Source organism: Sandaracinus amylolyticus (assembly GCF_000737325.1).
GTDB lineage: Bacteria > Myxococcota_A > Polyangia > Polyangiales > Sandaracinaceae > Sandaracinus > Sandaracinus amylolyticus.
The window spans coordinates 3,732,429-3,842,769 of record NZ_CP011125.1 but is presented as its reverse complement, the minus strand read 5'-3'; the positions used below and the strand labels follow the sequence as shown (position 1 = coordinate 3,842,769).

Below are 110,341 nucleotides of genomic sequence, written 5' to 3'. Positions count from 1 at the left end.
CGGTCGCGAGGTGCGCGACGAAGGGATCGACGACCGCGGCGGGCATGCCGAGCGGCGGGATGACGACGACCGCGGGCGCATCGCGCGGACCGTCGTGCGCGACGCACGCGAACGCGCCGCCCTCGATCGGCGTGCGCTCGATCTCGGTCATCGCCGCGCTCCGGAGAGGTCGTCCATCGCGGCTTGCATGCGCGCGACGACGTCGTCGCGGATCGCGGCGGGATCGGCGTCGGGTGGCGCGTCGATCGGCGGGAGCACGCGGAGGCGGATCGTGAACGGGAGCGGGAAGTAGGGCATCCACGGGCCGGGCGCGACGATCCACGGGAGCGCGAGCGCGATGGGAAAGCGCTGCAGGCGGCTCCATCGCGTGAGCCCGAGCGCGCGCGCGAGCCACTCGCCCTCGTGCACGATCAGCGCGCTGCGGTGCGCGCCCTGGGTGACGATGGGGACGATCGGGACGCGCGCGGTCTGCGCGATGCGCACGAACCCGACGCGCGCGCCGAACACGATGCGATCGCGCGCGCGGAAGTGTCGGAACGCGTCGAGATCGCCGCCCGGGTAGACCAGCACGCGACCTCCGTCGCGCAGCACGCGCAGCGCGTTCGCGGGGTCGGCGCGCATCGCGCCGATGCGCTGGAGCAGACGCCCGAGCGGGAGCACGCGGCGCATCGCGAAGTCGTGCGCCATCGCGTAGAGCGGCGCGTCGGCGCCGAGGGTGCGCCACAGCGTCGCCATCGTGCAGAAGAGGTCGGGGCCCATCACGCCGCCGTTGTGGTTGGCGACGAGCAGCGCGGGCGCGGCGTGGAGGTGCTCGAGGCCGGACGCGCGCAGGCGCACGTAGCGCCGCGAGAACCACTCGAGCGCGGGGAGCGCCTCGCGGACGAGCGCGGGATCGCGGCGATCGAGCGCGTAGGGATCGAAGCCGCGCGGATCGGGCGCGAGCGCGTCGTGGAGCGCGTGCGCGATGTGCGCGAACGACGCGTGCGGGAACTCGGGGACGTGATCGAGCGCGAGCGGGCGGTGCGGCGGCACCGCGTCAGACCCCGGCTTCGAGGCCGCGCATCGTGAACGCGCGGGCGAGCACCGATGCGACGGGCTGCAGCAGGAGCGCCGCGACGACGCGATCGCGATCGACGGCGCGCGCGGTCGGGCGTCCGAGCCACATGTTGAGCTCGGCGCGTCGGGTCGCGGCGCGCGCGGCGCGCGCTCGGGTGATCGCATCGGCGGCGAGCACGCTCGTGGGATCGTCGCCGCGTGCGAGCGCGCCCGAGAGCGCGTCGGCGAGCGTCGCGACGCCGCGCCATCCGAGGTTCATGCCCTGCCCTCCGATCGGACTGACGACGTGCGCGGCGTCGCCTGCGAGCGCGACGCGACCGCGCGCGAGCTCGGTCGCGAGCGCACGCTCGGCGCGGAACGCGCTCGGAGCGCGCGCTTCGTTGCGCGGGAGGCGATGTCCGGTACGGCGTGCGACGGTGTCCGCGATCTCTTCGATCGTGACGTCGCCCTGCCCTTCGGCGTCGCGACGGATGACCCAGCGCCGCCACTGGCGCGGCAGCGGGAACGACTCCACGAGCCCGCCGGCGCCGAGGAAGATCGCGGCGTCGTCCCCGAAGCGCGTGGTGTCGGGGAAGTCGGCCATCGCGTACGCGCCCTCGTAGGTGAGCCCGAGCGAGGCGATCGAGGACGCGACGCGCGTCGCGCTGCGGCGGCCGTCGCACCCGATGATCGCAGCGGCGTCGATCGTGCGCGTGCCGTGATCGTCGCGGACGACGAGCTCGACGCCGTGCTCGTGCGGCGCGATCGACACGAGCTCCACGCCGCGCTGGAGCGCGCCCGGCGCGCGCGTCTCGAGCGCGTCGGCGAGGATCGACTCGGTGTCCTCCTGGGCGATCGTGAGCACGTACGGGTGCGCGCCCGGACAGCTCGCGAAGCTGACCGTGCCGATCTCGCCCGACGCGCCGAACGCGTGGCCGCGCCGCACCCGAACGCCGCGCGCGAGGAACGCGGGCCCGAGCCCGAGCGCGTCGAGCAGCTCGAGCGAGGGCGGGTGCACGCCGATCGATCGCGATCCGGGGCGCGGCTCGCGTCGCTTCTCGAGCACCAACGGACGCACGCCGCGCGCGAGCAGACAGAGCGCGGCGAAGAGCCCGACCGGGCCTGCGCCCACGACGACGACGGGTCGATCGGTTCGTTCAGGCATGGGCCCCCGGGATGAAGCGCGGACGATCGCGATGGACGGTCTCGTACGAGGCGTCGGCGCGCAGCGCGGCCTCTTCGGCGCGGATGCGCGCGCGCAGGAGGATCGCGTTCGCGATCGAGAACACGATCGACGTGAGCCACGCGCCGTGCACGAGCGGCAGCGCCGCGATCTCGAGCACGACGCCGAGGTAGTTCGGGTGCCGCACGTGCGCGAGCACGCCGTGCGAGATCGCGACCTCGCCGGGCACGGTGATCACCTTCACGGTCCAGCGCGGACCGAGCGCGCGCATCGCGGCGATGCGCAGCGCCTGCCCGGCGAGGAACACGACGAACGCGAGGGCCGCGAGCCACGTCGGGGCGACGCGATCGAGCGCCCACACCTCGACGATCATCGAGGCGAGCCATCCCGCGTGGATGGCGCGCATCCACGGCATCTGCTCGGGCGCGTGCTCGCGCCCTCCCGCGGCGCGCAACGCGGCCTCGTGACACGCGCTGCGCCGCACCTCCCAGAGCCTCTGTGTCGCGACCAGCGCGACGAGGATCGTGAACGCCACCCGCGAGCTCATCGCGTCCCCCTCGCTCGGATCACCAGCGCAGCAACACCATCTCCGCGCAGAACGCGGGGCCCATCGCCATCAGCACGCCGTGCGCGCCCGGCGCGGGCGCGGCGCGACGATGCTCGTCGAGGAGACAGAGGACCGACGCCGACGAAAGGTTACCGACCTCCGCGAGGCTGCGTCGCGTCGGCTCGAGCGCGTCGGGCGCGAGCTCGAGGCTCTGCTCGAGCGCGTCGATGACCTTCGGCCCACCGGGATGCATCACCCAGCGCTCGACGTCGCGACGCGAGAGCCCGTACTCCGCGAGGAAACCGTCCATCGCGGGCCGCACGTGCGCGGCGACGACCTTCGGCACGTCGGGGCTGAGCACGACCTTGAAGCCCGCGTCGACGACGTCCCAGCCCATCACGCGCTCGGTGTCCGGGAAGAACGCGGAGCGGCTCGCGAGCACCGTCGGTCGCGGCGCGCGGTCGGCGAGCGGATGGTGCGCGCCGACGAGCAGCACCGCGGCCGCGCCGTCGCCGAAGAGCCCGGTCGAGACGAGGTTCGCGACCGAGATGTCGTCGAGCTGGAACGTGAGCGAGCAGAGCTCGACGGAGACGAGCATCGCCGCTTCTTCGGGGTACGCGCGCAGGTACTCCGCTACCCGCGCGAGCCCCGCCGCGCCGCCGAGGCACCCGAGCCCGAAGAGCGGCAGCCGCTTCAGGCTCGGATCGAACGGCAGCCGGTTCATGAGGCGCGCGTCGATCGACGGCACCGCGATGCCGGTCACGGTCGTCGTTGCGAGCATCGAGACGTCGCTCGCCTGCAGGCCCGCTTCGTCGAGCGCGCGCTGCACGACCTCCTCGGCGAGCTCCATCGCGACCTCGAGCCACGCGTCGTTGCGCTCCTTGAGGCCGTGCAGCGAGCCGTAGCGCTCGGCGGGCAGCGCGAGACAGCGCTGCTCGACGCCGACGCGCGCGAAGAAGCGCTGGAGCGCTCCGTCGCGCAGCATGCCCTCGGGCAACACGCGCTGCGCGGCGTCGGCGAGCTCGGCCTGCGTGTAGCGATGGCGCGGGAACGCGATGGCCGTCGACGCCACGGAGGGCGCGAGCCGCGCTCGCATCGCGCGCGGACGTTCGCTGGGGCGTCTCTCGATCGGCAGGTTCATCTTCGTGTACCCCCGCGCGCTGAAGAGCAGCGAACGTGCCGCGCGTTGGGCTGACGATCTGCGGAGCTTTCGCGTGAAGCTCGTGAGCGCTCGCGTCACGACGGGACGAATCGCGCCGTGCGCCCGCTCGCGCGGGGTCAGGTGCGACGCAGCGGCACCGCCGCGCTCGTCTCGAGCGCGCGGAACGTGAGCGACTCGGTGAGGTACAAGCGCACGCGGCTCTGGTCGTGCGACGCGTACCCGATCGACAGATCCTGTCCGACGGTGAGCTCGAAGTCGCCGCCGCGCATCGACACGAGCGCGCCGTGCTCGAGCGCCGGCGCCCACACGATGCGATCGACGAGCGGCTCGACGCGACTGCGGATCGGATAGCCATCCTCCGCCGCGGCCTGGTTCTCGTCGTAGAGCCTCGGCCCGAGCACGAGCGCGTACGGGCCGTCGACGCCGGCGCGCCGGAGCGCCTCCTTCGCCTCGACCACCGCGAAGGGCAGCTCGCGGGCGTGCGCGAGCGACACCGGCGCGTGCTCGCTCGCCTCGATCAGGCCGCGGATCCCTGCGGCCGCGTAGCCGTTGAACACCGCGTGATCCTCGGCCCGCGCGATGCGCGCGGCCGCTTCGATCAGCGGCTTGAAGTCGAGATCGTCCGCGCCGCGCGACGCATCGTCGAGCTCGTCGATCGGCAGGTCGAAGTACGCGCGCAGCTCGACGAGCGGCAGCACGACGCGCACGCGCGCGCTCACGTCGTCGAGCGGCGCGTCGACGGTCGAGAGGCGCCCGGTGTTCACCGCGCCCTTCTCCCATCCGAGCGGGCCCTTGAAGTCGACGACCTTGCGCGCGGCGAGGTGCAGGTTGAGCACGCGACGCGCCTCGGCGTCGATCTGCGCCCACGCCTCCGGCGTGATCGGCGCCAGCTCTCGCTTCAGCAGGTTCATCGTCCCGCTCCCGCCCGAAGGCTTCCGATGCCCAGCGATCCCGACGCGTCCGTCGTCGCGCTCGGCTCGCGGGGCGCCTCGCCTCCGCCGTGCGCGCTCTGCGCCTCGACCTCGGTGATCGCGCCCTGCGAGAAGAGGTACGTGCGCGCGTTCTCGTCGAACTTCGGGAAGCGGCGACGGATCCACTCGAGCACCATCATCGCGTGCTCGATCTCCTCGTCGCGGTTGTGCGCGAGGATCGCGGCGAGGTCTGCGTCGCTCGTCGCGTCGACTCGTTGTTGGTACCAGTCGACCGCCTCCAGCTCCTCCATCAGCGAGGAGATCGCGCGGTGTAGATCGCGCGTGGGCGCGGTGAGCTCTTCGAGCGGCTCGTGATAGTTCTCGCTGGACACGCTGTGTTCCGACTCCGGCGTCGCATCTGGGCACCGTCGCGCGACGCCACAATGCGTTCTCAGGACGCCGCGCGCGCGACCTCGTCGATCGACGCGGGCCCGATCCGGATCGAGGGCCCACCGGTGGGCAGCAGATCGTCGAACGTGCATCCGAGCGCGGTGCGCGCGGCGACGAGCCCCGAGATGGTCGCGCCCATCACGCCGTGCGAGAGCGTGCTCGCGCCGCAGCAGAGCAGGCCTCCGATCGGCGTGGTGATCGGCCACGCGAACGGGCCGATCTGATCGCGCGTCTTCGCGGTGCCGTACATGTTCCCGAAGCTCGCGGCGACGTAGAACTCGTTGGTCAGCGGCGTGCCGAGCTCGACGAAGGTCGCGTGCTGCGTGAGCCCGGGCGCGACGCGCTCCACCGCGGCGAGCATGCGCGCGGTGAGCTCGCGCTTGCGCGCCTCGTAGCTCTCGGGACGCGCGTCGTGCTGCGTCGAGGCCCAGGTCGAGAACGCGTCGTAGCCGATCAGCGTGAACCCCTCGAGCGTGTGCTGCTCGCGCCGCGTCTGCGGGTCGCGATATCGCTTCGAGGGATCCTTCAGCGTGGTCGCGCTGAGGAAGAGGAACGGCACGTCTCCGAGCTCGCAGCCCCACGGCTCGAGCCCACGTCGATAGATGCCGTCGACGTCGTCGTCCTCGAACCACCACACGTTCGCCGAGCTCAGCCCGAAGCGACGCGGATCGACGTCGACCGCGAGGAACAGCGAGATCGCCGACGTCGAGTACCCCGTGCGCGCGAGCTTGCGACGAAGCCGTGCCGGGACGTGCTCCGGCGCGAGCAGCCGCCCGAACGTGACGTGCGGATCGGCATTGCTGATCACGAGCGGCGCGCGGATCTCGTGACCGTCCGCGAGGCGCACGCCGATCGCGCGGCCGTGCTCGACGAGGATGCGATCGACCGCGGTGCGCACGCGGATCGATCCGCCGGCGCGCGAGAGCGCCTTGATGAACGCGCGCGGGAGCGACGCCGCGCCGCCCTCCGGGTAGTACCCACCATCGGCGTAGTGACCGAACACCGCCGCGTGCAGGGGTGCCGGTGCGAGCGAAGGCGGCAGCCCGTGATCGCCCGACTGCGCCGCGAGGATCGCGCGCAGCATCGGGTCCTCGACGTGCGCATCGATCAGCGACTTCGCGGAGCGCATCGCCCAGCGCGCGAGCGTCGGCGCCCGCAGCGGGAGGGTCAGCGCGTCGAGCGGTCCATCGAGATCGAGCAGCGTCGCGAGCCCCGCGCCGATCTTCGACGTGGTCTCGACGTAGCGCGCGATGCCCTCGCGCTCCTGCGGGAAGCGCGCGCTCAGACGATCGACGAGCGCCTCGCGTCCCGCGGGGATCGCGAAGCGCTCGCGCGGCCCGACGCGGACCTCGTCGTATCCCTCGGGATCGAGCTCGTGGAACGCGAGATCACCGCCGAGCCCGAGCCCTTCGTAGATGCGGCGCGCCATCTTCCCCGGCGCGAGCTCACCGATGTAGTGCACGCCGGGGCTCCAGCGGAACCCGCCGAGCGGGAACGAGTGGCACCATCCGCCCGGCAGGTAGTGCTGCTCGAGCACGAGCACGCGCCGGCCCGCCTGCGCGAGCGCGACCGCCGCCGCGAGCCCTCCCGCGCCCGAGCCGATCACCACCACGTCGGCGTCCACCGGAGCTGCTGCGGCCATTCTCGACGATGCATAAGCCCACGCCGCGCGATCACATGACGCGCGCGTGGTACGAAGCGCGCCTCATGCGATCGCTCCTCGTGCTCTCCGTCCTCGTGCTCGGCGCGTGCGCGTCGTGCCCCCGTCCGGTCGTCCACGACGCGAGCGCCGACGAGCGCGCGGCGATCGACGCGGTGATGGACGACTGGCACGACGCGGCCGCGAGCTCCGACGAGGCGCGCTACTTCGCGCACCTCACCGACGACGCGATCTTCCTGGGGACCGACGCGACGGAGCGCTGGAATCCTCAGCAGTTCCGGGAGTATGCGCATCCCGCGTTCGAAGCGGGACGAGGGTGGCGCATGCGCGCCGTGCGCCGCGACGTGCTCGTGCGCGGCGACGTCGCGTGGCTCGACGAGGATCTCGAGACGGTGAACCTCGGCCCCGCGCGCGGCAGCGCGGTGCTGCTGCGAGGCGAGGACGGGCGCTGGCGCATCGCGCACTACGACCTCGCGATCACGGTGCCGAACGAGCGCTTCGCCGAGGTGCGCGACCTGCTGCGCGCGCCCGCGCCCGAGCAGCCTTCGAGCGCGGAGCCCTGATGCAGCTCGCGATCTTCGTCGCGTGCGCGCCCGGGCTCGAGCCGCTGCTCGCGGAGGAGATGCGCGCGCTCGGTTGCGAGCCGCACGTCGAGCGCGGTGGCGTCGAGACGAGCGGCGATCGCGACACGCTCGCGACGCTGCTCGTCGAGCTCGGCCTCGCGAGCCACGTGCTTGTGCGCGTCGCGTCGTTCCACGCGAAGGATCTCGATCGCATCGAGCAGCACGTCGCGCGGCTGCCGTGGTCGGGATGGCTGCGACGCGACGTGCCGCGCCGGGTGCGCGCGACGGCGCAGCGTTCGCGTGTGTTCCACACCGGCGCGATCACCGAGCGCGTGGAGCGCGCGATCCGAGCACGCCTCGGCGACGATCCGAAGGGCGGCGACGAGATCCCGATCGTCGTCCGGCTCTTCGAGGATCGCTGCACGATCTCGATCGACGCGTCGGGCGACGCGCTGCACCGCCGCGGGTATCGGCTCGATCCACATCGCGCGCCGCTGCGCGAGGACCTCGCGCGCGCGCTGGTGATCGCGTCGGGCTGGGACGGGGTGAGCCTCCTCGTCGATCCGATGTGCGGCTCGGGCACGATCGCGATCGAGGCGGCGCGCATCGCGATGGGTCACGCGCCCGGCCTCGAGCGCGGCTTCGCGATGGAGCGCACCGCGCTCGACGATGGTGTGGCGCTGGCGCAGGCACGAGAGCGCGCGCGATCGCGGCTGCGTCCGAGCGTCGCCACCATCGTCGCGCGTGATCGCGATGCGAAGGCGATCGACGCGGCGCGCGCGAACGCCGAGCGCGCGGGCGTGCTCGATGCGATCACGTTCGAGGTCGGCGCGCTCTCGACGGCCGCGTCTGCGATCGGTCCGGGCGTCACGCGCGGCGCGACCCCGCGCGTCGTCACGAACCCGCCGTGGGGCGAGCGGCTCGGCCCGGGGCCCGATCTGCGCGCGCTGCACCGCGGCCTCGGTCAGCTGCGGCGCGCGCTCGGCGACGACGTACGGCTCACGATCGCAGCCCACGATCGCAAGCTCGCGTACGCGACGGGATTGCCGCTGAAGAGCGCGTTCCTCACCGATCTCGGCGGGCTCAAGGTCCAGGCGATGGTCGAGGGCTGATCGCACGCCGCCGCACGTGCGCGCACGGCGACAGAGCGCCTGAAACTCGCGGAAATTGGACGATCCGGGGCGGCACGGGGCGTGAGTACGCGCGCCTCCGATGCGCTCGGATCCCTCCTCCATCCGGAACACCCACTGGCTCGGCGCCGCCGCGATGGCGGTGCCCGCGCTCGTCTTCGGCGTCATCGCGGTGGTGCTCACGATCGCAGCGCTGCTCGACCTGCTCGCGCATCATCCGCCGCCGCTCGTCGAGGTCGTGATCGCGCTCGGTGCGACGTCTCTCGCGAGCGCGATGTTCGCGCTCTTCGCGATCGACGCGCTGCGGAGCGCCGCGAGCCTCTCGCGCATCCTCGCCCGCGGCATCCCGATGCGCGCCGAGCTCGTGCGGATCGGCCGCAGCGCCGGTCGCGTGAACCGGCGCCGCACGTTCCGCATCACGCTCCGTCTGCATCCCGAGGGCGCTCCGACGCGCGAGATCGTCGTCACGTGGATCCTCGGCGCGGGCCGCACGCGCGATCACCACGAGCGCTGGGTCTGCGCGCTGGTCGATCCCGAGCGCCTCGATCGCGCGATCGTCGACTGGGACGGCAGAGGGCTCGACCTCGCGCGCGCGTCGTGCTCCGCTCCGCGGCCATGACCGCGACCCTTCCACGCACCCGCGATCGCTCCCGCGAGCACGACATCGTCCTCTTCGGCGCGACGGGCTTCACCGGCGCGCTCGTCGCCGAGCACCTCGCGCGCCACCACGGCGACACCGACGTGCGCATCGCGCTCGCGGGCCGCGATCGCGCGAAGCTCGAGCGCGTGCGCGCCTCGCTTCGCGACGTGCATCCGAAGGCGGGCGACTGGCCGATCCTCGTCGCCGACGCGAACGACGAAGCCGCGCTGTCGAACGTCGCGTCGCGCGCGGAGGTCGTGTGCACCACCGTCGGCCCCTACGCGAAGTACGGCGAGAAGCTCGTCGCCGCGTGCGTGCGCCACGGCACCGACTACTGCGATCTCACGGGCGAGGTGCAGTTCATCCGTCGCATGATCGAGCGGCACCACGACGAAGCGGTGCGCACCGGCGCGCGCATCGTGCACTGCTGCGGGTTCGACTCGATCCCCTCGGATCTCGGCACGCTCATGCTGCAGGACGCGATGCGCGCGCAGCACGGCGGGCACCTCGACGAGGTGCGCTTCTTCGCCGGCGAGTCACGCGGCGCGCCGAGCGGCGGGACGATCGCGAGCATGCTGAACATCCTCGACGAAGTCGCGCGCGATCGCTCGGTGCTGCGCATCGTGGGCGATCCGTACGCGCTCGTACCACGCGAGGCGCGCGGGCGCGACGGCTCCGATCAGCGCGGCGTGCGCTTCGATCGCGAGCTCGGCATGTGGACCGGGCCCTTCGTGATGGCCGCGATCAACACGCGCGTCGTGCGGCGCAGCAACTACCTGCTCGACTTCGCGTACGGCCGCGACTTCCGCTACTCCGAGGCGATGAGCACCGGCCGCGGCGCGAAGGGCGCGATCTTCGCGAGCGCGATGACCGCGGGGCTCGGCGCGTTCGTGGCCGCGGCGAGCGTGAAGCCGATCCGCCGCGTCCTCGAGAACCGCGTGCTGCCGAAGCCCGGTGAGGGACCGGATCGCGAGGCGCGCGAGCGCGGCTACTTCGTCGTCCGGCTGATCGGCAGAGGACGCGCGGCCGACGGGCGCGAGGTCACGCTGCGTGGGCGCGTCGAGGGCAAGGCCGATCCCGGCTACGGCGAGACCGCGAAGATGCTCTCCGAGGCGGCGCTCTGCCTCGCGCTCGACGGCGCGCAGCTCGACGCGCCGGGCGGCATCCGCACGCCCGCGAGCACGATGGGCATGCGGCTCGTCGAGCGACTGCGCCGCGCAGGCATGGTGTTCCGCGTCGAGTGAGCGCGCCGGCGGGCGCGTCCGGGCGCGCGTGACATCGGCGATGCCGCGGTGTGCCCGCGGGGAAACACCCTCCTGCGGGCGAGCGCCACGTGCGCGCGCGGCCGCGCTCGCCCGCCGATGCGGGCGCGCACGTCGCGTGGTGACGCGCTCGGACGTCGCGAGTGAGGCGCACCACGCCGCCGTCGTGGCGTTCTGGACGCCTCGGGCGCGGAACCGGTGCGGCGCGCGAGCCGTCGCGACACGGGGGACCTTCGGCGCGAACACTGCACTGGGTCGCGGCACCCAGCAGCGCTGTTCCACGTCCACCCGATCTCCAGACCGGATCTCGCGCTCGCTCGCTCGCGACGCGCCGGGATCCGGCTCGCCAGGAGGAGCCACGACATGCGCTTGTTGCCGCGTGCAACGCTGACTTCCGTCCTACGAGGCGCCAGCCCGATCGTCGGCAGCCGCGCCGACGACGGCGCACCGCGCGGATGGATCTCGCCGATCGAAGCGCGCGCCCTGCTCGGCATCGAGTACGTCGATCTCGTCGAAGCGGAGCGCACATACCTCGCGAGCCCCGAGCGCTCGTGGTGGAGCGACACGAAGGTCGTCGCGCGCGCCGCGCTCGCGAACGCGCTCGTGCCCGAGCGCGAGCTCGTCTTCGAGCGCAGGCCGCACCTCGTGTCGGCGTGCGTCGACAACCTCACGGTCGACGAGGCGCTGCACGCCATCGTCGACGCGCCGCGCGCCGATCGCGCGCGCATCGTGCACTTCGCGCACGCGCACCTGCTCAATCTCGCCTACGAGGACGACGCGCTCTCCCGCGCGCTGTCGCGCGCAGATCTGGTGCTGCCCGATGGCATCGGCGTGCGCCTCGCCGCGCGCATGCGCGGCGTCGAGCTGCGCCACAACGTGAACGGCACCGACCTCTTCCCGCTCCTGTGTCGGCGCGCGGCAGAGCGAGGCGTGCCGGTCGTGCTCGTGGGCGCGCGCGAGGGGATCGCCGAGCGATGCGCTGCGCGGCTGCGCGCCGACATCCCGGAGATCGACGTGCCCTTCGTCTCGCACGGGTTCCTCGGAGAGGCGGGATCGCGGCACATCGCCGCGCGGGTGCGCGACCTCGGTCGCGCCATCGTCCTCGTCGGCATGGGGAGCCCGCGCCAGGAGCTCTGGGCATGGCGGCACCTCGCGGACGCGGGTGGCGTCACCGTGCTCACCGTGGGCGGCCTCTTCGACATGTTCTCGGGCGCCATCGCGCGCGCGCCCGACGCATGGCGCGAGGTCGGGCTCGAGTGGGCGTGGCGGCTCCTGATGGAGCCGCGACGCATGGCGCGCCGTTACGTGGTCGGCAATCCGCTGTTCCTCGGGCGTGCGCTGGCGACGCGCGGCGCGCTCACGCCCGCGACGACGTGATCAGCGCGCGAACGTCCCGACGAGCCGACCGTACGAGAGCACGTGCGGCGCGATCGCGAAGCGCACGAGCGCGCCGGTCGCGCCGTCGGGCAGCTCGAGGTGATCGACGTCGAGCGCGTAGACGCTGAACACGTAGCGATGCGCGGGACCGGGGGGCGGGCAAGGTCCACCGTAGCCGGGCCCGCCGAAGTCGGTGTGGAGCGCGCGCGCCCCCTCGGGCAACGCGGCGCCGGACTCGATCGACGTCGCGCTCGCGGGGAGATCGACGACGACCCAGTGGAAGAACCCGACGCCGGTCGGCGCATCGGGGTCGTGCACGACGATCGCGTAGCTGCGCGTGCCCTCGGGCGCACCGCTCCAGCGCAGCGAGGGCGAGCGGTTCTCGCCTGTGCATCCGAACCCGGCGAACACCTGCTGCATCGCGAGCGCGCCGTTCGGCTCGAAGTCGTCGCTCTCGACGAGCAGCGTCTCCGGCGCGGAAGGCGCGTCCTGCAGCGGGATCGCGGCGACCGGAGGTGTCGTCGTCGACGAGGTCTGCTGCGCGCCACCACAGCCGGAGGCGAGCGCGATCGCGGAGAGCACCGACAGAAGCCGAGCGATGACGTGTCTCATGCGCCCGACGTTGCGATCGCGCGGCGCGACCGAACAGATGGATTCGTCGATCCACGCGTCGACGCGATCACCAGAAGCGCCACCACGGTCGCTTCGGCGCCTGCGTGCCCGGATCGTTCCCGTCGACGGTCAGCCGCGCGATCTGCGTGCCCGCCGGCAGCGCCTTCACCTGCTGCATCAGCTGCCCCGTGAACGCGAAGTGCGGCACGATCGGCCGCACTTCCACGTTCTCGGGACCGAAGCCCGCGCCGAAGATCGGCGGCACGCGATACGCGAGGCACTCGTCGACGCCGGGGCGCATCCCGAGCCGCGCCTGGCGATCGACGAGCGACGCGCGCAGCCACTCGTCCTGCACCTCGACCCGCTCGAGCGCGCGCTCGACGTCCGCCTCGCTCCCGCCGATCCGCAGCAGCACGCCCTCGGAGAGATCGAGGAGATCGATCGAGCCGTCGCGATCCCGGAGCATCGCGTCGCCCCACGTCGTCACGCGCCAGACCTCGCGCGACGGCCCCACGAGCCATCGCCAGTCCTTCAGGATCTCATCGCTCGAGACGGTGACGCGGGCGAAGTACGCGCGGAACGACAAGCGCGATCTCCTGGTCGAAGAAGAAGATCCCAGAAACGCAGAACGCCGCCCGAGGGGCGGCGTTCTGGACTGCATTCGTTGCTTTGCGGGGGCCGGATTTGAACCGACGACCTTCGGGTTATGAGCCCGACGAGCTACCAGGCTGCTCCACCCCGCGACGGGTGTGTATCGATGCGAGAGAGGTTGATTGCGGGGGCCGGATTTGAACCGACGACCTTCGGGTTATGAGCCCGACGAGCTACCAGGCTGCTCCACCCCGCGTCAGGTGGAGCGCTGTTATAGTCAGCGCCCACGAGGCGTCAAGCGCGATCGCTTGCTCGTCGCGCGCTCGCTCGATGCGCCCTCGTCACCGCGCGCACGCGCGCTCTTCCCGCGACTCGCGCTCGCCGCTCCGCGCTCCCGCTTCGCGCCCTCGTCCGCGCGCGCACGCATCGGTCCTGCGCCGCGCTTCGCGCCGCTCGGCTTCGCTGCCGCCTTGCTCGCACCACCACGCGCGCGCGGCTTCGCCGGCGCCTCGCTCGCGCCACCACGCGCGCGCGGCTTCGCCGGCGCCTCGCGCTCGTCAGGGACGCTCTCGATCGAGCCCGCGCGATCACGCGCGCGGCGCGCCGGCGTGATGTACTGCTTCTTCAGCTTCTCGAGCTCGCGCGCGTCCAGCTCGCGCCACTGGCCCGGCCGCAGCCCTTCCGCGGTCACCCCCGCGAACGACACGCGCGCGAGGCGCAGCACCGGATGCCCGATCGCATCGCCCATGCGGTGGATCTGCCGGTTCTTCCCCTCGTACAGCGTGATCTGGACCCACGTGTTGCGGTCCTCCTCGCGCAGCACGAACACCTCGGCGGGCTTCGTCTTGTGCCCGTCGTCGAGCACCACGCCGTTGCGCAGCCGATCGAGATCCTCGACCTGCACGTGCCCGCGCAGCTTCGCGACGTAGATCTTCGGCACGTCCTTGCGCGGATGGAGCAGCGCGTCCGTGAGCTCGCCGTCGTTCGTCACGAGCAGCACGCCGCTCGTGTGGAAGTCGAGACGCCCGACCGGGTACACGCGCGCGCCGAGCTGCGCGAGGTACTGACCGAGGTGCGGCCGTCCCTCGGGATCGCTCAGCGTGCTCACGACCCCGCGCGGCTTGTGCAGCACGAAGTACGCGGGCTTCTCGAGGACGACGCGCTTGCCGTCGACCTCGATCTTGTCCTTCCGCGGATCGGCGCTGCTGCCGATCTCGGTGACCACGCGCCCGTTCACGCGAACGTGCCCCGACGCGATCAGCCCTTCGGCCGCACGACGGGACGCGACCCCCGCGTGCGCGAGGATCTTCTGGAGTCTCTCTCGAGCCATGTCGCTCTTTTCAGCTCTCGTCCGAGCCCGCGGTCGCCGAGTCGCTCTCGCCGGGAGGCGGCGCGTACTCGTGATCGCGATCCCATCGATCGACGCGCCCGTCGCCGTCGACGTCGGTGCCCATGCGCACCATGCGGCCGTTCTCGAAGTACTCCCAGCGATCGGGGCGCCACGTCTCGGCCGTGCTGCGACCGGCGAGGTCGCGCTCGGTGCGGATCGCCGCGCCGTCGTCGTCGTAGAAGACCTTCGTGTCGACGCGACCGTCGCCGCTCTGATCGATCTCGGTGCGCACGACGCGCCCGTCCTGATAGACGGTGATCGTGTCCATCTGACCGTCGAAGTTGCGATCCGCCTCTTCGCGCAGCGGACGGCCCTCGTCGTTGTAGTAGCGGACGACGTCCTTCGTCCCGTCGCCGTTCAGATCGCTCTCGCGGCAAGAGAGCACGAGGCGCGTGATCGGCGGATCGCCGACCCGTCGGAACACGCGGCGAACGTCGGGCCGCGAGTCGCCGGAGGTGTCGTACTCCGAGACCTCGCGATCGGTGCCGCTCACGTCGCAGCGCCCGCCGTCCTCCGCGGTCGCGCTGCCCGAGGCCGACGACGCGCGCGTGCGGCGCGTGCGGCGTGTGCTCTCGTTGCTGCCGCCGCAGCCCGCGACGACGATGCCCGCGATCGCCGCGGCGATCACCACGAAGCGCGCGCTCGTCACTGCGTTCCTCCGAAGGGCTGCGCGCCCGCGTCGCCCGGCTGCGTGGTGCCCGTGCCCTCCTGAGCCGGCGTCTCGCCACCGCTCGTCGCGGTGTCCGTGGTCGTCGTCGCAGGCGCGGGGGGCGGCGGCGCAGCCGGCTCGTCGACGGCCGCGGCCTCCGAGCCGTCGCACGTCATCGGCGTCTCCGCCTGACCCGCGGCGTCCGCCGGGATGTCCTCGGTCTGATCGGGCTGGCCATCGACGTCGGTGTCGCGACGGATCTGCGTGAGGCGACCGCGCTCGAACACTTCCCAGCGGTCGGGCTGACCGTCGTTGTTCTCGTCGTAGCGCGCCTCGTGCAGCACGCCGTTCTCGAACTCCTCCCACGTGTCGGGGCGTCCGCCGTGGCGCCGATCGCGCTCGCTGCGCGAGAGCAGGTTGCCCTCGCACCAGAGCCAGGTGTCGATCACGTTGTCGAAGTTCGTGTCGAGCTCGCTCCGCACGACCACGCCGTTCTCGAGGTACGAGATCTGGTCGAGGCGCCCGTCGAAATCGAAGTCGTGCTCCTCGCGGATCGGCGTCGAGCCGTCCTCGGCGAAGAAGCGCGTCACGTCGATCATCCCGTCGAAGTTCATGTCGTACTGGGCGCAGCGCTCGACGCCGCCCTCGTACACGTGACGGATGTCCGGGTTCGCGTCGTTGTCCACGTCGACCGCGCGCACCTCGCGGCCCTGCGGGTTGCACTGCTCGCGCACCGCCTGGTCACCGCGGCTGCCGCGCGGTGTGTCTCCCACCGCGGAATTCCCACCACAGCCAGGGCCCGCCAGGGCGAGCGTGAGCGAGACCGTCGCGCCCACTACCGCGCGGCGCCCAAAGCGAATCGGTCGCATTCGCCGCGGAGCATACGCGTGCGGCCCCTACCCCCGCAACCGAGCCCCGGACCGCCCGTTGACCGTACGTGGCGTGCCATGTAGCTTCATGACAACGGACGGGCGAATGGCGCGCAAGAAAGTAAGCACGACGATCTACATCACGCCCGACCAGAACGAGCGGCTCAAGCTGCTGCACGAGCGCACCAAGGTGCCCGTCGCGGTCTACATCCGCGAAGGCATCGACATGGTCCTGGAGAAGCACTCGCACAATCTCCCGGGCCAGCTGACGCTCGACTCGCCGCCCAAGAAGCGCTGAGCCAGCTCATCCCGCGGCAGGCGCGGCACTTGCGAGTAGCGCCACTCGCAGCCACACCTTGCGGCCATCCATGCCCGTCCCCGTCGAGCGCATCCGCAACTTCTCGATCATCGCGCACATCGATCACGGCAAGAGCACGCTCGCCGATCGACTGCTCGAGTACACCGGTGCGCTCTCCGATCGTGAGAAGCAGGACCAGTTCCTCGACAACATGGAGCTGGAGCGCGAGCGCGGGATCACGATCAAGGCGCAGTCGGTGCGCCTCAATTACAAGGCGGACGACGGGCTCGACTACGAGCTCAACCTGATCGACACGCCCGGGCACGTCGACTTCAACTACGAGGTCTCGCGCTCGCTCGCCGCGTGCGAGGGCGCGCTGCTCGTGGTCGACGCGTCGCAGGGCGTCGAGGCCCAGACGCTCGCGAACGTCTACCTCGCGCTCGAGAACAACCTCGAGATCATCCCGGTCTTCAACAAGATCGACCTGCCCGGCGCCGACATCGATCGCGTGAAGCGCGAGGTCGAAGAGGTCATCGGGCTCGACTGCAGCGACGCCGTCCCCGCCAGCGCCAAGGAGGGGATCGGCATGCGCGAGATCCTCGAGGCGGTGGTGAAGCGCGTGCCGCCGCCGAAGACGGCGGGCGAGGACGCGCCGCTGCGCGCGCTGCTCGTCGACAGCTGGTACGACGCGTACCGGGGCGCGATGGCGCTCATCCGCGTGGTGGACGGGACGATCCGCCCCGGGATGAAGATCAAGATGATGGCCACGAAGGCCGAGTACGAGGTCACCGAGCTCGGCGTGTTCGCGCCGTTCGCGCGGTCGATCGCGGAGCTCGGGCCCGGCGAGGCCGGTTTCTTCGCTGCGAGCATCAAGACGGTCCGCGACTGCAAGGTCGGCGACACGATCACCGAGATGCGCCGTCAGGCGTCGGAGCGACTGCCCGGCTTCCGCGAAGTGAAGCCGATGGTCTTCTGCGGCATCTTCCCGACCGAGCCGAACGAGTACCCGAACCTGCGCGAGGCGCTCGAGAAGCTGCAGCTCAACGACAGCGCGCTCTCGTGGGAGCCCGAGACCAGCGAGGCGCTCGGCTTCGGCTTCCGCTGCGGCTTCCTCGGCATGCTGCACATGGACATCGTCCAGGAGCGGCTCGAGCGCGAGTACGACCTCGACCTGATCACGACGGCGCCGAGCGTCGTCTATCACGTGCACCTGACCGACGGGACGATGACGCCGGTGGAGAACCCGTCGCGCCTGCCCGACCCGGTGAAGATCGACCACATCGAAGAGCCGTACTTCAAGGTGTCGATCCACGTGCCGTCGACCTACGTCGGCGCGGTGCTGAAGCTCTGCGAGGAGCGTCGCGGCGTCCAGAAGGCGATCCAGTACGCGTCGCAGGATCGCGTGATCATCGTCTACGAGCTGCCGCTCGGCGAAGTGCTCTTCGACTTCTTCGACAAGCTGAAGAGCGCGACGAAGGGCTACGCGTCGATGGACTACGAGCTCGCCGGATATCGCGAGTCGCCGCTGGTGCGCGTCGACATGCTGATCAACGGCGACAAGGTCGACGCGCTGAGCGCGATCGTGCACCGCGAGAAGGCGCAGTGGCTCGGGCGTGGCCTCGCGGAGAAGCTGCGCGGGATCGTGCCGCGCCAGCAGTACGAGGTCGCGATCCAGGCCGCGATCGGCGGCAAGATCATCGCGCGCGAGACGGTGCGCGCGATGCGCAAGGACGTGACCGCGAAGTGCTACGGCGGTGACATCTCGCGCAAGCGCAAGCTGCTCGAGAAGCAGAAGGAAGGAAAGAAGCGGATGAAGGCGGTCGGATCCGTCGACATCCCGCAGGAAGCCTTCCACGCGATCCTGAAGGTCGAGTGATCAGCGGCACGTGAGCGCGCGATCGCGCTCGATCGCGCGTGCGAGCGGATCGCGGTCGAGCGTCTGCGGCGCGCTGCGCACGGCCGCTGCGGCGCCCTCGAAGTCGCGTGCGTCGGCGTCCGCGTCGCCGCGGGCTCGTGAGGCCCAGGCGCGGCGATAGAGCACGTACGCGCGCAGCAGGCCCGGCGCGGTCGCGAGCGCGCGCCCGTAGTGCGCGAGCGCGGTGATGGCGTCACCGCGATCGAGCGCATGATCGCCGAGCCGCGCCCACGCGAACGGCGCGAACGCGCCGCGCGGTGCGAGCGCGAGCATGCGCTCCAGCGTGCGCTCGGCGGCGAGGACGCGTCCATCGTCGCTCTGCACCGCGGCGAGCGTGAAGAGCGCGAGCTCGCTCTCCTGCTCGGCGAGGAGCTCGAGCAGGTCGGTCTCGGCGCGATGCCGGATCCACATCGCGCGCGCGGGCGAGCTCGCGAAGCGCGCGGTCTCGCGCCACGCCTCCGCCGCGTAGACGCTGCGCGACGCGCGCGACGTGCTGGTCGGTGTCGCCGGCGCATCGCGCATCGTGGTGCGCTCCATGCGCTCCACGTCGCGCCCGACGTGCGCGAGCATGCGCTGGCTCGGCGAGGCCCATCGCAGATCGTCGCTCGCGACGTACGACGGCGTGCACTGCGCCCGTGCGACGCACGGCAGCGCGAAGAGCGTCGCGACGGTCAGCACCACGACGAGCCGCATGCCCCGAGTGTGCCCGAGCGCGACGTGTGATGCGCGCCGGGCGTGCCCATGATCCGCTGCATGGCGCGCGAACGACGACGGGTGCTCATCGCGGTCACGAGCCACCTCGGGCCGCTGGGACGACGTCCCACCGGGGCCTGGCTCGGCGAGGTCAGCGGCTTCTGGCACGAGATGGTCGAGGCCGGCCTCGACGTCGACTACGCGAGCCCGCGCGGCGGCGATCCGCCGATCGATCCGGTGAGCGCGCTGCTGCCCGGCGAGAGCAAAGACGCGTTCGTGCGCTCCGGCGAGCGACAGCGATTGATGGAGAGCATGCGCAGCGTCGACGTGGATCCGTCGCGCTACGACGCGATCTTCTTCGCGGGCGGGCACGGCGCGCTCTGGGATCTGCCGTCGGATCCCGGGCTCGTGCTCGCGACGGAAGCGATCTGGCGCGCCGGCGGCGTGGTCGCGGCGGTGTGCCACGGGCCCGCCGGGCTCCTGGAGCCCAAGGACGCGCAGGGGCGCTCGCTGCTCGAAGGGCGTCGCGCGACCTGTTACTCGAACTTCGAGGAGACGCTGGGCGGGATGGCGGGCAAGGTGCCGTTCCTGCTCGAGACGTCGATGAAGGAGCGCGGCGCGCGCTTCGAGAAGGCGATGCTGCCGTTCATGCAGCACGTCGTGATCGACGGGCGCCTGGTGACCGGGCAGAACCCGGCGTCGGCGCGTGGAGTCGGGCGCGCGGTCGCGGAGCTGCTCGGCGCGACGCCGCGCGTGAGCCCCGGTGTGAAGCGCGTCGAGCGTCAGCCTTCGTCGATCGAGCGACGGTGATCGGCCGAGTATCCGACGTAGAGCGCGGCGGCCTCGGTGATGCGCGCGCGCTCTTCGTCGGTCAGGTCGCGCACCGGCTTCGCGGGGCGGCCCATCGCGAGCACGCCGCTCGGGATCTTCGTGCGCGCGGTGACGAGCGAGCCGGCGCCGAGCACGACCCAGTCGCCGATCTCCGCGGTGTCGAGCACGATCGAGCCCATCCCGACGAGCACGTCGTTGCCGACGATGCAGCCGTGGAGGATCACCGAGTGACCCACGGTGCAGCGATCGCCGACGATCGTCTCACTCCATCCGCCGGTCGCGTGCACGACCGAGTTGTCCTGGACCGACGTCTGCTCGCCGATGCGGATCGGCGCGACGTCGCCGCGCAGCACCGTGCCGTACCAGATCGACGAGCTCGCGCCGATCGTGACGTCGCCGATGACGCTCGCGGTCGGCGCGACGAACGAGGTCTCGTGCGCGCGCGGGCGCGCGCCGCGATACGGGAAGAGGGGCCCTCGATGGCTCATGCGCTCTCCTGGGCGGGCTGCGACGCGCGAAGGGTCGAGACGACGAGGCGCGCGGTCGAGCCGACGATCGCACCGACCACGTCGGCGAGCAGATCGATCGCGTCGGTCGCGCGCCCCGGGACGAACGCTTGGTGGATCTCGTCGAGCACGCCCCACCCGCACGTCACGAGCACCGCGACCGCGGCGACGCGTGCGCGCGAGCGATCGGGCCAGGTGCGCAGCGACGCGTGCGCGACGAGGAACGCGAGCACCGCGTACTCGATCATGTGCACGCCCTTGTCGCGCAGCGGGAACGAGTCGATGGGCAGCTCGGGGAGCGCGATCGACGAGAGCGCCCAGATGAGCGCCATGTAGAGCACGGCGGGCAGCCACGCGAGCGCGATGCGCGTGCGCGTGACGCTCATTTTGCCGGGCCCTGCGCGCGCCCGACGACCGGCAGGCGCATGCGCGTGGCGGCCGCGGCGCTCTTCGGCGGCACGGGCTTCGGCGCGCGACGCGGCAGGGACGCGACCTCCACGTCGACGCGCGCGACGAGCGAGTGCGCGTTCGCGCGCTCGATGGTCACCGGAAGGATCGCGCCCGCGAGATCGACGCCCTCGGGCACGTCGCAGTGCACGATCTCGTGGCGGCTCGAGCGGCCCTTCCAGCGCGCTTCGCCATCGCGCGGGCGATCGTTCTTGCTCTCCTGCGAGGGCGACTCGAAGAGCACGTCGGTGCGCGTGCCGACGAGCGACGCGAGGTGCGCGCGCTGCTGCTCCGCGACGACCTCGAGGAGGCGCGCGAGGCGCTCGTCCTTCTGCTCCTCGGTCACGTCGTCGCCCAGCTTGAGCGCCGGCGTGTGCGGGCGCGGCGAGTACTTGAACGCGAACGCCGCGACGAAGCCGATCTCGCGCACGAGGGAGAGCGTCTCGAGGAACTCCTCCTCGGTCTCGCCGGGGAAGCCGACGATGAGATCGGTCGAGAGCGTGAGGGCCGGGTTGCCCGAGGAAGTCCGCGCGCCCTGAAGCGCGCGAGCGCGCGCGACGTAGTGCTCGCGCGTGTAGCGGCGCAGCATGCGCTTGAGCACGCGGTTCGATCCCGACTGCACGGGCAGGTGCACGTGCGCGGGGAGCACGTCGAGCTCCGCGTGCGCGCGCACCAGCGCGTCGGTGACGTGCCGCGGGTGCGGCGACGTGTAGCGGAGGCGGCCCAGCGAGGGCACCTCGCGCGCGATGCGCGAGAGCAGCTCGGCGAACTGCGACTCGCGCGCGCTCTCTTCCGTGCCCGGCTCGAACCACGAGTTCACGGTCTGGCCGAGGAGCGTCACCTCGCGCACGCCCGCGTCGGCCATGCCGCGCACCTCGGCGACGATCGCGTCCGCGCTGCGATAACGCTCGGGGCCGCGCGTGTACGGGACGATGCAGAACGTGCAGCGCTCGTCGCAGCCCTTCATCACCGTGACGAACGAGGTCACCTCGCGCGGCGATTCCGCGCGCGCCGGGATCGCCTCGAGGAAGCGCGGATCGTCGAGGTCGAACACGGTGCGCGCGATCGGCGGCCCACCGTCGTGGGCGTGCGCGACGAGCCCCGGGAGCTCGGGGATGTTGTCGGGGCCGATCACGACGTCGATGATCGGTGCGCGCGTGAGGAGGCGCTCGCCCTCCTGCTGCGCGACGCAGCCCGCGACCGCGATCACGAGATCGGGGTTCGCCTGCTTCAGGCCGCGCATCGTGCCGAGCACGCTGAGCAGCTTGTGCTCGGCCTTCTCGCGCACGCTGCACGTGTTGAAGACGACCAGGCTGGCGAGCGCGGCCTCGTCCGTCGGCTCCCATCCGGCGCGCGCGAGGACCTCCTCGATCCGGCGCGAGTCGTGGACGTTCATCTGGCAGCCGAAGGTCTGGACGAGATACCGCTTCATCGTCGGAGGCCGGCAAGGTAGCAGCGCCCCTCGGGGAGACCACTCCGGGGCTCCGCGGGGCGCTCGCGCCCCACCCTCGAGTCGGATTGCCCCGACCCTCGGATGCGAGCGCGCCCACCCTCCGGTCGATCGGCGCCACCCTCGCGCGCGACCGCGACCACCCTGCCGCCGATCCGCACGACCCACGCGTCGCTCGCGACCACCCTGGTCGACCGGCGTAGATGAGCGGATCGATTCAGGATTTCGCGAAGTCCCCGAACGAGGCCCGGCCGGACGCGGAAACGACCCAGGTTCAGCGCGAGCGTACCTCGATCGGGATACGGAACGAGCGCGGGGTCGACGTCGACGGGAACCGAATCGCGCGCGCCCGCTGGATGACGCACTGCCCCGGCGCGGTGCTCGCGACCTCGGCGGGCGAGAGCTCGACGCGCTGCACGCTGCCCGACGTGTCGATCGAGAAGCGCAGCACGAGCTCGTGGGTCGCGTCGGGGGGCGCGCTCGCGAAGCAGCGGCGGATCTCTGCGGTGTGGGTCGCGAAGGCGCGCTGGATCGCCGCCGCCTCGTCGGGCGGCTCGGCGCGCTGCACCGCGCGACGGCGCTCCGTCGGCGGCGTGGTCTCGCGCGCCGTCGTCGCCTCGGTCGGCGGCGTGGTCTCGGTCGGCGGCGTGGTCTCGGTCGGGGGCGTGGTCTCGGTCGGGGCGGTCGGTGTCTCGACGGGCGCGCCCTCGATCCCGGCGGGCGACGCCTCGACGTACACGACGTCGGGCGCGGGCGGCGGCTGGCTCCACCACGCCGCGGCACCGATCCCCGCCAGCACGAGCACGATCGCGACGCTCGCGCCGATCCACAGCCCCGCGCGCGACGGCGCAGCGGGCGCCGGCAGCGCCGGCTGCTGCGGCCGCGTCTTCGTCCCGCCGCGCGTCGGGCCGTCGGACGGTCGGCTCGGCTCGCTCCCCTCGCCCTCGATGCTCAGTGGTGCGGGCGGGCTCGAGCTCACGGTCGGCATCGGCGCGCGCCACGCGCGCTCGAGATCATCGAGCTCCGGCAGCTCGAACATCGCGGGCAGCGACGGATCGCGGAAGTCTCGCGCGAACGTCTCGGTGAGCAGCGCGCTCGCCTCTTCGGCCGCCATCCCGCGCACGCCGCGCAGCGCCTTGAGCAGGTCCCCCGCGCTCTCGTAGCGCTTGCGCGGGTCCTTCAGCAGCGCGATCTCGACGACGTCGGCGAGCTCCGGCGAGCAGTCGGGTCGCACCTCGTCGAGGCGCGATGGAACGTGCGTGAGCACGCGCCCCACCGTCGAGGTGGGCGACGACGTGCGGAACTCGTTGCGGCCCACGAGGATCTCGTGGAGCACCACCGCCGCCGCGTACGCGTCGCTGCTCGGCGAAGGATCGGCGCCCTCGAGGATCTCGGGCGCCATGTACGAGAACTTGCCCTTCACCGTGCGCGTCGCGGTCTTCACATCCGGCGCGTCGACGCCGCTCTGCGCGATGCCGAAGTCCGCGAGCCGCACGTGACCGTCGGTGTCGAGCAGCACGTTCGACGGGCTCACGTCGCGATGCACGATGCGCAGCGGCTCGCCGCCCTCGCCGACCAGCGTGTGCGCGTACTGCAGCGCCTCGAGCACCTGCACGACGATCTGCACCGCGAGCACGACCGGGACGTCGCCGCGCTTCTGCAGCGTCCAGCTCGCCCAGCGGCCGAGGTGGAACCCGTGGACGTAGTCCATGACGAGCAGGTAGCTCTGCTCCTCGCGACCGAAGTCGAACACCGAGACGATGCCCGGGTGGCGCAGCATCGACATGATGCGCGCCTCGCGCTTGAACATGCGTGCCGCGGCCTCGTCGCCGACGAGCTCGGGGAGCATGCTCTTCACGACGACGGGCTTCACGAAGCTCGCCGCGCCCTCGCTGCGCGCGAGGTAGATCGCGCCCATCCCGCCGCGCGCGAGCTCGCGCGTGATGCGGTAGCGGCCGAGCACCACGCGGCCGAGGAGCGGATCGACCGCTTTCGGTTCGCCAGCGCTCGTCATCGTGCGGCCACGCGGCGCAGATAGTAGTGCACTCCGCGGCGCGGATGGGAGAAGCGAACGGCGAGCGCGTCGGTGGTGGTCGGCACGCGCACCTCACCCGCGAAGCGCATCTGCGCGTCGATCGCGAGCGGCTCGCCCTCGGCGCGCACCTCGAATCCGTCGAGCACCACGCCGGCGACGCGCACCGCCTGACCGGGCGCGAGCGACGCCGCGCGGCCCGGCTCGCGCAGGCTCGCCGCGGGCGCCGCGTTGTCGAAGCGGATGCGCAGCGTGGTCTGCGGTGAGGTGCGGCCCGACGACGTGAACCAGAGGCGGTGCGTGCCCTCCGAGAGCTCGCCCGAGCGCAGCTCGACGCGCCCCGACGACGCCGCGACCGTGCGCTCGCGACCGTTGCTCGCGACGTGGAGCAGCGCGTTGCCCGAGCCGCTCTCGCGCCATCGCACGGTGAGGATCGGGAGCGCGTTCTGGTAGAGCACGTCGTAGGTGCGACCATCGGTGTCGACGACGTTGCGAGGCGGGACCGGATCGAGCCGGCTGCTGCCGTCGTCGCGGCGCACCGTGATCGTGCCGCCGCGCGGATCGTTCCCCTCGGCGCAGTCGATCGCGTAGCGCGCGCGCCCGGTCGGGATCGTGACGATCGCGCCGCCCTCGCCTGCATAACGAACGGGCCTGCGTCCTGCGCGGATCGTGACGATTCCGCGGCCCGGGCATGCAGCACCGAAGTCGATGCGCACCGCGGTGGGCGCCGACGCGTCGTGGATGACGGGCGACTCACCCGCGGGGATCGTCACGTGCGCGCGCTCGGGCGACGGAGTGACCTGCACGCCGGGCGTGCCCGGATCGCTCGCCTCGATCGGCTCGTCCTCCTCGACCGCCTCCTCGACCGCGACGGGCGCTTCGACCGCTGCGACGGCCTCGGTCGGCGTGGGCTCGACGGCGGGCTCGGGCGGCGCGCCGAACGTGGAGTCGTCCTCGAACACGACGCGGCCCACCGCGAGCACCACGGCGTCGCCGGCCTCCGCGGTGCGCGCGACACCGTCCTCCTCGAACACGACGCGCCCCGCGATCACCTCGACGCGCGCGGCATCGCCGGTTCGCGCGCGCACCCGCGCGCCGGCCTGCAGCGTGACCGAGCCGCGCTCGGTCTCGAACACGAGATCCTCGGCGCTGTCGAGCTCGACCTCGCCGGTCTCGAGGCGCACCGCCGACGGCGCTTCGGGCCGCTCGCCGAGGAAGCGCAGCACCGTGCGTGGCTGCATGCGCACGCCGCCGCGCGCGCCGACGCGCAGCTGCGCCGTCGACGCGTCGCCGGTGCGCACGGCATCGCCGAGCTCGAAGCGCTGCCCGACTGGCGCGATCTCCCACGTCGTCGCCGCGGCCGCGGTGCTCCGCTCCACGGTGCCGTCGCGCCCGAGCAGCTCCGCGACACCCGATCCGCCGCAGCGATCACAAGCGAACAGCGCGAATGACGCGATCAGCGCGGCGCCCGCGCGCGACAACGACGCATTTCGCGGAGTCCTGCGCACGCGCCCGGGCTCAGTGGGCGGGCTCGGCCAGGAGGCGCTGCACGAGACCGTCGAGACGCGCCATCGACGCGTCGTCGACGCCGACGACGACGTCGCGCACCTGCCCGTGTCGATCGATCACGACCATCATCGGGATCGCGCGCACGCCGTACCGCGAGAGCGTGCCGCCCACGTCGCGCGCCACGGTGTAGCCCACCGGGTGCTCCGCGAGATGCCCGCGCAGCGCGCCTTCGGACTCGCGCGCGATCCCCAGCACCGTCAGGCCCGACGCGTGATGACGACGGTGCATGTCGTCGAGCGTCGGCATGATCGCGCGACACGGCCCGCACCAGGTCGCCCAGAAGTCGAGGACGATCACGCGCCCGCGCAGATCCTCCAGCGACACTCCGTCACCGCCGCTCAGGCGCTGCGCCGCGATCGGCGGAGCCGCCTCGCCGAAGCGGAGCGGGCCGACGCCGCCGCTGCCCGACCCGACGCGCTCGGTCGGCGCGGCCACCGCGCTCGGGGTGGACATCGCGATCGCACCGCACGCAGCGAGGACGACGAACGAACGGCGGAGGACGGCGATGGCGTGCGCCCGGAAGCGCGAGTGATTGACCATCGCGGGCGACTCTATCATGGACGCGCGCGCGGACGACCGACGATGATCGAGCGCGTGGAAGCGATGCGCACCGACGGCGACGAGCGCCGCAAGCGGCACGAGGTGCTGCGCGAGGCTGCGCTCGTGTACGCGCTCGTGTGCGTGCTGACGTTCGCGCTCGGCGCGCTGCGCGCGCTCGCTCCGCTGCGCGATGTCGCGCATCTCGGCATCGCCGCGCTCTTCCTCGTGGTGCCGCTGTGGGCGGCGCGGCGCGAGCACGGCGGCGCACGTCGGCTCGGCATCGATCTCGCGGGGCTGCTCGAAGCGCCGCCCGACGAGCGCCCCACCCGATCGGCCGGGCCGTTCGGGCTCTTCGATCTCGCGCGCGCCGTGCGGGACGCCGCGCCCTCGGGGCTGCGCGAGCTGGGCGCCGCGCTGCTCGTCGCGCTCGTGGTCTTCCCGCCGTTCGTGGTGGGCTTCTATCTCTGGAACCAGCCGAGCCGCGGGTTCGTGTGGAGCCCGCCGCCCGATCTCGCGTCGTTCGCGCTCACGCAGATCGTGCTCGTCGGTCTGCCCGAAGAGGCGCTCTTCCGCGGCTACGTGCAAACGCGCCTCCACGACGCGTTTCCTCCGCGCACGACGATCCTCGGTGCGCGCGTGCACGTCGGCGTCATCGTCGCGCAGGCGGCGCTGTTCGCGCTGGTGCACCTCGCGACGGAGCCCTACGCGCAGAAGCTCGCGGTGTTCTTCCCGGGGCTCCTCTTCGGGTGGATGCGCGCGTGGCGCGGAGGCATCGGAGCAGCGATCCTCTTCCACGCGATGAGCAACGTGCTCGCGGAGATCCTCGTGCGAGGGTGGCTCGGATGAGGGCGCGTGGCGCGTCGCTGGCATCCGAGGGGCCGTGGACATGAAGACGCGAGCCGCGTTCTTCGACATGGACAAGACGCTCGTGCGCGTGAACACGGGGCGGCTCTACGCGTCGTGGAGGTTCTCGCGCGGTGAGACGCGCCTCCGCGATCTGCTGCGCGTGAGCTGGTGGTCGCTGCAGTACACGCTCGGAGTCGTCGACGCGGACGCGGTGAGCCGATACGCGGCGCGCGCGCTCGCCGGGCTCGAGGAGCGCGCGTTCGCGGACGAATGCCGCGCGTGGTACGCGAGCGCGGTGCGGCCACACGTGACGGGGCGCGCGCGCAGCGAGGTCGAGCGGCGCCATCGCGACGGGTACGTCGTCGCGATCCTCACCGGCAGCTCGCCTTACGTGGCGGGCCCGCTCGCGGACGAGCTCGGGATCGATCACGTGATCTCGAGCCGTCTCGTCGTGAACGACGGCTGCTTCACCGGCGACGTCGAGGCGCTCTGTTATGGCCCGGGCAAGGTCACGCGCGCGCTCGAGTGGTCGGCGCTGCACGGGATCGATCTCGCCGCGAGCGCGTTCTACACCGACAGCCTCAGCGACCTGCCGATGCTCGAGCGCGTCGGCGAGCCGCGCATCGTGAACCCCGACCCACGCCTCCGCGCGCTCGCGAAGAGCCGCGGCTGGCCCATCGAGATCTGGACATGAAGAACGATCCGACCCCGCGTCCCGCTCCGCCTCCCGCGTTCGTCGTGCGCGACCTCGTCGAGCGGGCGCTCGCCGAAGATCTCGGGCGCGGCGACGTCACGACCCAAGCGTGCGTGCCCGTGGATCTCGAGGGCGCGGCCGCGCTCGTCGCGCGCGAGCCGCTGGTGCTCGCGGGCGCGTTCGTGTTCGAGCAGGTGTTCGCCACGGTCGATCCGAAGGTGCGCGTCGAGATCCTCGCGCTCGACGGGGCGCGCCTCGAGAAGGGCGCGGTCGCGGCGCGGCTGCGCGGGCCGGCGCAGTCGATCCTCGAGGGCGAGCGCGTCGCGCTCAACTTCGTGCAGCGCATGAGCGGCGTCGCGACCAAGACGCGCAAGTTCGTCGATGCGCTGCCCGCGGGCGGCAAGACGCGCATCGCCGACACCCGCAAGACCACGCCGGGGCTGCGCGCGCTCGAGCGCTACGCGGTGCGGTGCGGAGGCGGGCACAACCACCGCGACGATCTCTCGAGCGCGGTGCTCATCAAGGACAACCACATCGCGGCGTGCGGCGGCGTGCGCGTGGCGATCGAGCGGGCGCGCGCGTGGGCGCCGCACACCTCGCGCATCGAGTGCGAGGTCGATCGCATGGAGCAGCTGCGCGAGGCGATCGATGCGCGCGCCGACGTCGTGCTGCTCGACAACTTCGACGACGCGACGCTCGCCGAGGCGGTCGCGTTCGTCGCGGGCCGCGCGATCCTCGAGGTCTCGGGCGGCGTCACGCTGGAGCGCATCCCGAAGATCGCGGCCTCGGGCATCGACGTGATCTCGGCGGGCGGGCTCACGCACTCGGCGGCGGCGGTCGATCTCGCGCTCGACTGGGAGAGCTGAGCGCTTCGATAAGTGCTTCGCGAAATGCAGGACCTCGACCCCGAACGCATCCGACCGCTGCTGACGACGCGCGCCTACGGGCGCTCGCTCGACGTGCGCGCGAGCACCGCCTCGACGAACGACGACGCGCGCGAGGCGGCGCGCAACGGAGCGGCGCGCGGGCACGTGGTGGTCGCCGACACGCAGACGCGCGGTCGCGGCGCGCACGGGCGCGTGTGGTCGTCGCCCTCGGGGACGGATTTGTATGTGTCGATCGTCGAGCGGGTGACGCTCTCGCCCGACCGGGTCGCGCCGCTCACGCTCGCGGTGGGGCTCGGGGTGGCGGACGCGGTGCGCGCGCTCGCGCCGGCGGTCGAGCCGCGGGTGAAGTGGCCGAACGACGTGTGGGTCGGGCGGAGGAAGACGGCGGGTGTGCTGGTCGAAGCGAGCTCGATCGGCGCGCGCATGGACGCGATCGTGATCGGCGTCGGGCTCGGGGTGAACCGGCTCGCGTGGGAGGAAGAGCTCGCGGGCAGCGCGACCTCGGTGCTCCGCGCGTCGCGCGAGGTGGACGCGGCGTGCCCGGAGATCGATCGTGCGAGCGCGCTGGCGACGTTGCTCGGGTCGATCGAGGTGTGGGTCGATCGCTTCGTCGCCGACGGTCCCGCGCCCGTGGTGCGGGCGCTCGACGCGCGCCTCGCGATGCGTGGCGAGCGCGTGCGGTGTGACGAGATCGAAGGCGTGCTGATCGGCGTGGAGCCGAGCGGTGCGCTCCGGCTCGAGACCGCGAGCGGTCCACGCGCGATCATCTCGGGCACGCTGCGCCCACTCTGATCGGTCGCGCGAACCGCATCGTGGGGTCGGCGCCCGGCCTCGGAGACAGCCGAGGAGCACACCGGGTGGTCCACGTCCCGCGCGAAACGCGGGTTCTCATTGGAAGACGCGAACTCGACCGCGTGAACGCGTGCGATCGAGGTCGACTCCTGGTACGCACGGACGGCGCGAGCAGCGGACTCGCGCGGCCGGTCACATCGGGATCGCGGGCTCGTTCTCGACGCCGAGGACGTGGGCGCGAGCCTCCGCGAGCACGAAGATCGAGCCCGCGACGATCACGAGCCCGCCCGTCCCGGCACGTGCCCGGGCGCGATCGACGCCTGCGGGGATCGTGGGCGCGCTCTCGGCGCGCGCGTGGCTCGCGATCGCGTCGGCGCGCTCTGCGCGCGGCATGTCGGGGGCGACGGCGACGAACTTGTCGACCTGCGGGCGAAGGATGTCGAGCATCTCGCGCCACGGCTTGTCCGCCATCGCGCCGAAGACGAGAACACGCGGGCCGGTGCGCGGCAGCGACGCGAGATGCGCGGCGAGCGCGCGGCATCCATGCGGGTTGTGCGCGGCGTCGACGATCACGGCGGGCGATCCATCGAGCGTCTCGAGGCGACCGGGCCAGCGCGTCGCGCGGAGGCCATCGTGGACGGCGACGGGGTCGATGGAGATGCCTCGCGCGCGCAACACGTCGACGAGCGCGAGGACGACGGCGACGTTGTCGCGCTGGAACGCACCTGCGAGCGGCGTGGGATGCGCGTCGTCGACGCGCGCGGCGGGTACGATCGGGGCACCCACGTTCGTTGCGTGGGCCTCGATCGCGCGGCGCGCTTCGTCGTCGACGCGGCCGAGGACGAGCGGCACGCGGGGCTTCGCGATGCCGGCTTTCTCGCGCGCGATCTCGGTGATCGTCGACCCGAGGTACTGCTGGTGATCGAGCGCGATCGAGGTGATCGCGGTCGCGAGAGGCACGTCGATGACGTTCGTCGCGTCGAGACGTCCGCCGAGGCCGACCTCGAGCACGACGACGTCGCAACGGGCTTCGCGGAACGCCTCGAGGGCGATCAGCGTGGTGACCTCGAAAAAAGTCAGCTGCGGTGCGTCCGGAGCTTCGACCGTGGTTCGAATTTCGGAGGCCCGACGCACGACCTCGTCCCTCGACACGGGCTCCCCATCCACGCGAATCCGCTCGCGAAACGAGTGCAGATGCGGCGAGGTATAGAGCCCGGTGCGCAGCCCCGACGCGCGCAGCACGCGCTCGAGCATCGCGCAGACACTGCCCTTCCCGTTCGTGCCCGCGACGTGCACGACGCGCAGCGCGCGATGCGGATCGCCGCGCAACGCGAGCGCAGCGCGCATCCGATCGAGCTCCAGTCGGATCCCGCGCGGCTGCAGCGCGTACAGCCAGCGCAGCGACTCTTCGTACGTCACGCGCTCAGCCGACGAGATGACCGAGCACGCGCGCGATCGTCGCGCGCATCTCACGCCGCTGCGCGATCACGTCGATCATCCCGTGGTCCAGCAGGAACTCCGAGCGCTGGAACCCCTCGGGAAGCTTCTGGCGGATCGTGTTCTCGATCACGCGCGGGCCGGCGAAGCCGATGAGCGCACGCGGCTCGGCGATGTTCACGTCACCGAGGAGCGCGAAGCTCGCCGCGACGCCGCCCGTCGTCGGATGCAGCAGCACGCTGACGAACGGCATCCCCGCCTCGCGCACGCGACCGAGCGCGGAGACCGTCTTCGCCATCTGCATCAGCGAGAGCACGCCTTCCTGCATGCGCGCGCCGCCCGAGCTCGAGAGCAGGATCGCCGGCTGCTTCCGCTCGGCCGCGCGCTCGAACATGCGCGCGATCTTCTCGCCGACGACCGAGCCCATCGAGCCGCCCATGAAGCGGAAGACGAACGCGCCGATCTGGACGCCGCGCCCTTCGACCGTGCCGCTGCCGACCATCATCGCGTCGTCGACGCCGGTCTTCTTGCGGGTCGCGCGCACGCGATCGGGGTACGGCTTGCTGTCGTTGAACGCGAGCGGATCGCCGGAGACGAGGCCGATGTCGTGCTCTTCGAACGAACCCGGGTCGAGGAGGAGCTCCACCCACGACTCCGCGCTCATCGGGTAGTGATGGTTGCACTCCGGGCAGACCTCGAGGTTCTCGGTGAACTCCTCGGCCTTGAGCGTCGCGCCGCACGATTCGCAGCGGCGGAACACACCTCGGCCGATCGTCTTCTTCTCCGAGGCGTCGATCGTCGCGCGGTTCTTGCTGAACCAGGCCATGCGAGGGGGCGGGGATAACACGAGGGCGCTCGCTCGGAAAGGCGTCGCGTCGTAACACATCGCGTCATGCCGATCAGCGCGCCCTTTCGCTCCACTCAACGCGTCTACTTCGACGATCTCGACGCGCTGAACATCCTGCACAACGTGCGTTTCCTGCTCTTCATGGAGCGCGCGCGCGGCGAGCTGTTCCAGGCGCTGGGGTTCCGCTGGGAGGACGATTTCGCGAAGAACCCGGACAAATTCCACGTCGTGGCGGCGCACGAGATCCAGTACCTCGCGCCGGTTCGCGGTGAGGGGGATCTCACGGTCGAGCTGCAGCCGGTGAAGCTCGGCACGTCGAGCCTGGTGATCGACGCGAAAGTGCGCGCGGTGCACGGGTCGACCGTGCACGCCGAAGGGCACACGCGGCTTGTCCGATTGGATCCGACGACGTTCAAGCCGTGTCCCTGGAGCGAGCGGTTCCGCGCGGCGTTCGAGCCCCTCCTGGTGCGCGGCACGTGATCGCATCGTCGAGCTGAGAGCGCGCGAGCGCTCAAGCCGCCACGCGCGTGGATGCGATCAGCGCCGCGTGTTGCTCGCGCATGAGCCACGTGCCCGCTGGGAACGGCACGTCGCGGCGTCGCGCGCGCCACGCGTCGAGCGCGGAGCGATACGCGCTTCGAAATGCGCGCAAGCGCTCCTCGGACTCGATTCGCGCGTCGTGATGACCTCGCCCGACTGCGAACGTCGGGTTCCGCGAGCGCGGCGGCTCCCACGAGCGCGCGCGGCGGAACGGTGAGAGCTTCGCGCATCGATCGCGGCCGACGAAGGTCCCGCCGAGCTCTCTGACGCTCGCGCGCGCGGCGCGCTCGAGCGTGGCGACTTCGTGCGCGACGAGCTCGCGGAACTCGTCGTCACGCATCGCGAGATCGTGCGCGGCGCGCGGCATCTCGAGCCGAAGCTCGACGTGGGGCGGCCACCTGTCGTCGTCCCGGCCGAAGTACTCGGTGGGCCGCTCGACGCGCCAGATCGCGGTGCCGATCTCGTCCGGTCGCGTCGTCACGCCGGGCCAGTCCTTCGCGCGCGAGACGAGCGCGGCGGCGACTGGGTTCGCGATCGCGTAGGCGATCTTCTCGGCGACGGCGTGCGGCGTCCGGAGCTCGACCACGCTCGTCGGCTCGTGATCCCAGACTGCGCCTTCCCACTTGCGCAGGACCTTCGTCGCGAGCGCGACGTGGCGATGGAAATGGTGGATGAATCGCGGGAGGCAGCCTTCGGGATCGGAGACCACGAGGTGCTCGTGCGTGCTCATCAGCACGCACGCGTGGACGCGTACTCCGGTGCGCTGCGCCGCGACGGCGAGCGCATAGCGGAAGATGCGCGTCATGCGCGGATCCGGCGCGAAGAGATGATGGCGGCGCAACGTGCGGCGCGTGACGAGATACACGGCGCCGGGCTCGATGAGGCGTGGTTGGGTCACGCCAGGGGTGCAGCGCATCGCGCGTGCCGGGGGTCGCGCGTGGAATTCCCGAAACAAACTCAACGTGGGTCGGCGAACCTGACGGCCGCACCTGGCGGACCCGCCACCTCGGCGCCCGCGCCGCGGTCATCCACGCGCGACGATCACCGACAGCTGTCGCCCGCTCCGCGCGCCATCACGCCTGTACGAAAAAAACCGGCGCTCGTCGGTGAACGTATCCCCTCCGACATCATCGATCCGCGAGCGCCCGACACCGATCGCGACGAGCTGCGCAATCACTGCTCGCACGAGATCGACGTGAGGCTTCACCGACCCACGTTCGATCACGTCCTCCTCGCGCGCGACCGCCTGGATCTGCTCCGCGACGTCCTCGCCCACCTCGAACGACGCCACGCGGATGCACGGCCCGATCGCGCACGCCAGCCGCGCCGCCGGCGCACCGAGCGCTTCGATCCCGCGCGGCACCACGCCCGCCACGACACCGCGCCATCCGGCATGGATCGCCGCGACGCGCCCGGTTTTCTCGTCGGCGACGAGCACCGGGATGCAGTCGGCCGTTCGGACCCCGACCGCGACGCCCTCACCGGACGCGACCAGCGCGTCCGCCTCCACCGTTCGCACCCGCGCGACATCATCGCCGACTGCGACCGCGCGCACGGCTGCGCCGTGCACCTGACTCGTCTCGTAGAGGCGCGCGACGTCGTACCCGATCGCGCGCGCGAGCCGCCGATGGTTCTCCTCGACGGCCGCGAGATCGTCGCCCACGGAACGACCCAGGTTGAGCGAATCGAACGGCGCCGCGCTCACTCCGCCCACCCGCGTCGCGAACCCGTGGGCGAACCCCGCGCGCGTCAGGAGCCCCGAGCGGATCACCATCTCGCTCACGATTCGAGCCTCCTGATCTCCGGGTTACGCGCCTCGAGCTGCGCCACGCTCACGCGGTCCGCGTCCTCCGCGGGTGACCACACCACCTCGAACGCGACGAGCTCGTCCTCCGCGATCCCACGCAGCGCGTCGAGCCCCGCACGTAGCGACGCGCGATCGGTCGCCCGCGCAACGTCGGTGATCTCCCGCCGCGCTGCGACCACCACCGTCACGAGCACCACCCCCGGCTCGTTGCTCGCCGAGAGCACCGGTGCCGGCTGCGTCGTCACCGCACCACCGGTGTTGCGAATGACTTCCACGTCGAACCGCGATCGCGCGCGATGCGCGACCTCGACGAAGTGCTTCCGCGCGTCCTCCGGTTCCCGCAGCACGCCGCCCTCCGCGTGGCCGTGCGTCCAGTGCGCCTCCGCCGCGGCCAGCACGTCGAGCGCCTCCCCGAGCATCCGGTGCCGCCCGCGCGCCGTGTTCGTGTCACCGCTCGCCGCGATCGCGCGCATCGCGCCCTGCACCGCCGCGCGCGCGCTCGCGTCGAGACCGATCACGATCGCCTGCACGTCGATGCGCATGTCCCCTCGCGCGATCGTCAGCGATACGGTGCGAACCGCGTCCCGCTCTCGAGCCGACCGTTGAGCCGCCGCAGCTCGTCGCTCGTGAACGCGTCCGGGCTCCCGAGCGGCAGATGCTCGCGAACGAACTCCTCGATCACCGAGCGCGCGTCGCCGCCTCCACCCGAGTCGTCGACCTCCGCCCACTGCTCGAAGATCGCTCGCCGCCGCTGCTCCGCCGGTCTCGCCTCGTCTTGCCAGATGCGCGTGAGCTGCCCGCGCAATCGCCGCATTCCTGCGGCCATCGCCTGCGCGCGCGTCTCGTCCTCGAGTCGGTTCCGCAGCTCCTCGGTGTGCTCCATGAACCACTCGCGCTCGGCCGCGTACGGGTCCTGCCCGCTCGCGCGCATGAACGCGTCCGTGATGTCGAAGCTCCCGCTCGTGGAGAACCCGTCGGTCTGGATGCCCGGGCGATCCTCGAATTGCACCGAGCCGTCGGGCCGGATCGTCGCGGTGAACGCGTGCCCGCTGTAGACGTGCGTCCCGTCGGGGCGACGACGCACCTCCGGCCGCGTGCGCGCGAGGTACGCCTTGGCCATCGCCTGCGTGCGCAGGCCTTCGCTCAGCTCGCGCTCGACCTCGGCCTCGCCGCGCGGGACGAGATCGGTGCCCGTGCCGCCGATCGCGCCCGCGCGTTCACGCTGCGGCACGGAGGGGCCCGGCCCTTCGACGACGAACGACCGGCGCGCGACCGCGCTCGGATCGAGCAGCGTGCGCATCCGCTCGACGCGCTGGGCCTCGGTCTCGCGCGGCGTCTCGTCGACGTGCGGCGTGAGCTCGGGCTCCTGCTGCGTGTCCGGCGTGATCGACACGCTCGGCGCGGGCGTGACGACCAGCGCGGCGGGCGCGGGCTCCGAGCGACGCGCCGCGGGCGGCGTGGGTCGCTCGACCTCGGGCTCGCGCTCCGGGACGACCTCGGGCTCGGGCTCACGTTCGGGCTCGGGCGCGACCTCGGGCTCCGGCTCGGCGACGACCTCGTCCGTGGGCGTGGTGATCTCGAGCGTGAACTCGGTGTCGGGGCGCACGTGCTCCGTGGTCGGCAGGATCTCCGGGGCGAAGGCGAGGCCGATGGCGAGCACGAGGTGCGCGCCGATCGAAGCCGTCATCGAGATGGAGATTCGCTTGCCGCCGACGTCGTTCACGCTTCGTTCCGCGCCCTCGCGGGCTTGCGCTGCCAGAGCTCACCGCGCAACCCGAGCTGGCCCGAGCTCGGCGCGGGGAACCCGGTCGACCGAGGTTCCACTCCCGTCACGCGTGCTCGGGCCAGCTCTGCACGTGACGTTCCCCACCCGCGATCGGCGCTCCCCATCCGCGGCGACGGCACCTGCGCGAGCGGGCAGGCCGCGAGCTCCAGAAACGACCCAGGTTCGGATCAAACCCCCAAACTCGTGAGCAATTCCACTCCGAGCACGACATCCCCCCGGCGCCTGCTAGACCTCCGGCCCCTCATCTCACGGAGACGCGATGGCGCTCAAGTTCCCCTCGGCCGAGTGGACGGCCGCATTCAAGGACGCCGTGAACGCGAACGCCGCGTATCGCGAGGCTGGCAAGGGCTGGACGCACGGCAAGGTCGCGTACGTCGTGAAGGCCGATCCCAAGCTCGGCACCGATCGCGACATGGCGATGCTCCTCGATCTCCACGCGGGCGAGTGCCGCAACGCCGAGTACGTCGACGGCGACGCCGCGCAGAGCGCCGACTTCGTGATCGTCGCCGAGTACCCGAAGTGGCGCGAGGTCCTCAGCGGCGCCGTCGATCCGACCAAGGCGATGATGCAGAACAAGCTGAAGCTCCAGAAGGGCCACCTCGGCACGATCGTGAAGTTCGTCGTCGCGTCGAAGGAGCTCGCCAAGAGCGCCACCGTCATCGACACGCAGTACCCGGACTGAGCGCGGCATGGCGGCGATCGAGCTCGCGCCCGGTGCGGACGACAACGGCCTCGCGATCATGCTCGCGACGCTCATGGCGGAGAACGTCGCGTCGCATCCGGCGCGGCACCGCATCCTCGATCGCCTCCGCGGGCGCGTCGCGATCGTCGCGGAGGACGCCGAGGTCTCGCTCACGATGGAGTTCCGCGGGGGTCGCGTCGTGCTCCATCACGGCATCGTCGGCATCCCCGATCTCACCATCCGCGGCGAGGCCGAGCTCATCGGCGACATGTCGCGCATGGAGAGCGTCGGGCCGCTCCCCGATCCGCGCGGCGAGGTGAACCGCACGATGTGGCGCGCGCTGCGCGAGAAGCGCCTGCGCATCCTCGGCCTGCCGCGCGCCCTGCCCCTCCTGCTCGGTATGGGCGAAGTGCTCGCGGTCTCCTGACGTCAGGGCGATCCCCCATCCCGTCGTCGTTTCCGGTATCCTCCACGCGTGGCGGGGTCCGAGGGACAACCCCCGGGGGAAGAGCTGATCGGTCGCTCACTGAGCGGCTATCGCATCGAGTCGCGTCTCGGCTCGGGCGCGACGGGGGTCGTGTTCCGCGCGAAGCACCCGGACCAAGATCGTCGCGTCGCGCTGAAAGTGCTGCACGACAACCTCGGCAGCATCAGCTCGCTCAAGCGACGCTTCGAGCGCGAGGCGCGCGTCCTCGCGAAGCTCGATCACCCGAACGTCGTCTACATCACCGACTTCGGAGTGGTCGAGGGCCACACGTTCATCGCGATGGAGCTGCTCGAGGGCCAGACGCTCGAGCAGCTCCTCGAGGACCAGCCGATCGATCTCGATCGCGCGCTCCGCATCACCAAGCAGATCCTCGCGGGTCTCGCGTTCGCGCACGGCCGTCAGGTCGTGCACCGCGATCTGAAGCCCGCGAACGTCTACCTCTGCAAGAGCGCCGACGGCGGCGATCAAGTGAAGCTGCTCGACTTCGGCCTCGCGAAGATGCTGTCGATCGACGACCTCTCGCAGGACGGCACGCTCACCCGCAAGGGCCGCATCGTCGGCACCCCGGCCTATATGGCGCCCGAGCAGATCACCGGGGTCTCGCTCGACGTGCGCGCCGACGTCTACGCGCTCGGCGTGCTGCTCTACGAGCTCCTCGCCGATCGTCGTCCCTTCCTCAGCGAGCGCCGCAGCGAGCTCCTCCGCGCGCACCTCCTCGAGCCCGTCCCGCCCCTCGCCGACGCGCGCAAGGGCCTCGCGGTGCACCCCGAGCTCGAGGCGATCGTCCGCAAGGCGCTCGCGAAGGATCCCGCGCATCGCTACGCCGACGCGACCGAGATGCTCGCAGCGATCGAGGCGCTCCCGCTGCACCCCGCGAAGATCGTCAAGCAGCGACGCGAAGGCGATCGCCACCGCACGGGCGCGACGAGCGAGATCATCAGCTCGAACGAGCGCCGCGCGGTGAGCGAGGCCGCCGGTCTGCCGCTCGAGCCCGCCGGCACCGCGAAGACGCAGACCGCGAGTGCGAGCGCGCCGGGCCCACTCACGCCGCCCGCGAACGTCTACGGCCACGGCGATCCGCGCGAGGACCTCTCGCTGCGCCAGAACGCGGCGCAGATCCGCCGCGAGCTCTCGAGCCGCCCGCCTTCGCCCGCGGCCCCGCGCCGCCGCGGATCGCGAGGCCCCTCGACGCCGATGCTCTACGCGACCGCGCTCGCGCTCTTCGCGATCGCGGCGGTGCTCTGGCTCACGCTCGGCCGCAGCTGATCGCGATCAATCGCGACAGTGCAGATCGAAGCCGCACATGAGCCCGGTGTTGCACGGGCTCGCAGGCGGCGCGCAGCAGAGCTGACCGTCTGCCCCGCAGCGCTCGCACTGCGTGAGCCCGCACGTGTGCCCCGCATCGCAGGCGCGACCGGCGCAGCACGGATCTCCGTTCCCTCCGCACGCCCGGCACGTGCCGAGCAGATCGCAGACGTGCCCGGCACCACACACGCTCGACGCGCAGCAGGGCTCGCCGTTGCTGCCGCACGAATTCCGGCACGTCCCGGCATCGCACCCGAGCGCGCCATCACACACGGCGCCCGCGCAGCACGGCTCTCCCGCGCCACCGCACTCCCCGCAGCGACCTCCGTTGCACACGAGCGTCGCCGCGTCGCACGTGGAGCCCGCACAGCAGAGCTCGTCCTTCGCGCCGCACGGTCCGCACGTCCCGTCGTCGCACGCGAGCGCGACATCCGCGCACGCATCGCCATCGCAGCAGACCTGCCCCGACGCGCCGCACGGAACGCACGAGATCGCGCGATCGCACACGAGGCCCGCGCCACACCCGCGCTCGGGACAGCACGCGAGATCGCGCTCTCCGCACGCCGTGCACGCCCCCTCGATGCAGCCGAGCCCCGACGCGCACGGCGTCGTCCCGGCGCAGCACACCTCGCCCTCGTCACCGCACGCCGCGCATCGCTCGCCGTCGCAGGCGAGCCCGGTCGCGCACGCTCCCGATGGCGCGCAGCACGGCTCTCCCTCTGCGCCGCAGCCGGTCATCGCGGTGCACAGGCCGCCTTCGCAGACCAAGCCGCTGCCGCACGCCGGACAGCACTCACCCGGCGGGCACACGCACTCGCCCGCGACGCACCTCGTGCCGTCGGTGCACTGGACCGCGCACGACGTGCTCGCATCGACGTCACCCGGCGCGCCGTCACCGCGGCGCGATGGAACCACGCCGACGCGCTCGAGCGCGCAGCCCCCGACGACCATCGCGATGATCGCGACGATCGCCGCGTCGCGCACCGAGCTCAGCGCCATCGCAGCACTCCTCCGATCGCCGTCGCACCGTCGCGAACGTGGTCGCGCGTGATCGCGGTGCTCCGCGCGGCGAGCTGGACGAGGCTCCGATGCATCGCGGCGATCATACCCGCCCTCGCCCGAGATGGAATCGAGCGGCTCAGGAGCGGCGTGCGTCGAGCCACGGAGCGACGGCGATCACACCGATCGCGACGACGAAGAACACCGCCCAGAACACTTCGCTCGCCGGCACGACACGAACGCTAACATTCGTTCTTGACAGTCGGAAGCTCCTCGCTAATCTCTGCCTCCCCCACGCGGAAGTGGCGGAATTGGCAGACGCACCAGACTAAGGATCTGGCGGGTAACCCCCGTGGAGGTTCAAGTCCTCTCTTCCGCAGATTCGTAACAGCGCCGGCCCCCGTTCGAACTCGTTTCGAACGGGGGCTTTCGCTTTTCCGGGCTCGCACGACTGGCACTCTCGATCGTCGCGACTCCCACGCTCGGCAAACGCGCTCACGCGCGCAATCCTCGAGCGACCCCGGGGTCCGCCGAGAGCACGTGCCGCTTGCTCCCCGCGCGCATCAACTTGACCGCTCGTCCCGAGTCGTGCGCTGATCGCGCCATGTTCCAGGAAGTCCTGAAGGACGTCGTCGATCGCACCGAGGGTGGAATCGCCGGGCTCGTGATGGGCTTCGACGGGATCACCGTGGACTCGTACGTCAGCCCCGAGGCCGCGGGCGTGCTCGAGGTCGAGACCGTCGGCATGGAGTACAGCGTGATCCTCAAGGAGATCCGCAAGGCCGCCGAGATGCTCGACGCCGGTGCGGCGCGCGAGGTCGCGATCCAGGCCGAGCGGCTCACCACCGTGATCCGTCTGATCAACGACGAGTACTTCGTCGCGCTCGCGATGAAGCCCGAAGGCAACTACGGCAAGGCTCGCTTCCTCCTGCGCACGAGCGCGAGCAAGCTCGCCGCCGACCTCACCGTCTGATCCGATCGTGAGCACCACGAACGTGAGCTCCGCGCGCCCGGAGCTGCGCGTGCTCGTCCTGCACGGGCCGAACCTCAACCTCCTCGGCAAGCGCGAGCCCGGCGTCTACGGCACCCGCGATCTCGCCTCGATCGAGCAGGAGCTGATCACGGTCGGTCGCGATCTCGGCGCGACGATCGACAGCCGCCAGAGCAACCACGAGGGCGTGCTGATCGACTGGATCCACGACGCCGCATACCCGAAGGATCCTTCGGGCTCGCGCGTCGACGGGATCGTCATCAACCCCGGCGCGTACACGCACACCTCGATCGCGATCCGCGATGCGATCGCCGCGACCAATCTCCCGGTCGTCGAGGTGCACCTCTCGAACGTGCACGCGCGCGAGCCGTTTCGTCGTCGCTCGATGATCACGCCGGTCTGCGTCGGTGTGATCGCGGGCTTCGGTCCTCACAGCTATGCGCTTGGCTTGCGCGCGCTGGTGGGCTACGTACGGGCCCGCGTTTCGCCCTGAAGCGGCCCGAAAATACGACGCATCGCGTCATCACGAACCCGGATCAATCGTTCATGGAGATCGACCTCAAACAGCTCCGCGAGCTCATGCGCTCGCTCAAGCAGTTCGACGTCAGCGAGCTCGAGATCGAGAAGGACGGCGAGCGCATCTACCTGCGTCGCGGCGCGGACACAGTCGTCGCGCCGAGCGCGGTGATCGCGGCTCCCGCTGCGCCCGTCTCGAGCCTGCCGCCCGCCCTGCCCGTCGCCGCCGCACCCGGTGCGAGCGCCGCCGCCGCAGCGAGCGCGTCGAGCGACCCCAACGTCGTCGCGATCACGTCGCCCTTCGTCGGCACGTTCTACCGCTCGCCCTCGCCCGACGCGGCGCCCTTCGTCGACGTCGGCACGGAGATCCGCCCCGGTCAGGTGCTCTGCATCGTCGAGGCGATGAAGCTGATGAACGAGATCGAGTCGGAGATCTCCGGCACGATCGTCGAAGTGCTCGGCGACAACGGCAAGCCGGTCGAGTACGGCGACGCGCTCTTCAAGGTTCGCAAGTCCGGATGAGCCGCGACATCTCCAGCGGGCGCCAGCGGATCCGGAAGGTCCTCATCGCGAACCGCGGTGAGATCGCGCTCCGCGTGATCCGCGCGTGCCGCGAGCTCGGCATCGAGACGGTGGCGGTGCACAGCGAGGTCGACGCGGCCGCGCTCCACGTGCGCTTCGCCGACTCCGCGGTGTGCATCGGCCCCGCGAAGTCGGCGGCGAGCTACCTCAACATGCCCGCGATCATCGCCGCCGCGGAGATCAGCGGCGCCGACGCGGTGCACCCGGGCTACGGCTTCTTGTCGGAGAACGCGGAGTTCGCCGACATCTGCCGGCAGTGCGGGCTCACGTTCATCGGGCCGACGCCCGAGGACATGAAGAAGTGGGGCGGCAAGGTGCCGGCGCGCACGCTCGCGCGCGAGCTCGGGATCCCGCTGCTCCCCGGCACGCAGGTGCTCGCCGACGTCGACGAGGCGGTGCGCGAGGCCGTGAAGATCGGCTTCCCGGTGATCCTCAAGGCGAGCGCCGGCGGCGGCGGTCGCGGCATGAAGATCGTCCGCAGCGAGGGCGAGCTTCGTCGCGTGTTCCCGCAGGCCAAGGCGGAAGCGCTCGCCGGCTTCAAGAACGGCGATCTCTACCTCGAGCGCTACGTCGAGGAGCCGCGGCACATCGAGTTCCAGGTGCTCTGCGCGCCCGAGCTCGGCATCCAGATGGTGCTCGGCGAGCGCGAGTGCTCGATCCAGCGCCGTCACCAGAAGCTCGTCGAAGAAGCGCCGAGCGTCGCGATGACCGACGAGATGCGCGCCGACATGGGCGCGACCATCGCGCGCGCCATGAAGCAGACCGGCTACACGTCGGCGGGCACGCTCGAGTTCCTGCTCGACGAGCGCGGCAACCTCTACTTCATGGAGATGAACACCCGCATCCAGGTCGAGCACCCGGTCACGGAGCTCGTCACCGGGATCGATCTGGTCGCGGAGCAGATCCGTGTCGCGGGCGGTGAGGCGCCGCAGTTCCCGACGTCGTTCGAGGCAGGACGGCTGCTCCGACCGCGCGGTCACGCGCTCGAGTGCCGCATCAACGCGGAGGACCCCGAGACCTACGCGCCGTGGCCCGGGCTCATCACCGAGTACCACCCGCCGGGTGGTGCCGGCGTGCGCGTCGACGGCGGCATCTTCAGCGGCTGGCGCGTCCCCGGCGACTACGACTCGCTGCTCGTGAAGCTCATCACGTACGGGCGCACGCGCGAGGAGTCGATCCGTCGCATGAAGCGCGCGCTCGGCGAGACCGTCATCGCCGGCATCCGCACGAACATCCCGCTGCACCAGCGCATCCTCGCGTCGCCCGACTTCGTCGCGGGGCGCCTCTCGACGCGCTTCCTCGAGCGCCTCGGGAAGCCCGGCGAGAGCGAAGCGGCGATCTCGAGCTGAGAGACTGTCGAACATCGGCTCGGCCACGGCGGGTCCTTCCGTCCGCGTGCTCCGCACGCTCCCATGCGGCCCCGCCGCGGCCGAGCACTCCAGCGCGGCTGAGATCCCTCCCCGAACGCACGGCGCGCGGCTCGTCGATCGAGCAGCGCGCCGTGTTTTTTTCGGCATCCGGACGCAGCTGACTGCGGGTCGGTATTGACCTGCGAACGAGCCGGTCCGTACACTCGCCGACACTCGGCAGGGGCCCGCGCAACCCCGCTGCACCGCGGACGTGAGCGTCGATCGCACCAAGATTCTCGAGGCCGCCCAGAAGCATCTGGCGAAGGGCGCCTACGACAAGGCGATCGCCGAGCTGCAGAAGCTGGTGAAGGCCGACCCGAGCGACGTTCGCACGTGGCTCAAGATCGGCGATCTGTTCGCGAAGAAGGGCTCGACGCGCGAGGCGGTCGACACCTACGCGAAGGTCGCCGACCAGTACGCGACGCAGGGCTTCTTCCTCAAGGCCGTCGCGGTCCACAAGCAGATCCTCAAGCTCGATCCGACGCGCCTCGACGTGCAGCTCAAGCTCGCCGACGCGTACGAGAACCTGCAGCTCGTGAGCGACGCGCTCGCGACGTACGAGATGGTCGCGGCGGGCTACGCGCGCGCCGGCAACATCGACAAGGCGCTCGCGACGCTCGCCAAGATGGTCGAGCTCGATCCCGAGAACATCCCCGTCCGCATCAAGTACGCGGAGGCGCTCTCGAAGGCGAACCGCACGAAGGAAGCGGCGGACGCGTTCGAGGCGGGCGGCAAGCTGCTCAAGGCGCAGGGCCGTCTCGACGACTGGATCAAGGTCGCGGAGCGCCTGCTCTTCCACCGCGCCGACGACGTCGCGGTCGCGCGCGAGCTCAGCAAGCTCTACCTCGAGCGGCAGGACGCCAAGCGCGCGCTCGCGAAGCTGCAGCTCTGCTTCAAGGCCGATCCGAAGGACGTGCCGACGCTCGAGATGCTCGCCGAGGCGTTCCATCAGCTCGGCCAGCTCCCGAAGACGATCTCGGTGTACCGCGAGGTCGCGCGCATCCATCAGGAAGCGAACCGCGTCGAGGATCGCGCGCGCACGCTGAAGCGCATCCTCGAGCTCGATCCCGGCGACGCCGAGGCGCGCACCGCGCTCGCTGCGTACGCGCAGCCGCAGCAGTCCGCGGCGGTGCAGGCGGGCCCGTCGGCCGCATCGGTGCGTCGCGACATCGCGCCTCCGCCCGGCGCCGTGGTCGCGCCTGCGCGTGCACCGCAGCCCGCGCCGCCCGACAGCACGCCGACCGAGGACGAGCTCGAGGAGCTCGACGACGACGTCATCGAGGAGCACGAGGACGAGGTCTACGACGAGGCCACGTACTCGCGCGACGACGATCAGGACTACCCGAGCGCCGAGACCTACGTGGGCGGCGACGACGGCGAAGAAGACGTCATCATCGTCGACGACGAGGACGAGCCCGCGCGCGCACCCGCCCGGGCATCGCAGCGTCCGGGCTCGGAGCTCCCGCCCGAGATCGCGCGCGACGCGCAGATCGCGAAGCTGCTCACCGAGTGCGAGGTGTTCCTCCGCTACGGCCTCAAGCAGAAGGTCGTCGATCAGCTCCGTCGCGTGCTCGAGATCGAGCCCGAGCACGTCGAAGCACGCGAGCGCCTGAAGGACATGCTCATCGAGCGCGGCGAGATCGCCGCGGCGATCGACGAGCTGATGGTGCTCTCCGATCTCTTCTCCGATCGTCCTGCCGTCGCGCTGCTCTACGTGCGCCAGGCGCTCGAGCTCGATCCCGATCACATCGGCGCCGCACACCGCGCGAACGCGCTCCAGAGCCCGAGCTCGGGCATGCAGCCCGCCGCCGAGTCGCATCGCGCGCCCGCGAGCGGCGCGCACCCGAACGCCGGCTATCCGAGCGCGGACGACGCGAGCGGATCGCGGGCCGTCGACGACGACGTCGTCGACGAAGAGCACACGATGTTCGAGCCGCCGAGCCGCCCCGGCGCGAGCGGCTCGCTCGACGGCGTCGCGGCCGCGCCCGCGGAGATGCCGGGCGACTCGCTGCTCGACGCGGTGCCGCCCGAGGACGGCGTGTTCTTCGTCGACGACGAGGACACCTCCGCGCCGACGCGCGATCGTGATCCGGTCGTGTCGTCGTCGCAGGCGCGCACGAACGATCCGTACAGCTCGGAGACGCGCGTCGCGGTGCCGCCGCCTGCGCTCGGTGCGGAGGAGCCGGACTCGCTCGAGCCCGATCCGCGCGATGCGATGGTCGACGACGGCGAGGTGCACGAGCTGCGTGCGCGCGCCGACGGCGATCCCCTCGCGCCGATGAGCCCCGAGGAGTTCGAGAGCGCGCCGCTGCGCCCGAGCGCGCCCGAGGTCGCGAGCGCGGCGCCGCGCATGTCGATGCCGCCGGGCGAGGTCGAGGAGCTCCTCGACGAGGCGGACTTCTTCGTCGCGCAGGGCCTCTACGACGAGGCGATGGCGATGCTGCGCGACTCGCACGCGGCGCACCCGCGCAATCGCCTGATCGCCGACAAGCTCGCGGAGATCGAGGAGCTCGCCGCGCAGCAGGCCGCGTCCGCGCCGGCGCGCTCGGTCGCGCCCGAGGCCGACAACAGCTTCCAGCTGGCCGAGCGCCTGGCGGAAGATCTCGGTGAGGCCGAGCAGCAGTCGCGCGATCTCGGCAGCGACGTGCTCGACGTCGAGCAGGTGTTCGCGCAGTTCAAGAAGGGCGTCGAGCAACAGGTCGGGCTCGAGGACACCGAGACGCACTTCGATCTCGGCATCGCCTACAAGGAGATGGGCCTCCTGCAGGACGCGATCGCGGAGTTCCAGCTCTGCCTCGTGAACCCGCAGAAGCAGTGCATCGCGCACACGATGATCGGCCTGTGCAACCTCGAGAAGGGCGAGGTCGCGGAGGCGATCTCGAGCTTCAAGAAGGGCCTCTACGCCGAGAACAAGACCGATCGCGAAGAGCTCGGGCTCTACTACGAGCTCGGCCGCGCGTACGAGCTGCTCCACGACCCGAAGGAAGCGCTCTACTACTACGAGAAGGTCCGCAAGCGTGACGCGACGTTCCGACACGTGAACGACCGCATCGTCGCGCTGACGCGCCCTGCCCCGGCCGCTCCCGCGCCCGCCCTCGCGAACGACGACATCGACGCCGCGTTCGACGACCTGATGGGCGACCGCGAGAGCTGACGAACAGCGCGCTCTCGGGGAGCGCCATCGTCAGCGCCCGGGCAGCCGCGCGCTGTCGCGGAACGCCGACGTCACGCGTCGGGCAGCGAAGATCTCTTCGCGATCGCCAACGTCACGCGTCGGGCAAGAGAGATCTGTCCCGGGACGCCAACGGTAGCCGCTGGGCAACAGAGATCTGTTCCGGATCGCTAACGTTAGCGATCGGCAAGAGAGATCTGTTGCCCAGCGGCATCGTCGAGCCCTCCGCACGGGCCGGAGGTCCACGGACGATACCGTCGCCGAACCGTGGCGCGCCGCGGACGCGTGCGTAGTTGCGTCCGCGTTCATGGACACGACCCTCGACAGCTTCCGGCGCCTGCGCGAGCGCGGGTTCGCGCATCGCTTCTACGAGCAGCTCTTCGTCGCCGATCGCCGCGTCCCTCGGCTCTTCGCGGGGACCGATCTCGCGCGTCAGCGCGACCTGCTCGAGCACGGCATCTCGATGCTGCTCGCGTATCAGCGCGGCAGCGCGCTCGGCGAGATCGCGATGCGCCGGCTCGCGCTCCTGCACGGCCCGCGCGGGCTCGACATCGATCACGACCTCTATGCGATCTGGCTCCGCGTGTTCCTCGACGTCGCCGGTGAGCTCGACCCCGAGTGGACGCCGGAGCTCGCCGCCGCGTGGCACGCGCAGCTCGGTGCGTCGATCGCCGAGATGCATCGCCGCGGGACGTGAGCCGCGCCCGGAGACGGCGTCGTTTGTCATCCCGATGGTGCGGGGCGATGAGCGATGTTCGTGGGCGCGATCCAGACGAAGCGCCGCGTCCTCGTCGTCGGCAACGACGGCGCGGATCGCGGGGGATGGGGCGAAGCGCTGCACCGTGCCGGGATCGACACGGTGCTCGAGGGGAGCCTGGAGCGAGCGCTCTGCATGGCGGCGGAGCTGCGCCCACGCGGCGTCATCGTCGACCTGGCGATGGAAGGCTGCGACCCGCTGCAGCTCGCGACCGCGCTGCGCGCGCATCCGCGGACGCGCGATCTCGCGATCGTCGCGATCACGCACGCGGTGACCGACGACGTGCTCGAGCTCGCGCGCTCGCGCGGCTGCGACGCCGTGCTCGCGCGAAGCGCGAAGCCTCACGCGATCGCGGCGGTGATCGCGCGGCTGCTCGACCGACCGCGCGCCCGCGCCGCCTGAGCGCTTCAATCTGGCAGAGCGAAGTGCCAGCCGAGCTCGCGCGAGATCTCGCGCAGCACGAGGTGGCCGCGCACGCTGCCGCCCTTCTTGTTGAGGCGCGGGCTCGCGACCGCGATCCCGCCGCGCCCGGTCGCCACCGCGACGATCACGCCGCTGACGCCGCTCTTCGCGGGCAGACCGGTCGCGCACAGGTACGCGCCCGACTCGTCGTACATCCCGCAGGTCGCCATGATCGACACGACGGTGCTCGCCGTTCGCTGCGAGAGCACGCGCTCACCGCTCCGTGGCGCGAGCCCGCCGGTCGCGAGGATCGCAGCGAGCCGCGATGCCTCGACGACGCTCCCCTCGATCGAGCAGAGCGCGAAGTAGACCTCGAGCACCTCGTCGACGTCGCCGTCGATCACGCCGCTCGCCTTGAGGAAGTGCGCGATGCTCCGGTTGCGATCGCCGGTGCGTCGCTCCGACGCGAGCACGCGCTGCTGGATCGGGAGCGCGTCGCCGTAGAGGCGCTCGGCCCATCGCTCGATCCACGCGAGCCGATCCTCGAGGTGGCCCTCGAGGATCGATGCGAGCGCGATCGCGCCCGGGTTGATGAGCGGGTTCGCGGGGATCGGCCCGTGTGTCTCGAGCCGCGCGAGCGACGCGAACCCTCCTCCGCTCGGCTCGCGCCCGACGATGCGGAACACCTCGTCCTCGCCGCGCTCCTCGAGCAGACCGGCGAGCAACACGAGCTTCGCCGAGCTCTGGAACGTGAACCGATGCTCGTCGTCACCCGCGCGCACGATGCTGCCGTCGCGCAGCGTGATCGCGGCGCTGAGCGCATCGAGCGGCGCGTTCGCGAGCTCGGGGATGTACGTCGCGGGCTCGCCCTCGCCGCACGCCCTCGCGCGCTCCACCGCGCCCGCGAGCACCGCCTCGATCGTCTCGCGCGTCGCCATCCCGCTCAGCTCTCGGCGACGAGGTGCTTCTCGAAGAGCGCCCGGTATTTGTCGGGGATCGGCTGCGCGCGCATCGTCTTCATGTCGATGCACGCGACGACGATCGTGCCGACGACCGCCGCGGTGTCGCTCGAGCGCACCGTGCCGACGTAGCGGAACGTCGCCGAGCGCTTGCTCAAGCTCGTCACGCTCACCTCGAAGTCGAGATCGTCGCCGAAGCGCACCGGTCGCCGGTAGTCCGCCTCGGCGTGCACGGCGGGCCAGCCGACGCCCTCGTCGAGGCAGTCGCGATAGGGCATCCCCTGGCGGTCGAAGAAGTCCTCGAACGCCACGTGGAAGAAGTGGAAGAACTTCGGGTAGTAGACGATCCGCGCGTGATCCTCGTCGCCGAAGCGCACGCGCATGCTGGTCTTGAACGTCATCTCGCTCCTAGAAACGTTGCACGCGCGCGAGCTGCCGCGACATCGCGACGAGCGTGCCCTGCTCGTCCCAGATCTCTCCGTCTTCCTCGAGATACCCGTGCATCAGCGCGCGCGTGCGGAACGACGCGCGCAGCCATCCCGGCGCGGGCCGCGCGCGCACGTGCACGGTGAGCTCGAGCGTCGGCACCCACGGCGTGCGCACCACGCTGAGGTTGAGCACCGGCGGCGGAAACGCGTCCGCGAAGAACAAGAGCGAGAGCGCGTCCGGCGCGCGACCGTCGCGCAGCCGCACCCAGCCCGCGAGCTCGGCGCGCTCGTTGTGCGCACCGCTCAGCCAGCTCAGCGTCCCGGGCGCGATCGCGATGTCGAGCCGCTCTCCGATCGACGCGACGCTCGGGGCGGGGCGCGATCGCTCACACGACTCGATCGGCGGCAGCTCGGGCGGCGCGCTCGTGACCGCGGTGGGCGCGCTGGCGTCGAGCGCACCGAGATCGCCGAACGTCGCGATCATCCGGAGCACCTCGCGCCCTTCTTGGAAGAGCCGCGCCTCGCCGGTCGAGTGGCCCTTGCCCGCGCGCACGATCTCGACCGCGATCTCCGCGGGCCCGGGGCGGGCCGGAGAGAGGAAGTGCGTGCTCGCGCTGAACGGGTCGGGGTGCGGCAACACCGCGCCGAGCGCGCGCGCCGCGACCACCGCGAGATATCCGCCGTTGGGCGCGGTCCCGATGCTCCAGCGATCGGTCAACGTCGTCGCGAAGCGCGATCGGCCCTCGTGGAGAGGGCCGATCGGCTCGATCGCGGTGTCGCCGTCGAGCTCCGAGATCGCGGGCGGCACGCTCGGGTCGAGCGAGCTCAGCCGCGGATGCCGAGGATCACGTACGCGGTCACGATGATCGAGAGGATGCCCGTGAGCCCCGCGATCAGCGCCACGCCGAGGGTCATCAGCTCGTCCATCTTCCCGCTGAACGCGCCCGCGCCGCCGATCACGCCGAGCGCCGCGACGGTGATCCAGCCCCACATGCCGCTCACGCCGACGACCAGCAGGCCCGTGAGGCCGACCAGCACGCAGATCGTGAACAGGAGGATGAAGCTCTTGTTGGCTCCGATGGTGCGCGCCTGAGCAAGCGCAGCCGCATCACGCTGGTACCGGCCGTCGAGTTCGAGCGAGGACATGGTGGACTTCCGTATCACTGCCGACGGCTCCATGTCCATACCTTCCGAACGGGGTTTCCCCGTTTTCCGAGGCGGGTCGCATTGACCCGCCCGGGGGGGCCGAATACCATCCGCCCCCGCGTCGTTCTTCGGCGCATCGGTTTCTGCCGACCTGCTCCTTCCCCGCTGTGGCGGCCTGCCTCTACGGTTGGGTCGGAACTCTCCCGATGACCGGGCATGCTCGGTCTCGGGGCTTCTCATCCAGACGCTCCTCTTCCTTCGCAGGAAGCGCAGCTCCGGAGACGAAGCGCAGGCCGGCTCCAGGCTCGCAGCGAAGGAGTCCTCATGCAGGCCCGCAAGCAGGTCGAGGTGAAGGCCCGCACCACCGCCCCGGTGGCTGCCGCCCGCTCTACCACCCCCAGCACCTCTGCCACCCCGAGCAACTCTGCCTCCAGCAAGCAGGGAAGCGCCTCGAGTAGTCAGGAATTCAAGATCGGCGACAAGGCGGTCTATCCCGCGCGCGGCGTGGCCGAGGTCGTCTCGATCGAGGAGAAGGACATCGCCGGCAACCGCCAGCGCTTCTACGTCCTGCGCCTCCTCGACACGGACCACAAGATCATGGTCCCGGTGCTGAACGCGCAGAACATCGGTCTGCGCAAGCCGATCAGCGACAAGGAGATCAAGGAGATCTTCCGGATCCTCAAGGTCAAGGAAGTCCCCTTCGACAACCAGACCTGGAACCGCCGCTACCGCGGTTTCATGGACAAGATCAAGACGGGCTCGGTGTTCGACGTGGCCGAGGTGCTGCGCGATCTCTCGCGGCTCCGTGCGAACAAGGCGCTCAGCTTCGGCGAGCGCCAGATGCTCGAGAAGGCTCGCGGTCTCATCGTGAAGGAGATCGCGGTGGCCCGCGGCAAGAGCGAAGACAAGGTCCGCCTGGAGATCGAAGCGATCTTCGGCCCCAGCTGAGTCGCTGCCCGAGGCGGAGCCCCGGTCCGACGGCGCCCACTCCTCGTCGTTCGAGGAAGCGCCCGGCGAAGGCTTCGCGTTCGCTCGGTTTCGTCTTCGCAGTCGCGTCGCGCTCCGCCTCGATCTCGAGGCGAGAGCCGTGGGGTCAGCCCCACGGCCCGCTCCGGAAGGAGCGGAGCGCCGCTCGGAAAGTCGGAAGCCGCGCGCTCGCGCGGTCGTCGCGCTGCCCGAAAGGGTCAGCTCGGTACGAACGCATCGGGAGCATCCGCGCCTCGGGGAAAGGAACCCCGCCAGATGGCGCAGAACACGATCGTGATCAGCGTCGACGTCGGTGAGACCCGCGTCGCCCTGATCGAGAACGGCATCCTCGCCGAGATCTACGTCGAGCGAGAGCGCGACCGGAGCCCGGTCGGGAACATCTACCTCGGCAAAGTCACCCGCGTGCTCCCGGGCATGCAGGCCGCGTTCGTCGACGTCGGGCTCGACCGCGCGGCGTTCCTGCACGTCGAGGACGTGATCCCGCAGGCCGACTTCGAGAAGCTCGTCGGCGACAAGGACAACGGCCACGACGACGACGAGGAAGAAGGCTCCTCGGAGGGCGGCGCGAAGGACAAGCAGAAGTCCAAGAAGGACGAGCGCCTCTCCCGCAAGACGCCCATCCGCGACGTGCTGAAGGAAGGTCAGCACATCGTCGTGCAGGTCAGCAAAGGGCCGATCAGCACGAAGGGCGCGCGCGTCACGAGCCACGTCTCGCTGCCCGGTCGCTTCGTCGTCTACATGCCGACGATCGATCACGTCGGCGTGAGCAAGCGGATCGGCAACGACAAGGAGCGCAAGCGCCTGCGCGAGGTGATCGACGGGGTGAAGCCGCCGCACGGCGGGCTCATCGTGCGCACCGTCGCGGCGGGGCTGACGAAGGGCGGCCTCAAGGCGGACGTCGGCTACCTCGTGAAGACGTGGGAGGGCATCGCGGACAAGCAGAAGTCGGCGCGCAAGGCGCCGCAGCTGCTCTACAGCGAGCTCGACATCATCCTGCGCACCGCGCGCGATCTGCTCACGGAGGACGTGGGCAAGATCGTGATCGACGATCGCGAGGAGTACCTGCGGCTCATGCAGTTCGTCGAAGCGTTCATGCCCGAGCGCGCCGGCGACATCGAGCTCTACAGCGGCTCCGATCCGATCTTCGACGAGTTCGGCATCGAGGACGAGATCGCGCGCTCGCTCTCGCGCAAGGTGCCGCTTCCGAGCGGCGGCTATCTGATCATCGATCAGGCCGAGGCGCTGACCGCGATCGACGTCAACACCGGTCGCTTCACCGGCAAGGGCAAGGACGTGGAGGAGACGATCCTCCAGACGAACCTCGAGGCCGCGAAGGAGATCCCGTACCAGCTGCGGTTCCGGAACCTCGGCGGGCTCATCGTGCTCGACTTCATCGACATGGAGAGGTCGTCACACCGCGACAAGGTCTACAAGGCGCTCGTCGCCGCGCTGAAGAACGACAAGGCGAAGACGACGGTCGTGCGCATCAGCGAGCTCGGCCTCGTCGAGATGACGCGCAAGCGCACGCGCGAGTCGCTCGGTCGCACGCTCTACGAGCCGTGCTTCTACTGCGACGGCACCGGGCAGCTGCAGAGCAAGACGACGATCTGCCACGAGATCCTGCGGCAGATCCGGCGCGAGAAGGACTCGCTGCCGGGCTTCAAGGTCGTCGTGAACGCGCATCCCGCGGTCGTCGACGCGATGCAGCGCGAGCAGAAGGACGCGCTCGTGAAGGCCAGCGCGCGCTACGCACGACAGATCGTCATGCAGGCGCGGAAGGACTATCATCTGGAGCAGTTCGATCTGAGCGGCTCGTGATGCTGGGGAGCGCGCGCGAGGAGCTCGCGGAGGGGTGATGTCGAAGAAGCCGGAGGCGGAGAGCGACGATCAGCGCACCTCGGAGCGCGTGACGATCAACAAGGAGTTCGAGAGCTTCGACGCGTTCATCCAGGAGTACGTGACGAACATCTCGCGCTCCGGCGTGTTCGTGAAGAGCAAGCAGCCGCTTCCGGTCGGCACCCGCGTGAACCTGAAGTTCACGGTGATCATGGACGACATCGAGACGATCGAGGGCATCGGCGAGGTTGTCCGCGTGCAGCACGATCCGTCGGGCATGGGCGTCGTGTTCCGCGAGCTGAGCCAGTACTCGCAGCACCTGATCGAGCGACTGCTCACGTCGCCGATGACCGGCGGCGGAGGGAACGAGAGCGCATGACTGACGGGCTCGGGCTGCCGAAGCCGCTCGCGGAGATGAGCGATCGCGAGCTGGACGAGGAGCTGCAGCGCCGGCGTCGATTGCGGGCGGCGGCGCGGCGGCCCGAGGCGCCGATCACCGACGCGGAGCGGCAGATGCTCGCGCGCTTCGAGCGTCAGACGGCGCGCGAGGAGAGCGGCGGCGAGCCGTCGTCGTGGGTCGCGCAGGCCGCGGAGCGCGTGGATCTCGCGCGGCACTACGCGGCGCTCGAGCTCAAGCCGGGCGCGACGCTCGCGCAGGTCGAGACGGCGTACAAAGCGCTCGTCGCGAAGTACGACCCGCAGAAGCACGCGGGCGATCCCGAGCGACATCGCGCGGCGACGCAGCTCGTGCAGGAGCTCGGGCGCAGCTACGCGATGCTGGTCGAGCGCCTGCGGCGCTGACGGGAGAGACGACGCCGCGGTCCGCGTAGGATGAGCGTCATGCGCTCGTTCTCCACGGTGATCGCGGTGCTCGCGCTCTGCGCGGGATGCAACGAGCGCTCGGCGGTCGAGCTCGACGCGGGCAGGGACGCGCGGGCCGCGAGCGATGCCGCATCGAGCGATGCGAGCGCGACCGCAGATGCGAGCGTCGGCGAGGACGCGAGCATGAGCGAGGACGCGAGCGCAGATGCGAGCGTCAGCGACGATGCGAGCACAGATGCGAGCGTCAGCGACGATGCGAGCGCAGACGCGAGCGTGAGCGAGGATGCGAGCGCGATCGACGCCGGTGCGATCGCGGACGCAGGCTCAGGGTCCGATGCCGGCCCGACGCCGCCGCCGGGGCTCTCGGTGCCGTGTGCGAACGGGCCCGGATGGACGGTGTTCCGGCTCCACTTCGATGGCTCGTCCTCGCCGCGCATCGACGTGTGGGACGCGAGCTGCTCGTACTCGCTCGCGCCGGGCAGTGCGTGCGAGGCGCGCGTCGTGTCGTTCGGCACCGGCACGGTCGAGCCGGTCATGAGCGGATACGCCGTCGCGCTCGGGACCTCGTCGCCCTATCTGCGCGTGCGCTACTCGGTCGCGGGCCTCTCGTTCACGAGCGCGACGCTCTGGGTGCAGGCGCGCTCGTACGCGACGTCGTCGTCGACGAGCATCCGCGCGTGGTCCCCGATCCACGGCGAGACCACGCGCGGGCCCGTCGACAACGACTGGACGTACGACTGGTACGACGTCGACTGGACCGACTACGTCACGCCGAGCGATCAGCCGTCGCTCACGGCGATCCAGATCTACGCCCACTCCGGTTCGGGGTCCCTCGCGGTGCACGCGGCCGAGCTCTGCGTGCAGTGACCTTCGGCTCCTCGCGCTCCTCGTGCTCGCCTTCCTCGTTCGTCTTCTCCGCGGGCGACGGCGCGCGCGCCGTGGCCGGCCGCGCCGGACGCGTGCCGCGACGCGCGCGCGTCGCAGGCTTCACGGGCTCGGTCGTCGTGTCCTCGCGCCGCGTGCGCCCAGGGGTCGCCGGCTCGCGCGTCACCACCGGCCGCTCGACGCGACGCGCGAGGCGCTCGCGCCCTTCGACCTCGGTGCGCGCGATCTTCCGCTCGCGACCGCGGCCCTGCCCCGGCTGCCTTCGCTCACGCTCGCGCATGACCGCCTCCGCGCGCCGCGAGCAGGCAGAGGCTCATCCGCCGCCCGGGATCGGTCCACGAGCGCACGATCTCGAGCCCTGCGCGCCGCACCAGCGACGTGAGCTCGGCAGCGTCGTACTTGTACGCGTGCCCGCCGACGATCCACTCGCCCTTCGCGAGCGCGATCTCGCAGCCACCGACGAGCACGTGCTGCGCGCACTCGCTCACGAGGCGCATCTCGACGCGGCCGCGGATCGGATCGTACGGCGCGCGGAACGAGAAGCGCGTCACGTCGAACGTGGCGCCGATCTCGCGGTTGATCCGCACCAGCACGTTGCGATGGAACGCGGCGTTCGCGCCCGATCGATCGAGGTACGCGGCCTCGATGACGCGCTTCGGCTTCTTCAGATCGAACGACACGAGCACGCGCCCGCGCGAGCCCGCGAGCAGCGCCGCGCGCGCGAGCATCGAGACCGCGTCGTGCGGGGCGATCTCGCCGATGCGCGCATCACCGAGCCACACCGTCGCGTTGCCCTCGTCGATGCGCGCGATGCGCTCGCGCAGGTCGGTCGAGCGAGGCAGCGCGTGGCCCGCGACGAGCGGCGCGATCTCGAGCCCGCGGTGGTCGCGACGGAGCGCACGCGCGAGCTCTTCGAGGCGCGTCGTGCTCGGATCGAGCGGCACGTACGCCACCGGCTCCTCGAGCCGATCGAGCAACGCTCGCACGCGCGACGCGTCGCGCGGCGCGACGTCGACGAGCAGCGAGCGCGGCCCGAGCTCGCGCGAGATCTCGTGCCCGTGTGCATCGAGCAGCGAGCGCTCGGCGCGCGCGAGATAGTGGTCCGGCGTGTCGCGCACGCGCTCGTGGAGACGCGCGCCGCGTTCGTCCCAGAGCCACTTGGAAGGAACCGTCTTGGGCTGCGATCCGAGACCGGCGATCACCTCGCCGAAGAACTCGTCGTCGCGACGAGGCCGGATCAGCCCCCGTACGTCGAGGGCGGGCTGCATGGCTCAACACCTCCATCACCGCGGGACGCGTGCGCACGACGCGCAGGAGCACCGGCACCGGCGCCGTCGCACGCGCAGAGGGAGCGCCGACCGAATCGCCGTGCCCACGGGCATCGCGATTCAGGCGATGGGCGCTCCGAGCTCGATCACACACGAGGTGGGATATAGGCGCCCGAGTCTCCCGATCAGCAGGTGCGCGCGACCTTCGAACGTGCGTCCCTCGGACGGGACGGAGGCGCGAGGACCGCTCGCGGCTTCCAGCGGGCGAGCGCGGGGGCCGAGGACGCCCGCGAGTGGGGACCGCGACGCGCGGCGGGTGCCTCCATACGTCCCCGATCGCGGCTCACGCCAATCGACCCAGGTTGAGTCCGTCTCCCGAAATCACTGAGGAAACGGCAGCGCAGCGCCGGTCCGCCCCCCGAGAGAGGTCCGGACGCGTGGCGGCACCGGCCGGCGACTCCCGATCACGGCACCGGACGCGCGTCGGCACCGCTCCTCGTCGCCCGATCACGGCCCCCGACGTGTGTCCGCACCGCTCCTCGAATCGTGATCACCGGTCCGGACCCGCGTCCGCGCCCGTCATCGGCTCCCGATCGCGCCACCCGCCACCCGGCGCCACCGATCGTCGGATCGCGATCGCCGCTCCCGCCGTGCGTCCGCACCCGTCGTCCGCTCGCGATCACCAGTCCCGCCACGCGTCCGGACCGATCGCGGGATCGCGAGCACCGCCTCGTCCCTCCAGCGCGCTCCTCACTCGTCGCGCGGGCCCACGACCGTCTTGTCCTCGTCGTCGTCCCACGACAGCGCGTGCGTGCCGGGGCCGGCCGGCGCGGCGGGCGCGGGGTCGAGCGGCGTCGCTCCGAGATCGGTCGGCACCTGCGGCGCGCGCCGCTCGCCGTCGCGCGTCGTCGTGATGCGCGCGTGCGGGACCGTCTGCACGAGCTCGCGGTCGTAGCGCATCTCGGTGACGAGCGCGTCGGCGATGGCGGGCATCATCTTGCCCGTCGTGTCGTCGAACGCGTCGGGGAACGTCGGCACGAGCCGCCCCGTGACGTCGTCGAACGCGTCCGCGCGCGGCGCCGCGCGCCCGGTCGTGTCGTCGAACGCGTCGGGCACGATCCGCGGCGCGTCGTCGAGCGCGTCGACCGGCGGCATCGTGTCGAGCATCTCGCGCATGTCCTCGTCGCCGATCGCCTGGACCTCGTCGCTGTCGTCGTCGAACAGCGCGTCGGGCGGGATCGTCTCGGGCGCCCGCTCGCGCGACGGCGCGCCGACCTCGTCGAGGCGGATCTCGCGCGTCGCGACGTCGCGCCCGCGCGGAGGCACGATCGCCGGCGGAGGCGGCGGGAACCACTCGCGCAGCCAGCTCGCGAGCGACGCGGTCGTGAGGAACTCCTGGTTGCCGTACGCGAAGGCCTCGAGCTCTTCGTGGAACGCCTCGGCCGTCGGGTAGCGATGCTCGCGATCGCGCGCGAGCGCGGTGCGCACGATGCGCTCGACCTCGGGCGGGATCGACGGATCGATCATCCGCAGCGAAGGCACGATCGCGAGGCGCGCCTTCTCGACCGTCTCCATGTCGTTCGCGCCGACGAACAAGCGCCGCCCGCTGAGCATCTCCCAGAGCAGGATGCCCGCGCCGAACACGTCGCTGCGATGATCGACGCCGAGCCCGGTGAACGACTCGGGCGCCATGTACGCGAGCTTGCCCTTCACGACGCCGGCGCGCGTCTCGGTCGCGCGTCCCACGGCCTTGGCGAGCCCGAAGTCCGTGACCTTCACCTCGCCGTCGTACGAGAGCAGCACGTTCTGCGGCGTGACGTCGCGATGCACGACGCAGAGCGGCCGCCCGTGGTGCGACACCGCGCAGTGCGCGTGATGGAGGGCCTCGCAGACCTTCATCACGATGTGCAGCGACACCGCGAGCGGCAGCTTCGCGCCGGCCTGCCTCGCGCGCACCTGGATCGCGCGCAGGTCCTTGCCGTGCACGAGCTCCATCGCGATGAAGTACTCGCCGCCCTCGCGCCCGAGATCGAAGATCTGGACGATGTTCGGGTGCTGGAGCTGCACCGCGATCTTCGCCTCGTCCACGAACATCCGGACGAAGTCGGCGTCCTGCGACAGCTCGGGGAGGATGCGCTTGATCGCGATGGGCCTCTCGAACCCCTCGGCGCCTCGCACCGAGGCGCGGAAGACCTCGGCCATGCCTCCGACGCCGATCCGCTCGAGCAGCACGTAGCGATCGGACCTCACGCTCACCTCTCACTGCTGTGGTGGATCGGCGTGACGTTCACTCCACGCGCAGGTAGCCGCTCTTGATCAACTTCACGAGGATCTGCGACGTGTCGAGGTCGCTCGCGAGGCTCTTGTTGAGCACCGTCTCGACGTGCCCGTAGTTGTAAGCGAGCTGCAGGACGTCGAGCTCTTCGGGCGAGAGATCGCGCAGCGGCGGGATCATCGGCATCGCGAGGAGCACGCTCGACTGGAGCGTCGGCATGTCGGTGCCGAGGCGGCGGATCTCGTCGATCTGCCGCATCGCCTCCATGAGGATGCCCTCGGTCGACATCTCGATCTTCTCGAGGAACTCGCGTGCCTCGGGCGGATCCATGTCGAACGAGCCGGTCTGCCACGTGAGGATGCGGAAGAGGCTCTTGAGCGGCGCGACGTCGTAGTGCTCGTTCACGACCGCGAAGATCACGCGGCCGTTGTCGATGAAGATCTTGCCGACGTCCGCGTCGGTGCGGATCACGAGCACGCCGCTCTTCTTGCTCGCGCTGAAGAGCTGCATGAGGTCGGGCAGCGGGATCTCCGCGATCGAGCCCGACATCGTGCGCACCTGCGAGGTGCGACGTCCCGCGGCGACGTCCTCGAGCTTCGCCTTCGCGTCACCGGAGGCCGCGCTGTCGCTCGCGACGAGCTTGATGATCGACGTGCCGATCAGGATGCGGTCGCCCTCCTGCAGGCGCGCGCGCTTGATCTTCTCGCCGTTGACGAAGGTGCCGTTGGTCGAGCCGAGGTCCTGGATGAAGATCTGATCGCCGGTGACGGTCAGCTTCGCGTGGCGGCGCGAGACCATGTCCTCCACGAGGACCATGTCCAGCTCGCTCGAGCGCCCGACGACGATCTCCTTGTTGTTCGGGAGGGGGAACTCGCCCCCCTGGTACTTCCCCGAGATGAAGCGCAGCGCGTACTGCTTCGCTGGCCTCGTCGGAGGAGGCGGCGTCACCTTCGGAACGGGGGGCTCCATCGCTCGAAATAGCCTATGACTTTCGCGCTTTGGAGGTCAAGGACGAGGCGAACCGTCTTGACCGGGGCTGCGGACGCACGGAACGCTGCCCCGCGGTGACCCACCGCATCGGACGTCGCACCACGCGAAACCGGCGGTGTCTCGCTGGGTTCCCAGCGCTCGTCGCCGCGCTGGGAGCAGCGCTGATGGTGGCGATCTCGGCCACCCCGACCGCGACGCGCGCGCAGCTGCGCGATCCGTTCCTCGACTGGCGGACGATCCGCACACCGCACTTCGTCATCCACTACCACGAGCCGCTCGGGTACCTCGCGCGTCGCGTCGCGGCGGTCGCCGAGCGCGCGCACTCGACGCTCTCGACGGTGCTGGCGTTCGCTCCGCGCGAGCGCGTGCAGATCGTCATCACCGACGACGCCGACGCGGCGAACGGATCTGCGACCGCCCTGCCCTACGACACCATCCGCCTGTTCGCGGAGGCGCCCGACGATCTCTCACCGCTCGCCGACTACGACGACTGGCTGACGACGCTCGTCACGCACGAGCACACGCACATCCTCCACCTCGACAACGCGAGCGGCCTGCCGTCGTTCATCAACCTGCTGCTCGGCAAGGTCTACATGCCGAACCACGTGCAGCCGCGGTGGTTCCTCGAGGGCCTCGCGGTGCACGAGGAGACCGAGCACACGTCGGGCGGACGCCTGCGCAGCTCGCAGTGGGACATGTACCTGCGGATGGATGCGCTCGAGGACCGCTTCTGGGACCTCGATCAGGTCAGCTCGAGCGCGGATCGCTGGCCTCACGGGAACGCTGCGTATCTCTACGGATCCTTCTTCGTCCGCTACATCGCGGAGCGGCACGGGCGCGTCGCGCTCGCGACCATCGCACACGAGTACGGCGCATCGGTGATCCCGTACGGGATCAACCGCGTCGCGCAGCGCGCGACGGGCTCGACGTTCATCGAGCTGTGGGACGGGTTCCTCGACGAGCGTCGCGCGCACTATCGCGAGCAGCAGCGCGAGGTCGACGCGCTCGGTCGTCGCGAGGGCACGCGCCTCACGACGCACGGCGAGATCGCGCGCGCACCACGCTACCTGCGCGACGGGCGCTTGATGTACCTGCGCGCCGACAACCGATCGCGCGGCGAGATCGTGATCGTCGATCCGATCACAGGAGAGCGGCGCGACGTGCTCGCGCGCGTGAACGCGGGCGGTGAAGCCGCGGTGCATCCCGATGGGCGCACGATCGTGTTCTCGCGATCCGACGCGCACCGCGACATCTACTTCTTCTCCGATCTCGTCCGCCGCGATCTCGAGACCGGCGAGGAGACGCGCCTCACCGACGGATTGCGCGCGCGCGAGCCCGACCTCTCGCCCGACGGTCGGTACGTGGTCTTCACGATGTCGCGCGCGGGCACGACGCGGCTGATGATCGCGGAGCTCGCGGACGTGACCGGCACGATGCGCGAGCTGACGCCGGGAGCGCGCTTCCAGCAGTGGTACACGCCGCGCTTCTCGCCCGACGGACGCCTGGTGGTCGCGTCGACGTGGCGCGACGGCGGGTATCGCGACGTGGTGCTCGTCGACGTCGCGACCGGGCGCATCGAGGACCTCACGCACGATCGCGCGTCCGACACCGGGCCCACGTTCTCGCCGGACGGAACGCGCGTCGTGTTCTCGTCGGATCGCACCGGCATCGCGAACCTCTACGCGTACGAGCTCGCGAGCGGATCGCTGCGGCAGCTGACGAACGTGATCGCCGGCGCGTATCAGCCGGCGATCGCGGGCGATGGCCGTCGCATCACGTACGTCGGCTACACGTCGTACGGCTTCGATCTGTTCGCGATCGACACCGAGCTCACCGGCTTCCGCGAGGCGCCCCCGTACATCGACACGCGCCCGATCGCGAGCGACACCGCGCCGATCTGGACCGCGGAGAGCGAGGACTACGACGCGCTGCCCACGCTCTACCCGCGCTCGTACTTCCTCGATCTCACGCCCGACTCGTTCGGCACGACGCTCGGCATCACGATCGCGGGCGAGGACGTCGCGGCGTTCCACTCGTGGAGCGCGCGCATCGGCTTCGGGCTCGAGCGCGGCAACATGTCGATCGACGCGGGGTACTCGTACAACCGCCTGCCGCTCTCGATCAGCGTGCGCGGGTTCCGTCGCGTGACGCGCGTCGGAGGCCTGCAGATCGGCGGCGAGGACGTGCCGTGGATCCAGGACGCGTGGGGCGGCGACGTCGGCGTCGCGTACTCGTTCCCGCGCGCGTTCCGCGGCAACACGATCTCGACGTCGTACGCGCTGACGTGGACCGAGGCCGGCGCGCCGTTCACCACGGAGCCGCTCGATCCCAACTTCCCGCCGCCGCTCCTGCCCGAGACCGGCTTCTTCTCCACGCTGCGCTTCGGTTGGTCGTACAGCGACGTCGAGCGCTACGGCTACGACATCAGCCCGTCGAACGGGCAAGCGCTCGGCATCGGCGCGTCGGTGTCGGATCCCGCGATCGGCAGCCAGTTCCGCGTGCTGACGCTGACGTGGTCGTTCACGCGCTACCTGCCGATGCCGTGGCTCGAGCACCACGTGCTCGCGTTCCGCTACGCGGGCGGGATCAGCGGCGGCGATCTCGATCGCCTCGGGATCTTCGGGGTCGGCGGGTTCCCGACGGTGCCGCTGATCGAAGGGTTCAACAGCCCCGTGATCCTCGGCGGCTCGGCGCTGCGCGGGTACCTGCCGAACGATCGCGTCGGCAGCCAGTTCCACCTCGCGCAGCTCGAGTACCGGTTCCCGATCTACCGGTTCAACCGCGGCATCCTCACGCTGCCGGTGTACTTGAACCGGCTCTGGGCGACGGTGTTCGCCGACGCCGGCGACGCGTTCTTCGGGGAGATCGACTTCTCCCGGTTCCGCGTGGGGGTGGGCGCGGAGCTCCACGTCGACTTCACGCTCTTCTACATCCTCGGATTCTCGTTGCGAATCGGGTATGCACGAGGGCTCGGTGAGGGCGGGATCGACCAGTTCTACGCCCACCTGGGCGTGCCCTTCTGATCGAGCAACGCTTGCGCGGCGGGACGGGATCGCACTCGAAACGTCATTCGAGTGGGAAAGAATCGCCCCGAAAAGAGTATCTTCGCCCGCGGCACACGTGCTGCTCGAAACGCAGCCCGGCGCGGCAACCCGCGTCGCAGACGAGAGGAAGCGAATGATGAAGATCCGTTCGGTCGTGATGGCTCTTGGATGTGTGGGTCTGGCCGCGTGCAGCGGTGGCTCGGACTCGGCGAGCGCGGCGGTGACCCTGAGCGGCCCCGGCTTCGCGGCGACGACACTGCGCGGCACCGCGGGCGGCCCGCAGGCGGGCTCGGCGCTCGGCGGCGACTGCATCGGTCAGTTCCCGACGTCGGCGCAGCACACCGTGACGGTGGGCGCGGCGATCCCGATGCTCCGCGTGCTGGTCAACGGCGGCCCCGAGGCCGACACGACGCTCGCGGTTCGTCGCCCCGACGGCACCGTGGTGTGCAACGACGACTCGGGTGATCCCGGCAACAGCCTGAACCCGATCGTCGAGATCGCGAACGCGGCGCCCGGCCAGTACCAGGTGTACGTCGGCGGCTACTCGACCGGCGACACGTGGGCGAGCTACACGCTCGGCTTCTCGGAGCAGGCGGGGCAGTACCCGTCGCAGGTCGTCGCGGCGCCGTGATCCCCGGGGGGCTGTGCCCGGTCGGGCGAAGGCCCCCCTCTCGACCCCCGGCCGCTTCGCGCTGCCGGCGGTGAACGACGCAGCGGGAGCCCGTCGATCGACACGTTCGATCGACGGGCTTCGTGCGTCTGGAGCCACCCACTCGAACGCGCGCGCGCCACGACGGGCAGCGCGCGGGGGTGGCGCTATCATTCGCGCCCTCATGCGCAGGATCGCGATGCTCGGGCACGGCCGCTTCGGCCGCGCGCTCTCGGATCTGATGGTCGAGTCGGGCTTCGAGGTCCGCGCGTACGATCCGCACGCCGAGATGCCCGCCGAGCGTCGCGCGTCGTCGATCGAAGAGGCCGCGAAGGGCGCGGACGCGGTGATCGTGTCGGTGCCGGTCGGCGTGATGCCCGACGTGCTGCGCGCGCTGCGTCCGCACGTGACGCCCGAGCAGCTCGTGCTCGACGTGGGCAGCGTGAAGGTCCACCCGATCGAGGCGATGCGCGAGATCTTCGGGACCGAGATCCCGTGGATCGGCACGCACCCGCTCTTCGGTCCCGTCTCGCTCGCGCACGCGGAGCGCCCGCTGCGCGTCGTGATCTGCCCGAACCCGATGCACCCCGGCACCGCGGCGCAGGCGCGCGCGCTCTACGAGCGCGTCGGATGTTGGACGCTCGAGCAGGACGCGCACGCGCACGACAAGGCGATGGCCGACACGCACGCGCTCGCGTTCTTCGTCGCGAAGGGCATGCTCGACGCAGGCGTCGATCCGCGCGTGCCCAACGCGCCGCCGTCGTTCCAGGCGATGGCGCGGACGATCGAGTCGGTGCGCGGCGACGCGGGTCATCTGTTCGCGGCGATCCAGGCCGAGAACCCGTACGCGACGGACGCGCGACGCCGCTTGATCGACGCGCTCACCGCGCTCGACGCGAGCATCGCGAAGGCCGCGCCCGCGACGCGCGACGCGACGCTCGCGATCCCCGAGTCGCCGGTCGAGCAATCGGCCGAGCTCGTCGAAGCGCGTGATCTGATCGACGAGCTCGATCGCGAGATCGTCGAGCGGCTCGCGCGCCGCGCGGAGCTGAGCCGTCGCGCGCGCGCCGCGAAAGCGCGCGATGGCAAGCCGGTGCACGACCCGACGCGCGAGGCGCAGGTGCTCGCGGCGCGACGCGAGTGGGCGAACGAGCTGCAGATCGACGCGCAGAGCGTCGAGGACGTGTTCCGCGCGGTGCTGCGCTTCTCGCGCCGCGTGCAGGGCTAGGCGATCGGGGCGAGGAAAGCGGGCTCCGCGAGGAGCGCGTCGACGCGCGACCAGCTCCGCTCGCCGAGCCCCGGCAGCTCGAGCGCGCGCGGCACCGCGACGACGAGCTGCGTGCCCTCGCTCGCGACGACGTCGAGCTCGGTGCCGCGCTCGATCACGTACTCGAAGCGACCGCGCTCGTCGGTCGTACGTCGATGCGCGCCGCCGTTCGCGCCGGTGGGCGACGCCGCGCGCAACTTGCGAGCGCCTCGCCGCGGCCATCCGAGCCGGAGGACGATGCGCCCCGAGGGCAGCTCGGCGCGCGGCGCGATGACGACGTCGCACAGGAGCTCGCATCGCGCGCCGACCAGGATGGGCCGCACGAGCTCGAAGCAGACGGGCGCACGGAGCAGCAGCGGGGAGACTCCGCGCGCCCCGAGCTCGACGATCGCTTCGCGCACGCGACCGCCCGCGATCGCCGACTCGAGCAGCTGCCGCGCCCGCGCGACGTCATCGGGCCCGTGCACCACGTTCGCGCGCGCGTCGCTCCGCACCGCGACGACGCTCGTGCACACGCCGCACGCGACCCAGACCTGGGCGACGAGACGCTCGCTCTCGTCGATCGCATCGACGTCGAACGTCGCGCTCGGCCCTCCGACGATTCGCTGCGCTTCGAGCCTTGCGGGACACGCAGGGCACACGATCGCACCGCGTCGGAGCAGCACGAGGCAGACGTCGCCGAGCTCGTGCTCGTCGCGCGTCTCGCGCCACCCCTCGGCGACGCGTGCATCGACGAGCCGGTTCACCTCCGCCGCGCACGCGCGCCACGTGGACAGCTCTCGCTCGTGCACCGAAGGGGTCGCGCCCACCTCGCCCTCGCGCACGCGAAGACGCGTCCCGCGCCGCTCGAGCGCGCACAGCCTCGGCGCGCCGTCCGCGTCGAGGAAGAGCGTCCGCGTCGTCGTGCGATCTCTCGCCATCGCGCCTCTCGCTCACGCGAGCCGAAAAACCGAGGGCCGCCGAGCGCGAAGCCCGACGGCCCTCGTACGGGATCCTCGCGGTCGAGGTGCTCAGACCGTGAGGATGTCCTTCTCCTTCGCGGCGACGATCTCGTCGGCCTTGGCGGTGCCGTCCTTGACGACGTCCTCCATCGACTTCGTCGCGCGATCGACCTCGTCCGCGCTCGCGTCGCCGTCCTTCTCGATCTGCGCGAGCATGTCGCGGCACTCGTGGCGGGCCTTGCGGATCGCGATCTTCGCGTCCTCGAGGTGACTACGCGCGAGCTTCGCGAGCTCCTTGCGGCGCTGCTCGGTCAGCGGCGGCATCGGGATGCGGATGATCTCGCCGTCGTTCTGCGGCGTGAGCCCGAGCGGGCTGTCCACGATCGCCTTCTCGATCGGGCGCAGCTGCGAACGATCCCACGGCTTCACCGTGAGCATGCGCGGCTCCGGGACCGACACGCTCGCCATCTGCGCGAGCGGCGTCGGCGTGCCGTAATAGTCGACGCGGATCGAGTCGAGCAGGTCCGCGGTGGCGCGGCCGGTGCGGATGCGGCTCAGCTCGCGGCGCAGCGCTTCGTGCGCCTTCGCGATGCTGGAGCGCAGCTCCTCCATCGTGTCCTCGATCATGCCCATGACGAATCTCCTCCGAGCGCGTAAGAGCGTGGAGTCTACGACTCCTGGCCGGTCTCCGTCACCAGCGTGCCGACGTCTTCGCCGAGCAGGACGCGCTTGATGTTGCCGCGCTTCAGCAGCGCGAAGACGCGGATCGGGAGCTTGTTCTCGCGCGCGAGCGCCATCGCGGTCGAGTCCATCACGCCGATGCGATCGCTCAGGCAGCGATCGTACGTGAGGCGACGGAGCATCACCGCGTCCGCGTGCTTCGCGGGGTCCTTGTCGTAGACGCCCTCGACCTTCGTCGCCTTGCATAGCAGCTCGGCGCCGATCTCCATGCTGCGCAGGGCAGCGGCGGTATCGGTCGAGAAGAACGGGTTGCCGGTGCCCGCCGCGAAGATGACGACGCGCCCCTTCTCGAGGTGGCGGATCGCGCGGCGGCGGATGTACGGCTCCGCGACCTGGCGGATCTCCAGCGCGCTCAGCACGCGCGTCGGCACCTTGAGGCGCTCGAGCGTGTCCTGCAGCGCGAGGCTGTTGATCACCGTCGCGAGCATTCCCATGTAGTCGGCGGTCGCGCGGTCCATCCCCTGCGCGCTGCCCTTGAGGCCGCGGAAGATGTTGCCGCCGCCGATCACCACGCCGCACTCCGCGCCGAGCGCGTGCGCCTCCGCGACTTCCGTCGCGAGGACCTGCAGCGTGGGCTGATCGATTCCGAACCCGCCCTCGGAGCCCGCGAGGGCCTCACCCGAGAGCTTCAGCATCACGCGCCGGTAACGAAGACCGCTCATTCTTCACCTGTAGAGGGAGATCCACCGGGGAGGACGCGGCGCGATACGCCTGCTGTTCGACCACCGCTCGCTGCGCTCCCTCCTCACGTACCGGAGTACGCGCCGGGGGGTGCTCGCGACCGGCGGCCGCTGAGCAGGAGTCTCACGCCGCGCGATGGCCTTCACCGTTCGTCGTCCGAACGGCGAAGGCCACCTCGGTCTACGCGACTGGCCCGAGCTCGGATCAGCTCATTCCCTTGAGCTGCTCCGCGACCTCGGCGGCGAGGTCCGTCGCCTTCTTCTCGATGCCCTCGCCGAGCTCGTAGCGCACGAAGCGGCGCACCGAGATCTTCTCGCCGATCTTGGCGGTCAGCTCCTCGGCGACGCCCTTCACGGTCTTCTTGTCCTCGCGGGTGACGAGCTCCTGCTCGTCGAGGCACACCTCGCTGAACCACTTGTCCAGCTTGCCCTCGAGGATCTTCGCGACCGCCGCCTCCGGGCGCTTCTTCCCGGTCTTCTGCTCTTCCTCTTCCATCTGACCGCGGAAGATCGCGAGCTGCTTGTCCTGGTCCGCCTGCGCCACTTCCTCGCGGCGCACGTAGAGCGGCGAGCTCGACGCGATCTGCAGCGCGACCTCGTTCACGAACGACTTGAACTCGTCGCCGCGCGCCACGAAGTCGGTCTGGCAGTTCACCTCGACGAGCACGCCGATGCGCGCGTTCGAGTGGATGTACGAGTGGATCAGGCCCTCGGCCGCGATCGCGCCCGCCTTCTTGGCCGCCTTCGCGAGACCCTTCTTCTGGATGATCTCGACGGCCTTCTCTTCGTTGCCGTCGGCCTCGATGAGGGCCATGCGGCAGTCGTTCATGCCGGCGCCCGTGCGATCGCGGAGCGCCTTCACCTGCTGAGCGGTGACGTTCGCCATGTCTCTAACCTCTCTCTCGATCTTCCGTGCGAATCTGCTCGGGCTCAGCTCTCGCCGCCGCCGCCGCCGCGCGGACCGCGCGGGCCACGACGGTCGCCGCCACCACCGCGACGGCCGCCGCGCTGGAACTCGACCTCGACGCGCGCGCCGCCCTCGCCACCGCGATCGTGGCCGCCCTCACCACCGCGGAACTCACGGCGGCGCTGCTGGCCCTCGATGCACGCGTCGGCGATCTTCGACGTGAACAGCTTGATGCTGCGGATCGCGTCGTCGTTGCCGGGGATCACGAAGTCGATGACGTCGGGATCGCAGTTCGTGTCGGTGATCGCGACGATCGGGATGTTGAGCTTGCGAGCCTCGCTGACCGCGATGTGCTCGTGGTGCGGGTCGATGACGAACACCGCCGCCGGGTGCGCGTTCATCATCTTGATGCCGCCGATGAACTTCTCGAGGCGCTCCTGCTCGCGCTTGAGCTTCATCTGCTCCTTCTTGACGAAGTTCTCGGCGGTGCCGTCCTCGAACATCCGGTCGAGCTCGCGGAGGCGCTCGATCGCGCCCTTCACGGTGCGGAAGTTCGTGAGCGTGCCGCCCAGCCAGCGGCCGGTGACGAAGAACTGACCGGCGCGGGCCGCCTCCTCCTGCACCGTCTCGACCGCCTGGCGCTTCGTGCCGACGAAGAGCACGTGGCCGCCACGGCCGACGGCCTCGACGACGAAGTCGTAGGCGCGCTTGAAGAGGACCGCGGTCTGGTCGAGGTCGATGATGTGGATGCCGTTGCGCGCGCCGAAGATGAACGGGCGCATCTTCGGGTTCCAACGACGGGTCTGGTGCCCGAAGTGGACGCCGGCATCGATCAGGGCGCGGAGGCTGAGGGGGAGCTCGGACGCGTAGTCCTGAGTGGTCGCTTCGGTGGTCTGGACGTCGGTCATGTGGATCTCCGGTTGGCTCCTCCACCTCCCCGGGGCGGCGACCCATCGTGAGATGGGCACCGGGCCGTCCCGTTACGACCACTCGAAAAGCCGAGTAGATTCGGGGAGATGTGAGTAGTTACGGAGCGCCTCGGGGCGCCCCGGCCCAGCGAGAGGTCCCGCCAGAGCGGCGCGCGGTATACCACGCGCACGCACCGAGTCCAACGGGGTGAGCGGCGAAGGCGGCGCGAATCACAGGGGGTCGACGAAGCCCAACCCCGCCTCGAACACCATCGACGCGCTGAACTGCGTGCACTTGCCGTCGACCGGCGCGAGGTCGGCGATCAGGCGGATGAACGTCGCGACCGTGCTCATCAGGTCGGAGGGGATGTTCAGCCCGCTCGCGATCTCGATCATCTGGTCGTTCGAGATCCCGCCCGCGAAGACGCCGCTCATCGAGCCGTCCTCGTGGATGCGCACGCGCACGCGCGCGCCGTGCAGGTCGAGCACGAACCGCGCGTCGAGGATCGAGACCGGCAGCGCGAGCTCGAACGGGCCCGTCTCGAGCACTCCGTCACGCAGCACCGCGCCTTCGTAGCGCGCGGTGCGCGCCTCGGGCGAGACCTGCAGCGTCTGGCCGTCGAGCAGCTGGCCGTCGGTGCCGAGCAGCGGCGCGCCGGTGAGCGTGCGTACGACCAGGGTCACGCAGTCGTCGTTCCGCGGATCGTCGAGCCCCTCGAGCGTGATCCCGATGAGGAGCTGACCGTTGCTGATCGAGCTCTGGAGGAGCGCGTCGAGCGTGCCCTCGCCCACCTGGTTCTCGAGCGCCGGGATGATCGGCGTGAGCTGGTTGTCGATGCCCTCGCGGCCCTCGTCGTCGACGAAGTCGCGCGCGCGGCACGCGCTCGCCTCGAGCGGAGGCCCGAAGCTCTCGTCGAGATCGAAGCCCTCGCTGACGCCGTCCTCGGCGACCTCGAAGGCCATCCAGCGGATGATGCCGGACTGCTCGGGCAGCGCGCTCTCGCACGCGCGCGGGCCGGTGGGCTCCATCTCGTCGGGCGCGCACGATGCGAGCGCGAGCGCGCCGAGGATGACGATCGCGCGCAGCACGCTCACACCTCGATCTCCGAGAGCCCGTCGGTCGCGCGCCCCACGCCGAAGCCGAACTCGCCGGCGTTGAGCCCGACCGCGCGCATCAGCGAGAGGCTCACCTTCGTCGCGTTCTCGCCGGGCGCGGCGTGGTGGATGCCGGTGCGCAGCGCGCCGCACGCGCTGCCCGCGATGATCAGCGGGTAGTTCTCGATCGAGTGGGTGCGCCCGAACGAGACGTCGGTCGTGCACAGCACGGCGCAGTGATCGAGGAGCGTTCCGTCGCCCTCGACGATGCGATCGAGCGCCGAGAGGAAGTACGCCATCTCCTCGTGGATGAAGGTGACGACGCGGTTGACCTCGGTCTGCGGGTTGCCCGGCTCGTCGTGCGTGAGCTGGTGGTGGCCCGCGGTGGTGTCGAGGAACAGCGTGTTGTTCACCGGCTGGCTGAACATCACGCTGAAGACGCGGGTCTGATCGCACGCGAGCGCCATCGCGCAGAGGTCGCTCATCACGCGCGAGATCGCGCTCATCTGCGGGCGGCCTTCGAGGTCGGGGAACTCGCTCGCGGGCGCGGTCGGGCGCATGCACGCGGCGAGGTTCGGAGGGTCCTCCTGGAGGCGCGCGATCTGCGTCTCGATCGCGCGGATGCCGTCGAGGTGCTCCTCGATGCGCCGGCGATCGCGCGCGCCGACGCGCGACTGCAGGCGGCGCGCTTGGCCGGTGACCGCGTCGAGCACGCTGCGTCGGAGCGCGAGGCGCGGATCGGGCTCGGTCATCTCGCCCGGCTCGCGGAAGCCGACGCCGAAGAGGCGCTCGAAGAGCGCGGCGGGCGAGCACTCGGGCGGGTTCAGCGCGTCGGGCCCGCTGTGCGAGATGCTCACGGTGGAGCGCTGCACGCCGAGCTCGAGCGAGCGGAAGCGCGTCGCCCCGCGGAAGCCGTCGGCCTCGGCGACGATCTGATCGATCGTCGGGCCGGGATAGCTCGAGACCGACTCGCCGAAGTTCACGCCGCCGACGTCGCCGCCCGCGAGGAGGCCCGCGGGCCCCGAGCCGTGCGGGTTCGTGTTGGGCGTCATCACGCGCGTGCCGGTGACGAACGTGAGCTTCTCGCGCAGCGGCTCGAGCGGCGCGGTCTGCTCGGGCAGCACGTACGAGCGGCCGGTGCCCTGCGGGACCCAGAGCTCGGGGATCACGCCGTTGCCGAAGAACCACCAGCCGAAGCGCACGGGGAGCGTGCCGCAGTCGGCGTACGCGGTGCCCGAGTCGTTCAGGAACGCATCGAGCGTGGGCAGCGCGATCGAGACCGCGGCGCCACCGAGCATGCCCTTCAGCATCGTGCGCCGATCGAGATGGAAGCGCGTCACGGCGTGCCCTCCTCGCTGACCATCGAGACCCCACGGAAGAACGGGTGGCGCGCGATCGCGCGCATCAGGCCGCGCACGCGATAGCCCTCGCGCGCGAGCTCGATCGTGAGCGCCTGGTGCGCGGCGTCCTCGCCATCGGTGAGCACGTGGCCGCCCGCGTACGTCATCATGCGATCGACGAAGCAGGGCACGAGCGCGGGATGGCCGCGCAGCGCGAGCGCGAGCTCCGACGCATCGGCGAAGGCGACTCCGTCGAGCTCGCCGCTCGCGTCGATCGGCACGTCCTCGTCGCGCGTGCGGAAGCGACCGACTCCGTCGAACTGCTCGAGGCCGAGGCCGATCGGATCGAGCTGCGCGTGACAGCCCGCGCAGAACTCGTTCTCGCGATGCGAGGCGAGGCGCTCGCGCAGCGTGCGCGCGTCGGCCGAAGGCTCGGGGATCGCGGTGTCCACCCCGACCGGCGGCGGCAGCACCTGCTGACAGAGCAGCGCCTCGCGGACGAAGCGGCCGCGCAGCGTGGGCGAGGTCGAGACCGGATGCGCCCACATCGCGAGGATGCTCGCCTGTCCGAGCAAGCCGCGACGCGCCGAGCTCTCGGGGAGCTCGACGAGGCCGAAGCCTTCGCTCGCCGGCGCGCGCACCACGTAGAGCGCGGCGAGGCGACGATCGACGAAGGTCTCGCGCGTCGTCATGAGGTCGCGGTAGTCGCCGTCGAGATCGAAGACGAAGTGCTCGATCGTGCGGAGCGTTCCTTCGCGCGCGGCGGGACCGAGATCCGGGCTCGCTGCGGTGAACACCATCGGGTCCTTCGAGAGATCCTCGAGCGCGCCGAGCTGCAGCCAGTCGTCGGCGAACGCGCGGATGCCCGCGCGCGCACGCGGCGACTCGAGCAGGCGATCGATCTCCGCGTCGAGCCCTTCGGGATCGTCGAGCGCGCCCGACTGCGCGGCGGCGAGCAGCGCGTCGTCGGGGATCGTGTTCCAGAAGAAGAACGAGAGGCGTGTCGCGAGCTCGTACGCGTCGAGCGTTCCGCGCGACGGGTCCCCCTCGTCGATCACGCCGGTCTGCGGTCGATAGAGGAAGTCGGGCGACTGGAGGATCGCCGCGAGCGCGTACTCGAGGCCGGCGTGGAAGTCCTCGAGCACCGTCGCGGCCTCGACGGCGACGCCGACCAGCGCAGTGAGCTCTTCGTCGATCACCGGACGACGCCACGCGCGCTGCGCGAGCGGTGCGAGCACTTCGCGCGCGCACGTCTCGTCGGCTGCCGCGCTCGGCGCGCACGACACGATGCGCTCGCGTCGCTCGGGCGCGAGGACCTGCGAGGCGATCTGGTACGCAGCGCGCTCGTACTGCTCGACGCCGCGCGACGAGACGCTCGTCTGCGCCGCACCGATCGCGAAGAAGCCGTCGCGCACCGCGTCCGGCTCGAGCGCGCTCGCGACCACGACGACGTCCTCGCCGAAGAGATCGCGCACCGCGTTGACGTACTGCGCGCGCGTGAGGCGCTGCATCACGCGCGGCCCTGGGTCGAACGGCTGCACGAACGAGCGCGAGGGCCCCGCGGGCTCCAGCTCGTCGTCGCCTGCGCATCCCATCGCGAGCACCGCGAGCGCGACCAGCGCGCTCTTCCTCCAGTCCAGGCGCTGCATGTCACTCCCCCCGTCGCAGCGTCACGCGGTCCGACACCGCGCTCGTCCCCTCGAGCACCGCCGTGACGCTCTGATCGCCGAGCACGTGACGTCGACCGAGCGCGAGCACGTACGTCGCGACGACGCGCTCCTGCTCGCCCGCCGGATCGTCGCACCCGAGCCCGAAGAACTCGTGGCACGCCCCCTCGACGTCGATCCACGTGAAGTCCGCGAGCGCGCTCGCGCGCTCGAATTGCACCTCGGCGCCCGACATCGTGTTCGCGTCGGCGCTGCCCGTCATCGCGAGCAGCGGGATCGAGACCGTCGTGTGGCCGGTCTCGCCGAACCAGTCGCTCGACACGATGCCCGCCATCGGCACCGCGGCGACGATGCGCGGGTCGCGCACGCCGGCGCGGAACACGTCGAGCTGCTCCTCGGTGCACGGCGTCTCGGTCGTGCAGCTCTCGCTCTCGATGCGATCGACGTCGAACGTCGCGCCCGCGCTCGCCCACGCGGTGTGCGTGCCGAAGCTGTGCCCGCTGAGCAGCAGGTGATCGGTGTCGGCGTCGAGCTCGTCGCGCGCGACGAACGCGTCGACCGCGGCGCGCACGTCGAGCGAGCGCAGGTAGTAGAGCGCGACGGGCCGGGGATCGACGTTGTCGAGCAGCGTGTTGCCGGTGTGATCGGGCGCGATCGTGATCCACCCGTGCGACGCGAGCCGACGGTGCAGGAACGCGCTGACCCCCGCGAAGCCGCGGTGGCCGTGCGAGTAGACGTGCACCGGGTAGCGGCCCGACGCGTGCGCAGGCTCGGCGGGCGTCGCGTCGGTGAGCACGTCGCGGTCGCGCACGAGGCCGCCGTACATCGCGGGCGCGCCGCTGGTGTCGAGCGTGGGGTACCAGACGTGCACCGCGATGGTGCGGTCGGCGTCGAGGCCGTCCGGACGATACGTGTGCTCGAAGCGCTGGTAGCCGACGCGGAACGGGCCCGCCTCGTCGAGCGCCCAGGTGAGCGGGTCGCCGACCTCGACGGGCCCGGCGTCGCGCTCGACGCTGGCGTCGGGTGGGTCACCCGAGGGGCTCCCACACCCGACGACCGCGACGCACGCCAAGAGGATAAGCCACTTCACGGGCGCGAAGCATCGTTGCAAATCCAACGATTCGTCAACGGGGGTCGTTCACGAATCGTCTCGCGACGGAACGCGACGGGCCCCGATCCGCAGTGCGGATCGAGGCCCGTCGTGGGGTGACGCCGCCGCGAGAATCAGCGCCGCGAGGCGAGGAAGATCCGGAGCACGTACCAGAAGAGCAGCGCCACCGACGAGAAGAGCGCCAGCGCCGCCGCGACGTGCTGATCGACGCGGTAGTGATGCAGCACGTTCGACGTGTAGTAGAGGATGTAGCCGCCCGCGAGCACGACCATCGCGCCCGAGAAGAGCACGCCGAGCGTGAACCCGAAGAGCGCGCTGCAGATGATCACGCCGAACGCGCCGAGCGCCGCGACGCCGAGGATTCCGCGCAGGAACGAGAAGTCGTGGCGCGTGAGGAACACGATGCCGGTGAGCCCGCCGAAGAGCACGAGCGTCACGAGGCCCGCGGTCGGGATCGCCGAGGGATCGATGAGCGTCGCGATGTAGAGAAGCGGCATGAAGATCACTGCCTCCGCGACGACGTAGAGGCCGAGCCCCGCGTACTGCATCGCCTGCCCGGCGTCGCTGCGGGCCCAGCGGTCGGCGATCCAGCTCACCGCGATGAAGCCGCCGAGCACCGCGAGCCAGCCGAAGCGGCCGGTGCCCAGGATGGTCTCCGAGACCATCTGCGCGATGCCCGTCATGAACAGCGCGGCCTCGAGGAACACGAACGCGAAGATCGCGCCGACGAGGTGCACGTACGTGCGGAAGATGAACCCTGCGCGATCCTCGACGGACGCCTGCGCCGCCGTGAACCCACCTGCGTAACCGTCGAAGCTCTGTTGCATGACGCCCTGCGCCTCCGCCTCGGATCGAGGCCCGAGTTCTACGCGCAGAGCTTCGAGCGTGTTCCCGGAGCGGTCAAGCGGAGCACGCCGCGTCCTTGCGCGTGAGACGCTCGGGTGTCACCAAAGGCGCCCCGCGAAGCACCCGATGTCCGCCCGCGAGCTCATCGTCCTCGGCACCTCGAGCCAGGTTCCGACCCGCTATCGGAACCACAACGGCTACCTGCTCCGCTGGGACGAGGAAGGGCTCCTCTTCGATCCCGGCGAGGGCACGCAGCGGCAGATGATCTACGCCGAGGTGACGGTCACGCAGGTGACGCGCATCCTCGTCACGCACTTCCACGGCGATCACTGCCTCGGGCTCGCCGGGCTCCACCAGCGCATCAGCCTCGATCGCGTCCCGCACGAGATCGACGTGCACTTTCCGGCGTCGGGGCAGGTCTTCTACGAGCGCATGCGCTACGCGTCGATCTATCACGAGGTCGGCAAGGTCGCGCCGCGTCCGATCCGCGGCGAGGGCGTGATCCACGAGACCGACAAGCTGACGATCACGGCGCGTCGGCTCGACCACGGCGTCGAGTGCTTCGGGTATCGCCTGCAGGAGCGCGACGGGCGCACGATGCTGCCCGAGAAGCTCGCCGCCGCGGGCGTGAAGGGCCCCGCGATCAAGCAGCTCATCCGCGACGGCTCGATCGAGATCGACGGGCGCATCGTGAAGCTCGACGACGTGAGCCTGTTCAAGCCCGGCCAGGGCTTCGCGATGATCATGGACACCCGCATGTGCGACTCGGCGATCGAGCTCGCGCGCGGCGCGGACCTCGTGCTCTGCGAGTCCACGTATCTCTCGAGCGAGGAGCGCGAAGCGCGCGCGCACGGGCACCTCACCGCGAAGCAGGCGGGCATCATCGCGCGCGAGGCGGGCGCGCGGCGGCTCGTGCTCACGCACTTCTCGCAGCGCTACGGGTCGACCAAGCCCTTCGTCGAAGAGGCGAAGAGCGTGTGGCCCGAGGGCGACGTGGTCGCGGTGCGCGACGGCGATCGCGTGTCGGTCCCGAAGCGCCTCGGCGCGACCGACTGACTGAGCTTCCCGCGCGCTGCTTCTTCAGAACGGGACGTTCGGCTGCGGTGCGACGTCCGCGGGCTCGCCGCGCGGCTCCGTCGGCGGCGCGACCATCGGCGACGGGCGGATCGTGAGCTCGACCTGGCGTGTCTCGCCGGGCTCGACGCGCGTCGTCACGTGCGCCTCGTGGAAGAGCGGGTGCCACGCGGTGATGCGCACGTCCTGGCCCGACGGGATCTCGAGGCGGAACCGGCCGTTCGGCTGCGAGACCGTGTGCACCGGGTGATAGAGCGTGATGAGCTCCATGCGCCCGCAGGGCGCGGCGAAGCCGCACTGGATGGTCCGCACGCCGCCTTGGTCGAGCGTGATCATCCGCGGCTCCGCGCGGAGGAGCGCCTGGAGCACGCCCTCGCCGAGCTCGGGGAAGAACGGATAGTCGGTGTCGTTCGAGAGCCGCACCTGATCGCCGCGCGTCGCCACGACGATCGACGGCTGGATGCGGCAGTCACGGATCGTGATCTCGTGCGTGACCGGCGGGCGCGTGGGCCAGCGCTCGTCATCGGTGCCGGTGCCCACGATCGACAGCCCCGCGAGGCCGCCCGTCTCGTCGGCGACCACGACCGGCGTGCGATCGATCTCGCGCGGCGGCGTGCAGCCCTCGGGGATCGCGGTGCGCCCCGGCACGACCAGCGGGTTCTGCGGGTACGTCGGGAGCTCGGTGCTATCCGCGAGGCGCACGATGCCTTCGACGATCCCGGTCGGCGTGTCGCCGTACGAGCCGGTCGAGGGCTCGGTCTCGGTCGAAGGCTCCTCGGGCTCGCGCTCGCCGCCGCACTGGCAGCCGCCCAGCGACGCGAACAGCAGCAGCGCGAGCGCGATCTTCTTCGTCATCAACCGAGGTTCTGCGCCGCCTGGAGCGCGAGGTCCAGGTACGCGCCGGGCGCGATGCCCATGCGCAGCACGAAGTACCCCGAGAGCACGAGCGCCGCCGCGACGTACCACGAGCGCATCGGCACCGCGACGGGCGCGCCCGGCTCGGGCTGCTTCATGAACAGGAAGACGATGACGCGCAGGTAGTAGTACGCGCCGATCGCGCTCGTGAGCACGAGGAGCACCGCGAGCCACACCATGCCGCCACCCGCGGCGACGGCGGCCTGGAGCACGTAGTACTTGCCGAAGAACCCCGCGGTCGGCGGGAAGCCCATCAGCGAGAGCACGCCGAGCACGAAGGGCACGGCGACGATCGGATGACGGCGGCCGAGCCCGGCGAGATCTTCGTAGCTCACCGCTTCCTTGCCGCGCGAGCCGGCCCAGATGAGCGAGCCGAACGCGAGCACGTTCGAGACGGTGTACGCGAGCACGTAGTAGAGGACCGACGAGAGCGCGCCCTCGTCCCAGCCGCGGCCTTCGCCGGTCACGCCCGCCGCCGCGACGCCGACGAGGATGTACCCCGCGTGCGCGATCGACGAGTACGCGAGCATGCGCTTGACGCTCTTCTGCACGATCGCCGCGAGGTTGCCGACGATCATCGTGATCGCCGCGAGGCCTGCGATCGCCGGCGGCCAGCCAGCCGCGTCCGCGGTGAGCATGTCGTCGCCGAACGCGACGAAGAACACGCGGATGAGCACGCCCACGACCGCCGCCTTCACCGCGACCGCCATGAACGTCGTCGCGGGGGTGACCGCGCCCTCGTACGCGTCGGGCGTCCACATGTGGAACGGCACCGCGCTCACCTTGAACGCGAGGCCGACGAGCAGGAGCGCCATCGCCACGAGCGTCAGCGGCAGGTCCGCGTCGCCCGCCTCGACCGCCGCCGCGATGCTCGGGAAGTCGGTGTGCCCGGTCGCGCCGTAGATCAGCGCCGAGCCGTAGAGCAGGATCGCCGACGCGAAGCTGCCGAGCAGGAAGTACTTCATCGCGCCCTCGGCCGCGCGCGGGCTCTGGCGGCGGAACGCCACCATGCCGTACGCACCGAGCGAGAGCGTCTCGAGCGCGACGAAGAGCGTGAGCACGTCGTTCGAGCGGCCGAGGGCCATCGCGCCGAACGTGCTGAAGATCAGGATGACGTAGAACTCACCGCGCTCGAGGCCGTGCTCGCGCAGGTAGCCGCCCGCGAGCAGCGCCGCGAGCGCCGCGCCGCCGCACACCGCGACGTCGATGAAGAGCGCGAGCTTGTCCGCCGCCGCCCAGCGGCCGAGCAGCGCCGCGCTCTCCGCGGTCACCGGCACGTCCCACAGGCCGAGCGCGAGCCCCGCGCCCAGCGCGAGGATCACGAAGGTGCCCATCGCGAGCTCCGCGCCCGTCTTCACGAACGCGTCGACCACCATGAGCGCGAGCCCTGCGAGCGCGACGAAGAGCAGCGGCAGGAGCGGGACCACCGGTCCGAAGAACTCGATCATCGCGCACCTCCGACAGCGGCCACACGCACGGTGTCGACGCTCGGCGCTTCCGCCGCTTCACCCTCGGGCGCAGCCTCGCCCTCCGCGCCCTCGCCTTCGGCCGGCGCGAGCTCGGGGAACGGGATCAGGCGCGGCGAGTCGTCGCGCCAGTCGGCGTTCCAGCGCGCGTTGTACTCCGTGATCATCTGGTCGACGGTCGGCTCGATCGAGTCGAGCATCGTGCTCGGGAAGAGGCCCATCCAGAACACCGCGATGACGAGCGGCACGAGCGCGATCACCTCGCGACGGTTCACGTCGGGCAGGCCCTCGTTGTCCTTCTTGTCCACCGGGCCCCAGAACATCTTGAGGACCGCGTGGAGCATGTAGACGGCCGCGAGGATCACGCCGGTCGCCGCGAAGAACGCGAAGAGCTTCTCCCAGACCGAGAGCTGATCCGACACGAACGTGCCGCTCAGGATCATGAACTCGCCGATGAAGCCGTTGGTCCCGGGCAGACCGACCGAGCTCATCGTGATGATCACGAAGAACACCGCGTACCAGGGCATCACCTTCGCGAGGCCGCCGAAGTCGGCGAGGTCGCGCGTGTGCCGACGGTCGTAGACGACGCCGACGAGGATGAAGAGCGCGCCGGTCGACACGCCGTGCGCGATCATCTGCAGCACCGCGCCGCTCACGCTGCCCGTCGTCATCGCGAAGATGCCGAGCATCACGAAGCCGAGGTGGCTCACCGAGGAGTACGCGACGAGCTTCTTCACGTCGCGCTGCACCCACGCGCAGATCGCGCCGTAGACGATGCCGATCACCGCGAACACCGCGAGGCTCGGCCCGACCCAGTGCGACGCGTACGGGAAGAGCGGCATCGCGAAGCGCAGGAAGCCGTAGCCGCCGAGCTTCAGGAGCACCGCCGCCAGGATCACCGAGCCGCCCGTCGGCGCCTGGACGTGCGCGTCCGGCAGCCAGGTGTGGAGCGGGAACATCGGGACCTTGATCGCGAACGCGAGCGCGAACGCGGCGAACAGCCAGATCTGCTCGTCGAACGTCAGCACCACGTGGCGCAGGTGCTCGAGCGAGAACGACCACTGCATCTCGGCGGGCAGCCCCGCCTCGAGCGCGAGCTGGTGGTAGCGCGTCGCGACGTAGAGGATCGCGACGAGCATCAGCAGCGAGCCGACGAACGTGTAGAGGAAGAACTTGACCGCGGCGTAGATGCGGTCCTTCCCGCCCCAGATCCCGATGATCAGGTACATCGGGATCAGCATCAGCTCCCAGAACACGTAGAAGAGGAACAGGTCGAGCGCGACGAACGCGCCGATCATGCCCACTTCGAGCAGCAGGAAGCTGACCGCGTACTCCTTGATCTTCGTCGAGACCGAGCCCCACGAGACCCAGAGCGCGATCGGCGTCAGCAACGTGGTCAGCAGGAGCAGCCACAGAGAGATGCCGTCGACGCCGAGCTCGTAGTGGATGCCGAAGCTCGGGATCCACTCCTGACGCTCGACGAACTGGTACGCGCCGGTCGAGTAGTCGCCGTCGAGCAGCCACGTCGAGACGAACAGCTCGACGAGCATGAAGAAGATGCTCGCGCGGCGGATCCCGTTCAGCCACTGGCGCGGCATGAACGCGATCACGAGCGCTCCGAAGAGCGGGATCAGAAGCAGTAGCGAGAGAAGGCGGCTCATCGCTCGGTCCTCGCGATCGGCTCGAGCTCGGTGTGGGGCACGCGGAGGGTCAGCTCCTCGCGCGCGCGGGTGAAGTTGCCGAACGCGTTGCGCACCTGGACGGTCGCGCGCGCTCGCACGGCGATGCGGAGGCCCGCGAGCCCGATGCGCGCGGTGTCTCCGGGCGAGAGGCGGAACGTGCCCGCCTCGCGATCCTCGTCGGTTTGCGTCCCGCCGCGCACCACCGCGTCGTTCGCGGCGAGCACGACCTGGCCGCCCTCGAGGCGCACGGTCGGCGGCGCGGGATCGCGCGGCGCGTCCTCGCCCTCGCCGGGCGCGCGCGCCCACTCGACGGGCAGTCGATCGACCGGCACGCTCGCGGGCTCCTCCGAGAGCTCGATCTCGATCGGCTCGACGTCGAGCGCGCCCGCCTCGAGCACCGCGACGAGGCCGTAGAACGCGTCGTCGCCGCCGTACGAGTGCGTCGCCGTGCTCTCGGTCGACCAGTCGGTGTCCCAGTCGCCGTCGCTGTCGAAGTCCCAGCGGTACTCGTACCCGGGGCCGCGATCCGCGGTCCAGACGACGTTCGCGTCCTGCGCCTCGCCGACGAGGCTCGTGTGCGGGTACGTGAACCACCAGATCAGCCCGGCCGCGCCGACCGTGAGGCCGATCGTGTACGCGTAGATCACGCCGTTCTGGGCGCGCGTGAGCACCCAGCCGATCCCGCGCGCAGCCTGCGCCGGCACCCACGTGAGCAGGCCGTCGACGAAGATGCGGTCGATGTTCGCCGAGACGACCGAGGTGCCGCGGAGCGGCCCCACGATGGTCTTCCCGTAGAGCTCGTCGACGCGCCACTTGTCCATCGCCCAGCGGTACGTGTCGACGCGCGGGTTCGCGCCGACGTAGAGCGCGAAGAGCGACATCGCGCCGAGCACGATCAGGCCGAGCACCATCGCGACGATCGCCGCGGTGTGGGTCGTCTGCGCGATCTCGAGGCCGAGCAGCACACAGAGCGCGACGCCGATGACGCCTCCCGCGATCACCGCGATGCGCACGATGAGCGTCTCGCGCTCCGGCGCGATCGCGTCGGCCTTGCCGAACCACGAGTACGCGAGCCCGATGCCGCCGAGACCGACCGCGGTGCCGACCGACATCGCGATCACGCCGAGCATCGTCGGGCTCAGCCCGCCTTCGTGTGCACCGGCCGCGAACGCCGCGACCGCGCCGTGCTCGCCCTCGTGCCCCGTGAGCCACGGCGACCAGAGGTTCCAGTGCACGTGCAGGACGTCGCCGAGCCAGTGCGGCAGCCCGAGGAAGCCGACGATGAGCGCGCCGGCCGCGAGCACCATCAGCGGGATCGTCACCGCGTCGCCCGACTCGTGCGGCTCCGCGTGGTGCTCGTCACCGTGCCCGTGCCCGTGATCGCCGGGCGCGTGACCGCCGCGGAACTCTCCCTCGAACGTGAGGAAGTAGAGGCGGAACATGTAGAACGCGGTCAGGAACGCCGCGACCGCGAGCATCACGAAGACCGCGTAGCCGACCCACCCGAGGTGCGCCGAGCCCTCGAGCGCGCCGAAGAGGATCTCGTCCTTCGAGAAGAAGCCGCTCGTCAGCGGGAAGCCCGCGATCGCGAGGCACGAGATCAGGAACGTCGCGCGCGTGCGCGGCATGTACTTCTTCATGCCGCCGAGCCAGCGGATGTCCGCGTCGCCGTGCGCGTGGATCGCGTGCATCACCGAGCCCGCGCCGAGGAAGAGGCAGGCCTTGAAGAACGCGTGCGTGAAGACGTGGAAGATGCCGGCCGCGAACGCGCCCATGCCGACCGCCGCGAACATGAAGCCCAGCTGGCTGACGGTGGAGTACGCGAGGATGCGCTTCATCTGCGTCTGCACGACGCCGATCGACGCGCCGAGCAGCGCAGTGAGCGCGCCGGTGACGGCGATCAGCGCCATCACGTTCTCGCTCATCATGAAGACGGGCGAGAGACGGCAGCACAGGTACACGCCCGCGGTGACCATCGTCGCGGCGTGGATGAGCGCGGAGACCGGCGTCGGACCGGCCATCGCGTCGGGGAGCCACACGTAGAGCGGCAGCTGCGCGCTCTTGCCGGTGCACCCGATGAACAGGAAGAATGCCGCCGCGCCCGCGATCGTGATCCCGATCGGGAACCCGCCGAGCTCGACCTGACGCTGGCCGTACTCGATCACGCCCGCGTTGATCTCGGCGAACTCGAACGTGTGCGCCGAGCCGAGCAGCAGGAACGTGCCGATGAGCACGCCGAAGTCGCCGATGCGGTTGACGACGAACGCCTTGCGCCCCGCGGCCGCGTACGCCGGGTTCTCCCACCAGAACCCGATCAGCAGGTACGAGCAGAGCCCGACGCCTTCCCAGCCGACGAACATCAGCGGCAGGTTCGAGCCGAGCACGAGGATCAGCATCGAGGCCGTGAAGAGGTTCAGATACGTCATGAACCTCGGGTACGACGGGTCGTCGCCCATGTACTCGGTCGAGTACAGATGGATGAGCGACGCGATGCCCGTGACCATCACGGTCATGATCCCGGACAGGTGATCCATCGTGAACCGCACGTTCACGGGCACCGAGTCCTCGCCGACCGTCACCGAGAACCAGCGGTAGAGGTCGAGCGTGATCGCCGTGTTGCCCGCGTGCTCACCCTCGCCCGCGAGGACGAGCATCGTGAAGCAGTAGAGCGCGAGCAGGAACGAGGTCGCGACGGTGCCGACGGCGACGCCGCTCACCAGGCCCTTGGCCGCGCCGCGACCGAAGAAGCCGTTGATGATCGCGCCGAGCAGCGGCAGCAGGACGATCCACAGCAGCATCGGCGCCGGGTTCGTCGGCAAGGAGAAGTCGAAGTCCATGGTCGGCTCTCGGCTCCGTAGACGTCAGTGACGAAGCAGGTCGGCGCGATCGCTCTCGACCGACTTCTTCAGGCGGAAGAGGCTGATCAGGATCGCGAGGCCCACTGCGGCTTCCGCCGCGGCCACTGCGATGACGAAGAACGCGAACACCTGGCCCACGTGAGACTCCGGATTCCACCGGTTGAACGCGACCAGCGTCAGGTTGACCGAGTTCAGCATGATCTCGATCGACATGAGCTGGAGCAGCATGTTGCGGCGCGTGAGGAACCCGAGCGCGCCGATGCCGAAGAGCACCGCGGCGAGCGCGAGGTAGGTACCGAGCCCGATCTCCATCGTCTGCTCCCTCTGCCTCTCACTCGGCCGGCGTCTCGCCGTCGCTCTCGTTGCCGATCTCGAGCGGATGCGGCGGGCCCTGGCCCACCGTCGAGATCTTCGCGGGGTTCAGCGAAGGCGCTTCCGCGTCGTTCGCGAACGGGCGCAGCGCCATGCGGCGCGCCTCGACGGGATCGGCCTCGTCCTTCTGCGCCGCGGTGCGACCGCGCGCCGTGCCGATCGCCGCGATGATCGCGACGAGCAGCAGCATCGACACGAGCTCGAAGGGCACCGCCGCCTGCCGGTAGATCGAGTCCGAGAGCGCCTCGACGCTGCCGAACTCGCGGCACGCCGGATCGCTGCCGTCGCACGTCGCGATCGCGACCTCGGGCGCGGTGGCCTCGCCGACCGAGAACGTGATCGCGCCCGCGAACAGCACGATCAGACCGCCGCCGATCGTCTTCATCACCCAGCCGCGGGTGTCGGCGCGATGCTCCATCGCGCCTGGCCCGATCAGCATGATGACGAAGACGAAGAGCACGACGATCGCGCCCGCGTAGACGATCAGCTGGATCGCCGCGAGCAGGTGCGCGTGCAGCGTCAGGTACAGACCCGCCAGCGAGATCACGTGCACGAGCAGCGCGATCGCCGAGCGCAGCGGGTTGCGCATCGTGACGGTCAGGACCGCGGCGATCGTCGCCGCGAACCCGCAGACCAGGAAGAGGAGCTCGCCGCTGGTGCTCATGCCGCCTCCCGCCGCACGAGCTGCGAGCGGATCGCCTCGTCGAGCCGCGCGCTCTGGGGGAGCCCCTTCTCCGCGGCCTCGAGGAACTCCTTCCGGAACTTCCGCACGAACGCGAGCATCGGCATCGCCGTGCCGTCCGCGAGCGCGCAGATCGTGTTGCCCATCATGTTGTTCGAGATGTCGACGAGCAGATCGACGTCGCTCGGCTTGCCGCGCCCCGCCGCGATCTGATCGAGCACGTTCGCGAGCCAGCCGGTGCCCTCACGGCACGGCGTGCACTGGCCGCACGACTCGTGCGCGTAGAACTTCATCAGGTTGCGCGACGCCTCGACCATCGAGACCGAGGTGTCCATCACGATCGCGCAGCAGGTGCCGAGCATCGTGCCGATGCCGCGATACGTGTCGACCGCCATCGGCACGTCGAGGTGCGACTTGCCGTGCCACTTGTTCAGCGGGTGCTTCGGGTCCTTCGCCTCGACCTTGTCCTGCTCGCGCAGGACCGGCGTGCTCGACCCGCCCGGGATGACGCCCTTCAGCTTGCGATCGGGGTGCAGCATCCCGCCGCCGAAGTCGTAGATGAGCTCGCGCATCGTGATGCCGACCGGCGCTTCGTACACGCCCGGGCGCTTCACGTGGCCGCTGATGCCGTAGAGGCGGGTGCCTCCGTCCTTCATCTCCGGCGGGAGCAGCGAGATGTTGCTCCACGCTTCGCCGCCCATCGCGACGACGTCGGGCACCGCCGAGATCGTCTCGACGTTGTTGACGATCGTCGGCATGCCGAACGCGCCCTTCACGGCCGGGAACGGCGGCTTCAGGCGCGGCTCGCCGCGCTTGCCCTCGAGCGAGTTGAGGAGCGACGTCTCCTCGCCGCAGATGTACGCGCCGGCGCCGGGGTGCACGTGGATGTCGAGCGCGTGCTCCTTGCCGAACGGACGCGCGCCGAGGAACCCACGCGCGTGCGCCTCGCGGATCGCCGCCTCGAGACGCGCGATCGCGAGGACCAGCTCGCAGCGCACGTAGATCCAGCACTTGTGCGCGCCGATCGCATACATGGCGATGATGCACCCCTCGATGAGGCGGTGCGGATCCTTCTCCATGATCGTGCGATCCTTGAAGGTGCCGGGCTCGCCCTCGTCGGCGTTGATGACGAGGTAGACCTCCTGGCCTTCCTTCTTCGGCGCGAGGAAGCCCCACTTCATGCCCGCGGGGAAGCCGGCGCCGCCGCGACCACGGATGTTGGCGGCCTTCACCTCCGCCTTGATCTGGTCGGGCGTCATCGAGGTGAGCGCCTTGCGCGCCTGCTGGTAGGCGCCCGCGCGCTCCGCCACCTCGAGCGTCCAGCTGCGAGCCAGCGTGTAGCGATTGCTGAGGATGTTCTGGTACGACGGCATGACTCTCCGGCCGGTCGCGTAGAGGAAGAGCGAGGGAGGTTCAGCTGCCGCTGGTCGTCGCGGCGGCGGCGTTCGGGTACCAGGCGGTCTCTTCCTGGGTGGGCGTCTCGCCTCGCGCGATGCGATCGAGCAGCGCGTCGAGCTTCTCGACGGTCAGGTTCTCGAAGAACTGATCGTCGATCTGCACCATCGGGCCGTAGCCGCAGGCCGCGAGGCACTCCGCCTTCTTCAGCGTGAACGTGCCGTCCGCGCTGGTCTCGCCCGCGTGGCAGCCGAGGCGATGCTCCAGGTGCTCCTGGATCGTCTTCGCGCCCATCAGCTCGCAGGAGAGCGTCCTGCAGACCCAGACGGTGTGCTTCCCGGGCGGATGCTGCGCGTACATCGTGTAGAACGTGACGACGCCTTGCACCTCGCTCGCGGCCATTCCGAGCCGCGTCGCGACGTAGGCGACCACGTCGGGGCTCACCCAGCCGACCTGGCGCTGGCAGAGGTGGAGCACCGGGATGCACGCGGCCTGCTTCGTCGGGTACCGCGCGATCAGCTCGTCGACGATCTTCTCGTGCTCTGCGGAGAGGGTGAACGCCATCGTGCTCCGTGCCCGGCCACTCGCCTCGGTGAGTGAGGCTGCTTCTAGGAAACGCATGCCCTCCGCCGCGAGGTCGCGCGGCTCCTCGGAGCTCGCGCTCGCTCGCGAGAGGCGCGCTCGCACAAATGCGCGAGAGGGGCCTTCGGGCGGGCGGACGCTAGGCCGCTCCAATGAGGCTGTCAAGCGAGGACGCCCGCGCGCGAGAACAGGCTTCCCATCGGTGTCGACGTGCGTGTAGTCTTCGGCGCGATCGAGGCCCGGAGCGCTGTCGAGGGACCTTCGATCCAGCGAGGGGGACGCTTCTCAGTCATGAAGCATTGGTCCTCCTGGAGGCGCAAGTGACCGTCTTCTGTCCCAACTGCGGAAAACCGAACACCGACACGGCGACCCAGTGCGTCGCGTGCGGCACCGGCCTGAAGCCCAAGGCAGCCGGCTCGAAGTTCAAGGGCACGATGATGATGACGGGCGTGACGCCGCCGAAGCCGGGTGCTCCGGCCGCCGGTGGCGCGCCGCCGGGACCGCCGCCGCAGGGCGCGCCGCCGGGACCGCCGCCGCCGCAGGGCGCACCGCCCGCCGAGGCCGGGGGACAGAAGCAGAACCTCGCGTTCCAGGCGACCATGCTGGGCCCGATGACGCCGCCGCCGGGCGCGCCTCCGGGGGCGCCGCCTCCGGGTGGTGGATTCGGCGCGCCGCCCCCGAGCGCGGGTGGTGGCTTCGGGGCGCCGCCGCCGAGCGCGGGCGGTGGCTTCGGCGCGCCGCCTCCGGGCGGTGGCTTCGGTGCGCCTCCGGGCGGTGGGCCGGGCACGCCGCCGCCGGGCGGTGGGTTCGGGGCGCCGCCGCCGAGCGGTGGCTTCGGCGCGCAGCCGCCGAGCGGTGGCTTCGGTGCGCCGCCTCCGGGTGGCTTCGGCGCGCCCCCGCCGAGTGACGCGTCCGGCGGGTTCGGGGCGCCGCCGCCGAGCAGCAACGCGCCGGGCGGCTTCGGTGCGCCGCCTCCGGGTGGTGGCTTCGGCGCGCCTCCGGGCGGTGGTCCGGGCACCCCGCCGCCGGGTGGTGGCTTCGGCGCACCGCCTCCGGGTGGTGGCTTCGGCGCGCCTCCGGGCGGTGGTCCGGGCACCCCGCCGCCGGGTGGTGGCTTCGGTGCACCGCCGCCGGGTGGAGGCTTCGGCGCGCCTCCGGGCGGTCCGCCGCCGGGTGGCTTCGGCGCGCCTCCGGGCGGTCCGCCGCCGGGCGGTGGCTTCGGTGCGCCGCCTCCGGGCGCGCCCCCGGGTGGCTTCGGTGGAGGCCCGCCGGGTGGTCCTCAGCCCCCGATGGGCGGGGCGCCCGCGGCGCCCGGTGGCCCCGCGAAGAGCAACACCGGCAAGTACGTCGCGATCGGCTGCGGCGTGCTCTTCATGTTCTGCTGCGTGTCGAGCATCGTCTACAACGTCGTCTGCGGCGGCATGGCCGCGATGGCGCCGACGCCGGTGGTCGCGCCCGACGGCACGACCGTTCCCGCCGACCCCGGTGCGGGCGGCGGCGGCAGCGTCTGCGGCCGCGCGGCCGAGTGCTGCAACGCCTATCTCTCGGCGATGGGCACGCCCGGCGTCGTCGACTGCGGCATGTACAACAGCATGCCGGCGGGCGCGGAGACGGGCTGCCAGTCGGCGATCGACGGCTGGCGTGCCGGCCTGCAGGCGCTCGGCCGCGAGGTCCCGGCCGCCTGCCAGTGATCGCGTTCTCGTGCGATCGATGTGACCGACGCCCGACCCGCTCGCACGAGCTGGTCGGGCGTTCGTCTCGGTGCCGTTCCCGTGGGCAGCAGCAATCATGTGGAGCATCGAGTTCGACCCGTCGACGCGGTTGATGACGCTTCGACTGGTGCACCAGGTGACGGCCCCGCAGATGCGGGCGCTCTCGCGCGCGCATTCGTCGGCGCTCGCCGCGACGGGCGGTGAGCCGTTCAAGGTGCTCGGCGATCTCCGCGGGCTCACCCCGCTCGACATCGAGTCCGCGTCGCTCTTCACCGAGCTGCGGCGCGCGGCGGCGTCGCTGCCCGGGTTCCTGCGGCGCGCGGTGCTGACCGACTCGCCGACGGTCGCGATGCAGCAGCGTCGCTCGGTGTACGAGGAGGCGGGCTCGCGCGAGCGCGAGCTGATCACGCTCGACGAGGGCGAGGCCCGCGCCTTCCTCGCGCGCGACTGAGCCGCCGCCACGATTTCGCCATCTTCTCTCCTCGCGATCTCGAAGCGCCCTCCCCGCTCGCTCCTCGGCCGCGCGCGACCTTGCTCGCATGACGGCGAGGAGGTCGCGGTGACGAGCACGACGGGGGACTTCGCGGCGGTCGATCCGCGAACGAACGAGCAGGGAGCGCACGCCGCGATCGACCGCGCGGACGTGATCGAGATCGCGCGACGCGGCGCGGTCGGGCTCGCGCTCGCGTCGATCGCGGGGCTCGCGATGGGCGCGCGCGAAGGTGTGCTCTCGATGGCAGTGCACGCGGCGGGGATCCCGCTCGCGCTCCTCGCGGTGGTCGCGCTGGGTGTGCCGAGCCTGTTCGTGCTGCTCGCGCTCGCCGATGCGCCGCTCGATCCACGCTCGACCGCGGCGGCCGCCGCGCGCGGCATCGGCGCGAGCGGGCTGGTGCTCGCAGGTCTGGCGCCCGCGATCGCGCTCTTCGTCGTGACGAGCGAGAGCACCGATGCCGCCGCGCTCACCACGCGCGCCGGGCTCGCGCTCGCCGGCGTCGTCGGGCTCGGACACGTGCTGCGCGAGATCGTGCGCGCGCTGGGCGACGCCGATCTCCGCACGCGCGCGATCGCGATCGGAGGGCTCGCCGGGTTCGCGGTGTTCGCGACCGCGCTCGCGACGCGGGTCTGGGGCGCGCTGCTCCCCGTGCTCCTCGGAGGTGCATCGTGAGCGAGCTGCAGCTCATCCTGCGTCGTCCCGCCGAGGCCGCGCGTCGCGCGACCGAGGGCGAGTCGTTGCGCGCGCTGGTCGCGACGTCGCTCGCCGCGATCGTGTGCGGTGCGGCGGCGTTCGGAGGCGTCGTCGGCTCGTTCCGCGGCGGGCTGCAGATCGCGTACGCGGCGCTGAAGCTCCCACTCGCGCTCTGCGCGACGCTCGCCATCGGAGTGCCTGCGTTCCACGCGATCGGTGTCGCGCTCGGACAGCGCTGGACGTTCCGGAGCGTGGTCGCGCTCAGCCTCGCGTCGGCGGCGCGCGGTGCGCTGGTGCTCTTCGCGCTCGCGCCCGCGCTCTGGCTCGCGATCGATCGCGGGCTCGCCTACCACGCGACCGCGCTCGCCGCGACGCTCGCGTTCGCGCTCTCGGGCATCGCCGCGCTCGCCGTGTTGCTGCGCGGGCTCGGCGGTAGCGGGCTCGCACAGCTCGCGAGCGCCGTCGCGATCGCGAGCGTGTTCTTGCTCGTCTCGGGTCAGACGAGCTGGATCCTCCGGCCGTGGCTGGTGCGGCCGCGCACCGAGGACGTGCCGTTCGTGCGGGCGCGCGAAGGCAGCTTCGCCGACGCGCTCGCGCGCTCGGGCCTCTCCGCGACCGGTCGCTACGACGAGGCGCGATGAGCCCGCTCCAGCTCCTCGCGCTGTATCTCGTGGTCGGCGCGATCGCAGCGACGGTGGTCGCGCGTCGCCAGCAGGGCGCGCTGCCGATGCGGCTCGCCTCCGCGCTCGTCGCGTGGGCATTGTGGCCGCTCTGGGCGCCGATCGCGCTGGCGCCGCCGGAGCGCGACACCACGCGCGCTCCGCTCGCGCGACGTCTGCACGCGGTGCTCGACGAGGCGCTGGTCGCGGCCGAGGGCACCGCGCTCGCACCGCTGCTCTCGCGCGACGCTGCCACGCGCATCCGCGCCGACATCGACCGCGCGATGGCGCGCATCGCTCGGCTCGACGACGCGCTCGCGCGACCCGGGTTCGATCTCCGAGCAGCCGAGTCGCGCCTCCTCGAGCTCGAGCGCAGCGGCGCGACGTCGCGCGCGATGGCGACCGCGCGCCTCCACCGCGACGGAGTCGCGCGCCTCGTGCACGCGCGCGACCAGGACCATCGCGCGCTCGTCGAGCTCGAGGGCGCGCTCGAGGCCCTGCGCAGTCAGATCGTGCTCGCGCACGTCGCGGGCGCGGCCCCCGACGAGGTCGTCTCGGAGCTCTGGGCGCGTGTCGAAGGGCTCGGCGCCGCGCTCGACGTCACCGAGGAAGGCCCGAGCGCGTCCGTGGTAGATCGAGAGCGGACCGAAGCGGAGGCGCGCGCTTGAGCCGTCACATCCTGGTCGTCGACGACGAGGCACGCATCCGCGAGGTCGTGCAGTACGCGCTCGCGCGCGAGGGCCATCGCGTCACCGTCGCGGGCGACGGCAAGAGCGCGCGCGAGGCGTTCGGTCGCGGCGACGTCGAGCTCGTCGTGCTCGACGTGATGCTCCCCGACGTCGACGGCCTCACGCTCTGTCGCGAGATCCGCGCCGCGTCGCGCGTGCCGATCCTGTTCCTCTCGGCGCGCAGCGACGAGATCGATCGCGTGCTCGGGCTCGAGCTCGGCGGCGACGACTACCTCACGAAGCCGTTCTCGCCGCGCGAGCTCGTCGCGCGCGTGAAGGCGGTGCTGCGCCGCATCGAAGGGCCCGCCGAGAGCACGCCCGCTCCGACCCCGAAGGGCACGCGCCTGCGCCACGGCGCGATCACGATCGATCTCGAGCGCCACGAGGTGCGCTACGGCAGCGAGCTCGTCGCGCTCACGCCGACCGAGCTGGGCATGCTCGCCGCGCTGATCGAGCGCCCCGGCATCGTGCTGTCGCGCGGACAGCTCATGAAGCGCGCGTACGCGTACGACAACCTCGTCACCGAGCGCACGATCGACACCCACGTGCGGCGCATCCGCGCGAAGTTCCGCGCGCTCGGCGGCGACCCGATCGCGACGGTGCACGGCGTCGGCTACAAGGCCGCGGGAGCCTGACGATCCGCGGGCCGCTCACGCTCACGAGGCGCATCTCCGGCGGCATCCTCGCGCGGCTGCTCCTCGTGAACGTGCTCGTGCTGCTCGTGCCGTGGGCGGGGCTCGAGTTCGCGCGCATCCACGAGCGCCAGCTCCTCCTCTCGCTCGAGCGCGACATGCGCAACCAGGCGGTGCTCGCGAGAGAGATCGCCGAGGACGCGATCGCCTCGGGTCGCGAGCTCGAGTCGCCGCGCGTGATGCGCATCCTCGTCGACGCGGCGCGCACCACACGCACGCGCGTCCGCGTGCTCGACGAGCGCGCCGTCGTCCGCATCGACTCGCACGCGTGGGGCCCGCCCGAAGGGCCCGAGCCGCTGCCGCCCACCGTCGTACCGCAGGAGATCTACGATCTCTCGAACGACATCCGTCGATCGAGCGCGCGCGTCGCGCGATGGAGCGACGAGGGAGATCGCTGGCCGCTGGTCGCCGATCGCCGCGAGGTGCGCGAGGCGCTCGCGGGACGACCCTCCGCGTACACGCGCCTGCGCGCCGAGCATCCGTCGGTGATCCTCTTCGTGACGGAGCCCATCCGTCATCGCGGCAGTGTCACCGGCGCGATCTACGTCACGCGATCCACGCAGCCGGTGCTCGAGGAGCTCTACAAGATCCGCGCGGGGCTCACCGTCGTGATGGGCGTCGCGGTGTTCCTCACCGCGCTGCTCACGCTCGTGCTCGCGTGGTCGATCTCGCGCCCGCTCACGCGCCTCGCGCGCGCCGCGCGTCGCATCGCCGCGGGAGAGCGCGACGTCGTCGTGCCGGTCGGCGGCAGCGGCGAGATCCGCGATCTCTCGCACGCGTTCGCGACGATGACCGCGGAGCTCGATCGGCGCCTCCGCTACATCTCGGAGTTCGCGGCCGACGTCGCGCACGAGTTCAAGTCCCCGCTCACCTCGATCCGCGGCGCGGCGGAGCTGCTCGGCGAAGGCGCGTCGGACGATCCCGAGACGCGCGAGCGCTTCCTGCGGAACATCCAGCTCGACGCGGATCGCCTCGATCGTCTCGTCTCGCGACTGCTGGAGCTCTCGCGCATCGAGGCCTCACGCGAGCCGATGGGCGATGTCGATCTCGCTGCGCTGATCACGCGCGTCGTCGAGCGCACGCAGAGCCCAGATCCACGCGTCGAGGTGCACGCGCCCGCGACGCTCCCGCCACTCCGCGGCCGCGAGAACGATCTCGAGCGCGCGCTGCTCAACCTCGTCGAGAACGCGATCCGCTTCTCCCCGCCGGGACGGCCGGTGTCGATCACGATCGAGCTCGCGCGCGACGCGATCCACCTCGCGGTGCGCGATCACGGGTCAGGCGTCGCGCCCGAGCACCGCGCGCGCATCTTCGAGCGCTTCTTCACGACCGACGCGGAGCGCAACGGCACCGGCCTCGGGCTCTCGATCGTGAAGAGCGTCGCCGAAGCGCACGGCGGGCGTGTGCGGCTCGACGAGCACACCACGCCCGGCGCGCGCTTCGTGATCACGCTCCCGCTCGGAGCGCGTGGTAGCGTGCGCGCGTGAGGATCGCGATCGCCCTCGTGCTCGCCGCGCTCGCCTCGTGCGGGAGCTCGAGCGCCCCGCCGCCTTCGTCGTCGTCGTCGTCCGGTCCGAGCCCCGCCGCGCAGCCCGCGCCCTCTTCGCAAGCGCCGTCCGCACCGACGCCGACACCGATCGTGCGTGACGTCGCGCCCGACGAGCCCGAGGGTCCGATGGCGGACCCTCCGCCGGTCGAGCCGCCCACGATCGGGCCCTCGTGATGCTGCGCGGGCGCGAGCACAGTCCGCCCCTTGTGTCCGTTGGTGTCGTGGACACCTTTGGCCGACAGGGCGGAGAAAGCAGCCTGTGAGCTACAAGGACTACTACGAGGCGCTCGGTGTCTCGCGTTCCACGACGCAAGACGAGCTTCAGAAGGCGTACAAGAAGCTCGCGCGCCAGTACCACCCGGACGTCAACAAAGAGCCGGGCGCCGAGGACCGCTTCAAGTCGATCAACGAGGCGTACGACGTCCTCAAGGATCCCGAGAAGCGCAGCCTCTACGACAAGTACGGGCCCGCGTGGAAGGCGATCTCCGAAGGCCGCCAGCCCCCGCCCGGCACCGAGAACGTGCGCTTCGACTTCGGCGACCTCGGCGGCTTCGGAGGTCAGGGCTTCGATCCGAACGATCTCGGCTCGATCTTCGAGCAGTTCTTCGGCGGACAGGTCGAGGGCATGCGCGGCGCGCGCCGTCGCCCGCGTGGGCCGCGCCGCGGTGACGATCGCGAGACCGTGCTGGAGATCGGTGTGTCGGACGCGTTCGCGGGGGGCGCGCGCGACCTCGGCATCCGCGATCCCGAGACGGGTCAGACCCAGCGCCTCACCGTCCGCATCCCGGGCGGTGTGCGCACCGGACAGCGGATCCGCCTCGCGGGCAAGGGCGGTCAGGGCAGCCCGGGCGCGCCGCCCGGCGATCTCTTCCTCGAGGTGAAGGTCGTCCCCGACGCGCGTTATCGCCTCGAGGGCGACGACCTCCACGTGACGCTCCCGATCACGCCGTGGGAAGCCGCGCTCGGCGCGACGGTGCCCCTCGTGACGCTCGACGGCGAGGTCCGCTTGAAGGTGCCGCCGGGCACGTCGTCGGGCCGGAACATCCGCCTTCGCGAGAAGGGCTATCCCCGCAAGGAAGGTGCGCGCGGCGACCTCTACGCGACGGTGCAGATCGTCGTGCCGGAGTCGCTCACGCCGCGCGAGAAGGAGCTCTTCGAGGAGCTCCAGAAAGCGAGCCAGTTCCGTGCGCGATGACGCGAAATCTCCTCGTCCTCGACGCGGTCTCGCGCGCGCCGCGCGCAACGATCGCGCATGCGGAAACGACTCGGACGCGCGCTCGCGGCGCTCGTTCTCTGCGCCTGGCTCGTCGCCCTCGGCGCCTACTTCCTCGACCCCGTCCCGCTCGGCTCGCCGGTCCGCGGAGCCCGCGCGTTCCACTCGACGTTCGGCGCGCCGCGCTCCGGCGGGCGACGCCACCAGGGCGTCGACGTCTTCGCCGCGCGCGGGACTCCGGTCGTCGCGGCGCACGACGGGCTCGTCGTCCACGTAGGCACGTACTCGCTGGGCGGTCGCGTGGTGCACACGCTCGGACGCCGCGGCGTGCTCTGTTACTACGCGCACCTCGACGCGTGGGCGCCCGGTCTCGCGGTCGGCCAGTGGGTGCGCGAGGGCGACGTGCTCGGCACGGTGGGCAACACCGGCAACGCACGCACGACGCCGCCGCACCTGCACTTCGAGGCGCGACCGCTCGCGCTCGGTCTCGCGGCAGTCGATCCGGTGACGCTCCTGCCGGCGCGTCGATTCACCGCTTCGCAACGATAGACCTTCGCGCGCGCTCGCCCGTCGCACGCCCTCCACGGATCACGGAGGAGGGCTCGGGATGACGACGAGGACGCTCGGATCACTGTTCGTCGCGTGCGCGCTGATCGCATGCGGGGGTGCGCAGCACGGTGGGGATCGCGAGGACCCGGAGGCGATCGTGCTCGAAGGCGCGCTCGGCAACACGTTCGTGCCCGCCGCGCAGTCGAGCGAGATCGTCGCGCGCCTGCGCGTCGGCACGGTCACGCCCGAGGGCCTGCATCGCCCGCCGATCAACCTCGCGCTCGTGGTCGACACGTCGGGCTCGATGGAGGGCCGACCGATCGACGACGCGCGCGCCGCCACCGCCGCGCTGCTCGACGCGATGCACGACGGTGATCGCCTCGCGGTCGTCGCGTTCCACTCGTCGACCGAGATCGTGCTGCCGTCGACGCAGATCGATCGCGGCCGCATCGAGGAGCTGCGGGAGCAGGTCTCGGCGCTGCGCGCGACCGGCACCACCGACCTCGGCGGCGGCATGCGCGCCGGGCTCGAGGAGGTGATGCGCCACTACGATCCGCAGGGCATCAACCGCGTCGTCCTGCTCAGCGACGGCGTGCCCAACGACCCGACGACCATCGAGCCGCTCGCGCAGGCCGCTGGCGAGCGCGGCATCGCGATCACCGCGCTCGGTCTGGGCACCGAGTACGACGAGACGCTGCTCGCCGCGATCGCGCAGCGAAGCGGAGGGCGGTTCCACTTCGTCGAGGAGTCGAGCGCGGTCGCGCGCGTCTTCCAGGACGAGGTGCTCCGCATGCGACACGTCCTCGCGCGCAACCTCTCGATCGAGATCCGCCCCGGCCCGGGCGTGCGCGTCGAGAGCGTCGTCGGTCAGCCCCAGGTCGGCATGGACGGCTCGGTGCGCGTCGCGCTCGGCGACGTCGCGGAGGGCGAGACGCGCGACGTGATCGTGCGGCTCCGCGCGGAGGGTCGTCGCACGGGCGCGATGGTCGAGCTGATGGACGCGGTGCTCACGTTCGACGATGCGGTCGCGGAGGCCGGCCGTCTCGAGCGTCGTCTCTTCCTCGGTGCGCGCGCGACCGCGGACGAGGCGGATCTCGCGCGTGGTCGCGACGAGTCGGTCGAGCGCGACGCAGCGCGCATGATGGCGGCCGCGGTGACGGTCGAGGCGATCCGTCTCGCGCGCGGTGGCGAGCTCGACGAGGCGCGCGTCATCCTCGCGCAGGCCGCGCTGCGCGCCGAGGCCGAGGCGCAGAGCAGCGGCGATGCATCGCTCGCCGAGCAGGCGCAGGGCATGCGCAGCGTCGAGATGTACCTGCCCAGCGTCGCAGCGACCGCGCCGAGCGCCGCACCTCCGCCCCCCGAGGCCGCGTCCGACGAGGCGCCGCGCGCGATCCGCGCCGAGCACGAGCGCGCGGTGCGCGTGCTACAAGGCCCGCTGTGATCGCACGGCGCGCGCTCGGTCGCACCGGCCTCGATGTCTCGATCGTCGGCCTCGGTGCAGGTCGCATCGGAGACCCATCGCAGGACGCGCGCGAGGTCGAGCGCCTCCTGCACGGCGCGCTCGATGGCGGCGTCACGCTGATCGACACCGCGCGCTCGTACGGGCTCTCCGAGGAGCGCATCGGGCGATTCCTCGCGACGCGACGCGACGCCTTCGTGCTCTCGACGAAGGTCGGCTACGACGTCGACGGAGTGCCCGACTGGACCGGCGAGTGCGTGCGCCGCGGCATCGAGAACGCGCTCGGTCGTCTGCGCACCGATCGCATCGAGCTCGTGTTCCTCCACTCGTGCCCGCGCGACGTGCTCGAGCGACGCGACGTGATCGACGCGCTCCACGACGCGAAGCGCGCGGGGAAGATCCGCTGCGCGGGCTACTCCGGCGAGAACGAAGAGCTCGCGTGGGCGATCGACTCGGGCGCCTTCGACGTCGTGCAGCACAGCGTCAGCGTCGCGGACCAGCGCGTGCTCGACGACGCGCTGCCGCGCGCCGCGGAGCGCGGCATCGGCGTGCTCGCGAAGCGCCCGCTCGCGAACGCCGCGTTCGCGCTCGAGCATCGCCCCGACGCGCCCGACACCGCGACGTACTTCGATCGCTTGCGCGCGATGTCGATCGATCCGCGCGCCCTGCCCTGGCCCGAGCTCGCGCTGCGCTTCAGCGCGTTCGCGCCCGGTGTCTCGAGCGCGATCGTCGGCACCGCGAGGCTCGAGAACCTCGTGCGCTCGCTCGATGCCGCGTCACGCGGTCCGCTCGATCCCGATCACGTCCGCGCGATCCGCGACGCGTTCCGCGCGCGCGACGATCACTGGCGCGGCGTGATCTGAGCGCGCTCGAGCTGTCCCGCGCCGAGCTGCACGCGCAGCGCTTCTTCGATCACCGGTCCCCACGCGTCCCAGCCGTGCTCGCCGGGGAACACGTGCGCGACGTGAGGCACGCCGTGCGCCTCGAGATGCGCGCGCAGCGCTTCGCCCCCGTCGCGCACGACGTCGCGATCGGACTCCCCCCACGCGATCATCAACCGCGTGCGACCGAGCGCGTCGGGCGTGCGCCACTGCACGAACGGGTCGTCGCGCTCCACGCGCGAGCGCGGCTCGGGCGGCCCGAACACGTGCAGCGTCGGCACGAACGTGCTCACGAGCCGATCGTTCGTGAACGCGATGCGCCGCTCGGTGTCCATCGAGGGCCCGCTGATCGACGTGACGCTCGCGAACGCGCCCGGTCGATGGAGCGCGATGCGGATCGCGCCTTCCGCCCCCATCGACACGCCCATCAGATGACAGCCCTCGGGGCACGCCTGCGTGTGATGACGTCGCGCGACCCGCGGGAGCACCTCGTCGATCGCCCAGTCCTCGTAGCTGCGCGATCCGTCGTACCAGTTCGCCCAGAACCCGAGGTCGCCCTGCGGGATCGCGATGACGGCGCGCGGGATCGATCCATCGCGCATGCCCCGATCGAGCCGCTGCGAGACGCCGTGTCGATCGAAGCAGTCGGGCCCGTCGCCGCCGCCGTGGAGGAAGAGCACGAGCGGCAGGCGCTCGTCCTGCGTGAAGTCGGGCGGCACGTAGACCGCGTACTCCGCGTAGGTGTCGCGCAGCGCGCTGCTTCGAACCGTCGTGTGCTCGAGCCGCTGCGGGAACGACGCACAGCCCGCGATCGACACGAGCGCGAGAGAGACGAGCACGAAGCACCGGCGCATCCCGCGATTCTGGAGATGGTCGCGCGCTCAGATCCAGCGCCGAGCGAATGCTGCACCGTTTAACCGTTAATTCAGGGGCCTACGTCGTGGATTCGCGCCCGGAGGGAGGGCAGAGTCGGGCGCGCTCGAGGGATCCCCATGCGACAGCAAGCACCGCGCAACGTTCAGCAAGACGATCTGAGAGAGGTCCTCGCGGAGATCGATCGCGTCACGCACGACGACCCGCGCGTCGGCGAGGTCGTCGGGGATCGCTACCGCATCGTGCGTCTGCTCGCCGAGGGCGGCATGGGGCGCGTCTACGTCGCCGAGCACGTCGAGATCGGCATGCCGGTCGCGGTGAAGCTGCTCCCGGTCGCCACCGACGACGAGAAGGCGATCAAGCGCTTCCGCCGCGAGGCGGTGGCGGCCGCGCAGATCCGCAGCCCGCACGTCGTGCAGGTGTTCGACTTCGGTCGCACGCGCGACGGGTCGTTCTATCTCGTGATGGAGCTGCTCCACGGGCGCGATCTCGCGACGACGATGGAGCAGGACGGTCTGCCCGAGCCGGAGCGCGCGGTGGACATGCTGCGGCAGATCGCGCGCGCGCTCGATCAGGCGCACGCGCACGGCATCGTGCATCGCGACCTCAAGCCCGAGAACGTCTTCGTCGTCGACGGCTCCTGCTACGCCGACTACGTGAAGGTGCTCGACTTCGGCGTCGCGAAGAGCGTGCTGCGCGGCGCGGGCTCGCTCACCGACGTCGGCACGGTGCTCGGAACGCCGGCGTACATGGCGCCCGAGCAGGCGATGGGCGACGTCGATCGCATCGGGCCCGCGTGCGATCGCTACGCGCTCGGCGCGCTCGCGCTCGAGGTCCTGACCGGCGCGACGCCCTATCCCTACGAGAGCGCGGCGCGCACGCTGCGCGCGCTCGCGGACGAGCCGCCGCGCCTGCCGAGCGATCTCGGCGTGCGCGCGCCGGGCCTCGACGCGGTGTTCGCGCGCGCGCTCGCGCACGATCCGCGCGATCGCTTCATCAGCGCGTCGGGCTTCGTCGAGGCGCTCGCGAAGGTGATCGGCGATGCGCCCGAGGGCGTGCTCGCGACCGGCGGTGGGCGTCGTAGCTCGATGATCCGCGCGCTCTCGCCGCGCCGTCGCGCGCCCAGCGAGAACGTGACGATCGTCGGCACGCCGAGCGCGCCCGAGATGCCCGCGGTGCCGATGCCGGAGTACGCGGTCATCCAGGCCGCGGAGCCCGCGGCCGAGCCGGAGCTCGGGCTCGACGCCCAGCCGCCGCCGGCGCCCGTCGTGCCGTCGCCGATGCTCGCGGCGCACGAGGACGGACCGGCGCGCGCCGCGATGTTCGCGGTGCTGATCGCGATCGCGATCGTGTTCTTCGTCGGCGGGCTCGCGTTCGGCGCGCTGCTCTCGCTGCCGGACTGAATCGGGTCGCCCGCCGTTCCCGACCGTCCGCGCGATTCGCGCGCTCCCGTCCGGGACCACTCCGGCAAAGAAATCGCGGGGGAGCGGCGCGAGCCCCCCAGCCCATCCAGCGCCGCCCCCCGCGACGCGCCGCGTCAGCACGGATCGGGCCGCGCCGAGACGCACCGGGAGCCCGCAATTCTGTGCGTGGGAACACCCACTGGCGGAGCTCCCTGAGGAGACCTTCCCCGGTCGTGACAGCTCGGCGCGCGCCGTTCGCGAACATCCACGCCGATGGAGCCCGTGGTCGGGAAGCGCCGACCGGCGACTCACCACCGCGTCGTTCGCTCGGCGTCGGACCTGGTATATCGCCCGCGATGACCGAGCCCTCGACGCCGAAGACGCACCCGGCCGACGCCCTGGTGATGGTCCGCTCGTTCGAGCAGCACCGCACCGCGCTGACCGGGCACTGCTACCGCATGCTCGCGTCGGCCGCCGAGGCCGACGACGCCGTCCAGGAGACGATGGTGCGCGCGTGGCGCGCGATCGATCGCTTCGAGGGTCGCTCGTCGCTGCGCACGTGGCTCTATCGCATCGCGACGCGCGTGTGCCTCGACATGCTCGAGGATCGCGCGCGTCGCTCGCGCTCGATGGATCTCGGGCCGCCCGCGTCGCTCGACGCGCCGCTCACCGCGCTGCCCGCGTCGCAGTGGGTCGAGCCGATCGCGGATGCGCGCGCGCTCCCGACCGACGTCGATCCCGCGCAGCTCGTCGCGCTGCGGCAGAGCATCCGCCTCGCGTTCGTCGCCGCGCTGCAGCACCTGCCGCCGAAGCAGCGCGCGGTGCTTTTGCTCATGGAGGTGCTCGGCTGGCAGGCGTCCGACGTCGCCGAGAGCCTCGAGACGACGGTCGCCGCGGTGAACAGCGCGCTGCAGCGGGCGCGCGCGACGCTCGCGACGCGCGACCTCGAGACCGCGCGAGCGCCGCTCACGGACGCACAGTCCTCGCTCGTCGATCGCTTCGTCGAAGCGTTCGAGCGCTACGACATGGACGCGCTGACGCAGCTGCTCCACGCGGACGTCGCGATGTCGATGCCGCCGCACTCGCTGTGGATCGAAGGGCCCGCGAACGTCGCGGCCTGGATGGTCGGTCGCGGCGCGGCGTGCGCGCGCTCGCGCCTCGTGCCGGTCGAGGTCTGCGGCTCGCCCGCGTTCGCGCAGTACAAGCCGAGCGAGGACGGCACGCGCTTCACGCCGTGGGCGCTCCTCGTGCTCGAGCTCGAGGGCGAGCGCATCGCGGAGATGACGTTCTTCCTCGACGTCGAGACGCTCTTCCCGCGGCTCGGGCTACCGGCCGAGCTGCGCTGATTTTTTTGCGCGCGGCCGATGAGTCTCGCGCGGCCGAGCTGTCCAATCTACGAACCTCGAAAGGAAGGCAACCATGGCTGGCAACTCGCGCATGCTCTTCGTGAACCTCTCGGTCCGTGATCTCCCGCGCTCGATGCAGTTCTTCTCGAAGCTCGGCTTCGAGTTCAACAAGCAGTTCACCGACGAGACCGCGGCCTGCATGGTCGTCAGCGAGCAGGCGTTCGTGATGCTGCTCACCGAGAGCAAGTTCTCGCAGTTCACGAAGAACGCGATCTGCGACACGTCGAAGGCCAGCGAGGGGCTCTTCGCGCTCTCGTGCACCAGCCGCGAAGAGGTCGATCAGATCGTCGAGAAGGCGGTCGCCGCGGGCGGCCGCCACGCGATGACCAAGATGGACATGGGCTTCATGTACGGCTGGAGCTTCTACGACGTCGACGGGCACCACTGGGAGGTCATGTGGATGGACCCCGCCGCGATCCAGCCGCAGTGACGCGCGTCAGGGGCGCAGACAGACGAAGCACTCGTCGAACGCGCCCTCGTTCGTGTCCGATTCGGAGTCGAGCGGCCGCGCGAACGTCGCGACCCGATAGCCGGCGCGCTCCAGCACGCGTCGCCACGTCGCCTGCGCGAACAGGCCCTCGACGTGGCGATCGTGCACGGCGCGCACCTCGTTCGTCGACGTGTCGCGCAGCACGAACGCGTACTCGGTGACGAAGGTGTCGTCGGAGGGATCGGGATCCCACGTCCACTCGATGCCGCGCATCGAGCGAGCGCCGAGGTCCTCCGACAGCAGCTCCGTGTGATCGCGGAACGTCTCGCGGTACACGTCGGGCGCGAACACCGCGACGCCGCCCGGCGCCGTGTGCACGAACGCGGTGCGCACGGCCGCGGCGAGGTCGGCCTCGCTCGTCATGTACATGATCGCGTCGTGCACGAGCACCGCGTCGAAGACGCGATCGAGGCGCAGCGTGCGCATGTCGCCGAGCACGTGCTCGCACTCCGGGTTGAGCTCGCGGCTGAGTGCGAGCATCGGCGCGGAGACGTCGCTCAGCGTGCAGCGGAAGCGACGCTTCATGTGCACGGCGTTGTTTCCCGCGCCCGCGCCGAGCTCGAGCGCGGTCTCGAGCGGGCGTCGCGCGGCGCGCTCGATCGCGTCGACGAAGCTCGCGACCTCGGGCGCGTGATCGGCGGGTGGATCGATCAGGCGGTACCAGGGCACGAGCTCGTCGTAGAGGCGCGGCTGCATGGAGACGCATACGCGCGCGATGCGCGTCGCGTTACCGAGTAACGTCGTGACGTCCTCGAGCGAACGGGACGGCGATGAAGCGCGAGCAAGTCCTGACGCAGCTCCGTGCGCTCGGCGTGCGCGAGGGCGGCGTGCTGCTGGTCCACACGTCGTTCCGCGCGGTGCGTCCGATCGAGGGCGGACCGCGCGGACTGATCGCCGCGCTGCGCGATGCGATCGGCCGCGCGGGCACGCTCGTGATGCCCACGATGACCGACGGCGAGAGCGTGTTCGATCCCACGTCGACGCCGACGCTCGACATGGGCATCGTGGCGGAGACCTTCTGGCGCGAGCCGGGCGTCGTGCGGAGCACGCACCCGGGTGCGTCGTTCGCCGCCGAAGGACCACAGGCGCACGCGATCTGTGCCCCGCAGCCGCTCTCGCCGCCGCACGGCGTCGACAGCCCGGTGGGTCGCGTGCACGAGCTCGGCGGGCAGGTGCTGCTGCTCGGCGTCGAGCACAGCGAGAGCACGACGCTGCACCTCGCGGAGTCGATCGCGCGTGTGCCGTACTCGGTCGAGCACCCGTGCGTCGTCGAGCTCGACGGAGCGGCGACGACCGTGATGATCCCCGAGAGCGATCACTGTTGCATCGGCTTCCGGAAGATGGATGCGTGGCTGCGCGCGCGCGATCTGCAGCGCGAAGGACCCGTCGGAAGCGCGCACGCGCGGCTGTGCGATGCGCGCGACGTCGTGCGCATCGCGCTCGAGCGGCTCGCGAGCGACCCGCTCACGTTCCTGTGCGGCGCGGGCGCGCGCTGCGAGGAGTGCGACCGAGCGCGCGCGAGCATCGCCGCGGAGTGAGCGCGGCGTGATGCTCGCGCGCCATGCGAACGAGCATCACGTCCGTGTACGAGCGGGAGATGAGCGTCCAGCGCCTCGACTGTCGCGACGGAGCGCCTGCAGCGCACGGTTCGTTGAGAGAGCGCCTGCGGTCGCGCGGAACGACCTCGATCGTCTCACGCTGCGTGTCAGACGACTTCAGTCGTGCCGCGGCCTCGCAGAATCGTTCGAGGACGATCGCGATCGCCGTCCCCTGGATTTGAAATCCAGGATCGATGACTTCGATCGTCCCGCGACGGCTCAGAATCGCCCGGGGACACGATCCCGATCGTCGAGCCTGGATTTCAAATCCAGGGTCGGCCGACTTCGGTCGCCCTTCGAGGCGCTGACGGCGGGATCGGGCGATCGCGGTGGTGCCAGCGCGATTTCAGCGTCGTGCACGACGATCCGGCGGGGACGCGGCACGCGCTGAGCTGAAAAGCGAACGGCCCCGGTTCCATCGAGGAACCGAGGCCGCTTGCTACGCCCTTTGTGACGACCGCCTACGATTCGGCGGTCTCTCGGGCGATTGTGTCTGGAGGCGCCGGGAGTCGAAGAGAGGCGCGCGTCGCGGCGTGAGCCGATGCAGCCCGATTCTACGCGGATCGGCAATCTCTCTACTCGGAGGGCCGCCCGCGCGAATCAGGGCGGATCGGAGCCCGTTTCGCAGGCCGTTACGACCGTCACAGATCCAGACGAGCCCGGGTCCGTGACGCGGAAGCCGTGAGCACTGGTGCGCCACTGCTGAACCGATGTACAGTACAACCGGCGCCCCGTGGTGCGGTCGCTGCGTGACGCTAGTAGGCTCCGCCCGGAGGCGCTGCATGAGCACGATCTCGTCGATCGAATGGACCGAGTCCACCTGGAACCCGGTGCGCGGATGCAGCCGCGTCTCTCCTGGGTGCGAGCGCTGTTACGCCGAGCGGATGGCACATCGTTTCAGCGCGCCCGGTGGAGCGTACGAAGGACTCACCCGCCTCAGTCGCAAGGGTCCGCAGTGGACGGGGACCGTGAAGCTCGTGCGCGAGGCGCTCGACGAGCCGCTGCACTGGCGACGGCCGCGCCTCGTGTTCGTGAACTCAATGTCTGACCTGTTCCACGAGAGCGTGCCGCTCGACTTCATCCGCGAGGTGTTCGCCACGATGGAGCGAGCACACTGGCACACGTTCCAGGTGCTCACGAAGCGGTCGGAACGACTCGCTGAGCTCGCTGGCCGGCTCCCGTGGCCGTCGAACGTTTGGATGGGCGTGAGCGTGGAGTCGCAGCGGTACCTGCCGCGGATCGAGCATCTCGTGAGCGTTCCGGCGAAGGTGCGCTTCTTGTCCCTCGAGCCTCTACTTGAAGGCCTGCCCGATCTGGACGTCGCTGGGATCCAGTGGGTGATCGTCGGCGGCGAATCCGGCCCTGCGGCACGCCATCTCGAGCCCGAGTGGGTTCGAGAGATCCACGCCAAGTGTCAGCGTGCCGCGGTCCCGTTCTTCTTCAAGCAATGGGGCGGGGTGCGAAAGAAGTCCGCTGGTCGATCGCTGGACGGACGGACCTATGACGAGATGCCGCCGATAAGGGCTACGGCAGCCTGACCCAGTAGTTCTCGCCCAGGGTGATCCTGCCGTGGCGCTTCGGCCGGTTGGGCTTCGGCGTGCGCCCGTCTTTGTCGAGGACCACGATCTTCCGCTCGCTCTCGAGTTCCAGCAGAGCGTTGCGATACGCGGGTCTCGCCAGACGGTTGTCCGGCCGCTCGGGCAGGTCGTTGTAGAAATACGAGACGATCTGCGGGCCGGTCTTCAGTTCCTCGAGAACGCTCCGCTTGATGCTGTCCCACTGCGGCGTGAACAGCATCCTCATGCCGGACTGCACGAACTCGAGTCCGCCCTTGCCCTCCGCCGTCTGGCCGACGTTCCACATCACGTCCTTCATGATCGCGAAGCCGCGACGGTGCTGCGCCGCGTGGATGAGGTAGTGGCTCGTCGCCCTACGACCTTCGAACTCAATGCGGAACGGGACCACGTACTTCGCCGGCGTCTCGGACGTCAGCAGCGACTCGTAGTAGGCGATGACGGCCTCTTCGCGCTTCTCGGGAACGTCAAGCGCTGCGAACTGCTCGGAGAGTTGCTTCGCGCGGACCTCGGAACCGAGCAGCATCGTCAGAGTCCGCATCTTGATGTGGTCGGCTGCTCCCAGCAGGCGACGGACACCATCGATGTTGAAGAAGATGAAGAACTCGGACTGTCGCTGCGCCTTAAGAATCCGCTCGATCACTTTGAAATCGACACCATCAACGCCACACGGATCCACGAAAATGAAGGCGGGCGCGATCGTATGGTCCGGCTTGGCTTCAATCTCGTCGAGCATCGTGGTCATCGTCTCTGCGAACGTGCCGTTCGAGTGCTGCGGCTCTCTGATATGCGGGTGGCCTGCGTAGAAACGCGCGAGTTCCTGCGTCAGGTCGTTGTAGTTGGCCTTGTTTTTCTCGATGAAGATCGTCGAGACCTTCGCCGCGAGATCGCGGTGTGACGCGATCCGCTCGAGCGCCCGCAACGGCGATCCGGGCGACACGGTTCCGTCTCCGTTGTCGTATGTGCCCCGGCCTGCGAAACCGTCGACATACACGAGGTTCTTCGGCGCCTCGCCGACCGCGCTGTTCTTCACGATGTTGAAGAACGCGAAGATGTACTTCTCGAGGATCGAGTGCTTTGCAGCTGTTTGGGGTCGGTAGTCCTCGAAGTGCGTTCGGTCGTTCATGGTCCCTCCCAACGGAAGGATCCGCAGGGAGCAAACACGGGGCAAGGAAGTCGAGCGTTCTTCACCCCGAGGGGTGCTTCGCTGCCTCGTCAGTCGACCCGACCCGGAGACGTCGGGACCGCATGAGCAAGCTGCTCCGACCCCTCGCGATCCTCGACACCGAGACGACCGGGCTCGATCACACCCGCAACGAGATCATCGACGTCGCCGTGCTGCGCGTCGACCCGGTCACCCTGACGGTGGAACGCGAGTACGCGGCGCGCGTGCGCCCCGCACACCCGGAGCGGCTCACCCCCGACGCGCACGCGGTGAACGGCTTCGATGCGGCGCGCTGGGACGGCGCGATCGGGATCGGCGCCGCGATGCACGACGTCCACGAGCTCACGCGCGGGTGCGTGCTCGCGGGGCACAACATCGATTTCGATCTCGGGTTCGTGAACGGCGCGTGCCGGCGCGCCGCGCTCGGCGATCTCGAGGTCCACCACCACCGCGTGGACACGGGCACGCTCGCGTGGCCACTGCTGCAGGCTGGCGCTGTCGAGTCACTGCGTCTCGACGCGATCTGCGCGCACCTCGGGATTGAGATCGCGGGCGCTCACACGGCGCGCGGCGACGTGCACCGCACGCTCGCAGTGCTGCGCGCCTTGCTTCAGCGTTTCGCGGGCTGGCGTCCGCCGCTCACGTTGGTCCATGGCGCTCGAGCGTGAGCGCGTGGTATCCGCGGTCTCGACACCACGGTCTGCGGCGAAATACAGTGTCGGCTGAACGATGACGAACGAATACACACTGTCTCGGGTCAGCGTTCCAGAAGAGAAGCTCCGTAAGGAGCTCTCCGACGCGAATGCGCGCCTCAAGCGGATGGGACTGGACGAGTTGTCCTTCGCTGAGGCTGCGCTTGAGGCGGAAGTTGATGCCCCCGAGCTGGTCGCCGTGCTCTCCGACTCCACGGTGATGATCAGTGTGCCGAGGGCTGACGAGATCCTCCTTGAAGCGCAGGACGTGCAATGGTTCGTGTCCGCCGCGTCAGGGAAGTGGCTGGATCGCAAGATCCTCCGCGGCGAGGCCGTCTCTTTCGTGTTCGTCGAACCTCAGGATGGCGCGGCGATCACTTTCATGGCCGAAGCGCCGGGAATCGTTTCTGCGAAGGGCTATTTCGAGTCGAAGTGCGATGTTGACGGACGCACTTTCAAGTGCAGCGTCATGGTCGGAGCAACGCCGGTCGCGCTCGCGATCGCTACGGCACACGACTACGACAAGTACTTCCCACCGTATCACTCCGGCGAGACCTACGTTCGCGTCGATCATCCGCCGAATGCGACGGACTCACAGCTTGATGCCGTAGTGAACGCATACCTGTTTGAGCTGGCCTCGTCGTGCGGGATGGATTTCGTGCCAGCGGCGCGTCCGGCGCCGGCCGAATGGGGAGCGGAGGACGGCTTCGACGCGATCATCGAGCGCGGCGAGAGACTCCGCCCCATTCTCACGGGTCCAGGCATCCCCGACCTCACGTCGCTGTTCGTCCAGGCGCTCGGAGCCGTCGATCCGAGTCAGCGAGTAGTCGGATTCGCTAAGGTCATCGAGTACGTCGCAGTCACGGTCGTGCGTCTGGAGGGATTTCAACAGATCCGCTCCAAGCTCATGAGTCCGCACGCCCTCGCTCCCGACGCGAAGTTCATGTCGGAGCTAAAGTCGGTCGTCGAGCGACAGCGCGAATACGGGGAGGATCGTCGGGCGCTCGAGTTGACGATTCGCACATGCTGCGACGCTGCCGATCTCCGCCGCGTCGCGCCGCCGTTCTGCACCCTGCTCCACAAACTGAGTGACGAAAAGCTTTCGAGTGACGCCGAGAAGGCGCTGTCGGACTTCGCAGAACGGCTTAGCGCAACTCGCAATCAGCTCTCGCACGCGAAGGCCAACTACACGACCCGCGGCACCGAGTGTCCGGCTGCGGATCTCGACGCGTTCGCCAGCTTGGTGCGAGCCGCCGCGCAACAGTGCGTCCGGTGGTACGCGCTCTCGGACCCTTCTCTTCGTGCGTCTCGGCAGGGCGGCATCGCCGGTTGACGGCGGTCGGTACGAGGCAACGCCGCCCGCGCCCGCCCGAAACGTCGCCCATGGAGATCCTGCGCCGTCGTCTGACGAAGCTGGAGCCCGAGGACCAGGTCGTCGCGTGGGAGTGCGACCTCTCGCGCGACGACGTGATCGAGATCGTGATCGTGCAGCTCGGGGAGGATCGAGTCATCCGGCTCACGCGGCCCGAAGCGCGCGAGTTGCGCTCGCAGTTACGACGGGCGCTGCTTGCGGAGTAGGCGCGGCGCCCGCGAGGCGCGGCACGGTACGCTCCGCGATGACGCAAGCAGGAAGGCGAAGGAAACGGGCGGCTCGCGAACGCGCCCGTGCTCTAGCCTCCGCGCCGAGGCGAAACTCGCGACCCTCACCCCAACGGGAGAAAGACTGCGTGACGCGAGGGCGTCGCGACAGGGCTCGTTCAGAGCTCCGACGCCTTGGCCAGAAGCTCGCGCCGGGCGTTGTCTTCCGCGTTCGATGCCGCGCGCGCCGATTCGACGGCCTGGTTCAGCGCGTCGAGCGTCGCGTCGATGATGCCCATGCGTCGCCTGAGACCTTCTTCGCCTTCGGCGACAGGCATCGTGAAATAGATCCGACCGTTCATCGCGAGCGGCCGGTCGCCGAACGGGGCCTGCGCCGCGACGTGGTAGTTGAAGAGCAGCATCCAAACCGGATGTGGTTCCGGGTCGAGCGGCACTTCGATCGTGACATGGCTTTGAGACTGGACCGGGCTGGGTTGCGGGGTCCCCCGCTTGATGATCGTCATGGGCGGCACCGTGGCCATCAACTTCGAACGGTCAAGGGGCATCGCGTCGCCGCGCGCGCGAACCGCGGCGGAGCCTGCTCGCGTTGCTCCCGCGCCGCGCGCGTGGTGTCGTCCCTCGCAAGAAGCGCCGGTCGCAGTTGGCCCGCCGCATCGCCGCGCGTCGACGGCTGATGGACGCGGGAGCTTCTGCTCGAGATATCGCGAGTGCGACCGATCTCGCGCGTGGCCCGACGTCCACACTAGAGCGGGCGCCTTGAAGATGTGACCGGGAGGGGCGCGAGGATAGCGGAGCGGGCCGCGCTTCAGCGACGCCACCCGAGCTCGCGCATGCGCGCGTCGAGGCCCTCGATCGCCTTGTGCGACGCGGAGAGAAGGTCGAGCGCGCTGTCGGGCCACCGGCGCTCCGCGGCGCGCAGCGCAACCCCGACCGCATCGATCGCCGCGATCGCGCGCGTGAGCTTCCGACGCAGCAAGCGCAGCCGGCGGATCTCGTGCGACAGCGGGAACGCGCGCGACTCCCACGGCGCGCAGCGCTCGTGGAATGGCTGCGTCTCTATGCACCACCACGGCCCGAGGCCAAGGGGCTCGCCGCAGCCCGCGCAGCGCTCGGCGCGATTGGGGTTGAGGTCGCTCGCGAGCGGCACGGATGCGCCGTCGGAGCTGGCGACTCGCGACTGACGGGTTGCGTCTCGCGCGCGGATCGAACAATCTTGAGTAGACCTATTGACGAGAGCATGAGTAGAGCTATACTCATGCTCATGAAGGCGAGTGAAGTCGAACGGATTCTCAAGTCGCGCGGTGCGACGATGGCCCGGCAGAAGGGGTCGCACCGCGTGTGGAAGATCGGGACGTGCACCGTCGTCGTCCCGAGCCACAAGGGGGAGGACATCAAGGTCGGCACCCTCCACGCCATCGAGAAGACGATGGAACCATGCCTCGGGAAGGGGTGGCTTCGGGGGGCGTGAGTCCCTCGGGCTCCTCCCGTTCTGCCCCGCTCGCCTTCGCTCGTTGCCTCGTTCACGACTCGGAGAACACGATGACCCGCAAGCAGAAGACCAAGCAGAGCGTCGCGCGCGTGACGGCCGTGTACGAACCCGCCGGCGAGCCTGGTTGGTGGACCGTCACGGTTCCTGAGGTTCCCGGCTGCCTCTCGCAGGGGCGCGGCATCGCGCAGGCGCGCGAGCGCATCCGCGAGGCCCTCGGCCTGTTCCGCCACGATGCGGACGACGTCGAGATCGTCGACGACGTGCGCCTTCCGGTGAAGGCGCGCCGCGCCGTCGACGCCTACCAGAAGGCGCGCGAGGCGGCAGAGAGCGCCCAGACGAAGGCGTCGGAGCGCTCTCGCGAAGCCGTCCGTGTGCTCGTCGACGAGCTCGGCTTCACGACGCGCGACGCGGGCGTCGCGCTCGGCGTGTCACAGGCACGCGTCGCGCAGCTCGCGCGCGAGTGAGGCCATCGAGATGGACACGAGCGACTGGGTCACGATGCTGCTCAGCATCGCGGCGATCACGACATCAATCTGGGGCGCCATGATCGCGAAGCGCGCGAACGCGCTAGCGACGCGTGCTCAGAAGCAATCGGAGCGCGGCGCCGAGGTCGTCGACCGTGCAACGGAGATCGTTCACGAAGCCCTTCGACAGCGCGTCAACTTTGTGCGGCTCTTCCTTGAGGGCAGCATACGCACGCTCCGCGACACCTACCCAGTAGCGAAGGACTCGACGGAGCGACTGCAACTCGCACGACGAAAGGCGCTGGGCCATGGAATGGAGGTCGCGCGGAAGCCCGGCGACGACGACGCCGTGCTTCGAGCCGTGCAGCGCGACGTTCGTGTTCGCGAGGCGCGCCTTGGCGACGAAGGCTTCTACATCCTCCTTCACTGGAGCGAGGAGGACGAGAAGAGGGGCCCGCGCTGATTTCATCAGCCTCCGTTCCGACCCACCTGGAGCGCGCGAGTTCGTCCTGATCACGCCGCGAGCTCACGGTGGAAGTCACCGGCACGCCCAGCTCGGGTAGGTCGTTGCGTCGCCGAGCGGAACCTGGCTCGATCTCCCGATGCGCCCCGCCCTCGCCGTCGCCCTGCTGCTGCTCGCCGCGTGCTCGTCGCCGGACCCAGCGCCGCCCGTGTGCGCCCCAGGCGAGAGCCGCGCATGTATCTGCTCGGGGGGCGCGAGCGGCGAGCAGGTCTGCGACGACGAGGGCGAGAGTCTCGGCCCCTGCGAGTGCGGCGTGATGGACGGTGGCGGTGGCGCCGTCAACGACGCTGGCGCGCTCGACGCGGGGCCCGAGATCGACGCCAGCGCGCGCGACGCGGGCGTGGATGGCGCGCGACCCGACGCGGGGCGGGATGGAGGTCGCGACTCGGGGCCGCCGCCGGAGTGCAACGTGGTGCCGCAGTCGGGATGCGACACGGGCGATGCGTGTCGGCTGTCAGAGGTCGGCGGACGCAGCCCCGGGATCGGTCCACCCGAGTGCGTGCCCTCGGGGCCTCAGCGAGAGGACGAGACGTGCGACGATGACAGCGACTGCCGTGCGGGGTTGTTCTGTGTGACCGTGTGCCGTCGCTATTGCGTTCCCGGCGGCGTGGCATGCCCGGATGTCGAGGGCAGCGCGTATCACTGCGACACGACGACCCTGCTCGCTGGCAATTCTCTGGGGCTCGGACACTGCCAGTTCACGCCGCCGTGATCACCACGCGCGCGCGTCGGACCACGCCGCGACCGCCGCGCGGTGCTCGAGCGAGACGCGCAGCAGCGCCCACGACCACAGCGCGATCGCGGTGACGTCCTCGAGCGCGATCGCGCTCATGCGCGCGCGGAGCTGCGCGGCGTCGACGTTCGCGTGCTGCGCGCCGGGCGATCGCAGCGACGTGATCGGGATCACTGCGCCGTGCACGTCGCGCCACGAGCGCACCGCAGCGGCGGCGCTCTGTGGACGATCCGCGGTCCCGTAGACCTGCGGCATCCCGATCCCCGCAGCGAGCTCGCCCCAGGGCAGCCCGTGACCGACGCGCCCCGGGTACGAGGTGACCGCGAGCATCGTGCGCTCGCGGAGCTCCTCGATCGTCGCGTCGACGAGCATGCGCGCGTGGTCGGCTTCCCAGTCGAGCGGCCCGCGCGCGCCGTCCGGATCCTCGACGTCGAGGATCGCGAGCTCGGCGCCGATCGCCGTCGCGATGCGCCCGAGGTGCTGCCCCGCGCGCGCGGCCTCGCCGGGCCGCGGGAAGCTCCACACGCTCACGCCGAGCCCGAACCCGCGCAGGCCATCCGCGACGCGCTGCACGGTCGCCAGCGAGGCGCGGCGGGGCGCGCCGTCGGGGCTCTCGACCCAGATCGCGACCCACCG

Annotated in this window: 114 protein-coding genes and 3 tRNA genes (2 of these 117 only partly in view); 57 read left to right on the top strand and 60 right to left on the bottom strand. The window is 70.9% G+C overall.

Translation table 11 applies throughout. The features are described from left to right. From DB32_RS16410 to DB32_RS16375, 8 genes are all read right to left on the bottom strand, one after another. Positions 1 to 151, bottom strand: the 5' end (the start) of a protein-coding gene (locus DB32_RS16410; RefSeq protein ID WP_053233401.1) for an alpha/beta fold hydrolase. Its footprint begins 656 nt before the window's first position; only the first 151 of its 807 coding nucleotides appear in the window; its start codon is at positions 149 to 151; the stop codon falls past the left edge of the window. Continuing rightward, entirely contained in the window at positions 148 to 1,032 is an 885-nt protein-coding gene (locus tag DB32_RS16405) for a 1-acyl-sn-glycerol-3-phosphate acyltransferase (protein ID WP_053233400.1), read from the bottom strand. The genes DB32_RS16410 and DB32_RS16405 overlap by 4 nt, the downstream gene beginning before the upstream one ends. Positions 1,033 to 1,036: 4 nt before the next feature. Then, positions 1,037 to 2,200, bottom strand: coding sequence for an FAD-dependent oxidoreductase (locus tag DB32_RS16400; protein ID WP_053233399.1), 1,164 nt, complete (start codon positions 2,198 to 2,200; stop codon positions 1,037 to 1,039). Beyond that, positions 2,193 to 2,765, bottom strand: a complete 573-nt coding sequence (locus DB32_RS16395) for an isoprenylcysteine carboxyl methyltransferase family protein (RefSeq protein ID WP_053233398.1) — start codon at positions 2,763 to 2,765, stop codon at positions 2,193 to 2,195. The genes DB32_RS16400 and DB32_RS16395 overlap by 8 nt, the downstream gene beginning before the upstream one ends. A 19-nt stretch (positions 2,766 to 2,784) precedes the next feature. Next, a complete protein-coding gene (locus tag DB32_RS16390; protein ID WP_240481213.1) occupies positions 2,785 to 3,837 on the bottom strand; it encodes a type III polyketide synthase in 1,053 nt (350 codons plus the stop codon). A 206-nt stretch (positions 3,838 to 4,043) separates the two neighbouring features. Continuing rightward, a complete protein-coding gene (locus DB32_RS16385) occupies positions 4,044 to 4,838 on the bottom strand; it encodes a family 1 encapsulin nanocompartment shell protein (RefSeq protein WP_053233397.1) in 795 nt (264 codons plus the stop codon). Next, entirely contained in the window at positions 4,835 to 5,230 is a 396-nt protein-coding gene (locus DB32_RS16380) for an encapsulin-associated ferritin-like protein (protein ID WP_053233396.1), read from the bottom strand. The genes DB32_RS16385 and DB32_RS16380 overlap by 4 nt, the downstream gene beginning before the upstream one ends. Positions 5,231 to 5,289: 59 nt before the next feature. Then, on the bottom strand, positions 5,290 to 6,930 hold the full coding sequence (locus tag DB32_RS16375; protein ID WP_157069093.1) for a phytoene desaturase family protein: 1,641 nt from the start codon (positions 6,928 to 6,930) through the stop codon (positions 5,290 to 5,292). Positions 6,931 to 6,938: 8 nt separating this feature from the next. On the opposite strand from DB32_RS16375, the gene DB32_RS16370 reads away from it, so the two are divergent. The 5 genes from DB32_RS16370 to DB32_RS16350 all read left to right on the top strand — a co-directional run bounded on the left by DB32_RS16370 (position 6,939) and on the right by DB32_RS16350 (position 11,920). Further along, the gene (locus DB32_RS16370) at positions 6,939 to 7,511 is read left to right on the top strand and encodes a nuclear transport factor 2 family protein (RefSeq protein WP_240481212.1); all 573 of its coding nucleotides are present in this window, start codon (positions 6,939 to 6,941) and stop codon (positions 7,509 to 7,511) included. Further along, positions 7,511 to 8,623, top strand: coding sequence for a THUMP domain-containing class I SAM-dependent RNA methyltransferase (locus tag DB32_RS16365; protein ID WP_053233393.1), 1,113 nt, complete (start codon positions 7,511 to 7,513; stop codon positions 8,621 to 8,623). The genes DB32_RS16370 and DB32_RS16365 overlap by 1 nt, the downstream gene beginning before the upstream one ends. A gap of 100 nt (positions 8,624 to 8,723) precedes the next feature. Continuing rightward, positions 8,724 to 9,260, top strand: a complete 537-nt coding sequence (locus DB32_RS16360; protein ID WP_053233392.1) for a hypothetical protein — start codon at positions 8,724 to 8,726, stop codon at positions 9,258 to 9,260. Further along, positions 9,257 to 10,525: a saccharopine dehydrogenase family protein gene (locus DB32_RS16355; protein WP_053233391.1), complete on the top strand. Its 1,269-nt coding sequence runs from the start codon at positions 9,257 to 9,259 to the stop codon at positions 10,523 to 10,525. Before DB32_RS16360 ends, DB32_RS16355 begins: the two co-directional genes overlap by 4 nt. Before the next feature lie 381 nt (positions 10,526 to 10,906). After that, on the top strand, positions 10,907 to 11,920 hold the full coding sequence (locus DB32_RS16350) for a WecB/TagA/CpsF family glycosyltransferase (RefSeq protein WP_053233390.1): 1,014 nt from the start codon (positions 10,907 to 10,909) through the stop codon (positions 11,918 to 11,920). Here the strand turns inward: DB32_RS16350 and DB32_RS16345 are convergent, their stop codons facing one another. The 7 genes from DB32_RS16345 to DB32_RS16315 form a co-directional block, all read right to left on the bottom strand. Further along, on the bottom strand, positions 11,921 to 12,532 hold the full coding sequence (locus tag DB32_RS16345; protein ID WP_083457419.1) for a YbhB/YbcL family Raf kinase inhibitor-like protein: 612 nt from the start codon (positions 12,530 to 12,532) through the stop codon (positions 11,921 to 11,923). Positions 12,533 to 12,599: 67 nt separating this feature from the next. Beyond that, the gene (locus DB32_RS16340) at positions 12,600 to 13,118 is read right to left on the bottom strand and encodes a hypothetical protein (RefSeq protein WP_053233389.1); all 519 of its coding nucleotides are present in this window, start codon (positions 13,116 to 13,118) and stop codon (positions 12,600 to 12,602) included. Between the two features lie 83 nt (positions 13,119 to 13,201). After that, positions 13,202 to 13,275, bottom strand: a tRNA-Met gene (locus tag DB32_RS16335). A gap of 30 nt (positions 13,276 to 13,305) precedes the next feature. Then, a tRNA-Met gene (locus DB32_RS16330) sits at positions 13,306 to 13,379 on the bottom strand. A gap of 21 nt (positions 13,380 to 13,400) precedes the next feature. Then, on the bottom strand, positions 13,401 to 14,453 hold the full coding sequence (locus DB32_RS16325; protein ID WP_075097535.1) for a pseudouridine synthase: 1,053 nt from the start codon (positions 14,451 to 14,453) through the stop codon (positions 13,401 to 13,403). A 10-nt stretch (positions 14,454 to 14,463) separates the two neighbouring features. Next, positions 14,464 to 15,162: a hypothetical protein gene (locus DB32_RS16320; RefSeq protein WP_053233388.1), complete on the bottom strand. Its 699-nt coding sequence runs from the start codon at positions 15,160 to 15,162 to the stop codon at positions 14,464 to 14,466. After that, entirely contained in the window at positions 15,159 to 15,935 is a 777-nt protein-coding gene (locus DB32_RS16315; RefSeq protein WP_053233387.1) for a hypothetical protein, read from the bottom strand. Before DB32_RS16315 ends, DB32_RS16320 begins: the two co-directional genes overlap by 4 nt. 202 nt (positions 15,936 to 16,137) lie before the next feature. Here DB32_RS16315 and DB32_RS16310 point away from each other — a divergent pair, with 202 nt between their 5' ends. Further along, positions 16,138 to 16,329, top strand: coding sequence for a ribbon-helix-helix domain-containing protein (locus DB32_RS16310; RefSeq protein WP_053233386.1), 192 nt, complete (start codon positions 16,138 to 16,140; stop codon positions 16,327 to 16,329). Between the two features lie 70 nt (positions 16,330 to 16,399). After that, a complete protein-coding gene (gene lepA, locus DB32_RS16305; protein ID WP_053233385.1) occupies positions 16,400 to 18,205 on the top strand; it encodes a translation elongation factor 4 in 1,806 nt (601 codons plus the stop codon). Here the strand turns inward: lepA and DB32_RS16300 are convergent, their stop codons facing one another. Beyond that, positions 18,206 to 18,937: a tetratricopeptide repeat protein gene (locus DB32_RS16300; protein ID WP_053233384.1), complete on the bottom strand. Its 732-nt coding sequence runs from the start codon at positions 18,935 to 18,937 to the stop codon at positions 18,206 to 18,208. Positions 18,938 to 18,997: 60 nt separating this feature from the next. Between DB32_RS16300 and DB32_RS16295 the strand changes: the two genes are divergently transcribed. Next, a complete protein-coding gene (locus tag DB32_RS16295; RefSeq protein ID WP_053233383.1) occupies positions 18,998 to 19,747 on the top strand; it encodes a type 1 glutamine amidotransferase domain-containing protein in 750 nt (249 codons plus the stop codon). On the opposite strand, the gene DB32_RS16290 is transcribed toward DB32_RS16295, so the two are convergent. The 6 genes from DB32_RS16290 to DB32_RS46770 form a co-directional block, all read right to left on the bottom strand. Then, on the bottom strand, positions 19,720 to 20,256 hold the full coding sequence (locus DB32_RS16290) for a gamma carbonic anhydrase family protein (RefSeq protein ID WP_053233382.1): 537 nt from the start codon (positions 20,254 to 20,256) through the stop codon (positions 19,720 to 19,722). The genes DB32_RS16295 and DB32_RS16290 overlap by 28 nt on opposite strands. Next, positions 20,253 to 20,660 carry a VanZ family protein gene (locus DB32_RS16285; RefSeq protein ID WP_053233381.1) on the bottom strand — a complete coding sequence of 136 codons (408 nt, stop codon included), beginning with the start codon at positions 20,658 to 20,660 and terminating at the stop codon, positions 20,253 to 20,255. Before DB32_RS16285 ends, DB32_RS16290 begins: the two co-directional genes overlap by 4 nt. Beyond that, a complete protein-coding gene (gene miaB, locus DB32_RS16280) occupies positions 20,657 to 22,153 on the bottom strand; it encodes a tRNA (N6-isopentenyl adenosine(37)-C2)-methylthiotransferase MiaB (protein ID WP_053233380.1) in 1,497 nt (498 codons plus the stop codon). Before miaB ends, DB32_RS16285 begins: the two co-directional genes overlap by 4 nt. A 292-nt stretch (positions 22,154 to 22,445) precedes the next feature. Further along, positions 22,446 to 24,185 carry a protein kinase domain-containing protein gene (locus DB32_RS16275; protein WP_053233379.1) on the bottom strand — a complete coding sequence of 580 codons (1,740 nt, stop codon included), beginning with the start codon at positions 24,183 to 24,185 and terminating at the stop codon, positions 22,446 to 22,448. Next, on the bottom strand, positions 24,182 to 25,684 hold the full coding sequence (locus DB32_RS16270; RefSeq protein ID WP_053233378.1) for a FecR domain-containing protein: 1,503 nt from the start codon (positions 25,682 to 25,684) through the stop codon (positions 24,182 to 24,184). Before DB32_RS16270 ends, DB32_RS16275 begins: the two co-directional genes overlap by 4 nt. 37 nt (positions 25,685 to 25,721) lie before the next feature. Further along, the gene (locus DB32_RS46770; RefSeq protein ID WP_169791462.1) at positions 25,722 to 26,225 is read right to left on the bottom strand and encodes a TlpA family protein disulfide reductase; all 504 of its coding nucleotides are present in this window, start codon (positions 26,223 to 26,225) and stop codon (positions 25,722 to 25,724) included. 129 nt (positions 26,226 to 26,354) lie between these two features. Between DB32_RS46770 and mrtC the strand changes: the two genes are divergently transcribed. Genes mrtC through DB32_RS16245 form a run of 4 tightly spaced genes read left to right on the top strand, consistent with a single transcriptional unit; the run spans position 26,355 to position 29,531 of the window. Further along, positions 26,355 to 27,158, top strand: coding sequence for a myxosortase MrtC (gene mrtC / locus DB32_RS46765; RefSeq protein ID WP_053233376.1), 804 nt, complete (start codon positions 26,355 to 26,357; stop codon positions 27,156 to 27,158). A gap of 40 nt (positions 27,159 to 27,198) precedes the next feature. Then, positions 27,199 to 27,852 carry an HAD family hydrolase gene (locus tag DB32_RS16255; RefSeq protein WP_053233375.1) on the top strand — a complete coding sequence of 218 codons (654 nt, stop codon included), beginning with the start codon at positions 27,199 to 27,201 and terminating at the stop codon, positions 27,850 to 27,852. Further along, a complete protein-coding gene (gene nadC, locus DB32_RS16250) occupies positions 27,849 to 28,718 on the top strand; it encodes a carboxylating nicotinate-nucleotide diphosphorylase (protein ID WP_053233374.1) in 870 nt (289 codons plus the stop codon). Before DB32_RS16255 ends, nadC begins: the two co-directional genes overlap by 4 nt. A 24-nt stretch (positions 28,719 to 28,742) precedes the next feature. Further along, the gene (locus tag DB32_RS16245; RefSeq protein ID WP_053233373.1) at positions 28,743 to 29,531 is read left to right on the top strand and encodes a biotin--[acetyl-CoA-carboxylase] ligase; all 789 of its coding nucleotides are present in this window, start codon (positions 28,743 to 28,745) and stop codon (positions 29,529 to 29,531) included. 192 nt (positions 29,532 to 29,723) lie between these two features. Here DB32_RS16245 and DB32_RS16240 read toward each other — a convergent pair whose 3' ends face one another. After that, positions 29,724 to 30,950 carry a bifunctional folylpolyglutamate synthase/dihydrofolate synthase gene (locus tag DB32_RS16240; RefSeq protein WP_075097926.1) on the bottom strand — a complete coding sequence of 409 codons (1,227 nt, stop codon included), beginning with the start codon at positions 30,948 to 30,950 and terminating at the stop codon, positions 29,724 to 29,726. A gap of 4 nt (positions 30,951 to 30,954) precedes the next feature. After that, complete coding sequence (gene accD, locus DB32_RS16235; RefSeq protein WP_053233371.1) at positions 30,955 to 31,794, bottom strand: acetyl-CoA carboxylase, carboxyltransferase subunit beta; 840 nt, start codon at positions 31,792 to 31,794, stop codon at positions 30,955 to 30,957. Between the two features lie 66 nt (positions 31,795 to 31,860). On the opposite strand from accD, the gene DB32_RS16230 reads away from it, so the two are divergent. Continuing rightward, the gene (locus tag DB32_RS16230) at positions 31,861 to 32,295 is read left to right on the top strand and encodes an acyl-CoA thioesterase (protein ID WP_053233370.1); all 435 of its coding nucleotides are present in this window, start codon (positions 31,861 to 31,863) and stop codon (positions 32,293 to 32,295) included. A gap of 31 nt (positions 32,296 to 32,326) precedes the next feature. On the opposite strand, the gene DB32_RS16225 is transcribed toward DB32_RS16230, so the two are convergent. The 4 genes from DB32_RS16225 to DB32_RS49080 all read right to left on the bottom strand — a co-directional run bounded on the left by DB32_RS16225 (position 32,327) and on the right by DB32_RS49080 (position 35,849). Further along, the gene (locus DB32_RS16225) at positions 32,327 to 33,253 is read right to left on the bottom strand and encodes a hypothetical protein (RefSeq protein WP_083457416.1); all 927 of its coding nucleotides are present in this window, start codon (positions 33,251 to 33,253) and stop codon (positions 32,327 to 32,329) included. 126 nt (positions 33,254 to 33,379) lie between these two features. Further along, a complete protein-coding gene (gene pgeF, locus DB32_RS16220; protein ID WP_075097925.1) occupies positions 33,380 to 34,129 on the bottom strand; it encodes a peptidoglycan editing factor PgeF in 750 nt (249 codons plus the stop codon). Between the two features lie 5 nt (positions 34,130 to 34,134). Continuing rightward, entirely contained in the window at positions 34,135 to 34,704 is a 570-nt protein-coding gene (locus tag DB32_RS16215; protein WP_053233367.1) for a DUF1517 domain-containing protein, read from the bottom strand. A gap of 17 nt (positions 34,705 to 34,721) precedes the next feature. Beyond that, a complete protein-coding gene (locus DB32_RS49080; RefSeq protein WP_205627059.1) occupies positions 34,722 to 35,849 on the bottom strand; it encodes a hypothetical protein in 1,128 nt (375 codons plus the stop codon). A 358-nt stretch (positions 35,850 to 36,207) separates the two neighbouring features. On the opposite strand from DB32_RS49080, the gene DB32_RS16205 reads away from it, so the two are divergent. The 3 genes from DB32_RS16205 to DB32_RS16195 are packed head-to-tail and all read left to right on the top strand — an operon-like array spanning position 36,208 to position 38,383. Then, on the top strand, positions 36,208 to 36,630 hold the full coding sequence (locus DB32_RS16205) for an SCP2 sterol-binding domain-containing protein (RefSeq protein ID WP_053233365.1): 423 nt from the start codon (positions 36,208 to 36,210) through the stop codon (positions 36,628 to 36,630). A 7-nt stretch (positions 36,631 to 36,637) separates the two neighbouring features. Next, a complete protein-coding gene (locus DB32_RS16200; RefSeq protein WP_053233364.1) occupies positions 36,638 to 37,057 on the top strand; it encodes a hypothetical protein in 420 nt (139 codons plus the stop codon). Between the two features lie 48 nt (positions 37,058 to 37,105). Then, positions 37,106 to 38,383 (top strand): serine/threonine-protein kinase, encoded by a 1,278-nt coding sequence (locus DB32_RS16195; RefSeq protein ID WP_053233363.1) that lies wholly within the window; start codon positions 37,106 to 37,108, stop codon positions 38,381 to 38,383. Between the two features lie 6 nt (positions 38,384 to 38,389). Here DB32_RS16195 and DB32_RS16190 read toward each other — a convergent pair whose 3' ends face one another. Next, positions 38,390 to 39,421 carry a hypothetical protein gene (locus DB32_RS16190; protein ID WP_053233362.1) on the bottom strand — a complete coding sequence of 344 codons (1,032 nt, stop codon included), beginning with the start codon at positions 39,419 to 39,421 and terminating at the stop codon, positions 38,390 to 38,392. Positions 39,422 to 39,717: 296 nt separating this feature from the next. Here DB32_RS16190 and DB32_RS16185 point away from each other — a divergent pair. The 8 genes from DB32_RS16185 (at position 39,718) to DB32_RS16150 (ending at position 47,250) form a co-directional block, all read left to right on the top strand. Beyond that, positions 39,718 to 39,800 (top strand) — tRNA-Leu (locus DB32_RS16185). A gap of 225 nt (positions 39,801 to 40,025) precedes the next feature. Further along, positions 40,026 to 40,394 (top strand): roadblock/LC7 domain-containing protein, encoded by a 369-nt coding sequence (locus DB32_RS16180; RefSeq protein ID WP_053238834.1) that lies wholly within the window; start codon positions 40,026 to 40,028, stop codon positions 40,392 to 40,394. Between the two features lie 7 nt (positions 40,395 to 40,401). Continuing rightward, the gene (gene aroQ, locus DB32_RS16175) at positions 40,402 to 40,905 is read left to right on the top strand and encodes a type II 3-dehydroquinate dehydratase (RefSeq protein WP_240481211.1); all 504 of its coding nucleotides are present in this window, start codon (positions 40,402 to 40,404) and stop codon (positions 40,903 to 40,905) included. A 53-nt stretch (positions 40,906 to 40,958) separates the two neighbouring features. After that, positions 40,959 to 41,450, top strand: a complete 492-nt coding sequence (accB, locus tag DB32_RS16170) for an acetyl-CoA carboxylase biotin carboxyl carrier protein (RefSeq protein WP_053233361.1) — start codon at positions 40,959 to 40,961, stop codon at positions 41,448 to 41,450. After that, complete coding sequence (accC, locus tag DB32_RS16165) at positions 41,447 to 42,859, top strand: acetyl-CoA carboxylase biotin carboxylase subunit (RefSeq protein WP_053233360.1); 1,413 nt, start codon at positions 41,447 to 41,449, stop codon at positions 42,857 to 42,859. The genes accB and accC overlap by 4 nt, the downstream gene beginning before the upstream one ends. A 271-nt stretch (positions 42,860 to 43,130) precedes the next feature. Continuing rightward, positions 43,131 to 46,073: a tetratricopeptide repeat protein gene (locus DB32_RS16160; RefSeq protein ID WP_053233359.1), complete on the top strand. Its 2,943-nt coding sequence runs from the start codon at positions 43,131 to 43,133 to the stop codon at positions 46,071 to 46,073. A gap of 325 nt (positions 46,074 to 46,398) precedes the next feature. After that, positions 46,399 to 46,788, top strand: coding sequence for a globin family protein (locus tag DB32_RS16155; protein ID WP_053233358.1), 390 nt, complete (start codon positions 46,399 to 46,401; stop codon positions 46,786 to 46,788). A gap of 60 nt (positions 46,789 to 46,848) precedes the next feature. Continuing rightward, positions 46,849 to 47,250: a response regulator gene (locus tag DB32_RS16150; RefSeq protein ID WP_240481210.1), complete on the top strand. Its 402-nt coding sequence runs from the start codon at positions 46,849 to 46,851 to the stop codon at positions 47,248 to 47,250. A gap of 5 nt (positions 47,251 to 47,255) precedes the next feature. Here DB32_RS16150 and glsA read toward each other — a convergent pair whose 3' ends face one another. Genes glsA through DB32_RS46755 form a run of 4 tightly spaced genes read right to left on the bottom strand, consistent with a single transcriptional unit; the run spans position 47,256 to position 49,816 of the window. Next, positions 47,256 to 48,188, bottom strand: a complete 933-nt coding sequence (gene glsA / locus DB32_RS16145) for a glutaminase A (RefSeq protein ID WP_053233356.1) — start codon at positions 48,186 to 48,188, stop codon at positions 47,256 to 47,258. A gap of 5 nt (positions 48,189 to 48,193) precedes the next feature. Continuing rightward, on the bottom strand, positions 48,194 to 48,610 hold the full coding sequence (locus tag DB32_RS16140; RefSeq protein ID WP_083457415.1) for an acyl-CoA thioesterase: 417 nt from the start codon (positions 48,608 to 48,610) through the stop codon (positions 48,194 to 48,196). Positions 48,611 to 48,617: 7 nt separating this feature from the next. Continuing rightward, positions 48,618 to 49,445, bottom strand: a complete 828-nt coding sequence (locus tag DB32_RS16135) for a thioesterase family protein (protein ID WP_205627058.1) — start codon at positions 49,443 to 49,445, stop codon at positions 48,618 to 48,620. A gap of 17 nt (positions 49,446 to 49,462) precedes the next feature. Next, positions 49,463 to 49,816, bottom strand: a complete 354-nt coding sequence (locus DB32_RS46755; RefSeq protein ID WP_157069090.1) for a hypothetical protein — start codon at positions 49,814 to 49,816, stop codon at positions 49,463 to 49,465. Positions 49,817 to 50,254: 438 nt separating this feature from the next. On the opposite strand from DB32_RS46755, the gene DB32_RS16130 reads away from it, so the two are divergent. The 5 genes from DB32_RS16130 (at position 50,255) to DB32_RS16110 (ending at position 54,295) form a co-directional block, all read left to right on the top strand. Further along, positions 50,255 to 50,731 (top strand): CarD family transcriptional regulator, encoded by a 477-nt coding sequence (locus tag DB32_RS16130; RefSeq protein ID WP_053238830.1) that lies wholly within the window; start codon positions 50,255 to 50,257, stop codon positions 50,729 to 50,731. A 294-nt stretch (positions 50,732 to 51,025) separates the two neighbouring features. Beyond that, a complete protein-coding gene (locus tag DB32_RS16125; protein ID WP_053233355.1) occupies positions 51,026 to 52,588 on the top strand; it encodes an Rne/Rng family ribonuclease in 1,563 nt (520 codons plus the stop codon). A 37-nt stretch (positions 52,589 to 52,625) separates the two neighbouring features. Next, the gene (locus DB32_RS16120; RefSeq protein WP_053233354.1) at positions 52,626 to 52,985 is read left to right on the top strand and encodes a PilZ domain-containing protein; all 360 of its coding nucleotides are present in this window, start codon (positions 52,626 to 52,628) and stop codon (positions 52,983 to 52,985) included. Continuing rightward, complete coding sequence (locus DB32_RS16115) at positions 52,982 to 53,407, top strand: DnaJ domain-containing protein (RefSeq protein ID WP_053233353.1); 426 nt, start codon at positions 52,982 to 52,984, stop codon at positions 53,405 to 53,407. Before DB32_RS16120 ends, DB32_RS16115 begins: the two co-directional genes overlap by 4 nt. A gap of 39 nt (positions 53,408 to 53,446) precedes the next feature. Further along, the gene (locus tag DB32_RS16110) at positions 53,447 to 54,295 is read left to right on the top strand and encodes a hypothetical protein (protein WP_157069089.1); all 849 of its coding nucleotides are present in this window, start codon (positions 53,447 to 53,449) and stop codon (positions 54,293 to 54,295) included. Between the two features lie 284 nt (positions 54,296 to 54,579). Here DB32_RS16110 and DB32_RS16105 read toward each other — a convergent pair whose 3' ends face one another. The 3 genes from DB32_RS16105 to DB32_RS16090 all read right to left on the bottom strand — a co-directional run bounded on the left by DB32_RS16105 (position 54,580) and on the right by DB32_RS16090 (position 58,825). After that, positions 54,580 to 55,581: an L-histidine N(alpha)-methyltransferase gene (locus DB32_RS16105; RefSeq protein WP_053233351.1), complete on the bottom strand. Its 1,002-nt coding sequence runs from the start codon at positions 55,579 to 55,581 to the stop codon at positions 54,580 to 54,582. 750 nt (positions 55,582 to 56,331) lie between these two features. Next, a complete protein-coding gene (locus DB32_RS16095) occupies positions 56,332 to 57,831 on the bottom strand; it encodes a serine/threonine-protein kinase (RefSeq protein WP_157069088.1) in 1,500 nt (499 codons plus the stop codon). Positions 57,832 to 57,868: 37 nt separating this feature from the next. Then, complete coding sequence (locus DB32_RS16090) at positions 57,869 to 58,825, bottom strand: DUF4388 domain-containing protein (protein ID WP_053233348.1); 957 nt, start codon at positions 58,823 to 58,825, stop codon at positions 57,869 to 57,871. Between the two features lie 185 nt (positions 58,826 to 59,010). Between DB32_RS16090 and DB32_RS16085 the strand changes: the two genes are divergently transcribed. From DB32_RS16085 to DB32_RS16075, 3 genes are all read left to right on the top strand, one after another. Then, a complete protein-coding gene (locus tag DB32_RS16085) occupies positions 59,011 to 61,869 on the top strand; it encodes a DPP IV N-terminal domain-containing protein (RefSeq protein WP_053233347.1) in 2,859 nt (952 codons plus the stop codon). A gap of 157 nt (positions 61,870 to 62,026) precedes the next feature. Continuing rightward, complete coding sequence (locus DB32_RS16080) at positions 62,027 to 62,521, top strand: hypothetical protein (protein WP_169791461.1); 495 nt, start codon at positions 62,027 to 62,029, stop codon at positions 62,519 to 62,521. A gap of 202 nt (positions 62,522 to 62,723) precedes the next feature. Continuing rightward, positions 62,724 to 63,767, top strand: coding sequence for a prephenate dehydrogenase/arogenate dehydrogenase family protein (locus DB32_RS16075; RefSeq protein WP_053233345.1), 1,044 nt, complete (start codon positions 62,724 to 62,726; stop codon positions 63,765 to 63,767). Here DB32_RS16075 and DB32_RS16070 read toward each other — a convergent pair. From DB32_RS16070 to DB32_RS16025, 10 genes are all read right to left on the bottom strand, one after another. Next, entirely contained in the window at positions 63,764 to 64,726 is a 963-nt protein-coding gene (locus tag DB32_RS16070; protein WP_053233344.1) for a hypothetical protein, read from the bottom strand. The genes DB32_RS16075 and DB32_RS16070 overlap by 4 nt on opposite strands. Before the next feature lie 90 nt (positions 64,727 to 64,816). Further along, positions 64,817 to 65,374: a ribosome recycling factor gene (gene frr, locus DB32_RS16065; protein WP_053238829.1), complete on the bottom strand. Its 558-nt coding sequence runs from the start codon at positions 65,372 to 65,374 to the stop codon at positions 64,817 to 64,819. A gap of 41 nt (positions 65,375 to 65,415) precedes the next feature. After that, on the bottom strand, positions 65,416 to 66,150 hold the full coding sequence (gene pyrH / locus DB32_RS16060) for a UMP kinase (RefSeq protein WP_053233343.1): 735 nt from the start codon (positions 66,148 to 66,150) through the stop codon (positions 65,416 to 65,418). A 223-nt stretch (positions 66,151 to 66,373) separates the two neighbouring features. Continuing rightward, positions 66,374 to 67,054: a translation elongation factor Ts gene (gene tsf / locus DB32_RS16055; RefSeq protein ID WP_053233342.1), complete on the bottom strand. Its 681-nt coding sequence runs from the start codon at positions 67,052 to 67,054 to the stop codon at positions 66,374 to 66,376. 44 nt (positions 67,055 to 67,098) lie between these two features. Continuing rightward, on the bottom strand, positions 67,099 to 67,983 hold the full coding sequence (gene rpsB, locus DB32_RS16050) for a 30S ribosomal protein S2 (RefSeq protein WP_075097534.1): 885 nt from the start codon (positions 67,981 to 67,983) through the stop codon (positions 67,099 to 67,101). Between the two features lie 231 nt (positions 67,984 to 68,214). Then, on the bottom strand, positions 68,215 to 69,078 hold the full coding sequence (locus DB32_RS16045) for a hypothetical protein (RefSeq protein WP_053233341.1): 864 nt from the start codon (positions 69,076 to 69,078) through the stop codon (positions 68,215 to 68,217). Beyond that, positions 69,075 to 70,418 (bottom strand): DUF1552 domain-containing protein, encoded by a 1,344-nt coding sequence (locus tag DB32_RS16040; RefSeq protein ID WP_053233340.1) that lies wholly within the window; start codon positions 70,416 to 70,418, stop codon positions 69,075 to 69,077. Before DB32_RS16040 ends, DB32_RS16045 begins: the two co-directional genes overlap by 4 nt. Next, positions 70,415 to 72,067, bottom strand: a complete 1,653-nt coding sequence (locus DB32_RS16035) for a DUF1592 domain-containing protein (RefSeq protein WP_053233339.1) — start codon at positions 72,065 to 72,067, stop codon at positions 70,415 to 70,417. The genes DB32_RS16040 and DB32_RS16035 overlap by 4 nt, the downstream gene beginning before the upstream one ends. A 1-nt stretch (position 72,068) precedes the next feature. Further along, positions 72,069 to 73,175 (bottom strand): alpha/beta hydrolase family protein, encoded by a 1,107-nt coding sequence (locus DB32_RS16030; protein ID WP_157069085.1) that lies wholly within the window; start codon positions 73,173 to 73,175, stop codon positions 72,069 to 72,071. A gap of 134 nt (positions 73,176 to 73,309) precedes the next feature. Then, on the bottom strand, positions 73,310 to 74,023 hold the full coding sequence (locus DB32_RS16025; protein ID WP_053233337.1) for a Bax inhibitor-1/YccA family protein: 714 nt from the start codon (positions 74,021 to 74,023) through the stop codon (positions 73,310 to 73,312). Between the two features lie 145 nt (positions 74,024 to 74,168). Here DB32_RS16025 and DB32_RS16020 point away from each other — a divergent pair, with 145 nt between their 5' ends. Further along, on the top strand, positions 74,169 to 75,098 hold the full coding sequence (locus DB32_RS16020) for a ribonuclease Z (protein WP_053233336.1): 930 nt from the start codon (positions 74,169 to 74,171) through the stop codon (positions 75,096 to 75,098). Between the two features lie 24 nt (positions 75,099 to 75,122). Here DB32_RS16020 and DB32_RS16015 read toward each other — a convergent pair whose 3' ends face one another. Genes DB32_RS16015 through DB32_RS15980 form a run of 8 tightly spaced genes read right to left on the bottom strand, consistent with a single transcriptional unit; the run spans position 75,123 to position 85,050 of the window. Next, positions 75,123 to 75,971: a hypothetical protein gene (locus tag DB32_RS16015; RefSeq protein WP_053233335.1), complete on the bottom strand. Its 849-nt coding sequence runs from the start codon at positions 75,969 to 75,971 to the stop codon at positions 75,123 to 75,125. Next, on the bottom strand, positions 75,971 to 77,479 hold the full coding sequence (locus tag DB32_RS16010; RefSeq protein WP_053233334.1) for an NADH-quinone oxidoreductase subunit N: 1,509 nt from the start codon (positions 77,477 to 77,479) through the stop codon (positions 75,971 to 75,973). Before DB32_RS16010 ends, DB32_RS16015 begins: the two co-directional genes overlap by 1 nt. Beyond that, positions 77,476 to 79,158 (bottom strand): complex I subunit 4 family protein, encoded by a 1,683-nt coding sequence (locus DB32_RS16005; protein ID WP_075097533.1) that lies wholly within the window; start codon positions 79,156 to 79,158, stop codon positions 77,476 to 77,478. Before DB32_RS16005 ends, DB32_RS16010 begins: the two co-directional genes overlap by 4 nt. Further along, entirely contained in the window at positions 79,155 to 82,016 is a 2,862-nt protein-coding gene (nuoL, locus tag DB32_RS16000) for an NADH-quinone oxidoreductase subunit L (protein WP_053233333.1), read from the bottom strand. The genes DB32_RS16005 and nuoL overlap by 4 nt, the downstream gene beginning before the upstream one ends. 24 nt (positions 82,017 to 82,040) lie before the next feature. Further along, positions 82,041 to 82,349: an NADH-quinone oxidoreductase subunit NuoK gene (nuoK, locus tag DB32_RS15995; RefSeq protein WP_053233332.1), complete on the bottom strand. Its 309-nt coding sequence runs from the start codon at positions 82,347 to 82,349 to the stop codon at positions 82,041 to 82,043. A 19-nt stretch (positions 82,350 to 82,368) separates the two neighbouring features. Then, positions 82,369 to 83,073, bottom strand: a complete 705-nt coding sequence (locus tag DB32_RS15990) for an NADH-quinone oxidoreductase subunit J family protein (protein WP_053233331.1) — start codon at positions 83,071 to 83,073, stop codon at positions 82,369 to 82,371. Beyond that, positions 83,070 to 84,464, bottom strand: coding sequence for an NADH-quinone oxidoreductase subunit NuoF (gene nuoF / locus DB32_RS15985; protein WP_075097532.1), 1,395 nt, complete (start codon positions 84,462 to 84,464; stop codon positions 83,070 to 83,072). The genes DB32_RS15990 and nuoF overlap by 4 nt, the downstream gene beginning before the upstream one ends. A gap of 40 nt (positions 84,465 to 84,504) precedes the next feature. Continuing rightward, positions 84,505 to 85,050 carry an NADH-quinone oxidoreductase subunit NuoE family protein gene (locus DB32_RS15980; RefSeq protein WP_075097531.1) on the bottom strand — a complete coding sequence of 182 codons (546 nt, stop codon included), beginning with the start codon at positions 85,048 to 85,050 and terminating at the stop codon, positions 84,505 to 84,507. Positions 85,051 to 85,388: 338 nt separating this feature from the next. On the opposite strand from DB32_RS15980, the gene DB32_RS15975 reads away from it, so the two are divergent. From DB32_RS15975 to DB32_RS15920, 12 genes are all read left to right on the top strand, one after another. Beyond that, a complete protein-coding gene (locus tag DB32_RS15975; protein WP_169791460.1) occupies positions 85,389 to 86,759 on the top strand; it encodes a zinc-ribbon domain-containing protein in 1,371 nt (456 codons plus the stop codon). A 133-nt stretch (positions 86,760 to 86,892) separates the two neighbouring features. After that, positions 86,893 to 87,231, top strand: coding sequence for a hypothetical protein (locus DB32_RS15970; RefSeq protein ID WP_157069083.1), 339 nt, complete (start codon positions 86,893 to 86,895; stop codon positions 87,229 to 87,231). Positions 87,232 to 87,339: 108 nt separating this feature from the next. Continuing rightward, complete coding sequence (locus DB32_RS15965; protein WP_053233328.1) at positions 87,340 to 87,945, top strand: hypothetical protein; 606 nt, start codon at positions 87,340 to 87,342, stop codon at positions 87,943 to 87,945. Then, on the top strand, positions 87,942 to 88,607 hold the full coding sequence (locus DB32_RS15960; RefSeq protein WP_053233327.1) for a hypothetical protein: 666 nt from the start codon (positions 87,942 to 87,944) through the stop codon (positions 88,605 to 88,607). The genes DB32_RS15965 and DB32_RS15960 overlap by 4 nt, the downstream gene beginning before the upstream one ends. After that, entirely contained in the window at positions 88,604 to 89,293 is a 690-nt protein-coding gene (locus tag DB32_RS15955) for a hypothetical protein (protein WP_053233326.1), read from the top strand. Before DB32_RS15960 ends, DB32_RS15955 begins: the two co-directional genes overlap by 4 nt. Further along, positions 89,290 to 89,988 carry a response regulator transcription factor gene (locus tag DB32_RS15950; RefSeq protein WP_053233325.1) on the top strand — a complete coding sequence of 233 codons (699 nt, stop codon included), beginning with the start codon at positions 89,290 to 89,292 and terminating at the stop codon, positions 89,986 to 89,988. Before DB32_RS15955 ends, DB32_RS15950 begins: the two co-directional genes overlap by 4 nt. Before the next feature lie 65 nt (positions 89,989 to 90,053). Beyond that, entirely contained in the window at positions 90,054 to 91,532 is a 1,479-nt protein-coding gene (locus DB32_RS15945; protein WP_240481209.1) for a sensor histidine kinase, read from the top strand. Further along, positions 91,529 to 91,768, top strand: coding sequence for a hypothetical protein (locus tag DB32_RS46750; RefSeq protein ID WP_157069082.1), 240 nt, complete (start codon positions 91,529 to 91,531; stop codon positions 91,766 to 91,768). Before DB32_RS15945 ends, DB32_RS46750 begins: the two co-directional genes overlap by 4 nt. A gap of 85 nt (positions 91,769 to 91,853) precedes the next feature. Continuing rightward, positions 91,854 to 92,789: a DnaJ C-terminal domain-containing protein gene (locus tag DB32_RS15935; protein WP_053233322.1), complete on the top strand. Its 936-nt coding sequence runs from the start codon at positions 91,854 to 91,856 to the stop codon at positions 92,787 to 92,789. A gap of 57 nt (positions 92,790 to 92,846) precedes the next feature. Continuing rightward, on the top strand, positions 92,847 to 93,356 hold the full coding sequence (locus DB32_RS15930) for a M23 family metallopeptidase (RefSeq protein WP_053233321.1): 510 nt from the start codon (positions 92,847 to 92,849) through the stop codon (positions 93,354 to 93,356). A 58-nt stretch (positions 93,357 to 93,414) separates the two neighbouring features. Further along, positions 93,415 to 94,797 carry a vWA domain-containing protein gene (locus tag DB32_RS15925; RefSeq protein WP_053233320.1) on the top strand — a complete coding sequence of 461 codons (1,383 nt, stop codon included), beginning with the start codon at positions 93,415 to 93,417 and terminating at the stop codon, positions 94,795 to 94,797. After that, complete coding sequence (locus tag DB32_RS15920; protein ID WP_240481208.1) at positions 94,794 to 95,678, top strand: aldo/keto reductase; 885 nt, start codon at positions 94,794 to 94,796, stop codon at positions 95,676 to 95,678. Before DB32_RS15925 ends, DB32_RS15920 begins: the two co-directional genes overlap by 4 nt. On the opposite strand, the gene DB32_RS15915 is transcribed toward DB32_RS15920, so the two are convergent. Further along, the gene (locus DB32_RS15915; protein WP_053233319.1) at positions 95,657 to 96,550 is read right to left on the bottom strand and encodes an alpha/beta hydrolase; all 894 of its coding nucleotides are present in this window, start codon (positions 96,548 to 96,550) and stop codon (positions 95,657 to 95,659) included. The genes DB32_RS15920 and DB32_RS15915 overlap by 22 nt on opposite strands. 138 nt (positions 96,551 to 96,688) lie before the next feature. On the opposite strand from DB32_RS15915, the gene DB32_RS15910 reads away from it, so the two are divergent. From DB32_RS15910 to DB32_RS15900, 3 genes are all read left to right on the top strand, one after another. Then, positions 96,689 to 97,972 (top strand): serine/threonine-protein kinase, encoded by a 1,284-nt coding sequence (locus tag DB32_RS15910; RefSeq protein WP_053233318.1) that lies wholly within the window; start codon positions 96,689 to 96,691, stop codon positions 97,970 to 97,972. A gap of 356 nt (positions 97,973 to 98,328) precedes the next feature. Next, complete coding sequence (locus DB32_RS15905) at positions 98,329 to 99,318, top strand: sigma-70 family RNA polymerase sigma factor (protein WP_075097529.1); 990 nt, start codon at positions 98,329 to 98,331, stop codon at positions 99,316 to 99,318. Positions 99,319 to 99,391: 73 nt separating this feature from the next. Then, entirely contained in the window at positions 99,392 to 99,808 is a 417-nt protein-coding gene (locus DB32_RS15900; RefSeq protein ID WP_053233317.1) for a VOC family protein, read from the top strand. Between the two features lie 6 nt (positions 99,809 to 99,814). Here DB32_RS15900 and DB32_RS15895 read toward each other — a convergent pair whose 3' ends face one another. Further along, positions 99,815 to 100,564 carry a class I SAM-dependent methyltransferase gene (locus DB32_RS15895; protein ID WP_053233316.1) on the bottom strand — a complete coding sequence of 250 codons (750 nt, stop codon included), beginning with the start codon at positions 100,562 to 100,564 and terminating at the stop codon, positions 99,815 to 99,817. 74 nt (positions 100,565 to 100,638) lie between these two features. Here DB32_RS15895 and DB32_RS15890 point away from each other — a divergent pair, with 74 nt between their 5' ends. Both DB32_RS15890 and DB32_RS15885 read left to right on the top strand, forming a co-directional pair. Further along, on the top strand, positions 100,639 to 101,406 hold the full coding sequence (locus tag DB32_RS15890) for an AAC(3) family N-acetyltransferase (RefSeq protein WP_053233315.1): 768 nt from the start codon (positions 100,639 to 100,641) through the stop codon (positions 101,404 to 101,406). 842 nt (positions 101,407 to 102,248) lie between these two features. Continuing rightward, positions 102,249 to 103,004, top strand: a complete 756-nt coding sequence (locus DB32_RS15885) for a DUF5131 family protein (protein ID WP_053233314.1) — start codon at positions 102,249 to 102,251, stop codon at positions 103,002 to 103,004. Here the strand turns inward: DB32_RS15885 and DB32_RS15880 are convergent. Beyond that, the gene (locus DB32_RS15880) at positions 102,991 to 104,166 is read right to left on the bottom strand and encodes a three-Cys-motif partner protein TcmP (protein WP_157069081.1); all 1,176 of its coding nucleotides are present in this window, start codon (positions 104,164 to 104,166) and stop codon (positions 102,991 to 102,993) included. The two genes, DB32_RS15885 and DB32_RS15880, sit on opposite strands and share 14 nt — an antisense overlap. A 122-nt stretch (positions 104,167 to 104,288) precedes the next feature. On the opposite strand from DB32_RS15880, the gene DB32_RS15875 reads away from it, so the two are divergent. The 3 genes from DB32_RS15875 to DB32_RS15865 all read left to right on the top strand — a co-directional run bounded on the left by DB32_RS15875 (position 104,289) and on the right by DB32_RS15865 (position 106,475). After that, a complete protein-coding gene (locus DB32_RS15875) occupies positions 104,289 to 104,873 on the top strand; it encodes a 3'-5' exonuclease (protein ID WP_053233312.1) in 585 nt (194 codons plus the stop codon). Positions 104,874 to 104,934: 61 nt separating this feature from the next. Beyond that, entirely contained in the window at positions 104,935 to 106,230 is a 1,296-nt protein-coding gene (locus DB32_RS15870) for a hypothetical protein (RefSeq protein WP_157069080.1), read from the top strand. A 50-nt stretch (positions 106,231 to 106,280) separates the two neighbouring features. Next, the gene (locus DB32_RS15865) at positions 106,281 to 106,475 is read left to right on the top strand and encodes a hypothetical protein (protein WP_053233310.1); all 195 of its coding nucleotides are present in this window, start codon (positions 106,281 to 106,283) and stop codon (positions 106,473 to 106,475) included. Between the two features lie 179 nt (positions 106,476 to 106,654). Here the strand turns inward: DB32_RS15865 and DB32_RS15860 are convergent, their stop codons facing one another. Next, positions 106,655 to 106,999, bottom strand: coding sequence for a hypothetical protein (locus DB32_RS15860; RefSeq protein ID WP_157069079.1), 345 nt, complete (start codon positions 106,997 to 106,999; stop codon positions 106,655 to 106,657). Between the two features lie 302 nt (positions 107,000 to 107,301). Continuing rightward, positions 107,302 to 107,643 (bottom strand): hypothetical protein, encoded by a 342-nt coding sequence (locus tag DB32_RS15855; protein ID WP_053233308.1) that lies wholly within the window; start codon positions 107,641 to 107,643, stop codon positions 107,302 to 107,304. Positions 107,644 to 107,757: 114 nt separating this feature from the next. On the opposite strand from DB32_RS15855, the gene DB32_RS15850 reads away from it, so the two are divergent. The 4 genes from DB32_RS15850 (at position 107,758) to DB32_RS15835 (ending at position 109,684) form a co-directional block, all read left to right on the top strand. After that, positions 107,758 to 107,964 (top strand): type II toxin-antitoxin system HicA family toxin, encoded by a 207-nt coding sequence (locus DB32_RS15850; RefSeq protein ID WP_205627057.1) that lies wholly within the window; start codon positions 107,758 to 107,760, stop codon positions 107,962 to 107,964. A 71-nt stretch (positions 107,965 to 108,035) separates the two neighbouring features. Continuing rightward, positions 108,036 to 108,449, top strand: a complete 414-nt coding sequence (locus tag DB32_RS15845) for a type II toxin-antitoxin system HicB family antitoxin (protein ID WP_053233306.1) — start codon at positions 108,036 to 108,038, stop codon at positions 108,447 to 108,449. Positions 108,450 to 108,459: 10 nt separating this feature from the next. Further along, a complete protein-coding gene (locus DB32_RS15840; RefSeq protein WP_053233305.1) occupies positions 108,460 to 108,912 on the top strand; it encodes a hypothetical protein in 453 nt (150 codons plus the stop codon). A 139-nt stretch (positions 108,913 to 109,051) separates the two neighbouring features. Continuing rightward, on the top strand, positions 109,052 to 109,684 hold the full coding sequence (locus DB32_RS15835) for a hypothetical protein (protein WP_053233304.1): 633 nt from the start codon (positions 109,052 to 109,054) through the stop codon (positions 109,682 to 109,684). Here the strand turns inward: DB32_RS15835 and DB32_RS15830 are convergent, their stop codons facing one another. Next, positions 109,685 to 110,341 carry the 3' portion of a hypothetical protein gene (locus DB32_RS15830; protein ID WP_053233303.1) on the bottom strand. Its footprint extends 150 nt past the window's final position, so the window shows 657 of its 807 coding nt (coding positions 151–807); its start codon lies off the right edge, out of view — the gene reads right to left on this strand; it ends in the stop codon at positions 109,685 to 109,687. It lies immediately after the preceding gene.

What these genes read in the sequence shown, in the direction of transcription:
- DB32_RS15900 (WP_053233317.1), top strand. Translation starts at nt 99,392, where the DNA reads ATGGCTGGCAACTCGCGCATGCTCTTCGTGAACCTCTCGGTCCGTGAT.
- DB32_RS15885 (WP_053233314.1), top strand. Translation starts at nt 102,249, where the DNA reads ATGAGCACGATCTCGTCGATCGAATGGACCGAGTCCACCTGGAACCCG.
- DB32_RS16020 (WP_053233336.1), top strand. Translation starts at nt 74,169, where the DNA reads ATGTCCGCCCGCGAGCTCATCGTCCTCGGCACCTCGAGCCAGGTTCCG.
- DB32_RS16345 (WP_083457419.1), bottom strand. Translation starts at nt 12,532, where the DNA reads ATGAGACACGTCATCGCTCGGCTTCTGTCGGTGCTCTCCGCGATCGCG.
- DB32_RS16245 (WP_053233373.1), top strand. Translation starts at nt 28,743, where the DNA reads ATGCAGGACCTCGACCCCGAACGCATCCGACCGCTGCTGACGACGCGC.
- DB32_RS15860 (WP_157069079.1), bottom strand. Translation starts at nt 106,999, where the DNA reads ATGACGATCATCAAGCGGGGGACCCCGCAACCCAGCCCGGTCCAGTCT.
- DB32_RS49080 (WP_205627059.1), bottom strand. Translation starts at nt 35,849, where the DNA reads ATGACGGCTTCGATCGGCGCGCACCTCGTGCTCGCCATCGGCCTCGCC.
- DB32_RS16190 (WP_053233362.1), bottom strand. Translation starts at nt 39,421, where the DNA reads ATGGCGCTGAGCTCGGTGCGCGACGCGGCGATCGTCGCGATCATCGCG.
- DB32_RS15880 (WP_157069081.1), bottom strand. Translation starts at nt 104,166, where the DNA reads ATGAACGACCGAACGCACTTCGAGGACTACCGACCCCAAACAGCTGCA.
- DB32_RS16365 (WP_053233393.1), top strand. Translation starts at nt 7,511, where the DNA reads ATGCAGCTCGCGATCTTCGTCGCGTGCGCGCCCGGGCTCGAGCCGCTG.
- nadC (WP_053233374.1), top strand. Translation starts at nt 27,849, where the DNA reads ATGAAGAACGATCCGACCCCGCGTCCCGCTCCGCCTCCCGCGTTCGTC.
- DB32_RS15890 (WP_053233315.1), top strand. Translation starts at nt 100,639, where the DNA reads ATGAAGCGCGAGCAAGTCCTGACGCAGCTCCGTGCGCTCGGCGTGCGC.
- glsA (WP_053233356.1), bottom strand. Translation starts at nt 48,188, where the DNA reads ATGGCGACGCGCGAGACGATCGAGGCGGTGCTCGCGGGCGCGGTGGAG.
- DB32_RS46755 (WP_157069090.1), bottom strand. Translation starts at nt 49,816, where the DNA reads ATGGAGCCGTCGGCAGTGATACGGAAGTCCACCATGTCCTCGCTCGAA.
- DB32_RS16090 (WP_053233348.1), bottom strand. Translation starts at nt 58,825, where the DNA reads ATGGAGCCCCCCGTTCCGAAGGTGACGCCGCCTCCTCCGACGAGGCCA.
- DB32_RS15865 (WP_053233310.1), top strand. Translation starts at nt 106,281, where the DNA reads ATGGAGATCCTGCGCCGTCGTCTGACGAAGCTGGAGCCCGAGGACCAG.
- mrtC (WP_053233376.1), top strand. Translation starts at nt 26,355, where the DNA reads ATGATCGAGCGCGTGGAAGCGATGCGCACCGACGGCGACGAGCGCCGC.
- DB32_RS16275 (WP_053233379.1), bottom strand. Translation starts at nt 24,185, where the DNA reads ATGACGAGCGCTGGCGAACCGAAAGCGGTCGATCCGCTCCTCGGCCGC.
- DB32_RS16215 (WP_053233367.1), bottom strand. Translation starts at nt 34,704, where the DNA reads ATGCGCATCGACGTGCAGGCGATCGTGATCGGTCTCGACGCGAGCGCG.
- miaB (WP_053233380.1), bottom strand. Translation starts at nt 22,153, where the DNA reads ATGAAGCGGTATCTCGTCCAGACCTTCGGCTGCCAGATGAACGTCCAC.
- DB32_RS16080 (WP_169791461.1), top strand. Translation starts at nt 62,027, where the DNA reads ATGAAGATCCGTTCGGTCGTGATGGCTCTTGGATGTGTGGGTCTGGCC.
- DB32_RS15870 (WP_157069080.1), top strand. Translation starts at nt 104,935, where the DNA reads ATGACGAACGAATACACACTGTCTCGGGTCAGCGTTCCAGAAGAGAAG.
- nuoK (WP_053233332.1), bottom strand. Translation starts at nt 82,349, where the DNA reads ATGGAGATCGGGCTCGGTACCTACCTCGCGCTCGCCGCGGTGCTCTTC.
- DB32_RS16375 (WP_157069093.1), bottom strand. Translation starts at nt 6,930, where the DNA reads ATGGCCGCAGCAGCTCCGGTGGACGCCGACGTGGTGGTGATCGGCTCG.
- DB32_RS16370 (WP_240481212.1), top strand. Translation starts at nt 6,939, where the DNA reads ATGCATAAGCCCACGCCGCGCGATCACATGACGCGCGCGTGGTACGAA.
- DB32_RS15895 (WP_053233316.1), bottom strand. Translation starts at nt 100,564, where the DNA reads ATGCAGCCGCGCCTCTACGACGAGCTCGTGCCCTGGTACCGCCTGATC.
- DB32_RS16180 (WP_053238834.1), top strand. Translation starts at nt 40,026, where the DNA reads ATGTTCCAGGAAGTCCTGAAGGACGTCGTCGATCGCACCGAGGGTGGA.
- tsf (WP_053233342.1), bottom strand. Translation starts at nt 67,054, where the DNA reads ATGGCGAACGTCACCGCTCAGCAGGTGAAGGCGCTCCGCGATCGCACG.
- DB32_RS15905 (WP_075097529.1), top strand. Translation starts at nt 98,329, where the DNA reads ATGACCGAGCCCTCGACGCCGAAGACGCACCCGGCCGACGCCCTGGTG.
- nuoL (WP_053233333.1), bottom strand. Translation starts at nt 82,016, where the DNA reads ATGGACTTCGACTTCTCCTTGCCGACGAACCCGGCGCCGATGCTGCTG.
- DB32_RS15850 (WP_205627057.1), top strand. Translation starts at nt 107,758, where the DNA reads ATGAAGGCGAGTGAAGTCGAACGGATTCTCAAGTCGCGCGGTGCGACG.
- DB32_RS16360 (WP_053233392.1), top strand. Translation starts at nt 8,724, where the DNA reads ATGCGCTCGGATCCCTCCTCCATCCGGAACACCCACTGGCTCGGCGCC.
- DB32_RS16255 (WP_053233375.1), top strand. Translation starts at nt 27,199, where the DNA reads ATGAAGACGCGAGCCGCGTTCTTCGACATGGACAAGACGCTCGTGCGC.
- DB32_RS46770 (WP_169791462.1), bottom strand. Translation starts at nt 26,225, where the DNA reads ATGTCCACCCCGAGCGCGGTGGCCGCGCCGACCGAGCGCGTCGGGTCG.
- DB32_RS16355 (WP_053233391.1), top strand. Translation starts at nt 9,257, where the DNA reads ATGACCGCGACCCTTCCACGCACCCGCGATCGCTCCCGCGAGCACGAC.
- accB (WP_053233361.1), top strand. Translation starts at nt 40,959, where the DNA reads ATGGAGATCGACCTCAAACAGCTCCGCGAGCTCATGCGCTCGCTCAAG.
- DB32_RS15910 (WP_053233318.1), top strand. Translation starts at nt 96,689, where the DNA reads ATGCGACAGCAAGCACCGCGCAACGTTCAGCAAGACGATCTGAGAGAG.
- DB32_RS16285 (WP_053233381.1), bottom strand. Translation starts at nt 20,660, where the DNA reads ATGAGCGTCACGCGCACGCGCATCGCGCTCGCGTGGCTGCCCGCCGTG.
- DB32_RS16290 (WP_053233382.1), bottom strand. Translation starts at nt 20,256, where the DNA reads ATGAGCCATCGAGGGCCCCTCTTCCCGTATCGCGGCGCGCGCCCGCGC.
- rpsB (WP_075097534.1), bottom strand. Translation starts at nt 67,983, where the DNA reads ATGACCGACGTCCAGACCACCGAAGCGACCACTCAGGACTACGCGTCC.
- DB32_RS15955 (WP_053233326.1), top strand. Translation starts at nt 88,604, where the DNA reads ATGAGCCCGCTCCAGCTCCTCGCGCTGTATCTCGTGGTCGGCGCGATC.
- DB32_RS16350 (WP_053233390.1), top strand. Translation starts at nt 10,907, where the DNA reads ATGCGCTTGTTGCCGCGTGCAACGCTGACTTCCGTCCTACGAGGCGCC.
- DB32_RS16295 (WP_053233383.1), top strand. Translation starts at nt 18,998, where the DNA reads ATGGCGCGCGAACGACGACGGGTGCTCATCGCGGTCACGAGCCACCTC.
- accC (WP_053233360.1), top strand. Translation starts at nt 41,447, where the DNA reads ATGAGCCGCGACATCTCCAGCGGGCGCCAGCGGATCCGGAAGGTCCTC.
- DB32_RS15970 (WP_157069083.1), top strand. Translation starts at nt 86,893, where the DNA reads ATGACGCTTCGACTGGTGCACCAGGTGACGGCCCCGCAGATGCGGGCG.
- DB32_RS16310 (WP_053233386.1), top strand. Translation starts at nt 16,138, where the DNA reads ATGGCGCGCAAGAAAGTAAGCACGACGATCTACATCACGCCCGACCAG.
- DB32_RS16230 (WP_053233370.1), top strand. Translation starts at nt 31,861, where the DNA reads ATGCCGATCAGCGCGCCCTTTCGCTCCACTCAACGCGTCTACTTCGAC.
- DB32_RS16120 (WP_053233354.1), top strand. Translation starts at nt 52,626, where the DNA reads ATGTCGAAGAAGCCGGAGGCGGAGAGCGACGATCAGCGCACCTCGGAG.
- pyrH (WP_053233343.1), bottom strand. Translation starts at nt 66,150, where the DNA reads ATGAGCGGTCTTCGTTACCGGCGCGTGATGCTGAAGCTCTCGGGTGAG.
- DB32_RS16105 (WP_053233351.1), bottom strand. Translation starts at nt 55,581, where the DNA reads ATGCAGCCCGCCCTCGACGTACGGGGGCTGATCCGGCCTCGTCGCGAC.
- DB32_RS15930 (WP_053233321.1), top strand. Translation starts at nt 92,847, where the DNA reads ATGCGGAAACGACTCGGACGCGCGCTCGCGGCGCTCGTTCTCTGCGCC.
- DB32_RS16010 (WP_053233334.1), bottom strand. Translation starts at nt 77,479, where the DNA reads ATGATCGAGTTCTTCGGACCGGTGGTCCCGCTCCTGCCGCTGCTCTTC.
- frr (WP_053238829.1), bottom strand. Translation starts at nt 65,374, where the DNA reads ATGATCGAGGACACGATGGAGGAGCTGCGCTCCAGCATCGCGAAGGCG.
- DB32_RS15840 (WP_053233305.1), top strand. Translation starts at nt 108,460, where the DNA reads ATGGACACGAGCGACTGGGTCACGATGCTGCTCAGCATCGCGGCGATC.
- DB32_RS15875 (WP_053233312.1), top strand. Translation starts at nt 104,289, where the DNA reads ATGAGCAAGCTGCTCCGACCCCTCGCGATCCTCGACACCGAGACGACC.
- DB32_RS16070 (WP_053233344.1), bottom strand. Translation starts at nt 64,726, where the DNA reads ATGGCGAGAGATCGCACGACGACGCGGACGCTCTTCCTCGACGCGGAC.
- DB32_RS16140 (WP_083457415.1), bottom strand. Translation starts at nt 48,610, where the DNA reads ATGACGTTCAAGACCAGCATGCGCGTGCGCTTCGGCGACGAGGATCAC.
- DB32_RS16110 (WP_157069089.1), top strand. Translation starts at nt 53,447, where the DNA reads ATGCGCTCGTTCTCCACGGTGATCGCGGTGCTCGCGCTCTGCGCGGGA.
- DB32_RS16400 (WP_053233399.1), bottom strand. Translation starts at nt 2,200, where the DNA reads ATGCCTGAACGAACCGATCGACCCGTCGTCGTCGTGGGCGCAGGCCCG.
- DB32_RS16125 (WP_053233355.1), top strand. Translation starts at nt 51,026, where the DNA reads ATGGCGCAGAACACGATCGTGATCAGCGTCGACGTCGGTGAGACCCGC.
- DB32_RS16025 (WP_053233337.1), bottom strand. Translation starts at nt 74,023, where the DNA reads ATGCAACAGAGCTTCGACGGTTACGCAGGTGGGTTCACGGCGGCGCAG.
- lepA (WP_053233385.1), top strand. Translation starts at nt 16,400, where the DNA reads ATGCCCGTCCCCGTCGAGCGCATCCGCAACTTCTCGATCATCGCGCAC.
- nuoF (WP_075097532.1), bottom strand. Translation starts at nt 84,464, where the DNA reads ATGCCGTCGTACCAGAACATCCTCAGCAATCGCTACACGCTGGCTCGC.
- DB32_RS15980 (WP_075097531.1), bottom strand. Translation starts at nt 85,050, where the DNA reads ATGGCGTTCACCCTCTCCGCAGAGCACGAGAAGATCGTCGACGAGCTG.
- DB32_RS16205 (WP_053233365.1), top strand. Translation starts at nt 36,208, where the DNA reads ATGGCGCTCAAGTTCCCCTCGGCCGAGTGGACGGCCGCATTCAAGGAC.
- DB32_RS16155 (WP_053233358.1), top strand. Translation starts at nt 46,399, where the DNA reads ATGGACACGACCCTCGACAGCTTCCGGCGCCTGCGCGAGCGCGGGTTC.
- DB32_RS16005 (WP_075097533.1), bottom strand. Translation starts at nt 79,158, where the DNA reads ATGAGCCGCCTTCTCTCGCTACTGCTTCTGATCCCGCTCTTCGGAGCG.
- DB32_RS16085 (WP_053233347.1), top strand. Translation starts at nt 59,011, where the DNA reads ATGGTGGCGATCTCGGCCACCCCGACCGCGACGCGCGCGCAGCTGCGC.
- DB32_RS16075 (WP_053233345.1), top strand. Translation starts at nt 62,724, where the DNA reads ATGCGCAGGATCGCGATGCTCGGGCACGGCCGCTTCGGCCGCGCGCTC.
- accD (WP_053233371.1), bottom strand. Translation starts at nt 31,794, where the DNA reads ATGGCCTGGTTCAGCAAGAACCGCGCGACGATCGACGCCTCGGAGAAG.
- DB32_RS16015 (WP_053233335.1), bottom strand. Translation starts at nt 75,971, where the DNA reads ATGACGAAGAAGATCGCGCTCGCGCTGCTGCTGTTCGCGTCGCTGGGC.
- DB32_RS16200 (WP_053233364.1), top strand. Translation starts at nt 36,638, where the DNA reads ATGGCGGCGATCGAGCTCGCGCCCGGTGCGGACGACAACGGCCTCGCG.
- DB32_RS15915 (WP_053233319.1), bottom strand. Translation starts at nt 96,550, where the DNA reads ATGCGCCGGTGCTTCGTGCTCGTCTCTCTCGCGCTCGTGTCGATCGCG.
- pgeF (WP_075097925.1), bottom strand. Translation starts at nt 34,129, where the DNA reads ATGGTGATCCGCTCGGGGCTCCTGACGCGCGCGGGGTTCGCCCACGGG.
- DB32_RS16395 (WP_053233398.1), bottom strand. Translation starts at nt 2,765, where the DNA reads ATGAGCTCGCGGGTGGCGTTCACGATCCTCGTCGCGCTGGTCGCGACA.
- DB32_RS16300 (WP_053233384.1), bottom strand. Translation starts at nt 18,937, where the DNA reads ATGCGGCTCGTCGTGGTGCTGACCGTCGCGACGCTCTTCGCGCTGCCG.
- DB32_RS15990 (WP_053233331.1), bottom strand. Translation starts at nt 83,073, where the DNA reads ATGAGCACCAGCGGCGAGCTCCTCTTCCTGGTCTGCGGGTTCGCGGCG.
- DB32_RS16325 (WP_075097535.1), bottom strand. Translation starts at nt 14,453, where the DNA reads ATGGCTCGAGAGAGACTCCAGAAGATCCTCGCGCACGCGGGGGTCGCG.
- DB32_RS16035 (WP_053233339.1), bottom strand. Translation starts at nt 72,067, where the DNA reads ATGCAGCGCCTGGACTGGAGGAAGAGCGCGCTGGTCGCGCTCGCGGTG.
- DB32_RS15835 (WP_053233304.1), top strand. Translation starts at nt 109,052, where the DNA reads ATGCGCCCCGCCCTCGCCGTCGCCCTGCTGCTGCTCGCCGCGTGCTCG.
- DB32_RS15845 (WP_053233306.1), top strand. Translation starts at nt 108,036, where the DNA reads ATGACCCGCAAGCAGAAGACCAAGCAGAGCGTCGCGCGCGTGACGGCC.
- DB32_RS16385 (WP_053233397.1), bottom strand. Translation starts at nt 4,838, where the DNA reads ATGAACCTGCTGAAGCGAGAGCTGGCGCCGATCACGCCGGAGGCGTGG.
- DB32_RS15925 (WP_053233320.1), top strand. Translation starts at nt 93,415, where the DNA reads ATGACGACGAGGACGCTCGGATCACTGTTCGTCGCGTGCGCGCTGATC.
- DB32_RS16115 (WP_053233353.1), top strand. Translation starts at nt 52,982, where the DNA reads ATGACTGACGGGCTCGGGCTGCCGAAGCCGCTCGCGGAGATGAGCGAT.